Raw genomic sequence first — 115,007 nt, forward strand, 5'->3', positions numbered from 1 at the left:
CTTCGTATTTCCTTATCTAGAATTTCTGAAATATGAGACAGAAGAAAATGGAGCCGATGATGGGAATTGAACCCATGGCCTCTCCCTTACCAAGGGAGTGCTCTACCCCTGAGCTACATCGGCGCAACTTTTTTTGAGCGGGTGAAGGGAATCGAACCCTCGTCATAAGCTTGGAAGGCTTCTGCTCTACCATTGAGCTACACCCGCAGGAACTAGCTTCACAGCAAGACAGACACTTCACACCGCGAAGCAGCAATCTGGTGGTGGGGGCTGGATTCGAACCAGCGTACTCAGAGAGGGCAGATTTACAGTCTGCTGCCATTAACCACTCGGCCACCCCACCGGATGAGCTGCGCATTATGGGCAATGAAAAGAATAACGTCAAACCCTTTACCGCAACAAAACCCGACAAATTACCCATCCCCATGATGCGCAATGGTTTTTTCTGCGCGAAAGATACTGAAACACCGGCAAAACACGGCAGCGGCGCGCTCGCCGCATAAAGCAAAAACCGCATCAAGACCGTGTTACCGCACGCATTCCTGCGCCGCCAGCGCTGATGTAGCCTTCAGAAACTGGTGCGAAACATCGCCCCATCCCATTTGCAGCTGCTCACGCGTACCCATGACAGGCATCGGGCGGCAACGCCGGTTGCAATCGGGCAAGCGGCACCCCGACCCTTGGGTCGCACGCAAGCCCACTGGTTTCGCGCCAGCCAAACCTGCCCGCGCGCAACACCAAGGACACCGACCAGATCACAAGCAACGCGGGCAGCACCACGCGCAACGGCAGTTGCGCAAACGACAGCCACGGAAAAACGCAGCCGTCATCAGAACGCGTTAACGCCAGCGCACCCGGACGCAAACCCTCCGGCCAGACGCTAGCAGGACCACCACTCGCCCCCCCCCCCTTGCGAGCATTTAGCGCACCCGTTACACCCGCATCGCCATCGCCATCGCCATCGCCAACGCCAACGCCAACGCCAACGCCAACGCCAACGCCAACGCCAACGCCAACGCCGCATAGCCAAACACAAACAGCCGAGGCATGACATATATATGTTTGCATCGCACACACCAGCCTCGCCGGACAGGCAGACAGGCAGGCACCCTTACACATTAGCCACCCGCGCATGTGCAGATATACATGCAAACCGGCGGCGGGCCGAGCATCAGACCCGGCGTGCTCCCCCAGCGCACCGAACAACAGCGATCGGAATACATAGATACACGCCCAATATGCACGCCCGTCGCTGCACGGGCGAGCATCCTCATGATTGAGGAAGCGGCACCCACATCCGGAAACACCGACAAGCGGGAAAAATAGCAGATACAAAACAACAACTTGTTGATTTATCGCTTGAGGTCATTTGACACCATGGCTCGGGCAGTGTTTAATGCGCCTCTCACTTGATGGCCAGTTAGCTCAGTTGGTAGAGCAGCGGATTGAAAATCCGCGTGTCCGTGGTTCGATTCCGCGACTGGCCACCAAAAGAATTTCGCAAAGGGTCTGGCTTCTGCCAGGCCCTTTTGCATTCGAGCTGGCCATTGCTGTCTCCGCTCCGCACTGCCTTAATGCTGAATCAGGATTCCCCCCATCTTCTGCGTAGCCACGCCGGTAAATCATCAGCATTGCAGCCGCATCAGCTGACATCCCTCGTAGCCCCCGCCCCGCCAGCCTTTTCGACGCATCGGTTTCGCTTGTGTCGCAAAAACCACAAAGCCATTCGCTCTTGCTGAGAACCGCTAAAATCGCGGCAATATCAGCAACAGGTAGCATCAGGCTTTGCCACAGCATCCGATACATACACCGGAAAGCCATCAACGACAGTCAAATCAGGCTTTTGCGCATGCGCTCCCCCCTTTTGGTATTGGCAGATGGCGATCTGGATACATGCCAAGCGGAGACTCAAGCCTGTGCCGATCAAGCGGCAACAACACTGAAATGGAATACCCTCCTTTCTTTTGCATGCCTGAAGTCAGCCTTTAATTGCCCGGCGCACTGTTGTTATTGTCTAATAGCGCGTGTGAAAGATCGCGCAAGACGTGTGCTGATCAATAATCAATACCCTTACAACGCATAACACAGGAAAAAACGCTATGCGGCAATTTTCGAGGAGCGCTTGGATGCGCGGTTTGACATGTGCGGCCCTGATCAGCGCCGTTTTCTCGCTGGCTGCGTGTAATGGCGGCGCTGGTGGCGGCAGTCTTGCCGGCAATCCGACGCCAACACCGGTGGTTTCCGTAACCCCAACGCCTCTTCCGCCGGTAGCAGCCAATCTGGTCCTGCTGGCAGACAGTACACAGTTGCCAGCCATTGGCACAGTCAAGTTGACCGCTCTGACAACCAGCAACAAGAACGTTGCACTATCGGGCCAGACAGTCACCTTCTCTGCCTCGAGCGGACTGATTTCGAATGTCAGCAGCAACGGCGTCAGTGGCGCCGACGGACAGGTGACAGCCTCCCTCAGCGCGGGCGTTGATGGCACCCCGCGTACAATCAGGGTCACTGTGACCAGCGGTACAGCCCAGGCAACAGTGGATATCACCGTCATCGGCAATCAGGCACGCTCGGTCAAGATCGGCGCAGGTAACAAGATCCTGGTACCGAGCGATACCCAGTACTCTGATCCGCACAACGTGCTGGTGACCGACGCCGCAGGTAATCCGGTACAAAATGCCACGGTCACGCTGGTCATCACACCGATGAACTTCTACCAAGGCCGCCTTGCCTATGATGCGACCGCCAAGTTCTGGATCTACTCCGGCGCCATTACTCTCGTCAAACCGAGTGTGTGCACATTGGGTGGCTTGGGTAATCCGGTCAGCGTTTCGCCGCCAGTCGTCGTCACGGATGCATCCGGTTTTGCAAAGTTCGACGTCAACTACGCGAAGAGCTTTGCATACTGGGTGGACGTTGAATTGACCGCGACCACCACATTGATCGGTGGATCCGTTGCTTCCGATAAGTCGCAGTTCAACCTGAAAGCATCATCTGATGAACTGGCAGACGAAAAGAACACACCGGCTAACGCCATCAGCCCGTTCTACCCGCCTGTCTGCCCATAAGCAGAACTGGTTGCAATGAAAACCCCTGCCCAGGCAGGGGTTTTTTTTATATCAAGCAACTCAAAACAGCGGGCTATCTAAAGGGCGTTGCATGGCGGACCACCACCTAATACGCCATCAATCCAGCGAAGACCTGGTTTTATCGGGATGTCTTCGATCGACGATGCGCTCTCCAGAGAACGTTACCCCTTCCGCCTCCAACAGCACCCGCTGCAGATCATCGCCTCCATCCAGACCGCGCCGGCTGATCTGGCCCTTGCTGTTCACCACGCGATGCCATGGCACATCCAGATTCGTCTGCGCCAGCACCCGTCCGACCATCCTGGCATGCCGCGGGAAGCCCGCCAGCCTGGCCACTTCGCCGTAGCTCAGCACTTGTCCGTGAGGTATCTGCGCTACTATCGCCAACATGGCGGCGTGCATGGTCCGGGTATCGACGGGCATGATTTTTCCTTGGCAACAGTTGTGAAAAAGCCGGCTCACGCCGGCTTTCCGTTTTGTGTGTTGCAGCTTACTTGTGCTCGACCTGGCTCACATCGCGGATGGCGCCGGTATCCGCACTGGTCGTCATCGCTGCATAGGCACGCAGAGCCGGTGATACGTAACGCTCGCGGCTGACCGGTTTCCATGCGGCGCGGCCCTTCGCTTCCATTTTGCCACGGCGGTGCGCCAGTTCTTCCATGCTCACCTGCAGCTCGATGGTACGGTTGGGGATATCGATCAGCACGATATCGCCCTCTTCCACCAGGCCAATCGCGCCACCCTCGGCCGCTTCCGGCGAGCAATGGCCGATGGACAGGCCGGATGTGCCGCCAGAGAAACGGCCATCGGTCAGCAGTGCACATGCCTTGCCCAGGCCCTTGGATTTCAGATACGAGGTCGGGTAGAGCATTTCCTGCATGCCCGGGCCGCCCTTGGGGCCCTCGTAGCGGATGATGACGATATCGCCCTCAACGATCTGGTCGGCAAGGATGCCGGCCACGGCGTCGTCCTGGCTTTCGAAAATGCGCGCACGGCCGGTGAACGTGAGAATGGAGTCATCCACACCGGCCGTCTTGACGATACAACCGCGCTCGGCAATGTTGCCGTACAGCACGGCAAGGCCACCGTCCTGGCTGTAGGCGTTTTCCTTGTTGCGGATGCAGCCGTTGGCGCGGTCCAGATCCAGCTCCGGATAGCGCATCGATTGCGAGAACGCGATGGTGGTGGGAATGCCGCCCGGCGCGGCGCGGTAGAAGTGGTGCGCTTCGCTATCCGGCGCCGCCTGCACGATATCCCATTTGGCAAATGCATCGGCCAGCGTGGGCGCGTGCACGGTACGGGCTTCGCGGTGGATCAGGCCGGCGCGATCCAGCTCGGACAGGATGCCGATCACGCCACCGGCGCGGTGCACGTCTTCCATATGGTATTTCTGGGTGGCAGGTGCCACCTTGGCCAGGCATGGCACCTTGCGGCTCATGCGGTCGATATCGGCCATCTTGAAGTCGACACCGGCTTCACTGGCAGCTGCCAGCAGGTGCAGCACGGTATTGGTGGAGCCACCCATGGCGATATCCAGCGCAATGGCGTTCTCGAATGCTTCGAAGGTAGCGATATTGCGCGGCAGTACGCTCTCGTCATCCTGCTCGTAATAGCGCTTGGCGATCTCGACGATGGTACGGCCAGCCTGCAGGAACAACTGCTTGCGGTCACCGTGCGTAGCCAGCATCGAACCGTTGCCGGGCAACGACAGGCCCAGTGCCTCGGTCAGGCAGTTCATCGAGTTGGCGGTAAACATGCCGGAGCACGAACCACAGGTCGGGCAGGCAGAGCGCTCGACGGCAGCCACTTCTTCATCACTGACCTTGTCATTGGCCGCTTCGACCATCGCATCCACCAGGTCCAGCTTGCGGATTTCGCCCTTCCAGTCGACCTTGCCGGCTTCCATCGGGCCGCCGGAGACAAAAATCACCGGGATGTTCAGCCGCAATGCCGCCATCAGCATGCCCGGGGTGATCTTGTCGCAGTTGGAGATGCACACCAGCGCATCGGCGGTGTGCGCGTTCACCATGTATTCGACCGAATCGGCGATCAGCTCGCGGCTGGGCAGGCTGTACAGCATGCCGGCGTGGCCCATGGCGATGCCGTCATCCACGGCGATGGTGTTGAATTCCTTGGCGATGCCGCCTGCTTTCTCGATTTCCCGCGCAACCAGCTGGCCCAGGTTGTGCAGGTGCACGTGGCCGGGCACGAACTGGGTGAAGGAATTGGAGATGGCAATGATCGGTTTGTCGAAGTCGCCATCCTTCATGCCGGTGGCGCGCCAGAGTGCGCGAGCGCCGGCCATGTTGCGGCCGTGGGTGGACGTACGGGAGCGATAAACGGGCATGAGGTTTTCCTTCAGGGAAGCTGGCGTGAAGAAGCACGCTATAATCTGCCGATTTTATCGCAAAGCGCCCCCCCGATGCTCGTTCACCCGCACTTCAATCCGATTGCCATCAAACTGGGCCCGCTTGCCGTGCACTGGTATGGCCTGATGTACCTGCTCGCCTTCGTGCTATTCCTGCTGCTGGGGCGCTACCGCATCAAGCACGGCAAGCTGCCGGGCTGGCGCGTGGAGGAAATGGACGACCTGCTGTTCTACGGCGTATTGGGCGTGATTCTGGGCGGGCGACTGGGCTACGTGCTGTTCTACAAGCCGGATTTCTACTTTGCCCATCCGCTGGACATGTTGAAGGTATGGGAAGGCGGCATGGCCTTCCATGGCGGCTTCCTGGGCGTGTTGTTCGCCATGTGGCTGTTCGGCCGCAAGACCGGCCGGCGCTTCTTTGAAATCACCGATTTCATTGCACCGCTGGTACCCATCGGCCTGGCTTTCGGGCGTATCGGCAACTTCATCAATGGCGAACTGTGGGGCCGCGTTACCACGCCGGACAGCTGGTGGGCGATGGGTTTCTGGTCGGCAAAGGACGCCGACTCCCTCGCTTCCGCAGGCAATCAGCAATGGCAGGAGTGGTTCCTGCAATACAACATGCTGCCGCGCCACCCGTCGCAGCTGTACCAGGCACTGCTGGAAGGCGTGCTGCTGTTCGTGATCCTGTGGCTGTATTCGGCCAGGCCCCGCAAGGTAGGCCAGGTTTCCGCCGTATTCCTGATCGGCTACGGCGCGTTCCGCTTCATTGCCGAGTTTGCGCGTGAACCGGACAACTTCCTTGGCTTGCTGGCGCTGAATCTCTCCATGGGCCAGTGGCTCTCGTTGCCGATGATCGTGATCGGCGCGCACCTGCTATGGCGTACCAGCCGCAAATAAACCCAAGCCCGCCGATGCGGGCTTTTTTTGCAGCCTGCGTGGCGCAACCAAATGCTGCCTATGCTGTCTGCCACTGGCGACTGGCAAATAAAAAAAGGAACGAGGATGGAAATAGCTGGCTGGATACTTGCAGTGGCACTGATGCTGGTCGGCCTGGCCGGCACCGTGCTGCCGATGCTGCCGGGCCTGCCCTTCCTGTTCGGCGGCATGTGGCTGGCTGCGGGGCTGGATCAGTACCAGCACGTGGGCTCCACCACGCTGGTCATCCTTGGTGTGCTGCTGGCCATCGGCATTGCGCTCGATTACGTGGCCGGGGCACTGGGCGCCAAGAAGGTGGGTGCCAGCAAGGCGGCAATCTGGGGATCGGTGATCGGATCGATTGCCGGTGTTTTCTTCGGCATAGCCGGCATGCTGATCGGCCCGTTTGCCGGCGCCGCGGCTGGCGAGTTCCTGACCGGGCGTGATCTCTATCAGGCCGGCAAGGTAGGCATCGCCACCTGGGTGGGCATGGTGGTGGCGGCGATTGCCAAGGTAGGCATCGCGGTGATGATGCTGGGGGTATTTGCGCTGGCTTGGCTGTTCTAGCCTGCGCCACCGCCGATTACAGCCAGCGCCGTATCCAGAAGTATCCACCCAGCACCACGGTAATCACCCCCATCAGCGCCAGCGCATAGAAATAGCCGTAATGCCATTTCAGCTCCGGCATATGCTCGAAGTTCATACCATAGATGCCGGCCACCAGCGTCAGCGGCATGAAGATGGTGGTGATGGTGGTGAGTACGCGCATCTGTTCGTTCATGCGCTGCGATTGCAGCGATGCATAGGCATCCTGCAGGCCGCCGATCAGATCGCGCAATGAATCGGTGCTTTCAATCAGTTGCACCGTGTGGTCATACACATCACGCAGGTAAAGCTGGGTTTCCTCGTGGAAGAAATCCGGTTCGTCGCGCTGCAGCACGTTCACCACCTCGCGCATCGGCCACAGCCCGCGCTTCAGGTAGAGCAGCTTGCGGCGCAGCTCCTGGATCTCGGTCAGGTGTGATGATTGCGCGCCGGCGTAAATGGCATCCTCCAGGTTCTCGATCCGCTCACCCAGTTGCTCCAGCACCACGTAATAACGGTCGACCAGTTTATCCAGCAGCGCATACACAAGGTAATCCGCCCCCAGCTTGCGGATTTGCGACTGGCCGGTTTTCAGGCTCTCGCGGATACCATCAAACGTGCCGGTTGGCTGCTCCTGGAAGGTCAGCACCACGCCGCGCATCACCACGATGCTGACCTGTTCGCTATCGAGCGAGCCGTCCTCGCAGATGCGGATCAGCCGCGCGGTGACGAAGAAGTAACCGGGGTAGGCTTCTACCTTGGGGCGCTGTTCGGTATTGAGAATGTCCTCCAGCACCAGCGGATGCAAACCGAAGCGCCGGCCAACGAACTTGAGTATCTCCAGATTGCCCAGCCCGTGCAGATTCAGCCACAACGTTTCGAAACGCGGGCGGAAATCACGGCCCTCGTCGAGCGAGGTAAACCGGGTTTCGATGAAATCGCCTTCCTTGGGGCCGAACTCGATCAGCGTGGCATAGGTTTGCTCCGCCTCCTTGGCCCCCACGTACTGCAGGGTGCCCGCTTGCGTGCCCGCCTTGTCCGCGCGTGGTGTGTGGCGGCTGTGCAAGTGATTGGGCGCTGCTTTGCGACGCTTGCTCATCGTTTCATGCCTTCTGCACGATGCAACAAATCGTACATCACGCCATCACGCAAGCCGCCCAGCGTGATATCCATCTGCTCCAGCTGCAGCGCCGCAAACATGCCGGCCATGATGGCAAAGCCACCTGCCAGCACCGGGCGGCGATCTGCGCGCAGCCCTTGCAGATTCACGCGCTCTACATGCCCGGCCCGCAGCAAGACCTCACGCAGCCGTGCCAGACTGCCGGCAGTGAGGTTGAACGGGCCAAAACCATTGAGCTGCACAATATCCGCCAGCGAACGCGCGGTGCCCGACGTGCCCACCACCTGCTGCCAGCCGTGGCGGGACAGCTCATCCAGATAAGGTGCCAGACTGGCGTGCGTGGCGGCTTCAGCCTGTGCCAGGCGTTCCGGCGTGATCACGCCATCCGGAAAATAGCGCTGGCTCCAGGTCACGCAGCCCAATTGCACGCTGGCCATCCAGTGTGCATCGAAGCCGCGGCCGACGATGATTTCGGTGGAGCCACCGCCGATATCGATCACGATACGCGGCAGCTGGCCATCCGGCAGGCTGTGCGCCGCCCCCAGATAAATCAGTCGCGCCTCTTCATGCCCATTGATGACCTCGATGGGAAAACCCAGTGCGCGTTCGGCCAGCGGCAAAAAGTCGCCGATATTGCTGGCCACCCTGAAGGTGTTGGTGGCTACCGCACGCACATGGCTGACGGGAATACCCGCCAGCCGCGTGCCGAAACGCTGCAGCGCCGCCAGTGCCTCATCGCATATTTCACCACTGAGCTGGCCGGCCTCGCTCAGGCCGGCAGCCAGCCGCACCGTTTCCTTGAGCGTGATCAATGGCAGTGGCCGGCCATGATCGTTGCGGGCGATCTGGAGCCGGAAACTGTTGGAGCCAAGGTCAATGGCAGCAAATTGCTTGGGATGATGCATGCATGGGAAAGCCGCAATCAGGATCGTCGTAAGATAACCGCTGTTGCGCTGCGGAACAAGGCGTAAAAAAGGGCAGCATCTGCTGCCCTTCCGTCGGCATGGCGGCAAGCAGCCACCAATGACCGGTTGCGCGTTGCGCTTACTCCTTCGGGCCGAGCGCCACGCGATCCATTTCTGCCTGACCCTTGTGGCGCACGTCCTGGCCCTTGACCAGGAACACCACGTGCTCGGAAATGTTCACTGCCAGATCACCGATACGTTCGATGGCCTTGGCAATCCACATGGTATCGAGCGTGAGGCTGATCGAACGCGGGTCTTCCATCATGATGGACACCAGCTGGCGCTGCATGCCGCGGTACTCGATATCCAGTTGGTTGTCGGCACGCTTCACCTCGGCAGCCGGTGCGGCATCCAGGCGGGCAAATGCATCCAGCGCGCGTGACAGCATGTCCAGCGCCAGGTCAGCCAGATGGCGCAGCTCCTGGAAACGCGGGGCCTGCAACTTGCCGGCATCAATGATGTTCTTGGCGCGCTGGCAGATGCGCGCGGCCTTGTCGCCGATGCGCTCCAGGTCTTCAACCGATTTGATCACGGTCATCACCATGCGCAGGTCGGACGCGGCAGGTTGGCGGCGGGCGATCATCTGGATACACATTTCGTCGAGCGCGAGATGCATTTCGTTGACGCGCTCTTCGCGCTCTATCACCTGCGAGATCAGGCTGACATCGCCAGTTGCCAGCGATTCCATCGCCTGGCGTACCTGATCTTCAACGAGCCCAGCCATGCCGAGCACGCTCGAACGGATGGCTTCGAGCTCTGCATCGAATTGCTTGGAAATATGTTCGGACATGCGCCGTTTCTCCGGGAGATTATTCATCGCACGTTAGCAGCTCAAGGTTACGGTTATGTTGCACAATTGTTTAAAGTCCCGCAGAGATCGCATCACTTGAATGTTTTTACACCAGATTGCGTGCCCAGCAACAGCACATCCGCGCGGCGGCGGGCAAATACACCACACGTCACCACGCCAACGATCTGGTTCAGCTCGCTCTCGAACTTTGCCGGTTCGGTGATCTGCAAACCGTGTACGTCGAGAATGATGTTGCCATTGTCGGTCACCACCCCCTCCCGATATGCCGGGTGGCCACCCAGCTTCACCAGCTCGCGCGCCACGTAGGAGCGCGCCATCGGGATCACCTCCACCGGCAAGGGAAACTTGCCCAGCACGTCCACCAGTTTGGTTTCGTCGGCAATGCACACGAACTGCTCGGCCACCGCAGCAACGATCTTCTCGCGCGTCAGCGCAGCGCCGCCGCCCTTGATCATCTGCAACTGGCGGTTGATCTCGTCGGCGCCATCCACGTACACCGACAGCGTGTCCACGCTGTTCAGATCGAATACCGCGATGCCGTGCGCCTTCATGCGGGCCACGCTCGCCTCGGATGAAGAAACGCCCCCGACGATACGGCCCTTGATTTTTGCCAGCGCATCGATGAAGTAGTTGGCAGTAGAGCCGGTTCCCACACCGACAACGATGTCATCCTGAATGTAGGCAATGGCGGCTTCGGCAGCGGCTTGCTTGAGCTGGTTCTGGTCGAGGGGCATGGAAACTCCGGAGACTGGGCGACTGGTGTAAACAAGGACGGATTTTAGCCCGAGCGAGGGCAGGCGTGCTTGGCGAATGTCAGTGCAGTGTGCCCAGGTACTGGCGTATGCCGCTCAGCAGCATCTCGACCGAGATGGCAGTCAGGATCAGGCCCATCAGGCGCTCGAATGCGGTCACCACCTTTTCACCCAGCAGGCGGCTGATCTTCTCGGAAAACGCCAGCGTCAGGCCGACCACGGCCATGGTCAGCACCAGCGCCCCCACCCACTCCCACAATCTGGCCGGATCGCGCGATACCAGCAGCAATACCGTGGCAAGCGCCGATGGACCTGCCACCAGCGGGATGGCCAGCGGCACGATGAAGGGTTCGCCATGATGCGTTTCGCCCAGCACGCCACCAGGCTGCGGAAACACCATGCGCAATGCGATCAGGAACAGGATGACGCCGCCAGCAATGCCCAGCGATGTTTCCGACAGATGCATCAGGGCCAGGAACTGCTTGCCCACCAGCATGAACACGAACAGTACCGAAAATGCCACAGCAACTTCACGCAAAATCACAATGCGGCGCCGTTCCGGTGCAACCTGACGCATCAGTGATACAAATAAAGGCATGCTGCCCAAGGGGTCGGTCACCAGCAGCAGCAGCACGAAGGCAGACCAGAACGTGGCGGTTTCCATGATTCCTCCAAACACCGGATGCTAGCGCCCCTATCCGCTATCGGACATCGGGGCCAACCGCAAGCGGTCTGCACCGCATGAAACTTCAGGAGATGCTCGGCGATATGGCAGCCTTGGTATGGATACGCTTGCATCTGTTCCTGTGCAGTATGGTCTTTCTGCAGGCCGGCGTTGCTGTTGCGACGCCGGTTTTGCGCGTGGCCATCGAAGAAGCGGATAACCGCCCCTACGAGTATCGTGATGAAGCAGGCCAATGGACTGGCTATCACATCGAAGCCATCCGGGCTGCGGCAAGCCGCATGGGTGTGGAGATCAAAATCCTGCCACTGCCCTGGTCACGTGCATTGGCGATGCTGAAAAACGGGGAAGTCGAAGCTGCAAGCTACGTGGCCAGTACGCCGGAGCGTGCCGAATGGGCTGTGTTCTACCCCGGAAATTCACTGCATATACCGCAGGCCCGATTGTATATCCTGCGTTCACGCGCGGCCCAGATCAGTTGGCAGGGCTCGTTTGCAGCACTGATCGGGCACTGGCAAGTCGGCGGTGCACGCGGCTATTACTACGGCCCGGAATGGACCCCGCTGCTGACCACCAGCAGCAATGCCGACCTGAGCGCGCCCAACCAGCAGGCACTGATGCGCATGCTGCTGCGCAAGCGCATCGATATTGCCATCGGCAGCGTGGACATGCCCACGCAACTGGCCGACGAGCTGCCTGAAATCGCCGGCAAGGTGATCGCGCTTGACGGCGTAGCACGTACCGGCCAGCCCATCTATATCGCTTTCAACCGGCGCACGGCAGACGACAAGGCCCGCCGCTTTGCCGACATCCTGGGTGAGCTGCGCCAGGACGGCACGCTGCGGCGGCTGGCGCTGCGCTTCAATGTACTGGGTAGCGCCAACCTGCAGCCCTGATGCCGAGCCGGCATTTACCGGATACCGGCGATGCCGGGCGGCCCTTCGCCATCTTCGACCACGGTACGGTTGCGGCCACCGCGTTTGGCTGCGTAGAGCGCAACATCTGCCAGCTGGATCAGCACGTCGGGCGTAACCTGTTCCTCGGGCACCCGCGTTGCCACGCCGCAACTGATGGTCACCATCCGGGCTACACCGGAAAAACGATGTTCGATACCGCAATCGGCCACAGTGCGGCACATTTTCTCGGCCACCAGCCGGGCTCCTACGCTATCGGTATTGGGCAGGATGGCAACAAACTCTTCGCCGCCATAGCGGGCGAGCAGATCGCCGGGGCGCTGCAAAGCCTGGGTGAGCGTGTGCGCAATCAGCTTCAGGCAGTCGTCGCCAGCCTGATGCCCGTAATTGTCGTTGTACGCCTTGAAATGATCGACATCGATCATCAACACCGACAAGGGCTGGCTCTCGCGCATGCCGCGCAACCACTCGTGCTGGAACTGCTGATCGAAATAACGCCGGTTGGGCACCCCCGTCAGGCCGTCGAGTTGCGCCAGCCGCTGCAATTCCAGATTGGCCGTCAGCAACAGGTCATTGGCCTGCCGGGCGGCTTTTTGCGATAGCTCCAGCTCGGCGATGGTCTGATGCAGTCTGGATTCGTACTCCTTGCGCTCGGAGATATCACGCACGATGGCAGCAAAGCAGCGCTGGCCCTCCAGCGTCAGCTCGGAAATCGTGACCTCGACCGGAAAACGGCGGCCATTGCGGTCCAAGCCGGTCAACTCGAACGGGCTCAATTGCGCATACACATCCTCGCCCGCCAGTTGCCGCAAACGGATGCGGCGCATTTTCTCTGCGTCCTCCGGTTGCACCAGTGCGCGCAAAGACAAACCGACCAATGATTCATCCGGATAGTCAAAGATCAGGCAGGCGGCCGGGTTGACCTGAACCACACAGGCTTCTTCATCAAAAATCAGCAGGCCCTCACGGATGTTGTCGACGATGCGGCTGTTGCGCTGTTCGCTTTCCACCAGACGCCGTTCCACGCGCTTGAGTTCTGCCAGGTCACGCGCAATGAAAAGGAATCCGCGCGTGCCGCCGCCCGGCTCCTTCACCGCAGTCACCGCCAGCATCACCGGCCGATGCACGCCATCGCGCCCGGTCAGCAACCATTCTTCCCGCGCCGGGCCATGTTCCGCCATCACGCGGAACACGCTGAAATCGGCGGCAACCGGCACGCGGCGCTCGCTGGCACGACGTTGCGCGCCCTGCTCCACCTCGCGGGGGTCAAGCAAGGATTCGAACGATGGTGAAGCAGGCAGGCTTTCCAGCGGCGGATAATCGAGCATGCGCTCGGCCGTGGCATTCATCAGCGTGATCCAGCCCTGGCTATCGGTGGCGATCACGGGAAATGGCGCGGCATCCAGCACCGCGTTCTGCCAGGCCAGGCTTTGCGCCAGTGCCAACTGGTCGCGCTGGCGGCTGGTAATGTCAGTGACACGCACCACCACGCCGTCGTGCCAGCGGCGCACCTGGCGCAGCCACCAGCGGCCGTCGCCGCTTTCAAACTCGTCCTCCACGGTGCCACCGTGGCGATATACAGTCTGATAGCGCTCCAGCGCATCGGCAGATGCCGGTTGTGCCATCAAGCTGGACAACGGCGCGTTGACAATATGCTCAAGCGGTTTGCCCAGCCATTCAGCCCCCGCCAGATTGCAATCCACCACCACGAAATCATGCGCCAGCCCCCCCTCCACGCGCACCACTTCCAGCAGCAGGATCACGTCCGGGCTGCTGTTGAGCGCAGACAGCGACAGCATTTCGCGCCGTTGCAGCGCGGCTTGCGTGCGGCTGATATCGGTGATGTCGTGCATGATCAGTACGCCGCCGATCAATTGCTGCTCGCCGTTATAGCGCGGGCTGTACGAGAGATCGTAAATCCGGCCGCGTGGCAGTTCGCTGCGCATCGCCAGATGCTCTCCGGTCATCACGCGCTGCCAGCGTGGCAAGACTTCATCACGCAAGGCGGGATCGGATGCGAACCAGTCGGCAAGTGCCAGGCCCGGCCTGGGTTCACGGCCGAACATTTCGCGTGATGCCTGCACATAAGCCTGATTGAAATGCGTGAGACACAGGTTGACATCGACCGTGACGATCGGGTCAGCCGTGCTGGCCATGATGCTGTCGAGTTCCTCGTGCAGCCCGCGGACTTCCGACAAGGATGCCAGCAGCGCCTGATCCGCCTCGACCTGCTCGGTCACATCCAGCAACACGCCCACGTAGCGATCCGGCCAAGCCGACTGCTGTCGCTCGAAAGCTGCATGCATGCGTGCCCAGCGCATTTGGCCATCGGCACGGGCAAAACGGAAAGTCAGGTTGTAGCGGCCATGGGCAAGCTCTTGCGTCCACTCCTCCAGCGAGGCCGTCGCATCATCCGGCAACAGCATGCGCTTCCAGCCATCACCAGTGGCTTCCTGCGCGCTCAGTCCGGTGATTTCACACCAGTACGGGTTGACGTACAGGTTTCGGCCAGCCAGATCATTGACGAATGCGCCGACCGGCGCGCTTTCCAGCAACGCAAACAGCGCCCGTTCGCCCTCAAGCGCGCGATGCGCCTGCCTGGCCCGTACCGAGATCACCGTCGCCAAGGCCGCACTCAGCGCCAGTATCGCCAGCACGCCGAGCAGACCGATGCCCAGCAGCAGACGGTCAATCCGTTCGATCTGTTCCGCCAGCGCCGCAGGTGTCAGCCTGGAGACCAGATACCAGCGCGCATTGCTGCCATCCCCGACCAACGTGGCGATCGGCGGCGTGCCTGTTTCACGCGGCAACGACAACGGGCGGACGCTACGGTAGACGTAATAGCTGCCATCGCTACGCAGTACACCGGCAGGCTGCTTCTGCATTTCTGCCCATAATGCAGGCAAGCGCTGCTGCATGCCGCCGCCGCCCGGCTGGCGCAACACGCCATACCAGCGGTCCTGCTTTGCGCCGCCCAGCATCCAGCTGCCATCCTGCGCCAGCAACCAGTGTTCCGCCTTGTCCTGCACCTGGCTGCCCATGGCCAGCCAATCCAGCAAGCGCTGACCACGGTAGCTGAGGATCACGCTTCCCAGCCGTGCACCGTCGGCGGCAAACAGCGGCGCCGCAATACGTGCCACCAGCGAATGAGGCACCACCAGCCGGCCGTTTTCCACCGCCAGCTCCAACCCGGACAATCCGAACTGGCCTGCGCGCAATTGCCCGGCCTGGTGTACATAAGCACGATCGTTCTTGTTTTGCAGCTGGTCTTCCGCTACCTGCAGCGCGTGACCATCCTGCAAATCCACGCGCACCCGCTCCATTCCGTTCACGTCGAAGAGCCGGGCCCGCAGGTAGACCTGCTGGGTAACGATGAAATCGGCAAAGCGGCGCTGCACGCGCTGGAGCGCCTCGGCATCGCCGTTCAATGCAGACAGCGCATCCGGCTCGCGCTGCAGCAAGGCAGCATCGACCATCACTTTGTTGAAGGTGCGCGCAATGCCCTGCTCAGACCCGTCCAGCCACTGTTGCTGATGCTCGGCCTCACGCTTGATCCGCTCCTCCAGCTGATAGCCGCGCGACAACCACAGCACAGCGCCAAGCGCCAACAGCAGCGGCAGCGCAAGCACGGCAAACCAGAGCAGCCAGAGCCGCGGAAAAGGGCGAGACGATGCGGGCATGGATAAACGCAATGTGAAACCTTGCATCAGTCTAGATGCAGACTGCCCCGCGACCAATCCGGTGTTTCAGCGTGAGGCCAATCGGGAACACCCCGGCTGCGCCTCTGGCACCATACCTCAGCCCCCTGCCCCCTCGTAGCGACGCATGCCGGCCTTCCACATCCTGTCCAGCAGCCACAGGCCCGTAGCGGCGAACAGCGTCATCCCGACCAATGTTGCCGGCAGACTGGTGTCCTTGAGCAGCGCTTGCGCCGGCCAGTAGGCCAGTACCGCCAGTGGCAGCACCTGGAAAACGGCACGCCCCAGTGCCGGGAAGATATCAACCGGATAGCGCGCCATTTCAGTCAGCCGGCCGGTGGTCATCAGCACCGGAAAGGTATCGCCCATCCAGAACGCCGAGCCGGCGGCGATCAGATTGATTGCCAGGTAGATCAATGCGGACAGGGCCGCCAGCACGATGAATGCAGGGATGAACCACCAGGCATGCACAGCCGCATAGTGCTGTGCACCGAACACGCAATAGGCGATCCCCACCATGAACAGCGGAATACCCTGCGGGTGAAAGCGCTCCAGCGAGAGCAACACCACGGGATGTATCGGGCGCAGGTAAAACCGCAGGAAATTGCCATCCTTGAGCCAGGTTTCCAGCCAGTACTGCGCGTTGAAGCAGGCGCTTTGCAGCGAGTACGACACGATCATCAGCCCCTGCATGAAAATCAGCCCGCCGCGATCCCAGCCGGCAATCTGCCCGGTGCTGCCCGCCAGCAGCCAGACGGTGGCCGCGCTGGTGAGCGTGGTGCTGGCTATGCCCAGCATAATCAGGAAGAAGTCCGCCCGGTCTGCCAGCTTGGCTTTGGTATCGGCAATCACCAGCCGTGAAAACAAGGTGTAATAACGTTTCATCGCTCAGGCTCCGAATACCACCAGCTTGCGCTGCACATGCCGGCTGGCCAGCAACACCAGGCCCAGAAAGGCCACGCACCACAGCGCCTGCTGCAACAACGGCAAGCCGGCGCTGCTCTCTCCGGTGAGGTAGGCGACCGGCGTTTGATAGAAATGGGCGAAGGGCAGCCAGTGCATCACCGTACGCACCGCCTCGGGAAAGAATGCGATCGGCAGGTAGGCGCCTCCCAGAAACAGCAGCAAGGCATCCTTGCTTGCGGTAATGCCCCACAGGTCCGCAGCCATGAAGCCAGCCAGCCCGATGGTGAAATCCACGCAAAAGATCAGCACGAATGCCAGCAGCAGCGAGGGTAAAGCCAGCAGCCAGTGGGTGTCCGCCGGGGCCAGCCCAGCCCACCACGCAAACAGCAGGAACACCGGTATGTGGGCCAGCGCATGTACTGCGACACGCCCGCAAGCCAGCGCAAAGTAGCGCACCGGCAACGCCAGCGGTTGTGTCAGGTATGTCGCCACCGCACCAGAGCGGATTTGCCGGGCAAACCCCCAGTCGGTATAGCTTTGCACCACCACGAACAAGGTCTGCGCCACCGCCACGTGCAACAGCGCACTCTGGAACGACAATCCGGCCCGGCCCGGGTTGCTGGCAAACAACGCCCCCCATAGCCAGAACAGCAACCACAGGCCAAAGCCATTGCCCAGCGCCAGCAGCACCAGACTGCTGCGGTATTGCACCACCTCCTTGAAATTGATGCGGATCAGCGCCAGTGCGCCCCGCAAATGTCTGCTCATGCCGGCACCTCGCGCTTCATGTCGGTATAAAACGCGTGCAGCAGGTCTTCCAGATCCTGCTCCACCTGCTTGAATTCGGTCACGCCGTAGGGCGCCAGCACACGCATCAGCTCGGCAAACTGCAGATCGGCATGCTGGGCAACTTCCAGCCAGCCCTCACGCTCGCGCATCGGCACGCTGCCGATACCGGGGTGTGCCGCCAGTGCAGCCCTTGCCAGCGCAAATTGTTCGGCAGCCAGGCTCACCGCCCACCAGCGCCCATCACCGGCAGTCGCCTTGAATTCGCCCAGCGCACCATCAAAGCGCCGCTTGCCCTGGTCGATCACGATCAGGCGATCACACAGGCGGTCGATGTCGCCCACATCATGCGACGTGATCAGTACCGTGGTGCCATGCTCACGGTTCAGCACGCGGATCAGCTCGCGGATCTTGGCCTTCATTTCGATATCGAGCCCGATGGTGGGCTCATCCAGAAACACCACCTTGGGCGAATGCAGGAAGGCTGCAGCAATTTCACACAGCATGCGCTGCCCCAGCGACAGCGAACGCACCGGCCTGTCCAGCAGGGTATCGATGCCAACGCGCTCGATGAACAGGTCCAGCCTTGCATTGAAATCGGCATCGCTGACATCAAAAATCGCCTGCAGCAGGCGGAAGGATTCGCGCACCGGCAAATCCCACCACAGTTGCGAGCGCTGACCGAAGACCACGCCGATCCGCTTCACATATTCACGCCGCTGCGCGTGTGGATCGAACCCGTCGACGGTGACACAGCCCGAAGTGGGCGCAAGAATGCCGGTCAGCATCTTGATCGTGGTGGATTTGCCGGCACCGTTGGGGCCGATCAGCCCGACGCATTCACCCGCCGCGATCGAGAAACTCACGTCTGAAACCGAACGCTTGACGGTCAGCCGCGGCTTGACCAGATGGGCAATCCGTTCCCGCCAGTTGCTGGCGGGAACGGGGCTTTGGTAATCGCGGCATAGCGCGTCGGCAATGATCAGCATGGTGCTTCCTGCAAGGGGAACCGGATTCAAGAACATTCAAGGTGTGGCTGCAGCGCGCCGGTATACATCCGGATCGGCAATTTCCATCGCTTTCTCCGGGGCAGCCAGGGGGCTGAAGCCATGTGGGGCGTACAGTGAGTGCGCATCGCGCGTCATCAGCAACCAGCGGCGCAGGCCTTGCAGATCGGGATGCTGCCGGATCACGCTCACCAGCCAGTGTGCAAGGCCGCGGCCACGATGGGTATCGACGATGAACACGTCCGCCAGGTAGGCAAACGTGCTGCTATCGGTAATCACCCGCGCAAACCCCACCTGCACATCGTGCTCGTATACGCCAAAGCACAGCGAATTGGCGATTGCCCGTTCAACCGTGCCGCGCGGTATGCCAACAGCCCAGTACGACGCAGACAGCTCCGCATGGATCAGCGCAATATCGAGTTTGCTTTTATCGTTATCGATACTGAAACCAGCTTGTTGCCATGCACTTTGCATATCCATTGCACTTTCCTCCATCAACAACTGAATGCCACTGTAATTTCTTGCGGCGCAACAAGGAATGTTGCATCCTCGCCACAAGGTTGTTCAAAAATCACATGATTCAGATCAAATGACAACGATATATCAGGAACGCTTTGATGTTGGCCCTGCGATCACCCAGCGCATGGTGGGCCGGCATTGCCTGCATGAACCCTGTTACCCGCCGCTCGGCGAACGTGGTCTGGTGATGTGCGGCCTGAGTGAAGGGCTGGATAGTTTCGAGGTGGAACGCATCGGTGCGCCATTCCATGCAGTGCTGTTCTGTCTGCAGGGCGAGTTCGAGCTGTATGAACTGGACGAAACAACCCAGGCCAGGACGCACACCCTGGCGCTCTGTTCCGGACAGCTCGGCATCTTGCCGCCGGGCGGGCGGCGCGGTTTCCGCCGCGTTGGCAATAAGCCATGCCACGCCGTGTGGTTCCTGCTGTCCAACCGCCCGCATTGGCAATTCCTGCAACGTGAACACAACTGCGTACTGCCCAGCGATGCCGGCCATACGCTGGCGGATGCGGTATCGCTGCTGCACCGCGAAGCGCAGCGCTTCCATGATGGCAATGCCGGTGCACAGGTAGTACCGGTGCTGGACTTGGCGGTGATGCTGCTGGAACGCGCGTTGGGCGCATTGCGCCAGAGTTCCGGCTGGCCCGAGCAGCTGGATGCGCTGTTCAGCGAGGTATCGCGTCAGCTGGACGTGCCGTGGTCCCTGGAGCGACTGGCTGCCAATCTGCACATCACCCCTGCCCACCTGCACCGGCTATGCCGCCAACACTTGGGCAATGCGCCGGCGCAGCAGTTGTTCCTGCTGCGCATGGGCCGCGCGCGCGAGCTGCTGCAACATGGCGAGAAAGTCAGCCAGGTGGCGCAAGCGGTCGGTTACCGGGAAGTGGCCAGTTTTTCACGCCGCTTCCGCCAGCACTACGGCGTCAGCCCCAGTTGCATACAGCGCCCTGCCAATATGTACCCGCAACCGGCATCACCCAGCCCATCCTTGCACGCAGTGGATGCCGGCAGGCCCTGATGATCGGGCTGCTGCAGGCGGCCCGGTTTCGCGATTACGCAGGTCAGGGACGGTATCGCGGCCGTTCAGGCCACAGCGGCAAAGCGCTGCCGATACACGGCCGGGCTCACGCCGACCAGCCGGCGAAAATGATGGCGCAGCGTTTCCACCGCGCCCATGCCCACGGCTTCGGCCAGTTGCGCCAGCGGCATGGTGCTCTCTTCCAGCAGCGATCTGGCCATGTCCACGCGCCGCGCAATGAGCCAGTCGTACGGTGATTTGCCGGTAGCGGCCTTGAATTGCCGCAGAAAGGTGCGCGGACTCATTGCTGCCCGCGCCGCCAAGGCATCCACCGTATGTGTTTCTGCAGCATGCACGTGCAGCCAGTCGATCACCGCAGCCAGCCGGTTGTTGTCGTGCCGCGGCATGGGCTGGCTGACGTATTGCGCTTGCCCGCCGTCGCGATGTGGCGGGATCACCAGCCGGCGCGCCACGCTGTTGGCCACAGCAGTGCCATGATCGCTGCGCACCAGGTGCAGCAGCATGTCCAGTCCGGCGGCGGAGCCGGCCGACATCAGGAACGGGCCGTCTTCCACGTACAGCCGGTCGGGCTCGACCCGGATATGCGGGTAGCGCGCGATCAGCCGTTCCATATAGCGCCAGTGCGTGGTGGCACGCCGGCCATCGAGCAAGCCGGCTTCGGCCAGCAGGAACACGCCGTTGCAGATGCTGGCAAAGCGTGCGCCGCGCGCATGCGCCGCACGCAATGCATCACACAGCGGCGCTGGCGCCGGCTCATCGGTATCGCGCCAGCCCGGCAGCACGATGATGTCTGCGTCGATCAGCGCATCCAGGTCGTATTCAGCCTCGACCAGGATGCCACCGGCTGCGCGCAGCGGCGATGGATCGAGGCTGCACACGCGGAAGTCATACCACGGCACATCCAGCTCGGGCCGCTCCAGCGCAAAGATTTCCACCACGCAACCAAATTCGAATGTACATAGCCGGTCAAAGGCGAGTGCCACTACACGCAATTTCTTCATGGCGTTATCTTGCCGGTCAATGTCGATAACGCCACTGTGCCGCATACCGGGCCACCAGCACAATGGGGCCATTCCAAAGGAGAACCTCATGCCCAACGATGTACTTGCCACCCCCGCTGCGCCCGCCCACCTTGCCGTTGCGCACTTCGCGGCCAAGGCGCGGTTCGAAACCGATTGCTCTGACGTCGACGCTGCGTTTGCCAGCGGCAACCCCGGCTTCGTGTTGCTGGACGTGCGCAATGCTGCTGCGTTTGCCAGCGGCCATGTGCCCGGCGCCATCAACCTGCCCCACCGGGACATGGACGATGCCACGCTGGCGCAATGGCCGCTGGATACCTTGTTCGTGGTCTACTGTGCCGGGCCGCATTGCAACGGCGCGGACAAGGGCGCACTGCGGCTGGCGCAACTGGGCCGGCCGGTGAAGCTGATGATCGGTGGCGTAACCGGCTGGCTGGACGAAGGCTTGCCGCTGCATACCGGCAATACCCCTGCGAGCGGCATCAGTTGCGCGTGCTGACCGCCAGAACACCAGCCGACAAAAAGAAACCGGCCCTTGCGGGCCGGTTTCGTTGGCAGTGCTACCCGCGTGGCGCCTTCATCTACAAGCCGTTGGAAAGAAAGCGGTTGGTAAAGCCCCAGGTCCCGGCCTGACCATAGCTGTTGCACGTTGGCGATGCAAAGCCCGGTGCGCAATCCACGTCCCGATCCAGCGACCAGTAGTGCACGCCCGCCAGGCCATTGGCCTTGGCAAAGTTGGTCACCGTGGCAACGTCCGCCAGCGTGAAGGTTTCATCCTGCGTATCGTTGCCACCGATCATCGGCGTCAGCTCGATCTGGCTGTATGGCACGTTGTAGTAGTTGTGCAGGTTGACCGCGGCCTGCACCGCGGACGCACCCATATCGCAGCGGCCATTGCTGATCACGCAGTTGCCGGCATTGGTGCTGCCGTAGTCCATCACCATCAGGTTGATGGTGTAGTTGGACAATGCGTGCGAGCGGATCGCGTTCATCACCGTTACACCGGCAGCGCCCAGGCTCTGCGGCGAGTTGCCGCCCAGCGTAGCCAGCGTGAAGCTGTAGCGCAGGTGTGGGTAGGTGGACTGGGCATTGATCACGCGCTGCACCAGGCTGTCGATGGTGGCCTGGCTTTGCCCGGCTTCGATATCGAAATCGATGCCGCGCAGGTTGGCCGAGTAATAGTTCTGGATGAACTTGTTGAAGCCCGCATCCGAGCCGCAGGTAAACGAGCCCGCCGCGCCGCCGGTCGAGATGATGTAGTTCTTGCCGGCACTGACGAAGCGTTGCACGTTGGCACTGGCCACCGCTGCCGGGGTCAGGCCGCCCCAGTTCTCGCTGCCGCACTCGCCGGTGGCGAAAGCCCAGGTTACCATTTTCACGCCGGCTGGCAACACGCCCAGCACCGGCTGGCGCGAACCCGTCACCATGGTGGACATGATGTTGGTGTTCCAGTCCAGGTTGATGGTGATGTCCTTGTACGGGCCGAACACGAAGCCGGGTAGCGGGTTGCCGATCACCGGCGTGGGGGTGGGCGGCCGATTGGTGGGTGTCACCGGCGTGGGCGTTGCGGTGCCGCTGCACGGGCCGGTATCCAGCCATGGCTTGCCGTCACCGGTGCTGGCGGAAGGCACTTCGCCGGCTGTCCACCACTTTGCCGTGTAGTTGCGGCCCTGATAGGTGACCTTGGCGCCACCGGAATACGCGGTGCTTGCGCTCCACGCCGGGTAACAGCCAGCGCCGCCGGATACCGGCGTCGGGGTCGGCGTGGCATTGGGGCGGGGTGTCGGCGTGGGCGTCGGATTACCGCCGCCGGTATCCGGCCCCAGGTCTTGCCACAAGCTGGCCACGGTGGGGTTCCAGCCGGTGCCGGTGTAATCGGTCTGATTGACCAGGGCCTTGTAGTCGCGGCCGTTGTAGTAAACGATGGTGCCGGCGGTATACGGGGTATCCGGCTGCCAGGCCGGATAGGCAAAACTGAATGACGCGGCAAACAGCGCCGGTAAAGCGGCCAGATACAGCCGTGCACGTAACGATGTATTCATTCCATCCTCCGTCGTTCTGTCCAGAATTCCTGATTTGATGCAGCACTTTGAAAGCGCTGTCATTTTTTTATTCTCAAAATAGGCCCCTGTCAAAATCCCATTTGTAAACAGATACATACCATACCGATCGCAAGCAAGCTTGCTTGTCTGGATGCCGCAGCATCCAGCCAAAAATCCGAACAAATCGTAAGAAAAAATACCGATGACATGTTTGTGTGGGCCAATTGAAAGATAAGACACCATGAAAAGCAGCAGCAGGCATCGCTTTTTGCCGAGAAAACCAACAAAATGCGAAAGAAAGTCATTTGGATACCGCCGAAGCAGGGAAATTTTTCAGCTCATTGCCACTGCAAGCCGCACGGAACAACGAGCGGCGGCAGGCGATGCCGCTGCTGTCTGGCTGCCTGCGGCCTTGGCGCCGTTCGTCGCCCCGACGCGTATCGCACGGACGGGCGCAACATCCGGCAAACCGATAAAATGGAAGACTGATTCAGTACCTGATCGCAATGACCGCACCACTGCCCGCCACCGCACAACAGCTAGACGAGATCGACCGGATCATTTTTGATGATCCAGCGGCTGCGCTACGCCTTTGCAAGATCACGCTGCGCACCGCGCGTGAAACACGTGACGTGGAAACGCTGGTCCGCGCGGCCACGCAACTGTCGCTGATCGAAGACCAATTGGGCGAGCGCTCCGAAGGCAGCGTGGCGCTGGCCGAAGCGCTGGCCTGCTGCCAGATCTACGGGCTGGCGCACCTGGAGCCGGCGGTACAGGAACGGCTGGGTCGTGACAATTACACCGGCGGCGATTACCGCCAGGCGATGGCACATTGGGCAAAATCGGTGCAGCAGTGCGATGACCACCCCGCCCATCGGCGCACCCGCGCGCTGGCGCTGATCGGCCTTGGCCATGTATGCAGCGTGTATGGTGATCTGCAGCGGGCCACGGCATTCCACCGGCTGGCAGACCAGGTACTGGCCCCGCTGAACGATGTCTACCTGATTGCCAAGGTGCGTATCAGCCTGGGCTGGGATCTGTGCTCGATCGGCAAGGCGGATGAGGCGCGCAGCGTACTGACCGATGCCTTGGCATTGTGCCAGGCAGAGAACTTCAGCCATTACCAGGCCGAGCTGCTGCTGCGGCTGGCCGAAATCGACATCAGCCAGGGCCGCTTTGACAGCGCGGAACAGCAGCTGGAAGAAAGCCTGGCCATTGTAGTTTTCACGCCTTCTCACTGGTGTGAGGCCAATGTGCTCAAGCAGCTGGCCAATGTGCGTGCACAACAGGGTGCCATGGACATGGCAATCAACCTGGCATTGCGCGCGTTGCACATCGCCGAGGCAGACGGCATGCGCCACGTGGAAGCACTGTTGCATGCCGACCTTGCACGCTACGCCAGCGCCAATAGCCAACCGGAACTGGCTGAGCAGCACCGGGCGCGCGGCGTGGCGCTGACGCAATCACTCGATACCGCCATCAGCGGTGGCGCAACGCCCGACCTCACCGTACTGGATACGCTGCTGGCATCGAAAAACTGAGTTGCCAGAGCGATACCATGGCGTGTGATGCAGCGCTGGCATCGCGGGCCTGACGCAGGCAGGTGGCATCAACTGCCACGCACCTGCGCTGCACCCCGGCTTGCCTATAACTTCCAGCTCAGACCCGCGTAAAAAGAGCGGCCATCCCCCGGCAGGAATTGCGCAGCATCACGGCCCCTGGCATCCGCAATGACCCCGGTGGTGGCGGCATAGCGTTTGTCGGCAATGTTCTTGACCTCGGCAAACCACGACAGGCCTTTCTCCCGCTGCTGCCCCAGCTTGAGCCCCCATACCGCATACGGATCGGCATACAGCGTGTTCGCCATATCGACTGCGTAGCGCTGCGGCGACCAGCTGAGGTTGGGCCCGGCGAACCAGCCCGACGGGCCGTTCCAGCGCAACTCTGCCTGGTAAAGCTGGCGCGGTAATCCCGGCAGGGTGTTATTGCCGTATACCGGGTGGCCATCAAAGCGGAAATCATTGAAGGTATATGCCTGGCGCAGCAGCCAGCCCGGCGCAACCGCCCAATCCAGCCCGGCTTCGATGCCCTGGTGCAGCGTATGCGGCGCATTCACCGTGCCCAGCGGATTGCCATTGCCATCATTCAGGCTGAGCAGCTCGTTATCGATGGCTGCGCGGTACAGCGCCACATCCCATTGCAGGCCGGCCGCGTTGCCGCGGCTACCCAGTTCGAGCGTGCTGCCGCTTTGCGCAGCCACCTGGGTGATGCGGGGGCCGCCAGCCAGCTCACCAAACGATGGCGGCTCGAAACTGCGGCTCCAGTTGGCAAACAGTTGCGCATCCGGCGAGAACAGATAGCGCATGCCCAGCTTGGGGTTGAGCTGCGTGTAGCTGACATCGAAACTGTTGTCGGCGCCATCCGCGAAATAGCGGTCTTCCAGCCGGCGCTTCGATTGCGCCCACTGCGCGCCGACCACCAGCTCGGTATCGCTGCGGACGAAATGGGCGTTCTCGGCAAACACCACCAGGTTGCTGGCGATCTGTTCGCTTTCGTTGGTGAGCGCGCCACGCTGGCCACGCACATTGGCATGGCGCACATCATGCGCGTTGCCATAGGTGGGCACGATGCCAGCGGTAAAGCGATTGTCGCGCCCGGCCAGCTGCGCGCCGGACACATAGCGCAGTTGCCCGCCGTAATCACGGTAATCCACATCCAGCACCTGGAAGATGGGATGGAACAGCGATTTTTCCGCGTAAAACGCAGCGATATCCAGGTGGCTATCGTCGCTGAGCGCATAGCTGGTCTTGTTGGCCAGCCGGTACAGATCGAAATTGCGTTGCTGATTCAGCGCCACATTGCCGGCATTGGCCTGCGTGGGGTCCGCCGCCAACTGGGCTTTGGTGAGGTTGCCCGGCAGTTCCGATTCGGATTTCAGCGCCGTGACGAAAAAGCGCGTTTCCAGCTCGGGCGAAATACGCAACGCGCCGTTGGCAAACAAGCGATTGTTATCTTGCACTGCATGCTTGCGGAAGCCGTCCTGCGCGAAATGCGATAGCGAGATTGCGCCATCCAGCCGCTCGTCATTGCCGCCCGCAGAGGCCTGCAGCCGACGGTAGCCAAAGCTGCCCGATTCGGCCCGCACACCCGTTGGCATATCAAAACCGGTGGCACTGGCAAAATTGATGGCGCCACCCAGCGACGTCGCGCCGTATTCCAGCGCGTTGGCGCCACGGTAGACCGCGACGTAGCGCGCCGCCAGCGGCTCGACCGACTGGAAATCGCCGCTGCCATCGGCCTGGTTCAGTGGTACCTCGTCCTGCAGCAGGTAGATGCCGCGCAAATGGAAGGTGCGCTGCAGACCGGAGCCGCGGATGGACAGGCGCGCCTCCTCCGCGCCGAAACGCGGTTGTGCAATCACGCCCGGAGAAAAACGGAACACGTCCTCCATGGTGGTGGCGCGCGCGTCCTGGTAGCGCTCGGCATCGATCACGTTGGCACCACCAGCCACCTGTGCGGCGCGGGCGGTGGCTACCTCGATATCAGGCTGGGTGGTGGATGGATTGGCCAGCCGCGTGGCGTTCACTTCCACCACCGGCAGCTCGATGATTGCCGGATCTGCCGCATGGGCAACGGGGATGGCCAGCAGCAGTGCACCTTGCACGGCAGCAACCAGGGTATTCAGACGGAACAGCATGATGTCTCCTCGCCACGCAAGTGGCGCAGGCAAGCCGCGGCATACGATGGACGCAGCGGCAATGCAGGGATAGGGCACCGGTCACGACGTGACGGTGCGGATCAGTACAGGGGAATCAGCCAGAACCAGGCGGGCCGCGCGCTTGCGCAGCCGCGATGATGGCACCGGGCCCGTGCAGGAAGGCCGGTGAGGATGGCCGTACGGCCAGCATGGGCACCAGTGCCGGCACGTCCGTGCGTAATAGCGGCGGCGCAGCGGCATGGCTACCGCAACACACCAGGCAATGCATTTGCCCATGCGGGCCAGGCATTGTCTTGCCGTCCAGCAACACCTTGCTGGCCGCTGCTGGTTTGTCGGCGCTGCAATAGGACATTGCCAGCGCATCGCGGGCCGGTACCGCCTGGGCGAGCGCGGGCAGCAGCAGATTGAGCAGCAGCGCGACAAGCAGGGTCCAGTTGATAAGGCGGCGGGGCATTGCAGGCAAGAACATCCAGGAAGATGGCGTGGGCGCCGCCAGCATGATAAACCGCGCCGCCATTCCAGCGGCATTATCGGCATATCGCCATTGCGCGCTGTTGCAAACACCACGAAGCACACAGTCAGCCTGCAGCGCCCGGCTAAAAGCCCCGCACGCTGGCGGGGCTTTCCGGTTTACGGATCGGGGCAGCCCCCGGCAACCGGTTTACCAGACGTTCAGGTATTCCAGGATGCCTTCTGCAGCCTGGCGGCCTTCGTAGACCGCGCGCACCACCAGATCCGCACCGCGTACCTGGTCACCGCCGGCAAACACTTTCGGGTTGCTGGTCTGGTGCTTGAACTGCTGCTTGAACGGCGCCACGGTACGGCCCCAGTCGTCGGTCTTGATGCTTTGGCCTTCGAACCAGCTGGCCGCTTCTGCCTGGAAACCGAACGCAACAATCACGTGATCGCAATCGATGCCCACTTCCGAACCGGCAACCACTTCCGGCTTGCGGCGGCCCTTCTCGTCCGGTGCACCCAGCTGGGTGGTAACGAGCTTGAGCTTGAGCGAGCCATCGGCATTCTGTTCGATGCCCACCGGCTGGCTGTTCCAGTTGAATACCACGCCCTCTTCCTTGGCGTTGGCCACTTCACGCTTGGAACCCGGCATATTGGCTTCGTCACGACGGTATGCGCAGATCACCGACTTGGCGCCCTGGCGGATGCTGGTGCGGTTGCAGTCCATGGAGGTATCACCGCCGCCCAGCACGACCACCCGCTTGCCTTCCATCGAGACGTAGGCTTCGCCTTCCGGCAGCGTGCCCATGTTGTTGCGCACGTTGTTGATCAGGAACGGCAGCGCTTCCAGCACGCCCGGCAGTTCTTCACCGGCAAAGCCGCCCTTCATGTACTTGTAGGCGCCCATGCCCATGAACACGGCATCGTAATCACGCAGCAGTTCTTCGATGCTGATATCGCGGCCGATTTCGGTATTCAGGCGGAATTCGATGCCCATGCCTTCCATCACCTCGCGGCGGGTCTGCATGACTTCCTTTTCCAGCTTGAACTCGGGGATGCCGTAGGTCAGCAGGCCACCGATCTGTTCGTAGCGGTCGAACACCACCGGCTTCACGCCGTTGCGCACCAGGATATCGGCACAACCCAAGCCCGCCGGGCCGGCACCGATCACCGCCACTTTCTTGTCGGTCCAGATCACGTTGGACATGTCCGGCCGCCAGCCTTGCTTGAAGGCGGTATCGGTAATGTACTTTTCAACCGAACCGATGGAAACGGCACCGAAGCCGCCCTGGTTCAGCGTGCACGCCCCTTCGCACAGGCGATCCTGCGGGCACACACGGCCGCAGATTTCCGGCAGCGAGTTGGTCTTGTGCGACAGCTCGGCCGCTTCGAACAGCTTGCCTTCCTGAACCAGCTGCAGCCAGTTCGGAATATAGTTGTGTACCGGGCATTCCCATTCGCAATACGGGTTGCCACAGGATAGACAACGGCCGGCCTGCTCGCCCGCATCACCCTTGGACAGCGGGGAATAGATTTCCTTGAACACGATCTTGCGCTCGGCCGCCGGGACTTTCTCGCCGGGGTTGCGCGCCACGTTCAAAAACTGGAATACATCAGACATCGTGATTTCCTCTGGAGGGCCCGACCATCGCGGTCGGGCCTTCTTGTACTTGCGTACTTACGTTCGGCGATCTAGCCAGGCTGCCCCGGATCAATCCTTCAACAGGTCGTCGAGCTTGGCGGCCTTGGGCTTCACCAGCCAGAAGTAGTCGACCGCTTCATCGAAGTTGGCCAGCAGCTCCTGCGCCTTGGACGAGCCCGTCAGCGCCACGTGCTCGGTCAGCTTGCCGCGCAAGTAGGCGCGCACGGCACCGTACGATTCGCCATTAATCAGGTTGATATCAACCAGCTCGTTGTTGATGCGGTAGGCAAAGCGCTCCTGCACGTCGTAGACGAGGCCGAAGCCGCCGGTCATGCCCGCGCCGAAGTTGTAGCCGGTTTCACCCAGCACGATCACCACGCCACCGGTCATGTATTCGCAGCCGTGGTCACCCACACCTTCCACGATTGCCGTTGCACCCGAGTTACGCACCGCAAAACGCTCGCCGCCCTTGCCGGCCGCGAAGAACTCGCCACCGGTTGCGCCATACAGGCAGGTGTTGCCGACGATCACGCCGTCATCCGAGCGGAATTCGCTCGCCTTGGGCGGGTAGATCACCAGCTTGCCGCCTGCCATGCCCTTGCCCGCGTAATCGTTGGCATCGCCTTCGATTTCCATGGTCAGGCCCTTGGCGTTCCACACGCCGAAGGATTGGCCGGCAGAGCCGTTCAGCTTGATGTGCAGGCCGCCATCGGGCAGGCCATCGGCACCGTGTGCCTTGGCGATTTCGCCGGACAGGCGCGCACCGATCGAGCGGTTGATGTTGCGTACCGGGTATTCGAAACGTTGCGGCGTCTTGCTCTTGATGCCGGCAATCGCGTCCTTGACCATCTGCTCGGCCAGCTCACCCTTGTCGAACGACGGGTTGCGGTCTTCGACACAGAAGCGCGGCAGCGAATCAGGGATATCACCCTGGCTCAGCAGCACGTCCAGCTTCAATCGGCCCTGGCGCTCGGTGGCACCGGCAGACAGGCCCAGCATTTCGGTACGGCCGATCAGTTCTTCCATGGTGCGCACGCCGATCTTCGCCATCCATTCGCGTGTTTCCTGGGCGATGAAGGTGAAGTAGTTGACGACCATGTCCGGCAAACCGGTGAAGTACTTCGAGCGCAGCTTGATTTCCTGCGTGGCAACACCGGTCGCACAGTTGTTGAGGTGACAGATCCGCAGGTATTTGCAACCCAGCGCCACCATGGGGCCGGTGCCGAAGCCGAAGCTCTCTGCACCCATCATCGCGGCCTTGACCACGTCGAGGCCGGTCTTCAGGCCACCGTCAGCCTGCACACGCACGCGGCCACGCAGGCCGTTGGCGCGCAGCACCTGTTGTGCTTCGGTCAGACCGAGCTCGAACGGGGTGCCGGCATACTTGACCGATGCCAGCGGCGATGCGCCGGTGCCACCATCGTAACCGGAGATGGTGATCAGGTCGGCATAGGCCTTGGCCACGCCGGCGGCAATGGTGCCCACGCCCGGCTCGGCAACCAGCTTCACCGATACCAGCGCATCCGGGTTCACCTGCTTCAGGTCGAAAATCAGCTGTGCCAGATCTTCGATCGAGTAGATATCGTGGTGCGGCGGCGGCGAAATCAGCGAGATGCCCGGCTTGGAGCAACGCAGCTTGGCAATCAGCGGCGATACCTTGTCGCCCGGCAGCTGGCCGCCTTCACCCGGCTTGGCGCCTTGCGCCACCTTGATCTGCAGCACTTCGGCGTTCACCAGGTAATGCGGTGTCACGCCAAAGCGGCCCGAGGCCACCTGCTTGATCTTGGACATCTTCATGGTGCCGTAGCGTGCAGCGTCCTCGCCACCTTCGCCCGAGTTCGAGCGACCACCCAGGCGGTTCATGCCTTCGGCCAGCGCTTCGTGCGCTTCCGGGCTCAACGCGCCCAGCGACATGCCGGCGGAATCGAAACGCTTGAGGATGGCCTCGACCGATTCGACTTCATCGATGGCAATCGCCTTGGCCGGGTCGAGCTGCAGCTCCATCAGGTCGCGCAGCATGGCCACCGGGCGGTGGTTCACCAAGTCCGCGTACTTCAGGTATTCCTTGTACTCGCCGCCATTCACCGCCTTTTGCAGCTGCATCACCACGTCCGGGTTGTAGGCGTGGTATTCCTCGCCGAACACGTACTTGAGCAGGCCGCCCTGCGCGATCGGGCGCATCGGGTTGAACGCAAACTTGTTCAGTTGCGCCTGGTCTGCTTCAAAGTCAGCAAAGTTGGCGCCACCGATACGCGATACGGTACCGGCCAGGCACAGTTCGACCACTTCCTCGCCGATGCCCACGCCCTCGAACAGCTGCGAGCCGCGATACGACGCGATGGTGGAAATACCCATCTTGGACAGGATCTTCAGCAGGCCCTTGTTGATGCCCTTGCGGAAGTTGTTGGTGGCCTTGGCCAGCGGGTAGTCGATCTGGCCCAGGGCGATCAGTTCCTTGATCGTCTGGTACGCCAAGTACGGGAATACCGCGGTCGCGCCATAGCCGATCAGGCACGCAAAGTGGTGCGGATCACGTGCGGTGGCGGTTTCGATGATGATGTTGGTCTTGCAGCGCAGGCCCGAATCGACCAGCGCGTGGTGCACGGCGCCGACGGCAAACAGTGCCGGGATCGGCAAACGGCCCTTGGCAATGTGCTTGTCGGACAGCACCACGATCACGGTCTGCTCGTCGGTTACCGACTTGAGCACCGCAGCGCGCAGCGCTTCGATTGCGCCCTGCAGCGTGGTTTGCGATGGCTCGAAGCTGATATCGAAGAACGCCGGCTTGTAGTCGGCACCCTGCAGGTTGACCAGCGCATCGAACTTGTCGCTGGACAGCACCGGCGAGCGCACTTCCAGGCGGCGGGCGTTTTCTTCGCTTTCCTGGAAGATGTTGCGTTCCGGGCCGAAGCAGGTGTTCAGCGACATCACGATCGCTTCGCGGATCGGGTCGATCGGCGGGTTGGTCACCTGGGCAAACTGCTGGCGCAGGTAATCGAATGGCGAGCGCACCTTTTCCGACAGCACGGCCATCGGGGTGTCGTCGCCCATCGAGCCGATGGCTTCCTGGCCGTCAGCAGCCAGCACGCGCAGGATCTGGTCGCGCTCTTCGTAGGTGAGCTGGAACTGCTTCTGGTACGTCAGCAGCGTGCCGGCATCCATTTCGGCCAGCGGGCCGACATCCTCGGCAATTTCCATGTGCTGGGCGTTTTTCTTCACCCATTCACGGTACGGATGCGCAGCCTTCAGACGGTTGTCGATGGTTTCGGTATCGAGGAACTCGCCGGTCTGCAGGTCGACGGCAACGATCTGGCCCGGCTTCACGCGGCCTTTCTTCACCACGTCTTCCGGCTTGTAATTCCAGGTGCCCACTTCCGACGCGATGGTCAGGTGGCGATCCTTGGTGATCACATAGCGTGCCGGACGCAGGCCGTTACGGTCGAGCGCACAGCCGGCGTAGCGGCCATTGGTCCACACGAGGCCGGCCGGGCCGTCCCATGGTTCCATGTGCATGGAGTTGTATTCGTAGAACGCGCGCAGGTCGCGGTCGTTGGAATCGACGTTCTGCCATGCCGGCGGCACCAGCATGCGGAAGGCACGGAAAATGTCGATGCCGCCCATCATCAGGCCTTCGAGCATGTTGTCGAGGCTCATCGAATCGGAACCATCGGTCTGGACGATCGGGCGTACCGCGTCCATGTCGAGGTTCGGCGTATCCATGATGGCTTCGCGCGCCTTGGCCCACAGGCGGTTGCCGTGCAAGGTGTTGATTTCGCCGTTGTGCGCAACGAAGCGGAACGGCTGCGCCAGCTTCCACTGCGGCCAGGTGTTGGTCGAGAAGCGCTGGTGGTACACGGCCAGCGACGATTCGAAGCGCTCGTCCTTGAGGTCGAGGTAGAACACCGGCAGGTTGTCCGGCGTGACCAGGCCCTTGTACGACATCACGTGCGGGTTCAGCGTAGGCAGGTAGAACGCCTTGTCGTCCTTGTTGGCTTTTTCCGCCAGGCGGCGCGCCTGGTAAAGCTTGCGGGTAAAGGTGGCATCGTCCATGCCGGCACCGGCATTGACGAAAACCTGCTTGAACTTGGGCAGGGTGCGCAATGCGTATTCGCCACAGGCTTCCAGATTGACCGGTACTTCGCGCAGGCCGGCAAAGCCGAGGCCCTGCGCTTCGATCTCTGCTTGCAGGCGGGTCAGCGAAGCGTCATCACTGTGGAACACCAGGCCGGCAGCATAGTCGGCAGCCAGCGTGAAGCCGTTCTCGGCGGCCACGGCGCGCAGGAAGCCATCCGGCTTGCGGAACAAGAGACCACAGCCGTCACCCGACTTGCCATCAGCCGCCACCGCGCCGCGGTGCGTGAGGCAGGCGAGCGAGCTGATCGCCGTCGAAACCAGCCAATGGCTCGGTTTGTCGTCCATCTGCGCGATCAAGCCGAAACCACAACTATCCTGCTCGAAGCTCGGGCTGTACAGCGTGCCCTGCAGCCAGCTTTGTCGATCCATCCCAAAACCTTTACGAAATGCGCCGAATTTACAGCGAAAAGGTCTTGATTCTAGTCCGAAAACCGCCTAAGCCGCAACCCGAGCACGCCAAGGGCGGCAATCGGGGAAAACCCGCTACCCATAGCCAACACCGGACTTTCGGTATTATTTTCCTGCGTTAAGCCCGCAGCAGGCGTGATCGTTGATTCCGCTGCGCCGCACCTTGCTGGTCCCAGGCTATCGCAGCACCGATGCTGCGCCACCCGTTGCCGGGGGGAACCAGCTGGCATATATGCATGTCAGTTGTTTGATTGCCGGCACTGTCACGACAAATCGACCACACCCGTTCAACCCGTCACACGCTGCCAGCCAGAGGCCAACGCATTGAAAACAATCGCCCTATCGCACTGGCAACGCAGCGCCTTGCTGGCCTTTGTGGCACTTACCCACGTTGCCTTCGCGCAGCAAGCCAAGCCGGTGCTGTCACGCGTACTGACCCCGGCCGTGTTCACCACCGGTATCGAAGGGCCGGCGGTGGACGATGCCGGCAACCTGTATGTGGTGAACTTCGACCACGACGGCAGCATCGGCCAGCTCACGCCGGGCGCCAGCGCCCCCACCCTGTTAGTCGACCTGCCCGCCGGCAGCATCAGCAGCGGCATGCGTTTTGACGGGCGCGGCAACCTGTATGCCACCGATCATGTCGGCCACAACGTCTACAAGATCAACCTGGCCACGCGCGCGGTCAGCATCCACGCCAGCAATCCGGCAATGAACCAGCCCAACGACCTGGCATTGATGAAGAACGGCGTGCTGTTCGCATCCGACCCGCACTGGGGCAGCCGCAGCGGCAAGCTGTGGCGCATCGATACCGACGGCAGCAGCACGCTGCTGGCGGAGAACATGGGCACCACCAACGGCATCGAGGTCAGCCCGGACAACAAAACGCTCTATGTGAACGAGAGCATGCAGCGCACCATCTGGCGCTTCGCCATCGATGCCGCCGGCAACATCAGCGGCAAAACCCGCTTCAAGGATTTTGCCGATGGCGGGCTCGATGGCATGCGCGTGCATCCCGATGGCAACCTGTACGTCACCCGCTACGGCAAGGGCAGCGTGGTGGTGCTGTCCCCTGCTGGCGCTGTGGTGCGCGAAATTGCCCTGCACGGCAACAAGCCCACCAACATTGCCTTCAGCCCCGATTACCGGCAGGCGTATGTGACACTGCAGGACAAACGCTGGGTGGAAGTGTTCGACGTCAACACGCGCTGAGTACCGCGTTCAGTTGCCCAACCAGTTTTTCACCGGCAGGAAATCACTCAGCAATTGCGCCTCCGGCGAGCCGGCCGGTGGTTGCCAGTCGTAACGCCAGCTGGCGCCCGGCGGCATCGAGCACAGGATCGATTCGGTGCGCCCGCCCGACTGCAGGCCGAACAGCGTGCCACGATCCCACACCAGGTTGAACTCCACATAGCGGCCGCGGCGGTATGACTGCCAGTCGCGCTCGCGCGGGCCGTATTCGATCTCGCGACGACGCGCGACGATGGGGGTATAGGCGGTCAGGAATGCATCGCCCATCGAACGCATCAGTGCAAAGCTGCCATCAAAACCCAGTTCGGCAAAGTCATCGAAGAACACCCCGCCGATGCCACGCGCCTCGTTGCGGTGCTTGAGGAAGAAATAGCGGTCGCACCAATCCTTGAACTTCGGATAGTACTGTTCACCCATCCCGTCGAGCGCATCCTTGCACACCTGGTGGAAATGCACGGCATCTTCATCGAAGCCGTAATACGGCGTGAGATCCATGCCGCCGCCAAACCAGAACACCGGCTCACCGGCCGCTGCGCCATCCTGCCCGGCCTGCGGGTAGGCAAAGAAGCAGCGCACATTCATGTGCACGGTGGGGATATACGGGTTGCGCGGGTGCAGCACCAGCGATACGCCCATGGCCTCCCAGTGGCTGCCGGCCAGTTGCGGGCGGTGCGCGGTAGCCGATGCCGGCATGGCATCGCCCTTCACATGCGAGAACAGCACGCCGCCACGTTCCAACAGTGCCGAGTTTTCGATCACACGGCTGATGCCCCCCCCCCCGGCCGGCCGCGCCCATTCATCCACCAGAAAGGTACCGCCATCGTATTGCTCCAGGGTGGCGACGATGTTCTGCTGCAGCGAGAGCAGGTAATCCTTGACGGCAATGCTGTCCATGATGGCCTTGTAGTGATGAATATCGGGTCAACCCGGATGATACGGCAGCGGCGGCGGCAACAAAAAACCCCGCAGCAACTGATGCGGGGTTTTCTGATCCAGATCAAATGCCGGCATGCCGCTGCCCGGCGGGTGCTTCAGTGCCGGATATCCTCGGCTTTGGCGCTGATGGATTCGACCTTCACGCTGACCTTGACCTCGCCCGCGCGCTTGAACACCAGCGTGAGCGGGAACTTGCCCCCCTCCTTCAACGGCGCCTTCAGGCCGTCCAGCATGATGTGGTAACTGCCGGGCTTGAGCTGCAACTCGCCCTTGGCAGGGATATCGATCTGCGGCAAAGCAGTCATTTTCATCACGCCATTATCGAGCTTCATCTGGTGCAGCCCCGCTTCGGCAGACACATCGGCCCTGGCGGCAATGAGCTGGTCGGCTTCGCCACTGTTCTTGATGGTAAGGAACACGCCACCGGCTTGCCCGCCGGGCGGCGTAGCGCGGGTCCATGGGTGGGTGATCAGCAGGTTGCCGGCTTCGTATTCATGCGCCAGTACAGGCAGGGAGGCCAGCAGCAATGCGCCAGCGGCAAGGCAGGAGCGGATATTCATGAGTTTTCTCGTCGTGGATCAAGGGGTTTGCAATTCAGCCGGTGAACGGCAACCCCGGCGGATCACGCATGCGCGGGCGCAACCATTGCGCCGCCACGCTACCGGGCAAGCGCACCGTGACCAGCACCGGCTGCATGGCTTGCAGCGCAATACCGGCCTGCTGCAGCGGCAACGCATGCGGCGATGCATGGCTGCTGCAGCAATCGTGCTGCCCCACCTGCTCCACGATCCCCTTGGGTGGTTTCTGGCCGCTGCACAGTGCCGCCAATGCCACATCCGCGCGCACCGGTCGCGGCATGCCGGGCACAGCAAGCGCGAGGCAGAACAGCAGCAGCACAAGTCGGAGATGATGTGGGGAATGACGCAGCACGGTAGCCACAGGCAATCAGGATTTGCTCATTCTACACAGCCCGCCCGTTACGGCCAGCAACCGCGCCTGCAGCGGGGCAAGCGCGCAAAGAAAAAGCCGGGAAACCACCCGGCTTTTTCGATTGCTGCTGCAGTCAACGCTGCATCAGTACAGCTTGTACGCCACGTTGCTGTCGCGGTTCAGCCAAATCGGCTGCGTGAGCGTTTTCAGCGCCAGGCCATTCAGCGTGGTTTTGGTGGCGGTATCAACCGGAACGCCCCATTGCACGAAGAACGGTGTGAGGTCGTAACCGGCCACGCGGCTGGTTTCGATCACGAAGGTCTGCTTCTTGGCCGCATCGGTACCTGGGCGTTGCGCAGCCGGCATGTTGCGGTAGTTGGTGCCCACCCTGGCGTAGAAATCACGGCCGAAGGTCAGGTCCAGCTGCCAGAACATCGAGGCCCGCACGAACAGGTCGGACTGGGTGGCAAAGTCACGTGTGGCCTGGTTCAGGTAAGCGAGGCTCTTGGTCCAGGTGCCACCGCTTTCGAAGCGGCTGACATTGCCCAGCGCACGCTGCACGTAGGCCGACGACAGGTTCACCGTCACTTCGGTCTGGTCTGCCCAGGTGAAGCTGGACATCTGGTACTGGTGGCCCAGCTCATGCCATGGGCCCCAGCCATCGGTGCGCAGCGTCTTGTTGTTGAGCACCGCGCCGATCGCGCCGTCATCCGATGCGCTGGCCATCCGGTACTGCCACGAGTACATCCAGCCGTCGTACGGCGGCAGCTCCACGAAGTGGAAGCGATGCGGCGTGGGGTTATGCGGCCATGCATTGCCCGGCACGATGCCGTATTGCTCGTCCTCCAGGCGCACGATCTCGTCCCACGTGGTCATCACGCCGACCGGATCGGTGGCAAACTTCTTCACCTTGGCCATGGTGGCGGTCAGCATGGCGCGCTTGCTCACCAGCTCGCCATACGGTGCGTCACCATACGTGGCCAGCATTTGCGTCCAGTCTGCTGCGCTGTGCTGGCCCAGCACGAAGCGCGGCATCACGCGGCCACCGGATACCAGCTCGATTTTCATCTCGCCGCCGGTGGGGTTGTTGAACACCGCTGCATACACGGCGCCTGCCCTGGTGGCGGTGATGGTGGTGCTGCCCACGGCGAGCTTCACCTTCTGGTCGGAATCGTAGTTCCAGGTGTCGTCATCAATGCTGTGGATCCAGATTTCCGGCACCTGACTGGGTGCGGCGCCCGTGTAGTAGTAGCTCACCACCAGCACATCGCCCGGCTGCACCCAGTAACCGGTGGACTGGAACGGGGTGTGGTTGAAGCTGCGCAGTTGCGCGGCACGCAGCGTGCCGATATTGCCCGGCTGCTCCAGCGTGATGGCGCGTGGCGGCACGATGCTGCCGACCGGGGCCGGCGTTGGCGTTGCTGTCGGCACCGGCGTGGCAGTAGGCTTGGGCGTAGGCGCCAGCGTAGGTGCAACGGTCGGTTTCGGCGTCGGCACCGCGGTTGGTGTCGGGGCAATGGTCGGCCTGGCGGTAGGTACCGGTGTTGCCGTCGGCGCAGTTGTAGGCACCGGTGTTGCCGTGGGTTTAGGGGTGGCGGTTGGCGCCACTGTCGGTGCTGCAGTCGGAGCCAGTGTTGCTGTCGGTTTCGGGGTGGCTGTCGGTGCCGCCGTCGGCTTCGCGGTGGGGGCAACGGTAGGCACGGCGGTCACGACCATGCCGGTCACTTCCTGCCACACGCCGTACTGGCCGGACTGCGACGGCGTATCGCCGCGCGTCCACCACTTGTTCTGGTAAACCTTGCCGCCGTAGCTGACGCGGGTACCGGCCACATCGTAAATGCGTGCGGCATCCCATGCGGCATAGCTGCCCGGTGCGGCTGTCGCGGCAGGTGCCGGCGTAGCAGTGGCGACCGGGGCAGGCGTGGCAACCGGTGCCACGGTGGGTTTTGCGTTGGGCAAGATGCTCGGTGCGGTAGTGGGCACGCTGGTAACGCCGCCGGCGGCCCCCAGAGGCAACCACACCTTGCCGGTACCCACGGCGCCAGCGCTGGTGGCCGGGCTATCGCCCCTGGTCCACCACTGTGCCTGATAATTCTGGCCTTCATAGGTAACCAGTTCGCCACCGTTGTAGGTGGTGCTGACACTCCACGCCGGATAGCTGGCGGCGTGCGCGCTGGCAACGGCCACCACGAGCGCAGCAGCGCCCGTCAGCCGCGTTGCGAAAACGGACTTCGAAAACATGTCTCTCTCCCTATGGCTTTGTTATCTGCAGGCAGGTCATTGCATGCCAGCGCGGGAATGATACCTGAGCAAATCAGCATTCATTGATTTGCTAAACCCATTGCGGTGGCGCAATGCAGACAGCAAAACCGGCGCCATCGCCGGTCGCCAGCAGCATCTTTCAAATCACCTTAAAAAATCTTTACGCAGTCATCCAAAGACTCGTAAACAAGCTGCGCGATCAGCAACGGTTCCCCGTGTTTTTGCCATGCAGGTATCGACCATTCGCACGATAGGTTGTCTCCGGCGACATAAGTAGTTCACCGTATGCTTACAGCATTTGCACACGTCAGCACTGGCTTGCCCGCGGCAGTCCGGGCCAGCTTTCCGACGGACGGTGGTCTAGACGACAAAAAGCCCTCCCCTTGCGGGGAGGGCTTTCCGTTTACTACCGGACTTCAGCGCTTACTGACGGACCTTGCTCATTGCATTGAGCAGGGTTGCCGTGCTGTCGTCACCATCGAGCGACCAGCTGAACAGACCGCCAAGGCTATTGGCGTTCACATAGTCCACCTTGGTGGCAATGTTGTCAGTGGTGTCGTACGACCAGAAGGTGCTGCCGTCGAACTTCCAGCTCTGCTTGGTCACCGCGTTGGTGTAGACGGTACCTGCAGCGTTCTTGAGGACCTTGTAGTCTTCAACGCCCGCTTCATAGGTGCCGGCTGCAGGCTTGGTCGCTGCCTGGTACAGACCGTTGTTGGCGTTGGTCACGCCAGTCCAGCCACGACCGTAGAAAGGAATACCCACGACGATCTTGGAAGCCGGTGCACCACCTGCCAGCAGGTTTTTCACTGCGCGGTCGATGTTGTACTCGGCACCCAGGCCCGGCTGGCCGGTCTTCGGATCGTTGTAGTTCGGGCTGGCCGGATCCGGATACAGGTTGGAATGGAAATCCGTCGGACCTGTTGCTTCCCAACCGCCGTGGAAGTCATAGGACATCAGGTTGATCCAGTCCAGCGACTTGCTGTACTCGGCCGGGTTGGTGTTGACGATCTTGTCCTTGCCGGAACCGATCGCCACGGTCAGCGCATAACGCTTGCCTGTGGTTGCACCGATGGCATCGAGCTGCTTGCGGAACTCGGCCAGCAACAGCGTGAAGTTCTGGTTGTCGTTCGCAGTCACCGTGTTGTACGGCTGGCCGCCACCGCCCGGGAATTCCCAGTCGATATCGATACCGTCGAACACGCCAGCTGCTACGCCCGGACCGCCGGCGTTCGAGCCTGCATCAAACGGCAGGTTGCCCTTGATGTAAACGTCGATACAACTGCTGACCAGCTGCTTGCGCAGTGCATCGGTAGCCGATGCAGCACCGAACCACTTGGACCATGTCCAGCCGCCCAGCGAGATGAACACCTTCAGGTTCGGGTTCTTGGCTTTGAGCTGCTTCAACTGGTTGAAGTTGCCCTTGAGCGGACCGGATACGCCATTACGCGGATCATCCCATTGCGGCCAGCCCCATGTATCACCAGGGAAGCCCTTCTGGTAGTCAGCCCACGCATCGCCACCGGTACCAGCTTGCGGATCGTTCGCGTTGGTTGCGCCCGGTTCCAGCTTGTTGATGATGCCGCACTCGTAGCCACCGTTCTTCTGGTAGATGTTGCCGAACGCGTAGTTCAGGAACGTCAGCTTGGCAGCCGAACCGGTGCTCTCGACGTTGGTAACCTGATAGTTGCGAGCGTAGATGCCCCACTGTGCAAAGTACGCGCCCACTTGCTTGTTGCCCGGAATAACCGTCGGCTGCACCGAAGGTTGTACGGTCGGGATGATGGTGGGTTGTACTGTCGGCTGTACCGTTGGCTTCACAGTCGGCTGAACTGTGGGTTGCACGGTCGGCTGCACTGTTGGCTGTACCGTCGGTTGCACTGTCGGCTTGACGGTAGGCTGTACGGTCGGTTGCACCGTCGGCTGCACAGTCGGCTTGGTGGTCGGCAGCGGATCGCCGCAAGGACCGATGTCTTCCCATGGCTGGCCCACGCCGCTGTTGGTGGCTGGCGAATTGCCCTGTGTCCACCACTTGGCCTTGTACAGGCGGCCCTGGAAGCTCACTTGTGCGCCACCGTTATACGCGGTGGTGGTTACCCACGGTGCGCCGATGCATACCACCGGGCCACCAGTCGGGATGACGGTCGGTTGTGCAGTCGGCTGGGCTGTTGGCAGCACGGTCGGCGTGGTGCTCGGCACCACGGTCGGGTTGGTGCTATCGGCCGGACCCTGATTCAGCCAGACCTTGCCGGAACCGGCAGCGCCAGAGTTGGTAGCCGGGCTATCGCCCTTGGTCCACCACTGCGCCTTGTAATTGTTGCCTTCAAAAGTGACGGTTTCGCCACCGTTGTAGGTTTGCGATGCGCTCCACGCCGGGTAAGTGGCGGCTTGCGCGCCGGCATAGGCAACAACCATTGCAGCAGCAATGGTCATGCGCATGCCAAAGGCAGGCTTCAAATTCATTTCTATCCTCCAGATCTTGGCTTGAACTGTGATTTCTTGGTTTGAACTAACTACCCGCGATGCCTCATGGAACATCGCGTGCGGCGAGTTTGCCCACATACCAGCCGGTATGCCAGTAGCCGGAGAAAGGTTGTTTTATGCTTATTTTCTAATGTTTACTGGGTGGGAAAGTCGTGCGGTGTATAAGCAAAACACCTTATCTGCGGCGTCTATATGCCCGCTTGGTTGCACCGCAACAAGAACATACCCGAGCGGAGGTTTTATGTGGATCATGCGGGTGGAATACATGCTGCATCGCAGCAAATACCCCGATTGCCAAGTACTGCCGGCCTGCTGGCATGGCGCAAACAAAAAGCCCTCCTGACAACAGGAGGGCTTTTTCAGGGCTTAACTGACAAACCGCGCTGGCGATTGTGTCTCATTATTTCCGCAGGCATTGCAGCCACCGGGCCGCGCGGCTGGCTCAATCCGTCTGCGTGGGGATGGCGTTGCTGGCGCGCACCATGCGGTTGGCGGAATCCACATACACCAGCGACGGCTGGTGGTTGGCGATTTCCGCTTCGTCGTAGCTGGCGAAGGTGGCAATGATCAGCAGGTCACCCACTTGCGCGCTGCGTGCCGCAGAGCCATTGACCGAGATGATGCCCGAGCCACGCGCCGCTTTCAGTGCGTAGGTGGAGAAACGTGCACCATTATTGATGTTCCAGATATCGATGGCTTCGAATTCGCGGATATTGGCCGCTTCGAGCAAGTCCTCATCGATTGCACACGAGCCCTCGTAGTGCAGTTCCGCGTGCGTGGCCGTCGCGCGGTGGATTTTGGATTTGAGCATCGAACGTTGCATGGCGAGCCTCCGCCGGTCATTTACTGGATAAGGGTGGCGATTATAGCGGCTTGATTTGCAATGCCAAGTGCGGATTGCCGCGTCAGGCCACCGGCTGACGGCTGGCCGTGCACTGGCACGGTGCCAATTGCAGCTACCCACCGGCAAAGATGGGTGCATGCCGGCACCACACAAGTGCCGTTCAGCCCTTGTAAACCAGGCAGCCATCCAGCAGGAATTCATGCGGCGCCACTTTCTGGCCCAGCTCCACCCGCTCGAACGCCAGCCGGCGGCCATCCACCTGCACCCAGGCCGGAATCGGCTTGTCCAGATAGCGGCCCACCACCTCTTCACCACGCACGATGTCCTGCGCGCGGCTGGGGGCAGCGGCTTCCGGCAGGGCCGGCGGCACGGCAACGGGCGCTTCGGTGGCCGGCGCTGCGGCATCGGCCGGCGTGATAATGCGCTCGCCAGCCTGCTGCGGCAGGTTGCGCAGGTAGAGCCCGAACATCCATGCCGGGATCACTACGCGGCGCACGCGCTTTTCCGCGTCCACCACACAGGCCACGCCAAAGCTTTCGCCGCAATGCGGGCAGCGCGCCTCGGCGGCGATGGCGATCTGGTCATCCAGCAAACGCGCCATGCCCAGCATGTCCTTGGCATTGATCATCTGCCCGCAGCGCACGCACGGCTTGGAAAACTGGCGTACCTGCTCGCCATTGCGGAAACGGATGGGCAGCAAGCGGTTAAGGGTTTGTTTGGGCAACATGTTCAAAAGCTAGCCTGTGTGATGCTGCGTGGGGGCAAGATGCGCCAGGACGGCCGACGAAGTGTCGGCCGCGCCGTACGGAGTACTGTCTCAGATGGTGGCCATCCGGCATTCCACGTTCAGTTCCAGATAATCGATCGCCATCCGTTGCAGTACGACCGTGGAGCCGGCCGGTAATTCCGGCAGGCCTGCCACGCGCAGCACCAGCGGCATGCCGTCGATGCGCACCAGGTTCTCCTTGATGACCACGCCGGAGATCTCCTTGATGTTTTCCTGTTCCATGTAGCGCAGGCACCAGTAGCGCTCCATCTTGTCCTGGAACTCGCCATAGGCGGCGTACGCGGTATCGAAAGAGCCGATGGCAGCGAACAGCTCGGCGTCGTTGCGTGCATAGCGCGGTTTTTCACCGCGTACCATGGCCAGCAGTTGTTGCTGGTTGATGAAATCCACCGCGCGGCGCAGCGGCGAGCTGGACCACGCATAGCAATCCACTCCCAGCCCCACGTGCGGGCCGGCCTGCGTGGTCATGCGCACGCGCCCTTGCGATTGCGTGCGGTAGATGGCGGCAACCTCGGCAGTGCGCAGGTCCTTGCCCCACTGGCTGTTGACGTGAATCATCAGCTCGGCCACCAGCTTGTCCATCGGCGCGCCGCGCTTGCGCGGGATGATGCTGACCTTCTTGCTGCCGTCGACATTTTTCTCGACATAGAAACTGTAATCGAGGCGCACCGGCGCATTCGGGTCATCCGCCCGGCCGCGGCGGGCTTCCAGCGCACCGGCCAGGTGCCACAGGTAGGTGAGCTCTTCCTTCCACGGGTAATCACCGCCATCGCGGCCGGCGGTATCCTCGTTGAAGTGTGCTTCCACATCGCCATGGCGCAGGTTGGCGGCCACCGGCACCAGCTCGACGGTGGAGCGATGCGACAGGATATCGAACCCCGGGCCTACTTCCAGGTACATCGATAGCGCCGGGCGGGCGCTGCCTGCCTCCAGCGTGAACACGCGCACGGCGGAATCGGGCAGCATGGTGATCTTGTCACCGGGGAAATACACGGTGGACAGGCGTTCCAGCAGGTGTTTGTCCAGCTCGCTGCCCGGCGTGATGCCCAGCGCCGGCGCGGCGATATGGATACCGACTTGCGTATTGCCATTGGCCAGCTTTTTCAGGCTGAACGCATCGTCGATCTCGGTGGTGGTGGCGTCGTCGATCGAGAACGCCTGCACATCGGCAGTGGGCAGATCGGTAGGGGCAAATACCGGTTCGGCCGGTTCGAACTCTCGCCCCTTCGGGAAGTACTCCAGCAGGAAGCCATCCAGATAGTACTGCTCGACATCCTTGATCGCGCCCACGCGCTCCAAGAGGCGCAGCGGCGAGGTATGCGCGGCATCGGCCGCCTGCGCCAGCGCCTTCCATTCGATGCGGTTCTTGTCCGGGCGGTGCAGCAGTGTTCTGGTGAGCGGCACGAAGGCTTCCGGCAGCGTGCCGGCCAGCAGTTCATCCTGCCAGGCGGCCATCTGCTCGGCTTCGCGCTGCTTGCGCTCCAGCCCGGCCTTGGCGGCCTTCAGGTTGTCTTCCGGCGCCGGCTTGTAGTGGCCCTTGCCCTTCTTGTAGAAGTACATCGGGTTGCGCGTGATGGCAAACAGCACCGCGGCCTGCTGCGGTGCGGAGGGCTTTTCACCGAAGTAATCCGCCGCAAGCTTCTCGAACGCGAATTCGGCCTGCTCGCACACTTCCCACAGGAAATCGGTATCGATATCCGCAGCCAGCGCTTCGGCCTCGCTCCACAGCGTGGCCGGATCGGGCCGCTCGAAGTTCAGCAGCACGTTGCCGGTCTTGACCTTGCTGCGCTTGCCGCGCACGTCTTCCACCATGAGGCTGGCCGGCTGGCTTTCCTTGACCGTTGCAACCTTGAAGCTGCCGTCTTCCTCGTAAAAAACGTGCATGGGGATACCCGAAAGAAAAGGGCGCGATTATACAACACCCCCCATGGCAAACACTTGAAAACCCGATGGAAAGAACAACGCACGGCATGGCCGGGCTTGAAGTTAACACCACCAGACTGCAGCATCACTTGACGAGCGACAGCGAAGCTCCCTCGCGGTGGCGATGGCGGGGGGCGTGGAATCAAACAGGCAGCGCCGTTGTTTCACCTGCCCAAACCGGTGAGAACCCGGCTTTGCCGGGTTCTTGATGCCGATACTCCTGCACCGGGCTGCAGCAGTGGCAACACAGGCGCGTCAGAACCCGGCCAGCACGATCTTGCCGATGGTCTGCCCCGCTTCCAGCGTGGCATGCGCGCGCTTGAGGTTGGCGGCGTTGATCAGGCCGTAATCCTCCCCCACCGTGGCGCGCAGCCTGCCGGCATCGATCAGGCCGGCCACATCCTGCAGCAACTGGTGCTGCGCCTGCATGTCCGGCGTCTTGAACATGGCGCGGGTGAACATGAACTCTTGCGCATAGCTGGCGCTCTTGCTCTTGAGCAGCTCCACCGGCACCGGCTGCGCATTCTCGACGATGGTGAGGATGGTGCCCTGCGGTGCGATCAGCTCGGCCAGCGCAGCAAAATGCTGGTCGGTATTGTTGAAGCACAGCACGTAGTCCACATACTGGTGGCCCAGTGCACGCACCTGCGCCACCAGGTCAGCCCGGTGATCGACAGTGGCATCCGCCCCCAGCTTTTGCACCCAGGCCTGCGATTCCGGCCGCGCGGCGGTGGCGATCACCGTGAGCCCCGCCAGCACCTTGGCAAGCTGGATGGCAACCGAGCCCACGCCACCGGCACCGCCAACGATCAGCACCGTCTTGCCAGCATCGGCACCAGTCTGGCTGATGTGCAGCCGGTAGAACAGCGATTCCCACGCGGTGATGGCCGTCAGCGGCAGCGCGGCAGCGGCGGCAAAATCCAGGCTGGCCGGCTTGTGGCCGACGATGCGCTCGTCCACCAGCTGGAATTGGGCATTGCTGCCGGGGCGGGTGATGTCGCCAGCGTAGTAGACGGCGTCACCCGGCTTGAACAGCGTGACCTCCGGCCCTACCGCTTCGACGATGCCTGCGGCATCCCAGCCCAGCACGCGCGGCGTCAGCTCGAACTTCGATTTGGGGCTGCGCACCTTGGTATCGACCGGGTTGACCGAAATCGCCTCCACCTTTACCAGCAGATCGCGGCCGGTAGCCTCGGGCTTGGGCAGTATCACATCCAGCAACGAATCAGCGTGCTCGATGGGCAGGTAATGCGTGAGTGCGACGGCTTTCATGCTGCGTCTCCCTGTGCGTAGGCGGGATAAGTGGTGTAGCCGGCGGCATCGCCACCGAACAGCGTTGCCGGGTCCGGCGCGGCCAGCGGCCAATGCTGGCGGATGCGCGCCGGCAGATCCGGGTTGGCCACGAAGGGGCGGCCGAAGGCCACCAGGTCGGCCCAGCCGGCCTCCAGCATCTGTTCGGCGCGTTGTTCGTCGTAGCGGCCGGCAACGATGATGCTGCCGCCAAAGCGCTGGCGCAGTGCAGCGCGGAAATCATCCGGTATCGTCGGCGCATCATCCCAGTCCGCTTCAGACAGATGCACATAGGCCACCTTGCCATCCAGCCAGCTGGCGGCCAGCAGGATGGTGCCGATGATTTCCGGGTCATCCATGTCCTTGAAGGTGATGAATGGCGCCAGCCGGATGCCCACGTGTTCGGCACCGATTTCCTCCGCTACCGCGCTCACCACCTCTTGCAGGAAGCGGATGCGCTTTTGCGGGCTGCCACCGTACTCGTCGTCACGCACGTTGGACGTGCTGCGCAGGAACTGGTCGATCAGGTAGCCATTGGCGCCGTGGATTTCCACGCCATCGAAGCCAGCGCTCATCGCATTGCGCGCGGCCTTGCGGAAATCGTCGACGATATCGGCAATCTCGTCCTGCTGCAGCGCGCGCGGCAGCGGGCAATCCACCATCGCGCCGTGCCCGTCCTCGCCCACCACCCACACTTGCGTGCCCTTGGGCTGGATTGCCGATGGCGCCACCGGCTGGCCACCAGCGTGGAACACCGGGTGCGACACTCTGCCCACGTGCCAGATTTGCAAGAAGATCCGCCCGCCCGCCGCATGTACCGCATCGGTTACCTGGCGCCAGCCGGCAATCTGCTCGGGGCTGTGCACGCCAGGGGTGAATGAATAGCCCTGCGCCCCGGCACTGATTTGCGTGGCTTCGGTCACGATCAGGCCGGCGCTGGCACGTTGCGCATAGTACTGCGCCATCAGTGCGGTGGGCACATTGCCCGGTTGCGCGCTGCGCGAGCGCGTCATCGGGGCCATCACGATGCGGCTGGGCAAGGCCAACGGGCCGACGGTATGCGGGGTAAACAACAAACGGCTCATAACAGGGCTCCTGCTTCAAGATCGAGAATGCTGCCGGTCATTGCCGGCTGGGTCAGTGCCAGCAGATACAGCTGCGCCAGATCGGCCGGTTGCACCACCTTGCCTGCGGGCAGATTACCGGCAATGCCGGCCAGTTTGTCATCACGTGCGCTGCCGCTGCCCCAGATATCGGTGGACGTCACGCCGGGCGACACCACGTTGACGCGGCGCGGCGCCAGCTCCTTGGCAAGGTTGCGGCCCAGCGCCTCGGTTGCGGCGTTGAGCGTGGCCTTGGTGATGCCGCCGACGGTGGCCTTGCGCGACAGCATGCCGGACGTCAGCACGATGGATGCATCATCGGCCAGTTTGGGCAGCAATGCCTGCAGCAGTGCAATCGTGCCAAAAAATTTCACCTCGAAGCCCAGCCGCCACTCGGCTAGGTCAGCTTCGGCAAAGCGCGGCGAACCGATGCGTGCGCCAGCGGTGAACACCACGTGATCCAGCTGCGGCAGCGTGGCCAGCTGGCTGGCAAACTGCGCCGGGGAAGCCAGATCGACCGCGACTGTTTTAACCCCCGGCACTGCGCTGCCGCTGCGGCCCGCCGCAAATACCGTTGCCCCGGCCGCCAGCGCGGCCTGCACCACCGCAGCGCCAATGCCCTGCGTACCACCCACCACCAGAACGTTCTTGCCTGCCAATGTGTTCATTGCCTGCTCCTTGCCATGCGTGAAGAAGATGGCTGCATGGTGCGCCAGCAATGCATGCAGAAAAAGCCGATAATCGTTAAAACATTTTCAAATCATTTTCACAGATGACCCAAGACTTGCCCGGGTGGGACTGGTTCTTACGCATCGTCGAGCGCGGCTCGCTGTCTGCCGCGGCGCGTGACCTCAACCAGACCCCCTCCGCACTATCGATTGCGCTCAAGCGGCTGGAGGCGCAGCTGGGCGCGCGTTTGTTCCAGCGCAGCACGCGCAAGCTCACGCTCACGGCCGAGGGCGACATCTGGTACCGCAGCGCCCGCGCGGCGCAGGATGCCATCAACCTGGGGCTGGACGAGCTGGCCGGCAGTCGCGGCGAGCTGGCCGGGCCGCTGCGCATCGCGGCATCGTCCGATTTTGGCCGCCAGTTCGTGCTGGACTGGCTGGATGCCTTCTGCCGCCTGCACCCGGCCATCGTGCCCAGCGTGTCGCTGTCAGACCGGGTGGACGACCTGATTGCCGATTCGATCGACCTGGCCATCCGCGCCGGGCACCCGCAGGATGGCAACGTGATTGCCACCCCGCTGGCGCCGCACAACCGCCGCGTGCTGGTGGCCAGCCCTGCGTACTGGCAAAGCCACGGCATGCCGCACACCCCGCAAGACCTGACCACGCATGCGTGCCTTGCCTTCAGCATCCGCGATACGCCCCACGTGAGCTGGCGCTTCGAACGCAGCGGTGAGGCGGATGGCCTACCGGATGGGGAACGCAATGTGGAGCACAGCAGCGTAACGATCAGGCCGGTGCGCAGCAGCAATGATGGCGCCGTGGTCAGCGAATGGGCACGGCGTGGCTGGGGCATTGCCTACAAGTCGCAGCTGGATGCGGCCAACGACCTGGCCGCTGGCCGGCTGCTTGCAGCGCTGAGCGACTGGCAAGGCGAGGCCACGCCGCTGTACCTGGTGCGCAGCGGCGGACGCCATGCATTGCCACGCGTGCTGGCCTTCCGTGATTTCTGCCTGGCACGGATGCAGGCGCTGCAGTAAGGGCTGATGCGTGCTGTCGGCGAGACGCGCAGTCGGGCGTTATTGATGCCTGCCCCAACCGGATCACCATCTCATGCGCTACCGCCACCTGATCATCGAACTGCTCGTGAACCTGTTGCTGCCTTGGGTGGCCTACACGCTGGTCGCGCCACGCTGGGGCGAGCTGGCCGGGCTGATGGCCTCTGCAGCGCCACCGCTGATCTGGAGCCTGCTGATGCTGGCCCGCACACGCCGGCTGGACGCGCTGTCCGCACTGGTGCTGGCCGGCATCGTGCTGTCGCTGCTGGTGTTTCTGCTGGGCGGCGACGCGCAGCTGGTACTGGTGCGCGAATCGCTGGTCACCGGGATACTGGGGCTGGCTTTCCTGCTGACGCTGCCATTCAAGCGCCCCCTGGTGTATTTCCTTGGCCGGGCGATGAGCAGCACCACCCACGCAGAAGCCGGCGCGGCACGCTTCGAGCAATGGGCGGCCATCCCGCAAAACCGCAATACGCTGCGGGTGATGACCGCCGTGTGGGGCGTGGCCTTGCTGGCGGAAGCCGGACTGCGCTGCTGGCTGGCGTGGACGCTGCCGCCCGAGCGCTTCCTCGCCATCGGCCCGACAGCGGGTTACGCCATCTATGGCGTGATGATGGCTTGGACGCTGTGGTACCGGCGGCGCTTGCGTATCCGGGCCGGAATGGCCGCCGCACGCTGAGTGACGGCCCCGCAAACAGGATGCGGATGAATGAAAACGGCGTGCATGAGCACGCCGTCTTTGCCGGCATCACTGCCGATCATCTGAGAATTTCGACCACATCGACATCCACATCGACACCGCGCCAACCCTGATCCACCTCACCGGTCAGACGCACACGTGTATCCGGGCCGATATCGCCGGCAGGCCAGTTTTTCTGGTCAACCTCGATGCGGATGGTGCCGCTGGCATCCTGGAATTCGTAGTGATCCTTGTCGATCTTGCGAATGATGCGGCCTTCCAGCGCCACGGCGGTATCGTCAGCCGCCTTGGCAGCCTCGACAGCGGTCAGCGTTGCAGTCTTGGCACCACCCGGCCCCACGTAAGCCGCTGCGGCAACACCCATGGTCAGCACTGCAATCAAGCCAATGATTTTATTCATGTTTCGCTCCTGAATCAGACACCTGATCAGGATAAAAGCAAACGGCATGCGCTGCTATCAACGATTACCCATAGGCATTATTTGCTTGTGCGGCGCGCTCTGGATCCGCCAACAAAGCTCGTCTCCCCACGCGCAACGCCTCCGGCCAGCGGCGCTTACTCGCCCAGCGCAGCCAGCAATTCCGCCTGCTGTTCGTTCACCAGCGCCTGCGTCAGCTCGTTCAGATCGCCATCCATGATCTGGTCCAGCTTGTACAGCGTCAGGTTGATGCGGTGATCGGTCATGCGGCCCTGCGGGAAGTTATAGGTACGGATGCGCTCGGAGCGATCCCCCGAGCCCACCAGCGATTTGCGCGTGGCCGCTTCCTCGGCGTGGCGCGCGCGGTCCTGCACGTCCTTGATGCGTGCGGCCAGCACCGCCAGCGCCCGTGCCTTGTTCTTGTGCTGGCTGCGGTCATCCTGGCATTCCACCACGATCCCGGACGGCAAATGCGTAACGCGCACCGCTGAATCGGTCTTGTTGATGTGCTGGCCACCGGCGCCACTGGCGCGGAAGGTGTCGATGCGCAGCTCGGACGGATTGATTTCGACCTCGCCTACTTCATCCGCTTCCGGCATCACCGCCACCGTGCAGGCGCTGGTGTGGATACGGCCCTGCGTTTCGGTCGCCGGCACGCGTTGCACGCGGTGGCCACCCGATTCGAATTTCAGCCGCGAATACGCGCCAAAGCCGACGATGCGCGCGATCACTTCCTTGTAACCACCCAGGTCCGATTCGCTGGCGGAGACGATTTCCACCTGCCAGCGGTTGCGCTCGGCGTAGCGCGTGTACATGCGGAACAGGTCGGCGGAGAACAGCGCGGATTCATCCCCACCGGTGCCGGCACGGATTTCCAGGAAGATGTTGCGTTCGTCGTTCGGGTCTTTGGGCAGCAGCGCTTTCTGCAGATCAAGCTCCAGCGCTTCCAGCCGCGCCCTGGCGGCAACGATTTCTTCCTCGGCCATTTCCTTCATGTCCGGATCAGCCAGCATGTCCTGCGCGGTGGCCAGGTCCGCCTCCGACGCGCAGAAGTCGTTGAACAGGCCGACAACCGGTTCCAGCTCCGCATGTTCGCGGGTGAGCTTGCGGTATTGATCCATGTCGCGCGTGGCGTCTTCGGAGGCCAGCAGCGCGCCGACTTCTTCGAGCCGGTCTTTCAGTTGCGCAAGCCTGGAAAAAATCGAGGGTTTCATTCAGTGTCTTCAGTAGGTAAGCGGTGCAGACGGCGCGTGGCGGCAGCCAGTTGCTCCTGCTCATGGGGGGCGGCGGCGTTCAGCGTGGCCAGCGGCGCATGCAGGAATTTGGCGGCCAGTTGCTCGGTCAGGCGTTCGAGCACTTCGTCCGGAGCATCCCCGGCGGCCAGCCGCTTCCTGGCGCGCGCCAGCTCGTTGCGGGCGATACGGTCGGCGTGATCGCGCAGCTCGCGGATGGTGGGCACCAGCGTGCGCGATGCCACCCACTGGTGGAATTCGGCCACGCCGCCATCGACCAGCACTTCGGCCGCGGCCACTTCGCCCGAGCGCGACGCCACGCCCTGGCGCACGATTTCGGACAGATCATCCACGGTGTAGAGGTATACATCCGAGAGTTCGGCCACCTCGCCTTCCACATCGCGCGGCACCGCCAGATCGACCATGAAAATGGGCCGGTTCTTGCGGGCTTTCAGCGCCCGCTCCACCATGCCCTTGCCGATGATGGGCAATTGCGATGCGGTGGAGCTGACCACGATATCGAATTCGGCCAATCGTGCGCTGATGTCGTTGAGCAACATCCCTTCGCCGCCGAATTGCGCAGCCAGCTTCTCCGCACGCTCCAGCGTGCGGTTGGCCACGACGATGCGACAGGGCTTCGATGCGGCAAAGTGCGTGGCACACAGCTCGATCATTTCCCCCGCGCCGACAAACAGCACCTTGCAGTCGGCCAGGTTGGCAAACAGCCGCTCCGCCAGCTTGACCGATGCAGCCGCCATCGACACTGAAGCGGAGCCGATACGGGTTTCCGTGCGCACGGTCTTGGCCACCTGGAATGCGCGCTGGAACAGGCCATTGAGCAACACGCCCATGCTGCCCGCATCACGCGCGGCGCGCTCGGCGTCTTTCAACTGGCCAAGGATCTGCGTTTCACCCACCACCATGGAATCGAGCCCGGCCGCTACGCGGAACGCATGCCGGCTGGCTTCGTCGCCCTCCAGCCGGTACAGGTGCTGCGCAATCTCTTCCACCGGGCGGCCACGCTGCGCGGCAAACCAGCCCAGCACGGCATCCGCATCGCGCGCGTTGCAATACAGCTCGGTGCGGTTACAGGTGGAGACGATGGCCGCCTCCGCCACGCCCTTCACGCGTGCCAGATCACCCAGCGCGCCATCGAGCTCTGCGGGGGTAAAGGCCAGCCGCTCGCGCACCGCAAGCGGTGCGGTCTGGTGGTTGATACCGAGAACGAGCAATTTCATCTGGGCGCTTTCAAAACAACCGGCGTATTCGTATACAGATCAACCGGGCATTTTAGCGTGACTTTGGCTGTAACGGCCTGGGCATTATGATGATTTCGCCCGGCTTACAGGCATGACGTTCAGCGCCCGGACAACGCGGATGACGGATTTTCACTTAGAATCTGGCACTTGCTGTCTTATTTAGTTCACCCGAATCATGTCCATTTTTATCCTCCCGCTGGCTTATTGCCTGGTTGTTCTTGCCTGTCGCGCAGGGGGATGGCTCGCCCGCCACCTGGGCCAGCCCGCAGTGATCGGCGAAATTGCTGCCGGCATGGTGCTGGGGCCCAGTGTACTGGGTGCATTGTGGCCCACGCTGTCTGAACTGGCCTTTACCCCGGTTGCCATCAAGTCCATAGGCTGGCTGGGCGATGCGGGGGCGGTGGTTTTCCTGTTCCTGCTCGGCGCGGAATTCGATACCCGCGTGCTGTCCCGGCATTCCCGATCCGTGGTGATGACCACCAAGTTTGCCTTTCTGCTGCCGGGCGCACTTGGCGGGCTGCTGGCATGGCTGATAGGCCAGAGCCTGCTGCCCGCATTACCGGTGCCACAGCTTGCATTCGTTGCACTCGCCTGCAGTCTGACCGCCTTGCCCGTGCTGGCACGCATACTTGATGAACAGCGCATCACCCATACCGATATCGGGCGACATGCACTCGCCAGTGCGGTGCTCACCGATGCAGTGAGCTGGTTACTGCTTTCGATCATCGTGCTCACCAGCATGCCACAACATGGGATGCAGGGTGCACTGAGGCTGGCAGCCATCGCGGCCTATGGCTTGATCCTGCTGGGCCCGCTGCGCCGCCGCTGCAAAACGCTGGGCGTGCAGATTGCCGATGGCAGCAACCGGACTGCCCTGCCGGAACTGGCGCTGTACCTGGTCGCATCTGCGCTGGCCACCGCTGGGCTGGGTTTGCACGCCTTGCTCGGCGCATTTGCGCTGGGCCTGCTGTTGCCACGCAATGAACGTACCGTGCAGGCTTTGCAACAGAAGGCGGCCCCGTTCTGCCGCTGGCTGCTGCCGTGTTTTTTTGCCGCAATCGGTCTTTCCACGCAGTTGGGCCAGCAGCTGGCTCATGGCTTGTGGTGGCTGGCGCTGGCGATCACCGCTGCCGCAGTCATCGGCAAGGTGGGGGGCTGCCTGCTGGCAGGGCTGTTCAATCGCCAGCCCTTGCGTACTTCGCTGACCTTGGGCGTGCTGATGAATACCCGCGGCATGATGGAACTGGTGGTACTCAATCTGGGTCGGCAGCTGGGGCTGATTGCCGAACCTTACTTTTCCGCCATGCTGATCATGGCCATTGCCACCACGCTGATGACCACGCCACTGCTCAAGCTGCTGGGATCGTTTGAAACGGTCAATTCAAACAAACCGGCTGTCGCCTGCACTGAAATACCAAATTGAAGCATCAGCACCTTAACGTTAATATTCCGCCTTTTCCAGAAGCCCGAATCATGCAATCCACCCCTTTACCTTCACCCGGATTCCGGCTGTTGCGCTGGTCCGCGTGGGCACCGGGGCTGGCAACGCACGAAGCTTGGGCGGCTTGGGCAGGCGGCAACGCGCTGCCGTCAGGTGATGATGCGCCGGCGGTCAAGGCAATGCCGCCGATGCTGCGCCGGCGGGCGGAACGACTGGGCCGCATGCTGCTGGAAACACTGTTCGAGCCCACACTGGCCTACCACGGCCAGCCTCTCATACACGCCAGCCGCCATGGCGAGGCCACGCGTACCGTACCCCTGCTGACCGAGCTTGCCCGCGATGGCGCCGTATCGCCGCAATCATTCAGCATGGCGGTGCATAACGCGACCAGCGGGCTGTTTACCATCGCCAGGCAATCGCAAGCACCTGTCACCGCCATTGCCGCCGGCCCGGAAACCGCCTGTGCCGGCCTGACTGAAGCCATCGGCCAACTGGCAGATGGCGCGGCTTCGGTGTTGCTGTGTTTCAGCGATGAACCCCTGCCTGCGCTCTACCAGCCCTTTGTAGATGATGCCGAAGCCCCTTTCGCATTTACGCTGGAGCTGGCTACGGGCAACGAATTCACGCTGACCAGCCTGCCCGGGCGCGGCGGCAACGCTACGCCACTTGATCTGCTGCGGTTTTTGCTCGGTAACGCAAGCCGTTTGCCGCTGACTGCGCGGGGCAACTGGCATGCGGTGCGCACCGGAGCGCCGGCATGAATATCGAACGCGTGTGGCGGGTAATCGCCACCGGTATCTGCTTTGCCGTTTTCGGCATCGGCGGCATCGCCATATTGTGTGCACTGTTTCCGGCGCTCAAGCTGGTTCCCGGCCCCATGCGCCGGCAACGCTATGCCAAGGCCGTCATCCATCAGGGATTCCGCACTTTTGTTGCGATGATGACCCGTCTGGGGGTGATCAGCGTCGAAGTTCGCGGCGGCGAAAAGCTGGCCCGTTTCGGCCTGTTCATTCTTGCCAACCACCCGTCGCTGATCGACGTGGTATTGCTGATGTCGCTGGTGCGTCGCCCCGATTGCGTGGTGAAGTCTGCACTGTGGCGCAACCCGTTCACCTGCGGCCCGGTGCGTTTTGCGGGCTTCATCAACAACGCCGGCGGGCCGGCGCTGATCGACGACTGCATCGCCTCGGTTGCGCGCAGCAACAACCTGATTCTTTTCCCCGAAGGCACGCGCACGCGCCCCGGGGAATCATTGCAGTTCCAGCGTGGCGCCGCCAACGTGGCTGTACGCGGGCCAACGGCCGTGACACCGGTCATCATCAGTGCCTCCGAACCCACGCTGACCAAGGGCACGCCGTGGTATCGCGTGCCGCAGCACCGCCCGCACTTCACATTGACCGTGCTTGACGACATTGATCCGGCCACCGCGCTGGACAGCAGCATGGATGCCGGACTGGCGGCCCGTCGTTTCACCGACTGGCTGCAACACTATTTCACCAGGGAGATCGCATGTCGGACTTAAACCACGAGATCAAGGCGCTCATCATTGACAGTCTCAACCTCGAAGACCTCACACCGGACGATATCGACAGCGAGGCACCGCTGTTCGTAGACGGGCTGGGGCTGGATTCGATCGATGCGCTGGAACTTGGTGTAGCGTTGCAGAAACGCTATGGCCTGACACTTTCAGCCGAATCGGAAGAAACGCGCCGGCATTTTGCCTCGATCAGCAGCCTGGCGGCCTTTGTCGAGGCCAGCCGTACCAAGTAACACGCACCACAGCACAAGGGTGCGCCAGACACCCGGGCCAGCGCCCATTCCAAAGTAACGCGGCATACGCCGTAGCAAGCAAGGCACAAGATGATGGACAAGCAGGAAATCTATACCTGGATCGCCCAGACGCTGGTAGACACGTTTGAGACCGATCCTGCCCGTATTTCGCTCGAAGCTCGGCTTTACGACGATCTGGATATCGACAGCATCGATGCGGTCGATCTGGTGGTCAAGCTGCAGAAGCACACCGGCAAGCGCATGCAGCCCGAAGCATTCAAGACCGTGCGTACGGTTGGCGATGTCGTGGACGCAGTGCATCAGCTGCTGAAACAGTGAAGCGGTCTGAATGAACCGTTTGCTGGGCATTGCAGCCGGATTGCTGCTGCCCCTGTTCTTCTGGCTGTGCCACTGGCAGGGCTGGCCGTTCTGGACCGGTGGTTTGCTGCTGGTGCCGCTGGCCTTCGTGCGCGCGCGCCGTGCCGGCCTCGTCGGCACCCGCAGTGGCCGCTGGCTGGGCGTGGCCGCCGCTTTGCTGGGCGTGGCAGCACTGGCATCACGCTCATCGCTGCCGCTGACGTTTTACCCTGTCCTCGTCAACGTGGTACTGCTGGTGGCCTTTGCTGCCAGCCTGACCGGCCAGCAATCGATGATAGAGCGCCTGGCGCGGCTTGGCACACCCGATCTGCCGCCATCGGGCGTGGTTTACACCCGCAAGGTCACCATGGTTTGGTGTGGTTTCTTTGCGCTCAATGGCACCATTGCGTTGTGGACCACCACGCAACCGGAAGCCGTATGGGCGCGCTATAACGGCCTCATCGCCTATCTGGCCATGGGCACGCTGTTTGCATGCGAATACACAGTAAGGCTGATTGTGATGCGGCGCAACCGGGAAGCAAACGATGCCTGATTGCTGGCCCATTGCCGCCCACGCCATCATCGCGTGGCGGGGCGATATCCCCATTGAGCGGCATGCTTTCGACGCCGATACCGAACAGGCATACCGCGCGCTGGCCGCACTGGCTCAGCCACGCATCGTGCTGTTCGAGACAGATAGCTACCGCTTCGCGGTATGGCTGATCGCCGCCTGGCGCGCCGGACTGACAGTCGTGGTGCCCGGCGACATGCTGCCGGCAACGCAAGCAGCGTTGCCGCTGCCGTGGGTAGGCGTCGTGGCAGATGCAGCACTGGCAGACTGGCATGCATTGGCAGCGCCCAGCATCAGCAGCGTCTACCATGCACCTGGGCTGGAAGTATTCACATCGGGCTCAACCGGTGCGCCGTGTGCGATACACAAGACCTTGACCCAGCTTGCCAACGAGACAGCCGCGCTGGAAGCGGCCTTCGGCAGCCAGATCGCCAGCGATGCGCGCATCGTTTCTTCAGTGCCGCATCAGCATTTGTATGGCCTGCTGTTCCGCATCTTGTGGCCGCTGGCTGCAGGCCGCGCGTTTGCGACCGATACGCTGCCCTGGCCCGAATCGATCTGGGCATTGCCGGCCGGAGCCCGCTATGCACTGGCTGCCAGCCCGGCCATGCTCAAACGCATTCCCGAGTTGCCGGCACGCGCCGCGCCGCAAGTGCGTTTTGATGCCATTTTCTCGTCTGGCGGCCCGCTGCCTGCCGATGCCAATCTGGCGTGCAGTACCCGGCTGGGCATGCCGATCACCGAAGTCTATGGCAGCTCGGAAACCGGCGGCATCGCCCATCGGCACCATCCGCAGCATGCGTGGACGGCACAACCTGGCGTGGAACTGAAAACCGACGATGCGGGCACACTGTGGCTACGCTCGCCGTTCCTTGCCACGCCTGACTGGTTTGCCACCAGTGACCGGGCCGCCCTTGATCAAGGACAACTGACCTTGCTGGGCCGCGCAGACCGCATCGTCAAGGTGGAAGAAAAACGCATTTCGCTTACCCGCGTGGAAACCCTGCTGGGTGCGCTGCCGGAAATCAGTGCCGCACGCGCATTGCTGCTACCCAATCGCCGCGACGAGATCGGCGCGGTGCTGGTACTGAGCGACGCTGGCCGCACGCTGCTGGCAGAAAAAGGCAAGAACGGCCTTGATCGCCAGTTTCGCCAAGCGCTGAGCGGTGCGCTGGAACGGATTGCATTGCCGCGCCGCTGGCGTTTCGTCGCGGAATTGCCGCATAACGACATGGGCAAGACCACCGAGGCCATGCTGGCGGCACTCTTTGCGCCCGCTCCGGCCAATCCCGAGATCGTTGCAACGCGGCAAGATGCCCATACGCGCATGCTGACTCTGTACATCGGCGCAGAGCTGATCCATTTCGATGGCCATTTCGATGCCGCGCCGGTGCTGCCCGGCGTAGTACAGGTCGATTGGGCCATCCGCCTCGGCAAAGCTGCTTTCGGCCTGGCCGGCACGTTTGCCGACATGCGCCAGCTCAAGTTCCAGCGCATCATCCAGCCGGGTGCACTCATCACGCTGACCATGACGTGGGATGCCGGCAAGCAGCAGTTGGCCTTTGCCTATGCCTCCGCCAGCGGCGCGCATTCGAGCGGCCGCATTACCTTTACCGGAACGCAGCCATGAATTGCATTGCCGTCATACCCGTTTACAACCATGAACACGCAATCGGTGGCGTGGTCAGCGCCTTGCTGGCGCATGGCCTGCCTGTGTTGCTGGTGGACGATGGCAGCTCGCCAGCTTGCGCAGCGGTGCTGGATCAGCAAGCCATCCGGCACGGCGTGACCCTGGCCCGCCACGCAGTCAACCAGGGCAAGGGCGCTGCCGTGGTCACCGGTCTCAAGCTGGCCGCGCAACAGGGCTACAGTCATGCGCTGCAGATCGATGCCGACGGCCAGCACGATACCGCCGACGTGCCGAGATTTCTGGCCGCAGCACAGCAATATCCACTGGCCGTCATTGCCGGCTGCCCGGTCTATGACGATACCGTGCCCAAGGGCAGGCTGTACGGCCGCTACGCCACGCATATCTGGGTGTGGATCAATACGCTGTCGCTACGGATTACCGATTCCATGTGCGGCTACCGCATTTATCCGTTGGCAAGCACACTGCCGGTACTCGAGCAGATGAAACTGGCGCGCCGCATGGATTTCGATCCGGAAATCGCGGTAAGACTGGACTGGCAGGGCTTGCGGACCATCAACCTGCCTACCCGCGTGCATTACCCGCAAGACGGGGTATCGCACTTTGATTACCTGCGTGACAACGTACGCATCAGCGCCATGCACACACGGCTGTTCTTCGGCATGCTGATCCGCCTGCCGCGCTTGCTGGCCCGGCACCGGGCGCCCCGCGCATGAACAGCGCCACACACTGGTCGCGCATCGGCGAACGCGGCTTCGCCAGCGGCATGCGCATCCTGCTCGGTATCTACCAGTTGCTGGGGCGCTGGCCATTCCGCATTGCGCTTTACCCGGTGCTGGCCTGGTACGTGGCAAGCAATCGCGTGGCACGCCATGCATCGCGTGATTACCTGGCGCGGCTATCCGCGGTCAGCGACGGTAACAGCCCGGCGCCGACACTGCTCAATGTACTGCGCCATTTCGGCGCCTTTGCGGAAACCATGCTGGACAAGCTGCTGGCATGGCGTGGTGATCTGGCCGACACCGAGGTGGATGTCGAGGGGCGCGAGGCGCTGGCGCAGCTGATTGCAATGGGCCGCGGCGGCGTGATCCTGACCGCGCATATCGGCAACTTCGAGCTGTGCCGCAAACTGGGCGAATCACGCCGTGGCGTGCGCCTCAATATCCTCGTACACACCCGGCATGCGGAACGCTTCAACCGCCTGCTGCGCGAGGCAAATCCGGATGCCGCCGTGCGCCTGATCCAGGTCAGCGAACTGGGCGCAGCGACAGCGGTCATCCTGTCCGAACGCGTGGAAGCGGGTGAATTCGTGGTTATCGCTGCCGACAGGGTGCCGATTTCCAGCAAGCCGGATGTGGTCGACGTGCCTTTCCTGGGAGCGCCCGCGCCCTTCCCCGCCGGCCCCTACATTCTTGCCGCTGTGCTCAAATGCCCGCTGTTCGCGGTGATTCCGGGCCGGCGCGGCAAGCGTTTCCATATCACCGTGCGCCAGTTGGCCGCGCAGGTGATACTGCCACGCGGTGACCGCCGCACGGCCATACAGGCACTGGCCAGCGATTTTGCCAGCCTGCTTGAAACAGAATGCCGTGCAGCGCCGCTGCAGTGGTTCAATTTTTATTCTTTCTGGTCCAGATCATGAGCATCCCATTCGGCGCAGGGCGCCTGGAAATCGAAGACATTGCCGCGCTATCGCGCCGGGATGCGCGTGCCGTGCTGTCGAGCGCACCAGCATTCACCAGCCAGATCCAGCGGGGTGCCGATTTCCTCAAACGCCTGCTGGCCGAGGAAGGCGTGATCTATGGCGTAACCACCGGTTATGGCGATTCGTGCACGGTGGCAGTACCGGTCGAGCTGGCCGACGAATTGCCGCACCACCTGTTTACCTATCATGGCTGCGGCTTCGGCGATCATTTCGATGCGCAGCAAACCCGCGCCATCCTGGCTGCGCGCCTGGCATCGCTGAGTCAGGGCTATTCGGGTGTCAGCCTTGAACTGCTGCAACAACTGGAAGCGTTCCTTGCCCACGATATCCTGCCACTGATTCCGCAGGAAGGCTCGGTTGGCGCCAGCGGCGATCTGACCCCGCTGTCTTATGTAGCAGCGGCACTGTGCGGCGAGCGGGAGGTGAAAGTGGATGGCGTGCAGATGCCGGCCGCCGAAGCACTTGCGCGCTTCGGGCTCAAGCCCTTGCGGCTCAAGCCCAAGGAAGGCCTTGCCATCATGAACGGCACCGCCGTGATGACCGGCCTTGCCTGCCTGGCGTGGGAGCGTGCATCGTACCTGTCGCAACTGGCTACCCGCATCACTGCGCTGGCCGTGGCAGCCAGTGACGGCAATCCCCAGCACTTCGACGAGAAGCTGTTTGCCGCCAAGCCGCACCCCGGCCAGCAAAACGTTGCAGCGCGCCTGCGGTTGGATCTGGGCGCCGCCAAAACCGGCCGCAACGATCACCGGTTGCAGGATCGTTACTCGCTGCGCTGCGCACCGCATGTGATCGGCGTGCTGGAAGACGCACTGCCGTTCCTGAAAACGGTGATCGAGAACGAACTCAACAGCGCCAACGACAATCCGCTGATCGACCCGGATGAAGAACGCATCCTGCATGGCGGGCATTTCTATGGCGGGCATATCGCGTTTGCCATGGATAGCCTGAAAAACCTCGTCGCCAATATCGCCGACCTGCTTGACCGGCAAATGGCGCTGCTGGTGGATGCCCGCTACAACCACGGTCTGCCCGCCAACTTGTCCGGCGCCACCGGGCCACGTGCCGCCATCAACCACGGCCTGAAAGCACTGCAGATCAGCGCATCGGCGTGGACTGCCGAGGCGCTGAAAAACACCATGCCGGCATCCGTCTTCAGCCGCTCCACCGAGTGCCACAACCAGGACAAGGTCAGCATGGGTACCATCGCCGCGCGCGATGCACTGCGCGTGCTGCAACTCACCGAGCAAGTGGCTGCGGCCATGCTGGTGACCGTGCGCCAGGGGATGGCATTGCGCCAGCAAACGGTAAGCGGCGCCATGCCGCTGATGGAAGGCGCGGATGCCTTCATCGATGCGCTCAACACGCAGATCGCCTTCGTGCGTGAGGACGTGGCGCTGGAACCCGTGCTGCGCAGCCTGGTTGCCAGCATCCAGTCACAAGCATGGAAGCTGTATGACTGAAACGGCAGCGACACCCGCCAGCGCAGGTACCGGGGCAGCGTCGCAATCGGGCAGCCGTGCTGGCGCACCCGCGCTTGGCACCAGCGTGGAATGGGTGATCCCGTTCCATGACCTTGATCCGATGGATATCTGCTGGCACGGCAACTACGTGCGCTATTTCGAGTACGCGCGTACCGCCTTGCTGCAACAGCTGGGGTACGACTACCCGCAGATGCGCGATTCCGGCTACGCGTGGCCGGTGATCGAGCTGCATATCCGCTATGCACAGCCGTTACGCTACCAGCAGCGCATCCAGATCACCGCTGCGATCGTGGAATGGGAAAACCGCCTGAAAATCCGCTATGAAATCCGCGATGCCGACAGCCGGAAGCGCCTGACCCACGGCCATACCGTACAGGTGGCTGTGGATATGCTCACGCATGAGATGTGCTTTGTATCGCCGCCGGTACTGTTTGAAAAACTCGGGATCGCCCAGCCATGAAGTGTCTTCTTCCTGCTGCACTGCTGGCAGCGATGCTGATGATGACCGGCCATGTCGCCAGCGCCAGCGAGCTGCTCGACAAGGTGGCGAAACAGGTGACCGACAGCGCAGTGGTGCGGGGCAATTTCGTACAGACCCGCGAACTGGTCGGCGTGAAGAAACCGCTGAAGTCCGAAGGCCGCTTCGTTGTCGACAAGCAGCGGGGCGTGGTGTGGCAAACCGCCCGGCCGTTCAACAACAAACTCAGGATCAGCCGCCAGGAAATCGTCCAGAAAGACGGCGACCAGGTGCTGATGCGCATGTCGGCAGACAAGGAACCGGCAGTGAAAACCGTGGGCAGCGTGCTGTTTGCGCTATTCGCCGGTGACTTTGCCACGCTGGAGCGTTACTTCAATGTCAGTGGCGAAGCGGGCAACAATGGCTGGCAATTGCAGCTAACCCCGAGGGATGCGGCACTGGGGAAGCTGATCGGCAAGCTTGCACTCGATGGCGGAAAAACCATCGCGCATGTGCGCCTGGAAGGCGGCAGCGGCGACATCACGCGTATCGACCTCAAGGAGGTCGTCAACAGCGACAGGCTCAGTGCCAGCGAGGCAGCCGATTTTGACTGAGCTTATATGCTGTTGCCGGATAGCCGCGCGATGACGGAAACCCGCATCTGGCGCGCATTGGCGCTGTTCTGGCTGCTGGTCCTGCTGCTTTCCGCCGGCTGGCTGGTGCTCAACCGCGCAGAGCTGGCCCGCAAGCTCGATACCGATCTTTTTGCGCTGCTGCCGAAGAACGAACACGACCCGGTTGCCGAGCAGGCCATGGCATCGATGGCGCGCACGATAGAAGGCAAGCTGATTGTGCTGGCTGGCAGCACGGACCGGGGTGCCGCAGAACGCGCCGCGGATACCCTGTCGGCGGCGCTCGGCACGCTTCCGGTCACCGCGCAGCAGCAAGAATTCGATCTGGCCAGCCTGCGCGATTTTTATGCGCAGTACCCGGGCGTACTGCTCACGCCGGCCGACGATCAGGCATTGCAACAATCTGCGCAATACTGGTACGGGCGTGCATTGCAGAACGCGTATGCAACCGTGGCGCCCAGCGGCCTGGCCTGGCAGGACGATCCCTTCGGTACCTATGGCAACTGGCTGGCCGGCCTGGGTGATCTGTCGCGGGTACGCCCAGACGGTGGACGGCTGTGGGTGGAGCAGGATGGCAAACATTACGTAGTACTCATGTATGCACTGCGTGGCAGTGCTTTCTCGCTGAAGGATCAGCAGATCGTGGCGCATGGCCTGGATGCGGCAATTGCCCGCGCACGCGCGGACGACGCAGGTATCAGCATCCTGCGTGCTGGCGTGGTGCTGCATGCCGCCAGGGCCGCAGCACAGGCAGAGCGCGAGATGTCCACCATCGGTCTGGGTTCGCTGCTTGGCATCGTGCTGCTGGTTTTGCTGGTGTTCCGCGGCTGGCGAGCATTGCCGCTGGTTGCGCTGTCGATCCTTACCGGCACAGTGATCGCACTGGCACTGACCTTCGCCATCTATCCGCGCGTGCACATGCTGACGCTGGTGTTCGGCGCCAGCCTGATCGGCGTGGCGGTGGACTACAGCCTGCTGCTGCATAGCACCAGCCTTGGCGCACAGGTTTCTGCCGGACGCCGGCTGGAGCGCTTGCTGCCCAGCCTGCTGATTGCCACCGTGTTCACCACGCTGGCCTATCTGTGCCTGATGCTGACGCCGTTTCCCGGCCTGTCGCAGATGGCTGTCTTTGCCGCCACCGGCATTGCCGCTGCGTGGCTATCCGAGTTGATCTGGTACCCGCGGCTGGCGCCCGCCCGGCTGGAGCCGGGCCCGTTGGGGCAGTGGCTGCTGCGGGCATTTGCGGGCTGGCCGCGCTTCAGTGGCCGCGCGGTATTGATCGGGCTGCTGCTGGTATCGCCATTGCTGACTGCCGGCCTGTACAAACTGGAACGCCGCGATGACATCCGCGCGCTGGCAGGCGTGGACGCGCAATTGATGCACGAGCAGATCGGGATCGGCAAGGCACTGGGCATGCCCAGCCCGGCGCAGCTGTATTTTGTGGAAGGCCCGACTGCCGAGGCAGTGCTGGAGCGTGAAGCCGCGTTGACCCACGCACTGGATGCACTGAAGGCGCAGGGTGTACTGGGAGGCTACCAGGCTGTCAGCCGCTGGCTGCCCTCAAGTGCGGAACAGCAACGCCGTCTGGCACGCAGCCAGCTACTGCGCAGCCCCGCGCTCCTGGGCAAGCTGGCGGAAGAAATCGGCCTGCCGCCGTCATGGGTTGCCTCACGGCAACAAGCGCCCGCGCTGCTGACGCCGGCACAGTGGCTGGCGTCGCCCGCATCGTTGCCGGCACGTCACCTGTGGCTGGGGCAAACCCCGCATGGCTACGCCAGCATGGTGATGCTGACCGGCCTGTCCGGTGCTGAAAACGCCGGCATCCTGGCGAAGGTCAAGCTGCCGGGCGTGCGCTGGATGGATAAATCACAGGAAATTTCCGGCGTACTCGGCCGTTACCGCGACAGGCTGGCGCTGGTACTGCTGGCAGCCTATGCGCTGACTGCAATCATCCTGTGGCGGCGCTACCGCAAGCATGCGTGGCGCGTGCTGGCGCCGTCGCTGATCGCCAGCGTCGCCACGCTGGCACTGTTCGGCTGGCTGGGCATCCCGCTGCAGTTGCTGACGGTACTGACCCTGCTGCTGCTGCTTGGCATGGGCATAGACTATGGCATCTTCATCAATGAACATCCCGGCGAAGTACGCATCCGGCTGGCCATTTCGCTGGCGGCCATCTGCACGCTGCTTTCATTCGGCCTGCTTGCATTCAGCCATACGCCGGCGTTGGCCACATTCGGCATTGCCACCCTGTCGGGCGTCGGTCTGGCATGGCTGATTGCGCCCTGCCTGCGCCGCCCGTCACCCGATATCGCGCTCTTCCAGCCTCATCCTTCCGCTTAAAGGCCCACCTTCATGAAACAGACTACCGACATCCTCATCATCGGCGCCGGCCCGGCTGGCAGCATTGCCGCCGGCCTGCTGCGCCGCGCCGGCCGCGAGGTGGTGGTGATCGAGCGCGAGACGTTCCCGCGTTTTTCCATTGGCGAGAGCCTGCTGCCGCAATCGATGGAATACATCGAGAAGGCCGGTTTCCTGCAGGATGTGGTCGAAGCCGGTTTCCAGTACAAGAACGGCGCTGCATTCGTGCGTGGCGATGAATACACGCACTTCGATTTTCGCGACAAGTTCTCCGCTGGCTGGGGCACCACCTACCAGGTACAGCGGGCCACATTCGATCACGTGCTGGCACGCGGCGCAGAGAAAGCCGGTGCGGACATCCGCTACCGCCATACCGTGCTGGCTGCCGACGTAACCGGCATGAAACCGGTATTGACGGTCAAGGATGACAACGATCACGTGTACGAGATCGAAGCCGGTTTCGTACTGGATGCCAGCGGTTTCGGCCGCACGCTGCCACGGCTGCTGGATCTGGAAACACCGTCGAACTTCCCGGTGCGCGGCGCGATCTTCACGCATATCGAAGACGGCATTCCCACCGGCACCTTCGATCGCAACAAGATCCGCGTCACCGTGCACCCGGAGCATTGCCATGTGTGGTACTGGCTGATTCCATTCTCCAACGGCCGCTGCTCGCTGGGCGTGGTAGCGGAAAGCGGCTTCCTGGAACGCTACGAAGGCGAACACACCGAGCGCCTCAAAGCCATTGTTGCCGAGGACGCCAACCTGTCGGCCCTGCTGCAGAACGCAGTCTGGGACACCCCTGCCCGTACGCTGACCGGGTACGCCGCCAATGTGAAATCGCTGTGGGGCAACCGCTTTGCCTTGCTGGGCAACGCGGGAGAGTTCCTTGATCCGGTTTTCTCCAGCGGCGTCACCATTGCCGTGAAATCGGCAGATCTGGCAGTCAACGCCATCCTGCGCGAAGCCGCGGGCGAAACCGTGGATTGGGAAGCAGACTACGCCATACCGCTGAAGAAAGGCGTCGATACCTTCCGTGCATTCGTCACCGCATGGTACGACGGCCGTTTCCAGAACATCATTTTCCACAAGAACAAGAACGCCGACATCGAACGGATGATCTCGTCCATCCTCGCCGGCTACGCGTGGGATGAAAAAAATCCCTATGTGGCCAAGCCGGAACGCCGTCTGTCATCGCTGGAAGAGGCATGCTCGCTGTTCTGATCACCCCCCACCTGCGCCTGCTGCTGGCCGCCGCCGGCATGCTGCTGTGCAGCTGCGCCAGCCTGCTGTCTGGCGGTCTGCCGCTGCTGCAGATGGCGCCCGCAGCGCTGGGCGAACGCACCGTCGAGCAGCGGCTGACCATGCAGTGGCCGGGCGATACCCGCACGCTGGACGTGGTGGCCAGCATCGACCACGATCAACTCAGCCTGCTGGGCATGGCGCTGGGGGTGCGGCTGTTTGCGCTCGATTACGACGGCAGCACCGTGCATAAGGTAGAGAACGTGCCGATGTCGTTGCCCGCCGAGCGCATGCTCAATGACTTCCTGATCGTGTATGCGCCGCTGGATGCATTGCGCGCCGCCTTGCCTGCTGACTGGGCCGTCAACGACAGTGGCAGGCAACGCGTGCTTGAGCATGCAGGCCAGTCCGCCATCGTGGTCGACTACGATGCCGCCGACCGCTGGAACGGCCACGCGGTACTGCGCAACAGCGCATTGCATTACCAATTGATCATCGATTCTGCGGTGGCACCATGATTTACCTGCACCAACCCGGCCTGATCTGCGCACTGGGCGCCGGCAGCGAAGCCATCAGGGAACAGCTGTTTGCCGGCATCAGCCCCGGCATGCAAAGCACGACTGCGTATAGTCAGCCAACAGCGCTGATGCTCGGCACGGTAACTACCGGGCTGCCCTCGCTTGATCATGCGGCACCGGAACACCGCTCGCGCAACAACCAGTTGCTGGCCGCTGCCTATGCACAGATCGAAGCGACCTACAGGATCGCGGCCACCGGCATCGATCCGGCACGCATTGCGATCATCCTCGGCACCAGCACATCCGGCATCAGCGAGGGCGAAACCGCCATTGCCGCATGCGAAGCAAGCGGCGCATTGCCTGCCGGCTTTCATTACGGACAGCAGGAACTGGGCTCACCCGCCCGCTGGCTGGCCAACTACCTGGGCGTGACCGGGCCCGCCTACTGTATTTCAACCGCATGCTCATCAAGCGCCAAGGCCATGGCGGCCGGCGCGCGCCTGCTGCAGGCCGGCCTGGCCGATCTGGTACTGACCGGCGGGGTGGACAGCCTCGCGCAGTTCACCGTGGCCGGTTTCTCCTCGCTTGAGTCCGTGAGCGCAGCGCGCTGCCTGCCCGGTTCTGCCAACCGCTGCGGCATCAATATCGGCGAGGGCGCGGCACTGTTCATGATGAGCCGCCGCAGTGGGTCGGTTGCACTGACCGGCTGGGGGGAAAGCTCGGACGGATACCACATCTCCGCGCCCGATCCGGCTGGCATGGGCGCCCGCATGGCCATCAGCGCAGCGCTGGCCCGCGCGGGCCGTAGCGCCAGCGAGATCGGCTATATCAACCTGCACGGTACCGCCACGCGCCAGAACGATGCAATGGAAAACCGCGTGGTGGCCGAGCTGCTACCCGGCGTGCCGGCAAGCTCCACCAAACCGCTTACCGGCCATACACTGGGCGCAGCGGGGGCCATTGAAGCGGCACTATGCTGGCTGGCGCTGACTGATGATGCACAGCGTTTGCCACCGCATCTGTGGGATGGCGTGGCCGACCCCGAACTGCCTGCCCTGCCGTTGGTCGGGGAGGGTGAAAGCAGCCGCGAGCCCCTGCGGGCAGCACTCTCGACGTCGTTCGCTTTCGGCGGCAACAATATCGCCCTTGTTCTGGAGCGCGCATGATCATGCCCACTTACCTGCCCATGGCAGACTATGTGCCGCACTCTGGCCGCATGGTGCTGCTCGATCGCGTGTGCGCCGCCTCGGCCAATGCCATGACCACCGAAGTGACCATCCGCACGGACAGCCCGTTCATTGAAAACGACGCCGTCGGGTCGTGGGTAGGCATCGAATACATGGCCCAAACCATCGCCGCACTGGCGGGCTGGGAGGCCCGCGAACGCGGTGACAGCGTCAAGGTGGGTTTTCTGGTGGGTACGCGCCGCTATGACAGCAAAGTGCCGGCCTTTACCCTTGGAAGCGTTCTGACCATTACCGCAATACGTGAATTCCAGGCCGACAACGGCGTGGCGGTGATGGATTGCCGCATCAGCGCGCCGGACGGACAAACGCTGGTTGAAGCCCAGATATCGGTCTTCCAGCCGGATGACCTGCACGACTATTTGAAGCAAGCCCATTGACGCAGAAATAGCAGAAACTCATGAAACAGAACAAAACGGTGCTTGTCACCGGCTCCAGCCGCGGCATAGGTCGCGCAATTGCCGAACGTCTGGCCAACGATGGCTACGATCTCGTACTGCATTGCCGCAGTCGGCGTGATGAAGCCGATGCGCTGGCTGATGCCCTGCGCACACAGGATGTCACGGTACGCGTGCTGCAATTTGACGTTGCCGACCGCGATGCCGCCCGTGACACACTGGAAGCCGATATCGCAGCCTTCGGCGCCCCCTACGGCGTAGTGTGCAATGCCGGCATCGCCGCAGATGCCGCCTTCCCCGCCATGACTGCCGCCGAATGGGATGGCGTGATCCATACCAACCTGGACGGTTTCTACAATGTCCTGCACCCGCTGGTGATGCCCATGGTGCAAACCCGCAAGGCAGCCCGCATCGTCACCCTGTCATCGGTATCGGGCCTGATCGGCAACCGCGGGCAGGTCAATTACTCGGCGGCGAAGGCAGGCATCATCGGCGCAACCAAGGCACTGGCAATCGAGCTGGCGCGGCGCAAGATCACTGTCAATTGCGTGGCGCCCGGCCTGATCGATACCGATATGATCGATGAAACCGTGCTGGAGCACGCGCTGAAGGCCATTCCCGCACAGCGTATGGGCAAGCCTGCCGAGGTGGCCGCAGCGGTAGCCTTTTTGCTATCGGACGATGCAGCCTATATCACGCGACAGGTGATTTCGGTCAACGGGGGGCTGGCGTAATGGCAACCCTGCAAACGCGCCGGGTGGTCGTCACCGGCATGGCGGGTATCAGCCCGATAGGCTGCGACTGGGACACCATAGAACGCAACCTGCGCGCCGGCCGCAATGCCGTGCGCTACCTGCCGGGCTGGGAAGCTTACGACGGCCTCAATACCCGTCTGGGTGCGCCCGCTGCAGATTTTGAATCTGCGCTGCCGCATGACCTGTACAACCGCAAGCGCACCCGCAGCATGGGGCGCATTGCATTGATGGCCTGCCGCGCCAGCGAACTGGCCTTGCTCGATGCTGGCCTGATCGAGAACAGGGCCTTGCTGACTGGCGGCCGCGTAGGGGTATCGTATGGTTCCTCCGCCGGCTCCCCTCCGGCGATCGGCGACTTCGGCCGGATGATCTACGAGAAAACCACCGAAGGCGTGAACGCCAACAGCTACATCAAGATGATGTCGCACACCACGCCGGTCAATATCGCGGTTTTCTTCGGGCTGGCCGGCCGGGTCATCACGACTTCGAGCGCATGTACTTCCGGCAGCCAGGGCATAGGCTACGCGTTTGAAGCGATCAAGTACGGCCATGCCGATGTGATGATCGCGGGCGGTGCGGAAGAACTCTGCGCGACGGAAGCCGCGGTATTCGATACGCTGTTTGCTACCAGTACACGCAACGATAGCCCGTCGCTGACACCGCGCCCCTACGATGCCAACCGCGATGGGCTGGTCATTGGCGAGGGGGCCGGCACGCTGATTCTGGAAGAGTACGAGCACGCGCTGGCGCGCGGCGCGGTCATTCATGCCGAACTGGTGGGCTTCGGCACCAACTGCGACGGCACGCATGTGACGCAACCGCAATCTGCCACCATGGCGCAAGCCATGCATCTGGCACTGGCTGATGCCGGGCTGCCTGCCACGGCAGTCGGTTATGTCAACGGCCATGGTACCGCCACCGAACAGGGCGACATTGCCGAAACACAGGCGACCCATGCGGTATTTGGTGCTGCCATACCCATTTCATCGTTCAAGAGTTACGTGGGCCACACGCTGGGCGCCTGCGGCGCACTGGAAGCATGGTGGACCATAGAGATGATGAAGCGCGGCTGGTTTGCGCCAACGATCAATCTCGATACGGTCGACCCCCGCTGCGCACCGCTCGACTACATCCGCGGCAGCGGCCGCTCGCTCGACTGCGATGTGGTGATGAGCAACAATTTTGCTTTTGGCGGCATCAATACGTCGCTTGTTTTCAAGAAACCCTGAACCAGAATCTACGGAGAACCATTCATGCGTTTTGCCCTTGCTGCCTGCAGCCTGCTCCTGGCCACCGGCCTTGTCCACGCCCGCGATACCGAACTGAAGCTGCCCATCCAGGACATCTTCAACAATGCTGAGTTCAAGGAAAAACTGGGCACTGAAGTGAAGTTCTACTTTGCTGACCAGCCAGCGCCCAAAGGTGCAAAATCGCTGGGTGAATTCACCACCAACAAGAAAACCAATGCCATCAACAAGAGCGACGAAGATGCTTGCCGCTGGGTAATGCTCTCTGCGCTGGTGCAACTGAAGGACCGGGCGATTGCCGAAGGTGCCGACGGCGTCAGCGCTGTCGTCAGCTACTACAAGAAAAATACGTTCGCCAGCGCAACCGAATATGAATGCCACGTGGGCGATCTCATCGCCGGCGTCGCACTGAAGGGCACGCTGATCAAGAGCAGCAAATAAGCGCAGGAGCAGGAATCTGCAATAGCCGCCTGGCTTCGGTCAGGCGGCTTTTCACTGTGTGGCAGAACCGGGCACCAACCGGGTGCTATCGTGACGTGTTGCCACCTGGCGCAGGCATCCCTGCGGCAAGGTGGCAACGCCAGTACATCCCGCATCCACGGAGACTGACTGGAACCAGCGCATTGCCTGCTTGAGAACCGCATCACTGTTCAGGATTGAAACATGCGTTTCGTCGTAACCGATGATCCGGGTCGCCGCCTGCTGTGCCTGCGGCAGCAACTGGCTCGAAATGGATACCGATCCATCGCTGTTGCCGGGTAGCCACAAGTTGCGGCCACGGTAGCTGAACATCAGGTAATGGGATACCGATTGTGGCCAGGTCTGGGCAAACAGTTGCTGCAGGAAGTCGCTGCCCGGCGCCAGATCCTGCCAGGAAGGTACCACCACCGGCGCTTTCTCCAGGCCCAGCTCTGCCAGCGTATGCCCACCCCATGGGGTGGAAAGCGTCAGCAACTGGCGTACCGGCTGTTGCGGCAGCCGTTGCTCCGCCAGCAGGATCGTTTGCCGGGCCACCAAGCCGCCCACACTGTGGGCAACAATGATCATGTCGCTGAAGCCATGATCATGCTGGAGCTTGGCGATCAGCTCGACCAGCGCATCCGCACTGGTGGCCAGCCGTATGCCGCTGGGGTAATTGAATACCCAGGGCTGGTAACGGTCATGATCCATGCCGGTGATGAATTGCCGCCACTGTTGCGGATAACCACCGGAGCCATGAATGAACAGCACCGGAATCTTGTCTTTGCGATAGGGCTCGAAGAAATAAATGCCCACGCCATTGTGGGCGATGAAATCGAGCGGCGCCCATACGCCTTGAGTACCCGATTGCCGGTTGAAACTGCGCTCTCCCCAGTCTGCTTCACGCCCGGCAAAGAAAGGGAAGCTGCTGATGCCGTCAGCAGCAGCCTGCAAGCCACCGGGTTGCTGCAGTTGTGCCGGAGCAGCAGGTGATCGGCTGCTAAGGTTGATCTGCTGATAGCGCGTTTCGCCGGCCTCCATCAACAGGCCATCCGGCCAACCAGCCAGCTGGGTGGCTTCACCGTTGTCCGGCTTGCCATTGCCGTTTTTATCCCAGAAAGCGGCAAGCACATAACGCCGCCCCATCGGGACCAGAAAACCGAAATGCGCTGCGTCATCGCCATGCAGGCGGGCAACTTCGCGCATGGGCGTAGCCATTTCATACAGAACCAGACCGGCCTGCTCCGCAGGAACATCCGTCAGCCAGACTGCGCCGGCAATCGCGCCCTGTGTTTCAAAAGTATCCAGATTTTCTTCCAGTCTGACCATGCGTTTTATCGGCGCACACGCCAGCAATTGCAACAGCAATCCACCCAATACCATTCGCCACAGGATCATTTTCATCTTGGTTTTTTCTCGCCCTTTTACTTGCAGCATAGTGAATGGTCTGACAAATGACCGGCTATCGCCATTGCGGCTTGTCGCCATGGCGGCTGCTTGCGCTTGATCGGACAGATCAGGCCGATCTGCTGGTATGCGTCCGGCTTCGTTCAGGCCCATCGGCCATTGCGGCGCCCGGATGCCTTGGCAAGAACGCGTGGCAGATGGCCAGCAGCCGCATGGATGATGCGTTGTCCTGCCATGCCCATCCGGTTTCAATATCCGGCAGGCCGCGCCAGATATTTGTCTGCCAATTGCCGGGTTTCGCCACTGGCTTTCATTTGCTGCAACGCATTCGCCAGTTTGCCGGCCGTTGAATCCGGTGCAATCCGCTCAGGCAGGTTATGGGCTGACAACGGTGCCCGGGCATCGAACAGCGGATTCCTGACCCCACCGTAATGGCTGGAAAAGCGCGATACCCCCATCAGCATCGGATAAGCCGGCCCACGGCAATGCGTATGTGCGCGTAACCCCAACGGCGCCAGCGAGGTCAGGTGCTTTTGCTGCATGTAATGCAGGAACGGCTCCTCTTCGATCAGGAACAGATCGCCCCGCTTGCCCTGCAGCAACTTCACCGCCAGCGGCATATCGATCCTGGCGCCCAGTGTGGTGGGGATCAGCGCCGGGTATCGGGCATCGAGCGTGGTCCGGCTATCGCCGATCTCGACGATCAGCCGCAGGCGCGGCGCATGATCGAGATCGGTTAGCGGCGCCACATCATCACGGGTGATGCATAGCTCGCGCGTAACCAACCCGTTCTCCGCCCAGTTCATGAAGTCAGCCCGGTCTGCGGCAAACGAACCGGAATAGAGATCGACCGTGCCCGCCCGCATTTCGGAGAAAATACGCTTCTTGGGCAAGCGCACCACCTTCAGCTGCATGCCGATTTTTCTGGCCGCAGCGGCATACAGATCCAGGTACAGGCCGTGATTGTCCGGCGCCTCGGCAATCAGCGGCGGTTTTTCCCGTTCCGGATAGGCAAAAACCAGCGTGCCGGTCTGTGCATACAACCAGGCCGGGCAGCAAAACAGCACAAATAGCAGTACGCGCATCGCGTGTTCCTGAGCGGGATATGCCACAGGCTAGCGCTGCCGCGTAGCCGATGGCAATACCTGAATGGCATGAGCCATAACGGCGAAAAATGCCGCGCCATGCACGGTAGGCCGCGTGTCGCACCCGCAACAAACGGATATGAAAAAGCCACCCCGAGAGGTGGCTTTCATTCATACACACAACGTCTATTTGCGGTTGATCGCGCGCCAGCCGATATCGCTGCGGTACTGCATGCCGTCGAAATGCAGATCGGCAACCACTTCGTAGGCGCGCTTCTGCGCCGCCTTGTAGCTCTCGCCGAATGCCGTGGCGCACAGCACGCGGCCGCCGCTTGTGGTGGCATCACCGGCGGCATTCTGCGCCGTACCGGCGTGGAATACGTGCGCATCGGCATACTGCTTGTCCAGCCCGCTGATCACGTCACCCTTGCGTGGGGTATCCGGGTAATTGGCCGCGGCCAGTACCACGCCCATCGCCACGCGGCGGTCCCACTCGGCTTCCGCCTGATCCAGCGTGCCGTTCACACCATGCTCGAGCAGGGTCACGAAATCGCTCTTCAGGCGCAGCATGATGGGCTGGGTTTCCGGGTCGCCAAAGCGGCAGTTGTACTCCACCACCTTCACCGCGCCTTCCGCGTTGATCATCAGCCCGGCATACAGGAAGCCGGTGAACTCGACGCCATCGCGCGCCATGCCGGCCACTGTGGGCAAAATCACTTCGCGCATGGTGCGTGCGTGGATTTCCGGCGTCACTACCGGGGCCGGGCTGTATGCGCCCATGCCGCCGGTGTTCGGGCCCTGGTCGTCGTCGAGCAGGCGCTTGTGGTCCTGGCTGGAGGCCATTGCCAGCACATTCTTGCCATCGACCATCACGATGAAGCTGGCTTCTTCGCCATCGAGGAATTCTTCGATCACCACGCGGGCGCCGGCATCGCCAAACTTGTTGTCGGCCAGCATCATGTCGATGGCGGCATGCGCTTCTTCAGCGTTCAGCGCCACCACCACGCCCTTGCCGGCGGCAAGGCCATCGGCCTTGATGACAATCGGTGCGCCCTTGGCATCGATATATGCGTGTGCAGCAGCCGCATCACCGAAGGTTTCATAGTCGGCGGTGGGAATGCCGTGGCGCTTCATGAACGCCTTGGCAAAATCCTTCGACCATTCCAGTTGTGCGGCGGCACGCGTGGGGCCGAATACCTTGAGGCCGGCAGCGCGGAACGCATCGACCACGCCTTGCGACAGCGGCGCCTCGGGGCCGACCACGGTCAGCGACACGTTTTCGCGCTGGGCAAATGCCACCAGATCGGGAATGGCGGTGACATCGACGTTGGTCAGGTCTTTTTCCAGCGCGGTACCGGCATTGCCCGGCGCAACGAACACCTTGGCAACGCGGTCGCTCTGGGCAATTTTCCACGCCAGCGCGTGCTCGCGGCCACCGGAGCCGATTACGAGAATATTCATGGTTTGAATCCTGTTGAAACAGCTTACTGCAGCTCGACGCGGCCAAAGAAGAACGCGACATTGCCATGGTTCAGGCCGCCACCGAGCTTGGGAATGAAAGTACCCATCAGCGATACGCGGTCCGCCTTGATCGACACCAGCGGCAACGCGATCGGGAAGGGAATGCCGCCATAGATATCCTGGCGGCTGACAAGGCCCACCGTGTAGCCCAGGCCCGCCGACATCGGGCCCACCACGTTCCAGTACCAGATGCGGCCATAGCCGACATTGATCTGCGGATCCTTGTGCGAATCGGAGAAGATCATGCCGTACACGATGTCCTGGTTGCCATCGGCATCGGTCACATGTTTGCCGAAACCCAGCCCCCATGCCTTGCTGTTGAGCTCATCGAGCTTCTCGTCGGTATAGGTATTCGGGTCGTGCCAGGCGTAGCCGCTGAGGTAAAGGTCGGGAGAGCCCTGTTCATAGGTATCGGCAATGCGCTGGCAACCGCTGCCCAGCCATTCACCCATGTTTCCGCAGTCGATCGCATACGCTGGCAGGGCTGCAACCAGGCAAAGCAGGGCAAGCAGTTTTTTCATCTGTTATCTCTGTCCCGGATCGGGGTTTGGTTCACAGTATTGCAAGGCAAAATGACGGCAACACTCCGGCCTGCTGGCCGATGTGCGCCGCCTTGTGTGCACATCAATGGCGGAAGTGGCGGATACCGGTGACCACCATGGCAATGCCGTGCTCATCCGCAGCGGCAATCACCTCGTCGTCGCGCACCGAACCACCCGGCTGGATGATGGCGGCCACGCCGTTTTCTGCAATCACATCCACGCCATCGCGGAACGGGAAGAACGCATCCGATGCGGCCACCGAGCCACGCAGGTTGAGGCCGGCATGCTTGGCCTTGATTGCAGCGATCTTGGTGCTGTCGACGCGGCTCATCTGGCCGGCACCGATGCCCAGCGTCTGGCCCTTGCCGCAGAATACGATGGCGTTGGATTTGACGAACTTGGCCACGTTCCAGGCAAACAGCAGGTCTTGCAGCTGCTGCTCGGTGGGCTGGATTTTGGTGACGACCTTGAGGTCGGCCAGTGTCAGCGTGTGGGTATCCGGGGTTTGCACCAGCAGGCCACCGCCAACGCGCTTCAGGTCGAACTTGTTCTCGCCGGTTTCGATGGCCACTTCCAGCACGCGCACGTTCACTTTCTTGGCCAGCAGGGCCAGTGCTTCCGGCGAATAGCCCGGGGCGATCAGCACTTCCATGAACTGCTTGGATACCGCTTCGACGGTATCGACATCGATCGGCTTGTTGAACGCGATGATGCCGCCGAATGCGCTGGTGGTATCGGTAGCGAATGCCAGCTGGTACGCGCTGTATGGATCGGCAGCCACCGCCACGCCACACGGGTTGGCATGCTTGACGATCACGCAGGCCGGCTTGGTGAACTGCTTGACGGCTTCCCACGCGGCATCGGCATCGGCGATGTTGTTGTAGCTCAGTTCCTTGCCCTGGTACTGCTTGTAGTTGGCGAGCGAACCGGCAGCAGGATGCAGGTCACGGTAGAACGCCGCAGCCTGGTGCGGGTTTTCGCCGTAACGCATGTCCTGCACTTTTTCGAACTGCACGTTCAGGCGGTTCGGGAACGCAGCTTTTTCGCCGTCATCGGTCAGTGCGGTCAGGTAATTGGAGATCGCGCCATCGTAGGCGGCGGTGTGGCTGAATGCCTTCTTGGCCAGGTTGCGGCGCGTGGCCAGCGTGAGTGCGCCGCCGTTGGCGTGCATTTCTTCCACCAGCGTGGCGTAATCGGCGGCATCGGTAACGATGGCGACGTGCGCATGGTTCTTGGCGGCAGAGCGCACCATGGCCGGGCCACCGATGTCGATGTTCTCGATCGCATCGTCAAAGCTGCAATCGGGCTTGGCGATGGTGGCTTCGAACGGGTACAGGTTCACGCACACCAGGTCGATGTTGCCGATATCGTGCTCGGCCATCTTGGCAACATGGCTGTCGAGATCGCGCCGGCCAAGGATGCCGCCGTGGATCTTGGGGTGCAGCGTTTTCACGCGGCCGTCGAGCATTTCCGGGAAGCCGGTGTAATCGGCCACTTCGATCACCGGCACACCGTTTTCGGCAAACAGCTTGGCAGTACCGCCGGTGGAAAGAATCTCGACGCCTTGCGCGGACAACGCCCTGGCAAACTCGAGTACGCCGGTCTTGTCGGAAACGCTGATCAGCGCCCGGGTGATTTTGCTCATCTCTTGCACCTGTTTATTGTATTTACAGAAGATCGTAGGTTTGCAGCTTCTTGCGCAGCGTATTGCGGTTGATGCCCAGCATCTCCGCCGCACGGGTCTGGTTCCCGTCCACGCGCTCAAGCACCAGCGTCAGCAGCGGTTTTTCCACCCGTGCCAGCACCATGTCGTAAACCGCGCACGGCGCTTCGCCGTCGAGGTCATGAAAATATTGTTCGAGCGAGGTCTTGATCGCCTCGGCAATCGGATCAACGATCAGATCGCGGTCTTGCTGATTCATATTTCTCCCTGATTTGCTGCAAGGTCCACGTCGTAGGTCAATCGCTCGCCTGCTGCCAGCAGCCGTTCGAAAAACCCGCGCGTCGCCTGTTGTTGTTCTGTGGTGGACTCCAGCTTGTACATGGTCTGGCGGAATTCATTGCCGCCGCGCAGCCCCTTGGTGTACCAGGCGATATGCTTGCGGGCGATGCGGCAACCCGAGTACTCGCCGTAATGGCTGTAGAGCCCATCCAGGTGTTCGATCAGTACATCGCGTATTTCCGCCACCGCCGGCTGTGGCAACAGCTCGCCGGTGGCCAGGTAATGGCCGATTTCACGGAACAGCCACGGCCGCCCCTGCGCGGCGCGGCCGATCATGATGGCGTCCGCGCCCGTGGCACGGAGTACCTCGGCGGCCTTTTGCGGGGTACCGATATCGCCATTGGCGATCACCGGAATACGCAGTTGCTGCTTCACTTCGTGGATCAGCGCGTAACGCGCATCGCCGTTGTACATGTCTTCCCGCGTGCGGCCGTGGATGGCCAGCGCGGCAATGCCGGCATCCTCGGCCATGCGTGCCACGCGCAGGATGTTCTCTTCGCCGTTGCAAAAGCCCAGCCGGGTTTTCAGCGTGACGGGCACATCCACCGCGCTGACCACCGCGTGCAGAATGTCGCCCACCAGCGCCTCGTTCTGCAATAAGGCCGATCCCGCCAGCTTGTTGCACACCTTCTTGGCCGGGCACCCCATATTGATGTCGACGATCTGCGCGCCGTTGTCCACCTGGTAGCGCGCGGCTTCGGCCAGCTGCGCCGGGTCCGACCCGGCGATCTGTACCGAGATGGGTGCGAGCTCGCCATCGAAATCGGCGCGGCGCTGAGTCTTTTTGGTCAGGCGCAGCGATTGATCGGACGTGATCATCTCGCTGACCGCATGCCCGGCGCCAAAACGCTTGCATAACTGCCGGAAAGGCTTGTCCGTCACGCCGGCCATGGGGGCGACGATCAGATTGTTGGCAAGCTGGTAGGGGCCGATACGCATGCGGAATGTACGGGGTAGCTGGGTAACGCGAGAGGGGCGCATTCTACCGCCTGCCTATTTTTTAGGCAAATAAAAACCGCCCCGTGGCAGGCGGTTTTTATCCGGTATCCGCTCAGCGCAAGCGCTGCTTCACTGGTCCGACCAAGGCTCGGCCAGGCCAGCCGCTTCCCATGCCTTGAACGCGGGCAGACCGAGCAGCAGATCGGCATACGCCTGCGCATCGGCCGGCAGCGCAATACCATAGGTACGAAAACGCGTAGCCACCGGCGCGAAGAACGCATCGGCCCAACTGAATGCACCGAACAGGAAAGGCCCGCCCTGGCCAAAGCGCGCGCGGCAATCGGCCCATAGCGCCACGATGCGGTCTACATCGGCCTGTACATCGGCAGGCACCTCGATCTGCTTGCGTTGCGATAGGTCCATATTGCACAACGAGCGCAGCGGCACGAAGCCGGCGTGCATTTCCGCACACGCGGCACGCGCCACTGCGCGGGCTTTTGCATCAGCCGGCCACAGCTGCGCTTGCGGGTATTTCTCGGCCAGGTATTCGGCAATCGCCAGTGTTTCCCAGATCACCAGATCGCCGTCCACCAGCGCGGGCACCTTGCCGGTGGGCGTGATGGTAAGGCGCAGCTCACGGCTGCCAGCATCGTACAGGTTGATCAGGCGCTCCTCGAACGGGATGCCGGCATGGGTGAGCGCCAGCCACGGCCGCAATGACCACGATGAATACTTCTTGTTGCCAATGATGAGTTGCATGGAAAGCTCCGTAAAAGCACAGCACAAGTTTGCATCAGATTAGGCGATACCGGGATGCGCACACAGCAGCAGTTGTGGTGGATATGTACGGTAGCAGCCATTGTTACGTTTCTTGACTTGCGCGGCTTACATCAGCATCTGACGATATGCGGTATCCAATCCATCAAGCGGAGAGCAGCATGCTCAGCGGCAACATCCTCACCCCTGACGGCTGGCGCCACGGCCAGCTGGCTTTCGGCCATGGCCGCATTGCCATGCTGGGCGGCGTGCCGCGTGATCCGGCCGGCAACGGCCATGACTACATCCTGCCCGGCTTCATCGACTTGCATATCCACGGCGCGCTGGGGCTGGACACCATGGACGGCGCCACAGCCGCCACGCGTATTGCCAGGCTGCACGCACAGCACGGCACCACCAGCCTGCTGGCCACCACCGTCTGTACCACGCATGAAAAGCTGGCCGCGCTGCTGGCCGAGCTGGCCGGCCCGATTACCCGGCGCCCCGCCAATGCCGCCCGCACGCTGGGCGTGCATCTGGAAGGCCCGTACGTCAACCCGGGCCGGCTAGGCGGCCTGCCCAATGAAGTACGGCCTGCCGTGCTGGCAGAGCTGGACGAATACATGCGGCTGGTGCCGGTCAAGGTGGTGACGCTGTCACCGGAAATTGCCGGACACGAAGCCATCATCCGCACGCTGGCCGAGCGCGGCGTGCGCGTGCAGATCGGCCACACGCTGGGCACTTACGAGGAAGGCGTACAGGCGCTGGAAAACGGCGTGGCCGGCTTCACCCACCTGTACAACGCGATGACACCGCTGAACCACCGCGCGCCCGGCATGGTGGGCGCCGCATTGGCGCACGCACAGTACAGCGAGCTGATCCCGGACCTGATCCACGTGCATCCCGGCGCGATGAAGGTGGCGCTGCGCAGCATCCCCAAGCTGTATTGCGTGACCGACGCCACGCAGACCGCCGGCCTGCCCGATGGCTCGTATACGCGGCGCGGCCGCACCGTCACCAAGTGCCTGGGCGCCGTCACCCTGCCGGATGGCACGCTGGCCGGCAGCGCACTGACCATGGACGTGGTGCTGCGCAATCTCGTTTCCCTGGGCTTGAGCATCGCCGACGCATCCAGCCGTATCTCGCGCAACCCGGCCGATTACCTGGGTCTGGCAGACCGTGGCCGGCTGGCGCAGGGTGCTTGGGGTGATGCGGTGGTGCTGGATCGGGATCTGCGGGTGAAGGCGGTCTACGTGGAAGGAGAAGCGGTCGATCTGACGCTGGCACCGTGAATCGGCGTGGCAGGATTTGATGGCAGACTGGCGCATGGGCCATGGCCGTCTGCCTTATGGTGAAGCGATCTCAACAGGAGTACACACCATGCTGGCACTGCGCCCCAACTGCGAATGCTGCAACCGCGACCTGGCTCCGGAGCGGGATGTGGCATACATCTGCTCATTCGAATGCACGTTCTGCGCCGACTGCACTGCCCACCTGCAGGCCGTCTGCCCCAACTGCAGTGGCGAGCTGGTAGCCCGGCCACGGCGCTCTGCGCAGAAGCTGCTGGGCAATCCGGCTTCGGCGGAGCGGATTTACAAGCCTGCGGGGTGCGCAGCGGTGGCATGATTAGCGGGCAAGTTGCGGCCGCCACGCCTCCAGTCCAAGCGCCAGTGACGCTTTCACGCCACTTCAACCGCCGCTTGGCAAGCCAGTGAACAAAGCATACTGCGGCCGTCCAACTTTCCAGGTTGAATAACGTCCAACGACGACAGATAGCACGCCACCGGCAGGAGCAAACGATCCACCAACGATGATCGTGAATGCTGCGGCTACGGTTAGGGCACCAAAACAAAAAGCGGGCCACAGCCCGCTTTTTGTTGAATATGAGCCTACTCAGCCCACTTTCTTCTTCAACAATTCCAATGCCATCGCCGGGTTGGCCTTGCCACCACTGCCCTTCATCACCTGCCCCACCAGCGCATTCAGTGCCTTTTCCTTGCCCGAACGATATTCCTCGATCGCCTTGGGGTTGGCAGCCAGCACGGCATCCACAATGGCTTCGATCGCGCCGGTATCGCTTTCCTGCTTCAGGCCATCGCGCTCGATGATGGCGTCTGCCACCGATGGATCAGTCGCACCAGACTCCCACATCTTCTTCAGCACATCCTTGGCGGTCTTGTTGTTGATGGTGTTGTCCATCACGCGCTTGATCAGGCTGGCCAAAGCCACGGCCGAAACCGGGCTGGCTTCGATGCCTTTCTCTTCGCGATTCAGCGTGGCCGATACATCGCCCATGATCCAGTTGGATGCCAGCTTGGCATCCGCGCCAGCGGCAACGGTGGCCTCAAAAAACCCAGCCAGCGCCTTGGACGACGTCAGCGTGCTGGCATCGTAGGCCGGAATGCCATATTGCGATACGAAGCGCGCCTGCATGGCGGCCGGCAATTCAGGCAGCTCACTGCGCACGCGCTCGATCCAATCCTCGCCGATCACCAGCGGTGGCAGATCGGGATCGGGGAAGTAGCGATAGTCGTGCGCATCTTCCTTGCTGCGCATCGAGCGCGTTTCACCGGTGTCCGGGTTGAACAACACCGTAGCCTGCTGCACCTTGCCACCGTCTTCAATCAGCTCGATCTGGTAGCGCACTTCGGCGTGCACCGCCTGCTCGATGAACTTGAAGCTGTTCAGGTTCTTGATCTCGCGGCGGGTGCCGAATTCGGCCTGGCCGAACGGGCGCACCGACACGTTCACGTCGCAGCGGAAGCTGCCTTCCTGCATGTTGCCATCGCAGATACCGATCCACGTCACCAGGCTGTACAGCGCCTTGGCGTACGCGACAGCTTCGGCGGCGGAGCGCATTTCCGGCTCGGAAACAATTTCCAGCAGCGGCGTGCCGGCGCGGTTGAGATCGATACCGCTGTGGCCGTGGAAATCCTCATGCACCGATTTGCCGGCATCTTCTTCCAGATGCGCACGGGTCAGGTTGATCACCTTGTCCACGCCATCCACATTGATGGTAATCGCACCACCTTCCACCACCGGCAGCTCGAACTGCGAAATCTGGTAGCCCTTGGGCAGGTCGGGATAGAAGTAATTCTTGCGGGCAAACACCGAGCGACGGTTGACCTTGGCACCGATAGCCAGGCCAAACTGGATGGCCTTGTCGACCGCGGCCCGGTTCATCACCGGCAACGCGCCCGGCAAAGCGATATCCACCACGGCAGTCTGCGTATTGGGGGCCGCGCCGAAGGCGGTGCTGGCCGGGGAGAAAATCTTCGATTGCGTAGTGAGCTGGGTATGCACTTCCAGCCCGATGACGACTTCCCATTTCATGGTGTCTGCTCTCTTTTACTGTCGTTTGATCGTCGTCAGCGTGGCTGACGGCGATACCAATATTGATATTGCTCTGCAAAACCCAGCCCGGCATACAGCGCCACGGCCGGCGCGTTGGCAGCCACCACCTGCAGCACCGCCTGCGCGGCACCAGTTTCGTAGCCCCAGGCCAGCAGGCTGGCAACCAGCCGACGGGCATGGCCACGGCGGCGCAAGGCCGGGTCGGTCACGATGTCGAACAGCAACACGCTGTCCCATTGCCTGACGGCAAACCCGCAAGCCACGATACGGCCCTGTTCCAGCACCGCGCCAAACGCCACCGGGCACGCATACGCGGCCAGCATCTGCCGGGCGGTGTGCTGCTGGGCGGCGTCCAGATTGCTCAGCGCGGCAAATGCGGCAAACCACGCGCCGTCGGGCACCTGCCACAACGTGACCGCAACATCAGCCACTGCATGCGCGGGGCTCAGTGCCAGCGTCTGCACGCTGGAACGGTCAATCTCTTCGTAACCCCGTTGCACCAGCAATGCATCCAGCGCTGACACTGCGGCGGTCAGCTTGAAAACGGCCGGCTGGCCTTGCGCGTGGTAGCGCGCTTCCACATATGCCAGCTTTGCCTCATCGGGCAACACCCCCACATGCAGCGGGCTGACCGAATTGGCGCGCTTGGTATAACCGCTTGCAAAACGCAGTACCCAGCCATCGAGCCATTCGGTGCTGAGCGCCGGCCATGCTGACAGCGTCAGCGTTTCGAGGTGGGGGATATGCGCAGTGGCCACGGCCATCCCTTACAGCGTCGGCGCCCTGGTGTGCCAGTCGGTCACTTGCTGGTACTGATGCGCCACGTTCAGCATGCGCGCCTCGGCAAAATAGTTGCCGATCAATTGCATGCCTACCGGGCGACCGTTGCTGCCGAAACCCACCGGCACGCTCATGCCCGGCAAGCCGGCCAGGTTCACGCCCAGCGTGTAGATGTCTTCGAGGTACATGGCGACCGGGTCGGCGTTTTTCTCGCCCAGATTCCACGCGGTATTGGGGGCCACCGGGCCGGCAATCACATCGCACTGCGCAAACGCCGCCTGGAAATCATTGGCAATGATGCGGCGGATTTTCTGTGCCTGCAGGTAGTAGGCATCGTAGTAGCCATGGCTCAGCACATAGGCACCAGTCAGGATGCGGCGCTTCACTTCGTCACCAAAGCCCTCGGCGCGGCTTTGCATGTACATCGCGTCCAGCGGCGATGCACCCTGCTCGACCAGGTGATCGAATTTCGCGGCACGGTGACCATAGCGCACACCATCAAAACGGCTGAGGTTGCTCGATGCCTCGGCCGGAGCAATCACGTAGTAGGACGGGATCGCCAGCCGGGTATTGGGCAGGCTGATTTCCACCACGGTGGCGCCCAGCTTCTTGAGCTCGGCAATCGCGGTTTCGATCGCGCCGGCCACATCGGCCGCCAGGCCCTCGGCAAAGTATTCGCGCGGCAGGCCCACGCGCAGGCCGGCCAGCGGCTGGTTCAGATCGCGGGTGTAATCTTCCTTGGCGTGTTCGAGGCTGGTGGAATCGCGCTCGTCGAACCCGGCCATCACGTTGAGCATCAGCGCGCAATCTTCGGCGGTATGTGCGAGCGGCCCGCCCTGATCCAGCGACGACGCAAACGCCACCATGCCGTAGCGGCTGACGATGCCATAGGTGGGCTTGATGCCGGTAATGCCGCAAAACGCTGCCGGCTGGCGGATGGAGCCGCCGGTATCGGTACCGGTGGCCACCGGCGCGAGGCCTGCGGCCACCGCAGCGGCCGAGCCCCCCGAGCTGCCACCGGGTACTGCCAGCAGATCCCACGGGTTTTTCACCGCGCCGTAGAAGCTGTTTTCGTTGGACGAGCCCATGGCGAATTCGTCCATGTTCAGGCGGCCCAGCGTGACGAGGCCGGCGGCACGGGTTTTCTCGATCACTGTGGCGTCGTACGGCGACACGAAGTTGTCGAGCATTTTCGAGCCACAGCTGGTTTTCCAGCCTTCGGCGCAAAAGATGTCCTTGTGTGCGATGGGCACGCCGGTCAGCAGGCCGGCATTACCGGCGGCGCGAGTGGCATCGGCGGCGCGGGCTTCGGCCAGCGTCTTGTCGGCATCGACGGTGATGAAGGCATTGAGCACCGGGTTCAGCTGATCAATGCGGGTGAGGTAATCCTGCGCCAGTTCAACCGCCGAGGTCTTGCCGGTGGCGAGCAGGCCGGAAAGCGCTTTGAGAGTGCGTACAGTCATGATGTCTTTGGCTTCAGTATGGGCTTCGATCAGTCCGGGCTGGCAGCGCTGCCATAGCCCATGCCCTGCTCGATCAGATCGATCAGGGTGTGGATGACCTTGATATGGATTTCCTGGATGCGGTCGGCGTAGCCGAAGTGCGGCACGATGATTTCGACATCGGCCACGCCCTTGAGCTTGCCACCGTCCTTGCCCATCAGCAGGATGACCTTCATGTCGCGCTTGCGGGCTTCTTCTACCGCGCGGATCACGTTGGCGGAGTTGCCGCTGGTAGTGATGCCGAACAGCACATCGCCCGGCCGGCCGAACGCCGCCACGTGGCGGGCAAAGATTTCGTTGAAGCCGTAATCGTTGCCCACGCAGGTGATGTGCGAGGGATCGGTGACGGCCATGGCCGGCATCGCGGGGCGATCATCCCGGTAGCGGCCAGACAATTCCTCGGCAAAGTGCATGGCATCGCAATGCGAGCCACCGTTGCCGCAGGAAATCGCCTTGCCGTCCGCCTTGAAGCTGGTCACCAGCGTATCGGCCGCCTGCTGCACGGCATCGAAAAAACGGTCGTCTGCCAGCACGCGGTTCAGGAGTTCGGCAGCTTCGCGAAAATGCTGCGCGGCGCGGCTCACTCGAGCACCCTGGGCACGAGGTAGAGCCCGTTTTCCACCAGCGGGGCCACCGCCTGGAACGCCTCGCGGCGATCAACAGCCGTGGCGGCATCGGCCCGCAGCCGCAGTGCAACATCCTGTGCATGCGCCATCGGCTCGATGCCGGAGGTATCAACGGCGCGCATTTCTTCGATCAGGCCGAAGATGCGGTTAAGCTGTGTCTGTGTTGCGGCCACTTCGGCATCGGAAACCGCGATGCGGGCCAGTTTGGCAATACGCCGTACGTCATCCAGAGACAGGGACATAGCGGTAATTCTCCCCTTCTAAACCTTCATTAACGTCAGCGCCTTAGGGTATCATACCGCCCTTGATTCGCCCAAACCGCCGGGCCACCCTGCCAGCCTGCGCCGGGGCGCAACTCCCCTACCCAGAATTCACCATTGCGAGCACACGATGTTTGGTCTCCTTTCCGGCTATTTCGCCAACGATATTGCGATTGACCTTGGTACCGCCAATACGCTGATTTACATGCAGGGCAAAGGTATCGTGCTTGATGAACCCTCGGTTGTCGCCATCCAGCAGGAAGGCGGCCCGTCGGGCAAGAAAACCATCCTGGCCGTCGGTGCCGAAGCCAAGAAGATGCTTGGCCGCACCCCGGGCAGCATCAACGCCATCCGCCCGATGAAAGACGGCGTGATCGCCGACTTCACCATCACCGAACAGATGCTCAAGCAGTTCATCAAGAAAGTGAACCCCAGCCGCCTGTTCAGCTCCCCGCCCCGCATCGTGATCTGTGTACCCTGCGGCTCCACGCAGGTTGAGCGCCGCGCGATCCGCGAATCGGCGCTTGGCGCCGGTGCTCGCAAGGTCGAGCTGATCGAAGAGCCGATGGCAGCGGCCATCGGTGCCGGGCTGCCGGTTGAAGAAGCCACCGGCTCGATGGTGGTGGACATCGGCGGCGGCACCACCGAAGTGGGCGTGATCTCGCTGGGCGGCATCGTGTATGCATCCAGCGTGCGCGTGGGCGGCGACAAGTTCGATGAATCCATCATCAACTACATCCGCCGCAACTACGGCATGCTGATCGGTGAAACCACCGCAGAAGACATCAAGAAGCGCATCGGCTCCGCCTTCCCGGGCGCCGAAGTGCGTGAAATGGAAGTGAAAGGCCGCAACCTGGCCGAGGGCATTCCGCGCTCGTTCACCATTTCCAGCAACGAAATTCTCGAAGCACTGACCGAGCCGCTGAACCAGATCGTTTCCGCGGTGAAGCAGGCGCTGGAGCAAACCCCGCCCGAACTGGGCGCGGATATTGCCGAAAAAGGCATGGTACTGACCGGTGGCGGCGCGCTGCTGCGCGATCTGGATCGCCTGCTGATGGAAGAAACCGGCTTGCCGGTGATCGTTGCCGATGATCCGCTCACCTGCGTGGTGCGCGGCTCGGGCAAGGCGCTCGAAAAGCTCGACAAGGCTACTGCCATCTTCACCAACGACTAAGTGGGGCGCGAGAGCCAGCGCACACCGTATCCGCCTTGATGTACCGGCAGCCCAGCTTGCCGGCGGATGCATTACCCGGGCCCTCGCTCATCAATGCAATCGAACCAACCCGCTTTTTTCAAGCAAGGTCCGAAGCCGCTTACGCGGCTTCTGGTCTTTTCTGTGCTCTCGCTGGCACTCGTCATCGGCGATGCCCGCTACGGCATGCTGGGCCGCGTGCGCGAGCAGGTTTCCATCATGCTGTATCCGCTGCAATGGCTGGCCACTGCGCCGTTCGCCGCGCTGCACTCAGCCAATGATTTCCTCACCCGCCAGGCCGAACTGCAGGCCGAGAACCGCCAGTTGCACGATGCCCAGCTGGTAGCCAGGGCACAGGAAATGCGCCTGAAGGCACTGGAAGAAGAAAACAGCCACCTGCGCAAGCTCACTACCGCGCAAGCCAGCCAGCCGCGCCCCAGCCAGCTGGCCGAGGTGCTGTACAACGGCCGCGACCCGTTCTCCGCCAAGCTGATCGTCGACCGCGGCGAGCAACAGGGCGTGCAGGCAGGGCAAATCGCGCTCGACAGCCGTGGCGTGGTCGGCCAGGTGGTGCGCGTGCAACCACTGACCAGCGAAGTGCGGCTGATTTCCGACCGCAACCACATGGTACCGGTAGAAATCGAACGTACGCGCATGCGCACCGTGGTGTACGGCATGGGCCGCCAGCAGATGCTGGAGATCCACAACCTGGCGCCCAACGTCGATATCCAGGTGGGCGATGTGCTGCATACCTCGGGCATCGATGGCATCTACCCTGCCGGGCTGCCGGTGGCGAAGGTGGTGAAGATCGATCGCCAGGCCACATCGTTTGCGCGCATCCTGTGCGAGCCGGTGGCCGAAATCGACCGTCACCGCTTCCTGCTGCTGCTGGATGCGCCGTCGTCGCGCCCGGCGTATCCCGTTGAAGAGGCCGCGTCTGCACCGGCCGCCAAGAAGAAAGGTCGCTGATGCCCGTTACCCGTCAGCTGCTCCGCCCGGTCAGCATCTCGTTCATCCTGTTCAGCTTTGCGCTGGCGCTGCTCATCAACCTGCTGCCATGGCAGGCGAAGATTGCCAATCTGGCCCCCGATTTCGTGGCCATGATGGTGGTGTACTGGACGCTGAACCAGCCACGCCGCATCGGCATCGCCACCGCCTTCATCCTTGGCATCATCATGGACGTGGGCGACGGCAACGTGCTGGGCCAGCACGCGCTGGCGTATACCGTGGTGGCCTACCTCGCGCTGTCGCGCCAGCGGCTGATCGCGGTGTTTCCGTTCTGGCAGCAGGCACTGGTGGTACTGGGCCTGCTCACGCTGGGCCAGACGCTGATGGTGCTGATCCAGCTCAGCCTGGGTGCCGCCTTCGTGGGCTGGACCTATTTCGTCGGCAACGTGCTGGCCGCAGTACTGTGGGTGCCCCTGTGTAACCTGATGCTGTCTCACCAGCGCAAGCCCGTCACCGTCAATCTATGAAATCCCGCCATCGTGCGATGTTCTCCAAGCCGGTCAAGGGGCGCATGCGCGCGCCTGCCAGCAATGAACTGAGAAACGCAAACGCTGAACGCTATGCGTTCCAGTTGCGCATCCTGGCGGCCGCGCTGTTCGTGCTGACGCTGTTCGGCTGCCTGCTGGCGCGTTTTGTGTGGCTGCAGGCACTGCAGCACGAAAAATACCAGACCATGGCCGAGGCCAACCGCATTTCGCTGGTGCCGGTGCAGCCGTCGCGCGGCATCATCAAGGACCGCAACGGCGTGGTGCTGGCGCACAACTACTCCGCGTACACGCTGGAAATCACGCCGTCCAAGCTGCCGGACGAGCTGGAACAGAGCATTGAGCGGCTGAACCACATCGTCGAGATCACCCCCAAGGACCGCCGCCGCTTCAAGAAGCTGATGGAGGAAACCAAGGAGTTCGAATCGCTGCCGATCAAGACACGGCTGACCGATGAGGAAGTAGCGCGCTTTGCCGCCAACAGCTACCAGTTTCCCGGGGTCGAGGTCAAAGCGCGTCTGTTCCGCCATTACCCGCTGGGCGAGCTGGCCAGCCATCTGATCGGCTACATCGGCCGCATCAACGACAAGGACATCATCAATCTCGAAAACGCCGGCGAAACTGCCAACTATCGCGGCACCGACCATATCGGCAAGGTGGGCATCGAGCAGTTCTACGAAGAACAGCTGCACGGCACCACCGGTTTCGAAGAAGTGGAAATCGATTCGGGCGGCCGCGCCATCCGCACGTTGCGCCGCATCCAGCCGACACCGGGCAAGAACCTGGTGCTGTCGGTCGACATCAAGCTGCAGGAAATCGCCGAAAAAGCCTTTGGCGAGAACAACGGCTCGCTGGTCGCCATCGACCCGAAAACCGGCGGCGTGCTGGCACTGGTTTCCAAGCCCGGCTACGACCCCAACCTGTTCGTGGACGGGATCGATCCGCAAAACTGGAAAGACCTGAACGAATCGCCGGACAAACCGCTGAACAACCGTGCGCTGCGCGGTACCTATCCGCCCGGCTCCACCTTCAAGCCCTTCATGGCGCTGGCCGCACTGGAAGGCGGTTTCCGCACCGCCGGCGCCACCATTGCCGACCCGGGCTTCTTCTGGTTCGGCGGCCACCAGTTCCGCGACGACAAGGTGGGCGGCCACGGCATGGTCGACATGTACCGCTCCATCGTGATTTCGTGCGATACCTACTATTACTCGCTGGCCAGCAGCATGGGCATCGACAACATCTCGCACTTCATGCGGCTGTTCGATTTCGGCCAGCCCACCGGCGTGGATATCGATGGCGAGCAGCCCGGCGTGCTGCCCAGCCAGGAATGGAAGAAAAAGCGCTTCAAGAACCCGGCGCAGCAAAAATGGTATGCGGGTGAAACCATCTCGATCGGTATCGGCCAGGGTTACAACACCTATACGCCGCTGCAGATGGCGCATGCCACCGCCACGCTGGCCAACAACGGCGTGATGTTCAAACCGCACCTGGTGCAATTCATCGAGGACGCCGGCAAGGGCAGCAGGACGCCGGTAGAGCCTACGCCGGTGAAAACCATTCCGCTCAAGCCGGAAAACCTGGCTGTCATCCACCGCGCGATGGCGGGCGTGATCAAGGAAGGCACCGGCGCACGCGCCTTTGCCGGCGCGCAGTACGAAGCGGCCGGCAAGACCGGTACCGCGCAGGTGTTCAGCCTGAAAGGCGCCAAGTATTCCGAATCGGGCACCAAGAAACACCTGCGCGACCATGCATGGTTCATTGCCTATGCGCCAGCCAGCAATCCGACCATTGCGCTGGCGGTACTGGTGGAGAACGGCGGCTTCGGTGCCGCCACCGCCGCGCCGATCGCGCGCCAGGTGCTCGATTTCTACCTGACCGGCAAGGCGCCGACTGCGCCAGCCATCAATGCATCCGATGTGGAGAATGCCACCGATGATTAAGCGGCTCTGGGACGGCATCAAGCGCCCGGTCGATCCGTGGCTGCTGGTGTTCACGCTGATGGTACTGGTGCTGTCGGTGGTGGTGCTGTACTCCGCATCCAACCGCGACATGGACAAGGTGACCGACAAGCTCACCTTCATGGGCATCGCCGTAGTCACCATGTGGTGCGTAGCCAATATCTCGCAGCAGAATCTGATGCGGCTGGCGTTGCCGGCTTATCTGTTCGCGGTGCTGCTGTTGCTGGGGGTGCAGTTCTTTGGCGTGACCAGCCATGGCGCCACGCGCTGGCTCAATATCGGCGTCACGCGCATCCAGCCATCCGAGCTGATGCGCATTGCATTGCCGCTGATGCTGGCATGGTATTTCCATCACTTCGAGGCCAACCTGAACTGGCGGCACTTCCTGGTGGCGCTGCTGCTGATGCTGATCCCGGTCGGCCTGATCCTCAAGCAGCCCGACCTCGGCACCGGCCTGCTGATCGCCGCTTCGGGTTTCTATATCCTGTTCTTTGCCGGCCTGCCGTGGAAGCTGATCGGCTTGCTGGTACTGGCCGCCGGCGGCGTGGCCTATACCGTCACCCACTGGGACCTGTGCGTACACCTGCTGCACGAGTACCAGTGCCGCCGCGTGGCCACGATGATCGACCCGATGGAAGATCCGCTGGGCGCTGGTTACCACATCATCCAGGGCACCATCGCCATCGGCTCTGGTGGCCTCGTGGGCAAGGGCTGGCTCAACGGCACGCAAACCCACCTGGATTTCATTCCCGAACGCACCACCGACTTCATTTTCGCGGTGTTCGGCGAGGAATTCGGCCTGGCGGGCAATGTGGTGCTGCTGGTGATGTACCTGCTGGTAATTGCCCGCGGCCTCACCATCGCCATGAACGCATCCACGCTGTTCGGCCGCCTGCTGGCAGGCTCGATCACGCTGACCTTCTTCACCTATGCATTCGTCAACATGGGCATGGTCTCCGGCATACTGCCGGTAGTAGGCGTGCCCTTGCCACTGGTGTCGTACGGCGGTACGTCCATGCTGTCCATCCTGACCGGCTTCGGCATCCTGATGAGCATAGGTCGCGATAGAAAATTGATGAAGGTGTGAGGAAAAAAGCGTGGCGCACTGGAAACTGATGACCGCAAGGCGGTCCATTGCACTGTTTGCGCTGCTGCTGGCCGCCTGCGGTTCACCGCCGCGCCAGAACGCACCGGTGGCGGAACGCCCCGATACCGGCAAGCCCGCTGCCCCGGCGATTCCCCAAGCCGGTACACCATCCGCATACACCTGCACCTATGCGCCCAGTGGCGCCGGCAAGGGCGGCTTCTACAAGGACGACGGCCCGATGGATCAGCTGCCAGCCAGCCTGGACCTGACGCCCGAGCCGATCCCCCGCTGGGAGCCATTGCACCGCTACGCCAACAACCCGTACACAGTACTGGGGCTGAGCTTCACCCCGCTCAAGACGCCCGGCTCGCTCACCGAGCAGGGCATGGGCTCGTGGTATGGCCGCAAGTTCCACGGCCAGAAGACCTCCAGCGGCGAGGTCTACGACATGTTCCAGATGACGGCCGCATCCCCCATCCTGCCCATTCCCAGCTATGCGCGTGTCACCAACGTCAAGAATGGCCGCAGCGTGATCGTACGCGTAAACGACCGAGGGCCCTTCCACAAGGGCCGCGTGATGGATCTCTCCTTCCTTGCCGCCTGCCGGCTGGGCTACGCAATGAACGGCAGCACCGAGCTCAAGGTGGAAAGCCTGCTGCCCGGCGATGCGCCGGTTGCAGTGGCCGCAGCATCGGCACGCGTGACGCCGGCACCGCAGCCCGCAGCGCCCACCGCCGCACAGCCGGAGAAAGTACCGGTCAGCACCGCCAAGGATGGCGTCTACCTGCAGCTTGCCGCGTTCGGCAACCTGGGCAATGCCGAGGCATTCCGCGAGAAATGGGCACGCCTTGTCGATGACGGCAACAAGCAGGTACTGATCCAGTCCAGCGCCAACCTGCATCGTGTACGCCTCGGGCCGTATCCGGATCGGCAAGCGGCGCTGGCAGCGGCGGAGCGCATCACGGGCGAGCACAACTTGCAAGCGGTCGTGGCTAAATAACAACCGCGGCAGCACTTGGTTGCAATGGGCAGGCTTTCGCCCAAAAATGAACTTCCTACGTAGCAAGGAACACTTCTGTGGCACGCGCAGTGGCCAGCCAGCCCGAGCAGGAAAGCCTGCGCTCTTTCGGTCAGATCCGCCATGTGCTCATTGCACTGTCAATGAGCGTGCTGCTGTTCGTTGCCGCTGCCGTCAGCTGGTCCATCTATCGCGGCTACCAGGAAACCATTGCCACGGCCGAGCAGCAAATGCTGACGCTGGCGCAGACGGTGGACGAGCATGTGGGCCGCACACTGGATGGGACGGTCAACGCGCTGTTCACCATCCAGCAGGACGATGTGTTCAAGCTGTGCCTCACCACGCGGGACAGCGCCTGTCTGCACGCCTACCTGGTGCGCCAGATGAACCGCGCGCCGCAGCTATCCACCTTTGCCGTCGCCTACGATGATGGCCTGCTGGCGGCCTCCAGCCTGATTCACCCGCCGCCGCCGCACAATGTCGGCCAGTCTCACTATTTCCGCGTAGCGCGTTCACAACCGGCCAGCCCGTATTACATTGCCGAGCAGCAGCCGGACCCCACGGGCAGCACCAATGTGATCCCGGTCAGCACCGCACTGGCAGACCGGCAAGGGCATTTTGTCGGCGTGCTGATGGCGGGGTTGTACCCGAATTACTTCCAGCGCATTTACCAGAACGTCAGCCAGAACCGTCCGGTGGTGCTGGATATCTTCCGTGACGACGGCCTGTCGCTCGCGCATTTTCCGGCCAATACCCAGACGACGGGGCTTGATCTTTCCAGCAAGAAGTTCTTCGAGAATGCGTTTCGCCAGGGCGAAAGCGGCGTATACACCGAAACCAGCGCGGCCGATCACGTCACGCGCATTTACGGCTGGCGCCGTGTTTCCGGTTTGCCGCTGGGCATCATGGTGGGCATAGACCGCGAGACGGTACTGAAACCATGGCGGCAGGAAAGCTGGATCAACGGCAGCATCAGCGCGCTGGCGGTATTGTCCGGCTCCTTGCTGCTGCTGTACCTGCTGCGCCAGATCCAGCACCAGGAAAAAACCGAGGCCGACCTGTACCTGACCAAGGTAGCGGTGGAGCGCGGTGCTGACCTTGCCGTGTGGCTGGATCCGAACGGGCAGATCCGCTACGTGAATGCCACCGCGTGCAACCGGCTGGGCTACGTGGAGGGCGAGCTGCTGCGCATGCGTTTTCGCGACATCAACCCCACCTTCCGCAGTGATGCATGGCCCAAGTTCTGGGACAAGCTGCGCGCGCAAAAACACCTGTTCGACGAAATCACGCTGCGCACGCGCGCTGGCGAGGAATTCCCCACCGAGGTGTATTCCAACCATATCCTCTTCAAGGGGCAGGAATACAACTGTGCGGTGGTGCGGGACATCTCGGAGCGCAGGCTGGCCGAAGAAGCCATCATCAAGAGCGAACAGCAACTGCGTCTGGCGCTGGAAGCATCCAGCACCGGCCTGTTCGACATGCCACTGGATAACCGCCGCAACGCTGTTACCAGCCCGGAATATGACCGCTTGCTGGGCTTCGAGCCCGGCGAGCTGATCGAGACCTTCGACAAATGGAAGGATCAACTGCACCCCGCCGACCGCGACATGGTGATCGGTGCGTTCCGTGACTACTACACCGGCGCCTTGCAGCAGTTCAGCATCGAATTCCGCCGCAAGATCAAGACCGGCATCTACCGCTGGTTCCAGTCGCAGGGCCGTTTTGTGGAGTTCGACAACCGCAATCGCCCTACCCGGCTGATCGGCACCATGACCGACATCACCGAGCGCAAGGAGGCACAGGAACGCATCACCGAACTGGCCAACTTCGACAGCGTGACCGGTTTGGCCAACCGCAACCTGCTGCGCGACGAACTGCGCCTTGCCGTAGCCGCATCCGAGCGCTTTGGTCGCAAACTGGCCGTTTTGTTCCTTGATCTGGACCGCTTCAAGACCATCAACGATTCGCTGGGCCATGCCGCCGGTGACCAGGTGCTGAACCAGGTGGCAGAGCGGCTGCGCAAGATCGTGCGGCGCTCCGATATCCTGGCGCGGCTGGGCGGCGATGAATTCGTACTGGTACTGACCGAGATCAAGGACGCGATGCAGGCCGGCGATACCGCCGAGCACCTGCTGCAGACCTTCGCGGAACCGTTCGAGCTGGAAGCGGGTGGTTTTGCCACCACCACGTCGATCGGCATCAGCGTATTCCCTGACGATGGCGACGACCCGGATACGCTGATCCGCAATGCCGACGTGGCCATGTACCAGGCCAAATCGAACGGCCGCAACAACTTCCAGTACTTCACCGCCGACATGAACATCCGCGCATCGGAGCGCCTGGGGCTGGAAACCAGCATGCGCCATGCGCTGGTCAACGGTGAGTTCGAGCTGTATTACCAGCCGCAGGTCAGCCTGAAAGACAACCGCGTGATCGGCGCCGAAGCGCTGATCCGCTGGAATCACCCGGAGCAGGGGCTGATCTCACCGGCCAAGTTCATCCCGGTGGCGGAAGAAAGCCGCATGATCGTGCCGATCGGCAACTGGGTGCTGCAGGAAGCCTGCCGTCACGCGGCGGCCTGGCAGGCGGCCGGGCTGCCGGCCATCACCATTGCGGTCAACCTGTCTCCGTTGCAGCTGCACCAGTCCAACCTGCTGGAAATCGTTTCGGACGCGATGTCCAGCGCCGGGCTGGCGCCGCAATACCTGGAAATCGAAGTCACCGAATCGGTGGTGATGCAGGAAGTCGAGCACGTGATGGCGATGCTGCATGGCATCAAGCGCCTGGGCGTGAAACTGTCTATCGATGACTTCGGTACCGGCTATTCCAGCCTGTCTTACCTGAAGCGCTTTGCGTTCGACAAGCTCAAGGTCGACCAGAGCTTCGTGCGCGACCTGGCATCCGATGCCAACGATGCCGCCATCGTGCTGGCCATCATCGGCCTGGGCAAAACGCTGGGCATGTCGGTACTGGCCGAAGGCGTGGAAACCCCGTTGCAGCTGGAGTTCCTGCGCCGCGCGCAGACGGACTCCATCCAGGGCTACCTGTTCAGCCGCCCGCTCAATACCGTGGAATTCCGCAAGATGCTGGAAAACCCGGACGGGCTGTTCCTTCCCGCATCGGTCGCCTCCATCTCCTGACCCATCCGGGCTGGCCTGGCCCGGTCTACCCCCACTCCACCGGGGGCCATCACTGCGGGGACAAAGGGGCGCATGCTCGCGCGCCGGCCACGCCACGCCACGCCACGCCACGCCACGCCACGCCACGCCACGCCACGCCACGCCACGCCACGCCACGCCACGCCACGCCACGCCACGCAGATCATAGGCCAGCAAAAAAACAAACAAATTCAAACATAAAATTGCACCAATTTTTGGACTTTCTTTGCATTTCGCACAAAATAAATGCAAAAATCACAGCCATCATGTTGCATTTTGGTGAATATTGCGTTTAACCTTGCACATATCGGTGCATTTTCTACAAATTCGCACTGACAAACCCGTAAAACGCACCATATCGAACGCGGCAGCGCGGGCAACGTCCACCATCCATGCATTCAAGGAGTCGAAAGATGAACCGTGCATTTCCCGCGCTGCTGTGCTGCGCAATGGCATTGAGCCTTGGTTCTGTTGCAGCAGCGGACAAACCGCTCAAGGCAATCGGTGTGTCGGTGGGCGATCTGGCCAACCCGTTCTTCGTAGCCATCGGCAAGGGCGCCGAGGAAACCGCGAAAAAGATCAACCCGGCCGCCAAGGTCACCACGGTATCGAGCAAGTACGATCTCAATACCCAGGTGGGGCAGATCGAGAACTTCATCGCCAACAAGGTCGACATCATCCTTGTGAACGCAGTGGATCCCAAGGGCATCGCCCCGGTGCTTGCCAAGGCCAAGGCCGCGGGCATCGTGGTGATGGCGGTCGACGTGGGCGCGGAAGGCGCGGATGCCACGGTGATGTCGGATAACGTGATGGCCGGTACCGAATCGTGCCGCTTCATCAGCAAGAAGCTGGGCGGCAAGGGCAATGTGGTGATCGTGAACGGGCCACCGGTCACCGCGGTGATCGACCGCGTGAAAGGCTGCAAGGCCGAGTTTGCCAAGACCCCGGGCATCAAGGTGCTGTCGGACAACCAGGATGCCAAGGGCAGCCGCGACGGCGGCATGGACGTGATGTCCAACCTGCTGACCGCCAACCCGAAGATCGACGCGATTTTTGCCATCAATGACCCGTCCGCGATCGGTGCCGAGCTGGCGGTGAAACAGGCCAAGCGCACCGATGTGAAAGTGGTGGCCTCGGTCGATGGCGCACCGGATGCGGAAGCCGCGCTGAAAGACAAAGCCAGCCTGTTCGCGGTCACCACCGCACAGAACCCGTACAAGATGTCGAGCGAGGCAGTGAAGATCGGCTACGGCCTCATGAACGGCCGGAAGCCGGCACAGAAAGTGACCATGCTGCCCACCCCGCCGATCACGAAGGAAAACGTCGCCACTTACCAGGGCTGGGTGAAGAACTGAGCCTCGGCCGGCCGGCTGCCAAGGGCGGCGGCCGGCTGAGCAGCTTGCTCTGCGCTTGGCGCAGCCATGCTGCGCCAAGCGATAAAAGGGATGTTCATGATGAACACTGCAATCCTGGAAATGTCCGGCATCAGCAAGCGCTTTGGCGCCACGCGCGCATTGTCGGACATGCGCCTCGCCATACGCGCCGGCGAAATCCATGCGCTGATGGGTGAAAACGGCGCGGGCAAATCCACGCTGATGAAAATCCTCTCCGGCGTCTATCAGCCCGATTCCGGGCAGATCCTGCTCGATGGCAAGCCGATTGCCATCAAGGGACCCAGCGACGGTCGCCGTGCCGGCATCAACCTGATTTACCAGGAGCTGAGTGTCTCCACCAACCTGACGGTGGCGGAGAACGTATTCATGGGCAGCGAGCCACGCGGGCGTTTCGGCCTGCTGGACCGCAGCAATATGCGCATGTGGACCAACGACGTGCTGGCGCTGCTGGGCGCGCCGTTCACCGCCGATACGCATGCCGGCAAGCTGTCGATCGCCGAACAGCAGCAGGTAGAAATTGCCCGTGCACTGATCCACAAGGGCCGCATCCTGATCATGGATGAACCCACCGCCGCGCTGTCCGACCGGGAAACCGAGCACCTGTTCCGCGTGGTACGCAAGCTGCGCGACGAAGGCATCGCGGTGATCTATATCAGCCACCGCATGGCCGAAGTGCATGCGCTGGCCGACCGCGTCACCATCCTGCGCGATGGCAGCTACGTGGGCGAGATGACCCGCGACGAGCTCGATCCGGGCCGCATCGTGCAGATGATGGTGGGCCGCCCGCTGGGCGATTTCTACCAGCACAAGGCTGGCCGTGTGCCGGGCCGGGTAATGCTGGAAGTGGAGAACCTCAGTGGCGCCAGGGTAAAGCCAGCATCGTTCAGCGTACGTGCTGGCGAGGTGGTCGGCCTGGCCGGCCTAGTTGGCGCCGGCCGCACCGAGCTGGCCAGGCTGATCTTCGGTGCCGACCGCAAGCACGGCGGCAGGGTGAAAATAGACGGTGTAGCCGTCGATACGCGCGATCCGCTGACGGCTATCCGCCTCGGCATCGGCTACCTGCCGGAAGACCGCAAGGGCCAGGGCCTGTTCCTGCAGCTATCCGCACTCACCAACACCACGCTCAACGTGGTGCGCCAGCATTGCCGCGCCGGCATCATCAATCACCAGGCGCTGGAGACACTGACCAACGATGCGATAGCGCGGCTGAACATCAAGGTGCCGGGGCCGCATGGCATCGTCGGCGGGCTATCGGGCGGCAACCAGCAGAAAGTGCTGCTGGCGCGCTGGCTGGAAATCAAGCCACGCGTGCTGATCCTCGATGAGCCCACGCGTGGCGTCGATGTGGGCGCCAAGAGCGAGATTTACCGCATCATCCACGAACTGGCGCTCAACGGCGTTGCCGTGGTGGTGATCTCCAGCGAGCTGCCGGAAGTGATCGGCATCTGCGACCGCGTGGTGGTGATGCGCGAAGGCCATATCAGCGGCGAAGTCAGCGGCGATGCCGTTACCCAGGAAAACATCATGACGCTGGCCACCCACGCCAGCGAACCGGCCGCCAACGCAATCAGCGCATTGCACGCGGCTTAGGAGCCTAGCCATGTCCACACAAACCATCGCCAGTCAGGCCAGCCTGCCGCCACGCCGCGGCAGCCTTGCCGGCCAGTTGTTCAACCGCCTGGGCATGCTGCCGGTGCTGATCGTGCTGTACCTGGTGTTCTACGGGTTGACCCTCTATTTCAGCGCGGACGGCACGTCCAACTTCATGAGTGCCGACAACACCATGAACATCATGCGCCAGGTGGCCATCAACCTGGTGCTGGCGTGCGGCATGACCTTCGTCATCCTCACCGCCGGTATCGATCTGTCGGTGGGCTCCATGCTGGCGGTATCCGCGGTGCTGGGCATGCTGATGTCGCTGCCGGATCATCACCCGGCGCTGGCGATTCCCACCTTCCTGATCGCCGGGCTGGTACTGGGCATGCTCAACGGCGCCATGGTGTCCTTCCTCAGCATCAACCCCTTCGTGGTCACGCTGGGCACCATGACCGCGTTGCGCGGCGCCGCCTACCTGTTTGCCGATGGCACCACCGTACTCAACCAGCAGATTCCCAGCTTCGAATGGATAGGCAACGGCGATTTCCTCGGCCTGCCATGGCTGGTGTGGATAGCGGCCGGTGTGGTGCTGCTGTCATGGTTCATCCTGAAGAAAACCGTGCTGGGCCTGCACATCTACGCAGTGGGCGGCAACCCGCAGGCCGCGCGGCTGACCGGGATCAAGGTCAGTTTCGTGCTGCTGTTCGTGTATTCGATCAGCGGGTTCTTTTCCGGCCTGGCCGGCGCCATGTCATCGAGCCGCCTCTATGGTGCCAACGGCAACTGGGGTGTGGGGTACGAGCTGGACGCCATTGCCGCAGTGGTGCTGGGCGGCACCAGCCTGATGGGCGGCGTGGGCACCATCTGGGGCACGGTGATCGGCGCGCTGATCATCGGCGTGATGAACAACGGGCTGACCATCCTCGGCCTGTCGTCGTTCTGGCAGTATGTGGCCAAAGGTGCGGTGATCGTGCTGGCGGTGATCCTCGACAAATGGCGCCAGAAGCAGGCCGCACTCAACTAAGGAGCGGTCGTGTTTCTGGGCATAGATATCGGTACCGGTTCGGCCAAGGTATTGCTGCTGTCTGCGGACGGCCAGACTGTAGCAGAAGCAGGCGGCAGCTACGCGGTGGCAACGCCGCGGCCGGGCTGGCATGAAACCGACCCCGCGCACTGGTGGCGGGTGGTGCGTGATGCAATCCGCAGCCTGCCGGCCGACGCCCGCGCCGCGGTACGCAGCATCGGCCTGTCCGGGCAGATGCATGGCGTGGTGCTGTGCGATGGCAAGGGCGTGGCCCGCCACCCGGCGGTGCTGTGGCTGGACCAGCGCGCCAGCGATGCATTGCGTGCCTACCCGCCCGGCAGTGCGCAGCGCTGCGGCAATGCACTCAGCCCCGGCATGGCCGGCCCCATCCTGGCGTGGTTTGCACACGGCATGCCCGATGTACTGGCCGGATCGCGCTGGGCGCTGCAACCCAAGGACTGGCTGCGCCTCAAGCTGACCGGCGAGGCCGCCAGTGAAGCCAGCGACGCCAGCGCCACGCTGCTGGCGGACCGCAATGGTCACTGGGATCTCGACCTGATCAGCCGGCTTGGCCTGCCGGAGCGGTTGTTTGCGCCGCAGCGCGGCTCGGCCGAAGCAGCTGGCGAACTCACCGGCAGCATCGCACGCGAGCTGGGCTTGCCAGCCGGCATACCGGTTGCCACCGGCGCAGGCGATACGCCGGCCGCCGCGTTCGGTGCCGGGCTGCATGTGCCCGGCGCTGCGCAACTCACCACCGGCAGCGGCGCACAGCTGATCGTGATGCAGACCAAGCCTCCGGCGTATTCGTCAAATACCAACGGCTTCTGTGCGGTACAGGCCAATGGGCTGCCCGGCTGGTATGCGATGGCGGCAATGCAGAATGCCGGCGTGGCGCTGGAATGGGCGCGCAGCATGCTGGGCCTGAGCTGGGAAGCCGCATACACCCGGGCATTCGCACCCGGCGTCAGCAGTGGCCGGGTGGTGTTCCTGCCCTATCTGGCTGGCGAACGCACACCCTGGATGAACCCGGCTGCGCAGGCCGGCTGGATCGGTGCGCGCAGCGGCGACGATGCCGGTACGCTGATGCGCGCGGCGTTGCAGGGCGTGGCGTTCGCCATCCGCGCCGGGCTGGAAGCACTGCACGCCACCGGTATCCAGCCTGCGCGGCTGCGCCTGGCCGGCGGTGGCTCGGTACATCCGGCATGGCAGCAGCTGCTGATCGATACGCTGGGTGTACCCATGGATGCGGTAGCGTGCCCGAATGCATCCGCGCGCGGCGCAGCGCTGCTGGGCGGCATGGCGGCCGGTGATATCGGCATGGGTGATCTGGCGCGCTTCGCCCCGGCGCTGACAGCACTGGGCGACCCGGGCAGCAGCAACGAACAGCACTACGCACGCTTCATCGATCTGTACCGGCGCCTCGACGGCTGGTTCGAAACGGGGCCGGCATGACTGCCCCGCACATCGACATCCTCACCGCCGGTTGCATGGTGGCCGATCTGCTGGCCTACCCGGTGAATGCATTCCCGGCACGCGGCAAGCTGGGCCACGTGGAGCGCGTGGGCGCGCATCTGGGTGGATCATCCGCCAATACCGGTGCGCACCTGGCGCGGCTGGGCTACCGGGTAGCGATTGCCGCCGCGGTGGGCGACGACCTGCTGGGGCGCGTGGTAGCCGGGCTGGCAGCAGAAGCCGGGCTGGATACGCGCTGGCTGGTGCACAAGCCCGGCAGCAATTCGGCCGCCACCATGGTGATGGTAGCGGAAGATGCCGAGCGCAGTTTTCTGCAGGCCACCGGCGCGCAAGGATTGCTGTGCGCTGCGGATATCCCGCTGGCAGCGGCACGCGCCGCAGGCGCACGGGTATTCCACCTCGCTGGCTATTTTGCATTGCCGGCACTGGAGGGCAACGATGGCAGCCCGGCAGTGGCACTGCTGCGCGAAGCCAGCGAACGGGGTTTCCTCACCGTGCTCGACGGCGTATGGGATGCGCATGCGCGCTGGCGGCGGGTGATATCGCCGTTGCTGCCCTGGGTGGATATCTATACGCCCAGCCGCGACGAAGCAGCGCACATCGTCGGCGAAACCGCGCCAGGCCGGCAGATCGAACAGCTGTTTGCGCTGGGGGTGCGCCAGGTGGTTGCCGTGACCGATGGCGCCAACGGTGCATGGATCGGCGATCGCAGCGGGCTGCGGTATCATCTGCCGCCTGCCCGGGTGGCTACCGTGGATACCACCGGTGCCGGCGATGCGTTCGTTGCCGGTCTGCTGGCCGGCTTGCTCGGCGGTGCGCAACTGGCCGATGCCGGCCGGCTGGCCAGTGCCTGCGGCGGGCTTGCCACCACCGTGTTCGGTGGCGGGCAGGGTTTCAACACGCGCGCCGAGGCCGATGCCCTGGCGACAACCATTGTTCCCGCCGCGTTTGCGGCCGGGCTGGAGCCCCCATGAGTACGCCCAACCATGCCCGTTTTGTCGTCTTCGGCGAGGCACTGACCGATTTCATTCGTGACGACGGCCCCAACTGGCGCGCCATCGCCGGTGGCTCCTGCTGGAACGTCGCCCGCGTGGGCGCAAAGCTGGGTATCGCCACCGGCTTTGCCGGCGCGGTCAGCCGCGATGTGTTCGGGCAGGAACTGGCCACACTATCGCAGCAAGCGGGACTGGACCTGCGCTACCTGCAGCAGCTGGACAAGGCACCGTTCCTCGCCATGGTCACGCACAAGCACCCGCCGCAGTATTTCTTTGTTGGCGATGACAGCGCCGATCTGCACTTCGACCCTGCCAAACTGCCGCACGGCTGGCTGGATGCAGCAGAAATTGTCCATTTCGGCTCGATCAGCCTGTACCGCCAGCCGCTGGCCGCACGCCTGCTGGAAACCGCTACAGCGGTGAAGGCCGCCGGCAAGCGCATCTGCTTCGACCCCAACTACCGCGCATTGATGGACGATGGCTACCAGCCCATCCTGCAGCGCATGGCCACGCTGGCTGACTACATCAAGATTTCCGATGAAGACATTGCCCACCTGTTCGCCGGCATGAGCGAGGATGCCGCCATCGCGCAGCTGCGCGCCTGGTCGCCCGCTGCCACCATCCTGCTGACGCGCGGCGCCGCCGGCATGGCGCTGATTTCCCCCACCGGCACGCTGCAACGCGGCGTCTTTGCGGTGGACCTAGCCGATACCGTCGGCGCCGGGGATGCCAGCATGGGCGGCTGGATGGCCAGCCTGCTGACGCGCCCCGCTGCCGCTCCGGCGGTGCACCTGGCATTTGCCGCCGCGACTGCGGCCACCGCCTGCCGTCATAATGGCGCCTATGCGCCCGGCTGGGGGGAGGTCGAGGCGCTGATCGATACCGCCGGGACCAGAAAAGATGGATAAGGAACAGACACTCACGCCGCTTGCCGATCACCGCATGCAGCTGATCATGACCTTGCTTGCCAACCGCGGCGAATGCCGGGTGCGCGAGCTGGCCGAGCAATTCAAGCTATCGGAAATGACGGTGCGGCGTGATTTGCAGGAGCTGGAAGCACGCGGCCTGCTCAAGCGCGTGCACGGCGGTGCGGTACTGATCAGCCACGACGTGGGCTACCCGCAGCGCGTGCAGCAAGGCCAGGCGCAGAAACAGCGCATCGGCCAGGCAGCGGCAGCGCTGCTGCGCAACGGCATGGCGATTTACCTGGATGCCGGCACCACTGCCATGGAAATGGCCCGCGCGATACGCAGCGGCCTGCCGGACATACGCCAGCTGTCCATCGTGACCCACGGCATCAATATCGCCACCGAGCTATCGGGCCAGACGCCGTACAGCCTGCATCTGATCGGCGGCGAGGTCTACCAGAATGCATTCAGCACCGTCGGGCCGGCCGCGCTGGAGCAGATTGCCGGTTTTCATTTCGATCTGTTTTTCATGGGCGCCGGCGGTGTCGACCCATCTGCGGGCTGGACCAACTCCAACCATCAGGAAGCACAGGTGAAACGCGCGGTGATGGCGCGCGCCGCGGAAACCTGCGCCATCGTCGGCAGCGACAAATGGGGCCAGCGTACCTTCGCGCCGGTAGCGCGCTTTGATGAGGTACAACGCTGGATCGTCGATCAGCATCTGCCTGCCGGAGCACGGCAGATGGCCGGCGACGCCGGCATGAGCCTCATCTACGCCGACTGAAGCCAAACAGGCCGTGCACCACCCATGAAAAAGCGGCCAGCAGGCCGCTTTTTCATTGCCGCATGCGTACCCGCACTCAGCTGTCGTTTTTCTTCAGTTCTTCCACCAGATCGACGTACGACTGCATCGCCGCATCGTTGCTGGTGCCCTTGAGCTTGGCCCATGCATCGTACTTGGCCTGCGCCACAAAGTTGATCGCGCTGGGGCGCTCGCCACTCACGTCCCCTTCGGAGGCCTGCTTGAAGAAGGCATAGAGCTTGAGCTTGGTTTGCACATCGGGCGCATCGTTGAGTTCAACGACTTCTTCCTGCGCGGTCTTGAAGCGGCTTGCAAGGTCAGACATGGTCAGGCTCCTGATCAAATTTCAAACATATGTTTGAACCGGCATAAAGTATAGCGCTGCCGTTGTCACAAGCCAAACGCCGGGATATCCCTCAGCTTAGCGTTTGGCGCGTGAATAAAACCGGGTCAGGCGCAACCCCGCAGCAACATCAGCCCTGCTCTGCCTGGTAAACCAGCTTGCCCTTCACCAGCGTATAGCGTGCCCGGCCCTGCATTTCCATACCGGCAAACGGTGTGTTCTTGCCCTGGCTGCGCAGCGCCTGCGGGGTAACGCGCCAGCTTTCCTCGGCATCGAATACCAGCAGGTCGGCACGGCTGCCCACGGTGAGCGCAGCGGTAAAGCCGAGCTTGCTGGCCGGAAAACTGGAAATCTTCGCCAGCGCCTGCGGCAATGCCACCTTGTTGCGCCGTGCCCAGGCAAGAGTGAGTGGCAGCAGCAGCTCGAGACCGGTGGCACCGCGCTCGGCTTCGGCAAACGGCAGCAGCTTGCCGTCGTCGTCCACCGGGCTGTGGTCGGAGCAGATGGCATCGATGGTGCCGTCCACCAGCGCGGCGGCAATCGCATCGCGGTCGCGCACGCTGCGCAGTGGCGGATCAAAGCGGTACTGGCTGTTGAAGAAGCCGATATCCACATCAGCCAGGTGGATATGGTTCATGTCCACATCGCAGGTCAGCGGCAAACCTTCGTGCTTCGCGGTGCGCACCAGCGCGATCCCGTCGGCACTGGAAAGCCGGGTGATGTGCACGCGGCAACCGGTAGCGCGCATCAGCTGCACGATCTGCGCAATGGCCAGCGTTTCGGCGATCACCGGAATACCGGTCAGGCCCAGGCGTGATGCATATTCGCCATCGTGCGCCACGCCATCGTTCACCAGGCTGGCCTCTTCCGGGCGCAGGCGCAGCTCGAAGCCGAAGGTAGCCGCGTACTGCATGGCGCGGTACAGCACCTGGAGATCGGCAATCGGCACATCGCCTTGCGAGAACGCCACGCAGCCGGCCTCGCGCAGCTGCGCCATCTCGGTGATTTCCTTGCCCTTGAGGCCGACGGTGAGTGCGCCTACCGGGTACAGCCGCGCCAGATCATGCTTGCGCGCGCGTGCACGCAGGTTCATCACCAGGCCAGGCTCATCCAGCGGCGGGTCGGTATCGGGCGGGCAAACGATGCTGGTCACACCGCCGGCCACCGCTGCGGCCATTTCACTCGGCAAGGTGGCCTTGTATTCGAAGCCTGGCTCGCGCAGCCGCGCGCACAGGTCCACGAGGCCTGGGGCCACCACGAGTCCGGTGGCATCGATTTCCAGCTCGGCAACGAAGCCGGCCGGCGCACTGCCCACGCCGACGATCTTGCCATCGGCCAGATACAGATCGCCCAACTGTTCGCTACCCACGCTGGGGTCGATCAGGCGGCCGTTGCGGATCACGGTATTCCTGGTTTCGCTCATGCTTGTGCCCCCCGCTGGTTTTCAGACACGATGGCCATCACCGCCATGCGCACCGCAATGCCGAAAGTAACCTGCGGCAAGATCACCGCACGTGCGCCATCCGCCACCGCGGAATCGATTTCCACACCACGGTTCATCGGGCCGGGGTGCATCACGATGGCATCCGGGCTGGCCAGCGCCAGTTTTTCCGGCGTCAGCCCGTAGTGCTTGAAGAACTCCTGCGTGGACGGCAGGAAAGCGCCGCTCATGCGCTCGTTCTGCAGCCGCAGCATGATCACCACATCCACATCCTTCAGGCCGCTGGCCATGTCGTGGTACACGTGTACGCCCAGGCTTTCGATGCCCACCGGCAGCAGGGTCTTGGGGGCGATCACGCGGATTTCCGGGCAGCCCAGCGTGCTGAGCGCATGGATATCCGAGCGCGCCACGCGTGAATGCAGCACATCGCCCACGATGGCCACGCGCAACTGCGTGAAATCGCCCTTGAAGTGGCGGATGGTGTACATGTCCAGCAGCGCCTGCGTGGGATGCGCGTGGCGGCCGTCACCGGCGTTCACCACCGCGATGCCCGGCTGTACATGCTCCGCGATCAGGTAAGGCGCGCCCGATTGCGCGTGGCGCACCACGAACAGGTCTGCGCCCATGGCTTCGAGGTTATGGATGGTATCGAGCAGCGTTTCGCCCTTGGCGGTGCTCGATGCCTGGATGTTCAGGCTGGTGACATCCGCACTGAGGCGCTTGGCAGCGATCTCGAAAGTGGTGCGCGTACGCGTGCTGTTCTCGAAAAACAGGTTGAACACCGAACGTCCCGTCAGCGCGGCAAACTTCTTGGTACCGGCATCGCCGGCGGCAATGTATTCGGCGGCACGATCAAGAATCTGGTTGAGGATGCGCTTGGGCAGTCCTTCGGTAGTCAGCAGGTGGATCAGTTCACCTTGGCTGTTGAGTTGCGGATTGAGCATGGATATCCCGGTCGCGGTAAGCCGGCCGCCGGGCAGCGGCCGATCTGAATTGGGGAGGAGCTGGGGCGGAATTTTCGGTCATTCCGGCGCTGCTGACCAGCAGTACCGGTATGCGCGATGGCAAACGGCGCTATTGCATGGCCAGCGGTACATCGTCGCGCTGGTAGGCCTGCAGTTCCTGCTGCCAGGAGGGGTTCTGTGCCAGCCGTTGCATGGCGGTGCTGATGAAATCAGCCAGCGCCGGATCACTGGCGGCGGAAAACAGGTGCCGCTCATACGGCTGGCCACGTGGCAGCGCGGTAATGGCGTTGAACAGCTCCGGGTTGCGGCGCTGCAGCCAGGTCATCACGCTGATCGGCATGGAAATGAAATCGACCCGACCCGCCTGCAGCATGCGCAGCGACGACGCATAGTCGAGCGCGTCGTAGCGCTTGATGCGCTCGGCATCGATGGCCGGGTCCAGATCGCCGTAATGATGGCCGAGCAGGCCGCCAAACTGCAGCCCGCTGGCCGATTTGAGCGCCTCGGGCGTCAACGGATGGTTTTGCCGGCTCAGCCACCAGTCATGGTCGCGCAATAGCGGCGGGCTCCAGCGGTAGCGTTGCCGGCCAGTATCACCAAACCATGCCGGATTGGCCCAGGGCACCACCCAGGCCGGGCCGGGCTGGTTGATCTGCAGGTCCAGCCTGCGGCGGGGCAGGCTCACTACCTGGAAGCGGTAGCGATCCGGTGCCACGGTGTTGAGCCGGCGCGTCAGCGCATGGGTCAGCCCCTTGCCGGAACCGGTAATGAATGGCGGCAGGTCGTAATAGTTGTACACCACCACGGTTTGTGCCGCGGCGTACCCTGGCCGGGCAATGCCGATCAGCAACAGCAGCAGGCAGATACGCAAACAAGCGGGCATGTCTTCCCCTTTTTTCACTTCACACCGGGCATTGCGCCGGCACGGGCTATTGCTGCGTTGCCAGCCAGGCATCCAGTATCTGCATTGCTGCCACCTGATCCAGCGCCGGCTTCTGCCTGCGGCCGCGCAGGCCGGCTTCGTTCAGTGCTTCGCTGGCGGCGGCAGACGAATAACGCTCGTCCACCAGCGCTACCGGCAATGCAAAACGGCCGGTCAGCCGGTTGGCAAACTTGCGTGCCAGCCGGCTGGCATCCTGTTCTTCGCCATCCTCGGTCAGCGGCAACCCCACCACCAGGTGGGCCGGCTGCCATTCGGCAATCAGCTTTTCGATACGGGCAAAGCGCGTGTCGTTATCGATGGCGGCAATCGTTTCAACCGGGTGGGGAATGCCCAGCTCGGTGGTGCCCACCGCCACACCGATGCGCGCAGCGCCAAAATCGAACGCCAGCACCGTGCTCAAGCGTGGCCTGCCTCGTCAGACAGCATGGCCATGTCGATGCCCAGCAGCTTCAATGCCGCTTCGTAGCGCTCTTCCGCCGGCAGCGCGAAAATGATTTCCGGATCGGCCTCGACCGACAGCCAGGCGTTCTGCGCGATTTCATTCTCCAGCTGCCCGGCTTCCCAGCCGGCATAACCGAGCGTGACGAAGATCTGCTCGGGTCCCGAGCCTTCGCCCACCGCCAGCAGGATGTCCTTGGACGTGGTCAGGCCCATTTCATCCGATACCGACAATGTCGATTGCCAGTCGCCCAGCGGCTTGTGCAGCACGAAACCGCGATCCGTCTGCACCGGGCCACCAAAACAGACCGGCAGCTCTGCCACATCGGGGCGATGCAGCTCGACATCGATCTGCTCGAACAGCGTCGTCAGCGACATGTCCAGCGGCCGGTTGACGATCACGCCCATCGCACCCTGGTCGGTGTGGTCGCAGACAAAGGCCAGCGTTTTGGCGAATATCGGATCAACGAGGTTGGGCATCGCGATCAGGAAGTGCTGGGAGAGGTTCATGTCCATCTGTCAATTATCGCACATGGATTCGTGCCGTTGAGCGGGCAAAGCACAAGCGTTAGCATCAACGGTCTTTTCACCCTCGGCCACACGGCAGGGAAATGATGCCAGCCATTGCACCCTCCACCCCGTCAACGGCGCTTGTGTGGCTGCGCCGCGACCTGCGGCTGCACGATCATGCGGCGCTGTACCACGCACTGAAACAGCACGCACGCGTGATCGTGGCATTCGTGTTCGATACCGATATCCTCGCCGGCTTGCCGCGCGCAGACCGCCGTGTCGACTTCATCCACGCCAGCCTGCAAGCGCTGAAGGCGGAATTGCAGGCAGCGGGCAGCGATCTGGTGGTGCGCCATGCCAGTGCGACCGGGGCCATCGTGCAATTGGCGGCCGAACTGGAGGCGGTGGCGGTGTACGCCAACCGCGATTACGAGCCCGCAGCCATCGCGCGCGACCGGGCAGTGGCCGCGGCGCTGCAGCAACGGCATATCGATTTTTTCAGTTTCAAGGACCAGGTGGTGTTCGAGCAGGACGAAGTGCTGACGCAAAGCGGCGGCATGTACAGCGTCTTCACGCCGTACAAGCGTGCCTGGCTGGCCAAGCTGGATGACTTTTACGTCAGGCCCTACCCGGTACGCGCGTATCTCCAAAACCTGGCCGCCCTGCCGACACAGCCGTTTCCGTCGTTACAGGAACTCGGCTTTACCCCCACCGATCTTGCCGTGCTGAAAATCACGCCGGGTGCGGTGGGGGGTGAAGCGTTATTCGACGATTTCAGCCAGCGGATCGATCGCTACCATGAGCGGCGCGATTTTCCGGCCAGCAAGGGGCCGTCCTATCTGTCGGTGCACCTGCGTTTCGGCACCGTGTCGATCCGCGAGCTGGTGGCGCATGCATGGCGTCAGGGCGGCGCGGGGGCGGAAACGTGGCTTTCCGAGCTGATCTGGCGCGATTTCTACCAGCAAATCCTCTGGCACCGCCCGGACGTGGCACAACACGCGTTCAAGCCGGAATACGATGCGCTGCCCTTCCCCAACGATGCGGCGCTGTTCGCCGCATGGTGCGATGGTCGTACCGGCTACCCGCTGGTGGATGCCGCCATGCGCCAGCTCAACAGCAGCGGCTACATGCATAACCGGCTGCGCATGGTGACCGCCAGTTTCCTCGTCAAGGACCTGCTGATCGACTGGCGCCGGGGCGAACTTTATTTCGCGGAAAAGCTGATCGATTTCGACCTGGCGGCCAACAATGGCGGCTGGCAATGGGCGGCCAGCACCGGCTGTGATGCGCAGCCGTACTTCCGCATTTTCAACCCGGTTACCCAATCAGAAAAGTTCGATGCAGACGGGCGCTTCATCAAGCGTTATTGTCCGGAGCTAGCCGGCCTGGAAGGCAAGGCCATCCATGCACCGTGGCTGGCCAAGCCGCTGGTGCTGGCCGCTGCCGGTATCCGGTTGGGCGTGGATTACCCGGAACCGGTGGTCGAGCATGCCATCCAGCGCGACAAGGCGCTGGCACTGTTCAAGCGCACTTAGCCGGTACTGCCCAGCCAGCGCAGCAGGAAAAAGCCACCAAACAGGATGGGCTGGTGTACCAGGTAAACCAGCAGACTGTGCCGGCCGCAATACAGCAGCCAGCGTGGCGCGCCAGTGCCGATGCGTGCCAGCCACGCCGGTTGCACCAAGCCACGCCGTTGCCAGAGCGCACCGATGGCAATCCCGATCAGCACCACGCCCAGCCATGGGAAGACGGGCACGAAATCCTCGGTTTGTGGCCGCTGGCTGACAAAGCCGATCCAGCTCCACACCTTGGGGTTGAAGATGGGCGACTGCAGCGTCAGCCCCGCCACCAGCACGGCGATACCCAGCCACAGGTTGTGGCGCCCCAGCGGCACGCAGGCGCGCCCGATCAACAGGGCGAGCGCCACAAAATGCAGGATGCCGAAGTAGATATAGCCATCCGGGAAAAACTGCATGCTGCCCACGGTAACCAGCGCTGCAGCAGCAGCTATCTGCAACCAGCGGCGGCCGAAGCCTGCATACGCCTGCTGGCTGGCCAGCACCAAGCTCACACCCGCCAGCAGCAGGAAGCAGCTGACGATGACGTCGCGCCACGCCATCCAGCCCCAACCTTCCAGCAAGCGGAAATGGGTGTGGCCGAACAATGTGGTGTCGTAGCAGAAATGGTAGGCCACCATCATCAGCACGGCACCGCCGCGCAATGCATCGATCGAGGGAAGTCGCTTCATGCCGCGAGTATAACGACGCTGGCGCAGATGTTGGCGGCCTCGCCGCGACTGCCGGCAACGGGCGGCGCCAGGCTGGCTGCGCTGGCTGCTGCCGCGCTCAGGCCACCTGCAGCTTGCCCGGCCTGTAGCGGCGGGCCATGCGCGCCAGCGGCACCGGCACGATGCGTGGCCCCTGGCCGGCGGCACCGAAGGCTTCGAAGCGTGCCTCGCAGACCTCGCGCATCGCGGCAATCGCGGATTTGAGGTAACTGCGCGGATCGAAATCAGCCGGATGCTCGTGCAGGTGGCGACGTATGGCGGCAGTCATTGCCAGCCGCAGGTCGGTATCGATATTGATCTTGCGCACGCCATAGCGGATGGCCCGCTGGATTTCCGCCACCGGCACCCCCCAGGTCGGCTTGACCGCCCCACCGTACGTGCGCACCGCATCCAGCAGCTCCTGCGGCACGCTGGATGAACCATGCAGCACTAGGTGCGTATCCGGGATGGCCGCGTGGATGTCACGGATGCGCTCGATCGCCAGCACTTCGCCATCGGGCGGTGCGGAAAACTTGTACGCGCCGTGGCTGGTGCCGATGGCGATGGCCAGTGCGTCCACCCCCGTGGCCGCAACGAAAGCACACGCCTGTTGCGGATCGGTCAGCAGTTCTGCATGGCTGAGCGCGCGGTTGGCGCCCACGCCATCCTCCGCTTCGCCCACGCCGGTATCCAGCCGGCCCAGGCAGCCCAGCTCACCCTCCACCGATACGCCACGCGCATGCGCGGCCTGCACCACGTCGCGGGTGACCGCGACGTTGTAATCGTAATCGGCCGGTGTGGCGCCATCTGCCTGCAGCGACCCATCCATCATCACGCTGGAAAAGCCCATATCCATCGCGCTGCGGCATACCTGCGGCGTGGTGCCATGATCCTGATGCATCACGATCACCAGATCCGGGTAGCTCTTCAGCGCCCCTTCGATCAGCTTCTGCAGGAAGGCCTCGCCCGCATAACGGCGTGCCCCGGCAGATGCCTGCAGAATGACGGGGCTATCGGTCGCGCTGGCCGCCTGCAGGATGGCATGCAGCTGCTCGAGGTTGTTGACGTTGAATGCAGGCACGCCATAGCCGGAATCGGCCGCGTGATCGAGAACCTGGCGTAACGAAGCGATTGGCATGGCTGCCTCCTGGGCGGTTGCTTGTGCAATGCACAAACGATAGCCCTGCCGGCAAGCCAACCCCAATCGGGATATTCGGCATTGGGGAAAGCCCGCAAACCATTGCTTCATATGATTTTTTCATGCCACGCCTCAAAACAGAAGGCCGTCATGACGACGGCCTTTTGCGGGCATGCCCGGCAGGTCAGCGCGCCTGGCCTGCCGGCACCACGTGCACACGCTCGTAATCGACACCACGCTCGATCAGCGTCTCCACGCGTACCTTGCGGATGATCTCGCCATCCCACCACTCCACCAGCCGGCCACGGCGGAACCAGCCCACCGGCACCAGCAAGGTCAGCGGCGCTTTCAGGCTGGTCACCGCCGGCAGCGACAAGCCCTCGCTCCAGCCACGGCGATCAGAATGCGCAAGCTCCACCGGGCGCAACATCGCCGCGAATGGCTGGCCGGGCAACAAGCGCACCCCGATGGACAGCCAGGTTTCGCCTTCATGCTCTTCCTGCTGCAGCCAGCGCACCACGGCGGCAAAATGCTTGCCATCCAGATCCACGGCGATCAGCTGTTGCAGCGCAATGCGTGCGCCATCGACAGCGCGGCGTACCAGGCGCAGACCCTGCGCGGATTCGTTGCGTACCTGCCATGGCTCGCGCACCGGCGCGTCTACCTTGGGCTTGATGCCACTGGGCGCGCGCTGACCGAACAGCGCAAAGCGCACGGCATCTTCTTCCTTGAGTGTGGACGGGCCATCGTCGGGCGGGCCGAACTCGGTGCCACCGATCAGCAAAGTCTGCTTGGCCAGGCCGAACACCACCTCGATGCTGCGATTGGTCGAATGGCGGGTGGAACGGTCACTCTGGTGCTCGCACCAGGTACGGTATACATCCACCAGCAGCCCTTCGATCACGCTGCCGGCAAACTGCGTGCCGAGGCCCAGTTTCTCCGGGTTCTCGCCCTGGCGCAGCAGCTTGATGCGGCGCGACAACGCTTGCGCCAGCTGGAAAGTATCGAGTTCACGGATGTTCGGCCCTGCCAGACGTGGTTCCACGCGGCGCGGTGGCCCGGGTTCATCCAGGTCGATCTGCAGGCTGCCGCGGCCCGGCAGCGATGGCGCCAGTTCGGAGAGCGGTGCGCGCTGTGCCAGCATGGGCAGGCGCTCATCCAGCCAAAGAATCTGCCGGCCGGTAAAGTGGAATGGCGACGCGCCGGACAGCAACAACACCTGAATGAATACCTGCTGCGGTGTCGCAACGCCAGACAAGGTCAGCAAGCTGTCCTTGGCCGGTTTTTCCGCCAGGTTGTGGGCTTCGGCAATGCGGTAGTAGTCGAACAGCTGTTGCCACAGCACATCGGGAATGGGCTGGAACACAAGTAGTGATTCACGTGCGCGCAAGCTCAGGTAACGCAAGCTGCGCTGCGCCAGCAGCGCCTGATGTTCAATGGCCTCGGCCACGCCATCAAGGGCTGCACGCCAGCAACGCGCATAAGCACGCCCCATCAACTCCCACAGGTGGCAAATGCCATGCCAGGTCTTGGCTTCATCCGGCGCCAGCGGCAGCGCACGGCCCAGGATGCGATCGATCAGTGCGCCCTGCGTGTTGTGTATGGGCTCACGCAGCAACTCGAGTATCTTCAGGGTTTCATACGGTTGAATCGGGCTATCTATCAGCGCTTCAAGCGCATCGACAAATTCGGAATGCACAACGGGTGCATTAATCAGGGGCAGCAGCTGCAACCAGGCCTTGGCCGAACGTGCGTCTTCGAAAGGCGGCGTGGTCAGGCCGCTGGCAACGGGCAGGCGCGTCAAGTCAGTCATCACCGATCCTATGCTAGCGAGGCGTCAAACAAGGCGCTGATACGAGCGCGTAGTTGAGTCAGTTGAGCCGCCGAAACCGGCGGCACGGCGTCCGGGCGGCGCGGGGCCGCCCAGATCGGGTTAGGGAAATGCTGATCTTCCCGCCAGCGCGGGATCACGTGCCAATGCAGGTGCGGCACGACGTTACCCAGGCTGGCCAGATTGATCTTGTCGGGGTCAAGTGTAGCCCGGATTGCGGCTTCAACGGCAAACACCCGCTGCATCAGTGCATTTTGTACATCAGATGCCAGCTCGCTCATCTCTGCATGGTGGGCGTTCAGGATGACCCGGCAAAAGCCCGGATAGCCCGCTTCGTCAGCCAGCACGACGCGGCAGAGCGCATCACTGGCCAGCAATTCACCGCCTGTTTCCACGCAAAGCGCGCAGTGTTCATCCATCGCCGTTTCCTTATGTTGGGCTGAATTATTTAACAAGCGGCAGAGATAAACAACGGGGGTGTAACCTTACAGTCACACCCCCGCTGTTTTCCGGTCAAAAATCCGGCTTAAAGGAGCACACGCTCGATACCGCCATTGCGTGCTTTTTCAACGTAATCGGGCATCCAGTCCGCGCCCAGCACATGCCTGGCGATCTCGACAACGATGTAATCTGCGTCTGTACCGGCGTCGTCATTGTAACGCTGCAAACCCTGCATGCACGACGGGCAGCTTGTGAGGATTTTCACAGGCGTATCCACCGGGCCACCCTCGGCCACGGCCTGCGCGCGCAGCTTGTCTGCGCCCTTGATCATTTCCTCTTCCTTACGGAAACGCACCTGCGTGGCGATGTGCGGCAACGAGGTACCGAAGGTGCCCGATTCGCCGCAGCAGCGGTCGTTAAGGTCCACCTGCGTGCCCATCAGCTGGTTGGCCACGTCGATACCCTTGTATTGCTTCATCGGCGTGTGGCATGGCTCGTGGTACATGTAGCGGGTACCGGCCACGCCTTCCAGGCGCACGCCTTTCTCCAGCAGGTATTCGTGGATGTCCAGCAAGCGGCAACCGGGGAAAATCTGCTCGAACTGGTACTTCTGCAACTGATCCATGCAGGTACCGCAACTGACGATCACGGTCTTGATGTCCAGATAATTGAGCGTATTGGCCACGCGGTGGAACAGCACGCGGTTATCGGTGGTGATCTTGTCGCCCTTGTCGGCCTGGCCGGACGAGGTTTGCGGGTAGCCGCAGCACAGGTAGCCCGGCGGCAATACCGTGGTGGTGCCCACATGCCACA

104 protein-coding genes and 4 tRNA genes (1 of these 108 running past the window's edge) are annotated in these 115,007 nt (G+C 62.4%); 49 read left to right on the top strand and 59 right to left on the bottom strand.

What is annotated here, in order from left to right; all coding sequences use genetic code 11:
- Positions 1-48: 48 nt before the first annotated feature.
- The 3 genes from IGB42_RS07045 to IGB42_RS07055 form a co-directional block, all read right to left on the bottom strand.
- Positions 49-123: transfer RNA gene (locus tag IGB42_RS07045), tRNA-Thr, on the bottom strand.
- A 13-nt stretch (positions 124-136) separates the two neighbouring features.
- Positions 137-207: transfer RNA gene (locus tag IGB42_RS07050), tRNA-Gly, on the bottom strand.
- 51 nt (positions 208-258) lie between these two features.
- Positions 259-343: transfer RNA gene (locus IGB42_RS07055), tRNA-Tyr, on the bottom strand.
- Positions 344-359: 16 nt separating this feature from the next.
- Here IGB42_RS07055 and IGB42_RS07060 point away from each other — a divergent pair.
- The 3 genes from IGB42_RS07060 to IGB42_RS07070 all read left to right on the top strand — a co-directional run bounded on the left by IGB42_RS07060 (position 360) and on the right by IGB42_RS07070 (position 3,068).
- Complete coding sequence (locus IGB42_RS07060; protein WP_159669122.1) at positions 360-503, top strand: hypothetical protein; 144 nt, start codon at positions 360-362, stop codon at positions 501-503.
- Positions 504-1,414: 911 nt separating this feature from the next.
- Positions 1,415-1,490, top strand: a tRNA-Phe gene (locus IGB42_RS07065).
- Between the two features lie 636 nt (positions 1,491-2,126).
- Entirely contained in the window at positions 2,127-3,068 is a 942-nt protein-coding gene (locus IGB42_RS07070; protein WP_159669125.1) for an Ig-like domain-containing protein, read from the top strand.
- Positions 3,069-3,185: 117 nt separating this feature from the next.
- On the opposite strand, the gene IGB42_RS07075 is transcribed toward IGB42_RS07070, so the two are convergent.
- Positions 3,186-3,512, bottom strand: a complete 327-nt coding sequence (locus IGB42_RS07075) for an MGMT family protein (RefSeq protein WP_159669128.1) — start codon at positions 3,510-3,512, stop codon at positions 3,186-3,188.
- A 67-nt stretch (positions 3,513-3,579) separates the two neighbouring features.
- Positions 3,580-5,436, bottom strand: coding sequence for a dihydroxy-acid dehydratase (gene ilvD, locus IGB42_RS07080; RefSeq protein WP_159669131.1), 1,857 nt, complete (start codon positions 5,434-5,436; stop codon positions 3,580-3,582).
- A 75-nt stretch (positions 5,437-5,511) separates the two neighbouring features.
- Here ilvD and lgt point away from each other — a divergent pair, with 75 nt between their 5' ends.
- Positions 5,512-6,357, top strand: a complete 846-nt coding sequence (gene lgt, locus IGB42_RS07085) for a prolipoprotein diacylglyceryl transferase (RefSeq protein ID WP_159669134.1) — start codon at positions 5,512-5,514, stop codon at positions 6,355-6,357.
- A 105-nt stretch (positions 6,358-6,462) separates the two neighbouring features.
- Positions 6,463-6,942 carry a DUF456 domain-containing protein gene (locus IGB42_RS07090; RefSeq protein ID WP_159669137.1) on the top strand — a complete coding sequence of 160 codons (480 nt, stop codon included), beginning with the start codon at positions 6,463-6,465 and terminating at the stop codon, positions 6,940-6,942.
- 16 nt (positions 6,943-6,958) lie between these two features.
- Here IGB42_RS07090 and corA read toward each other — a convergent pair whose 3' ends face one another.
- From corA to IGB42_RS07115, 5 genes are all read right to left on the bottom strand, one after another.
- Positions 6,959-8,059 carry a magnesium/cobalt transporter CorA gene (gene corA, locus IGB42_RS07095; RefSeq protein ID WP_159669140.1) on the bottom strand — a complete coding sequence of 367 codons (1,101 nt, stop codon included), beginning with the start codon at positions 8,057-8,059 and terminating at the stop codon, positions 6,959-6,961.
- Positions 8,056-8,985 carry a Ppx/GppA family phosphatase gene (locus tag IGB42_RS07100; protein ID WP_159669143.1) on the bottom strand — a complete coding sequence of 310 codons (930 nt, stop codon included), beginning with the start codon at positions 8,983-8,985 and terminating at the stop codon, positions 8,056-8,058. Before IGB42_RS07100 ends, corA begins: the two co-directional genes overlap by 4 nt.
- A gap of 139 nt (positions 8,986-9,124) precedes the next feature.
- On the bottom strand, positions 9,125-9,835 hold the full coding sequence (phoU, locus tag IGB42_RS07105) for a phosphate signaling complex protein PhoU (RefSeq protein WP_159669146.1): 711 nt from the start codon (positions 9,833-9,835) through the stop codon (positions 9,125-9,127).
- A gap of 92 nt (positions 9,836-9,927) precedes the next feature.
- Positions 9,928-10,590, bottom strand: coding sequence for a ribose-5-phosphate isomerase RpiA (gene rpiA, locus IGB42_RS07110; RefSeq protein WP_159669149.1), 663 nt, complete (start codon positions 10,588-10,590; stop codon positions 9,928-9,930).
- Positions 10,591-10,669: 79 nt separating this feature from the next.
- Positions 10,670-11,272 carry a MarC family protein gene (locus IGB42_RS07115; protein WP_159669152.1) on the bottom strand — a complete coding sequence of 201 codons (603 nt, stop codon included), beginning with the start codon at positions 11,270-11,272 and terminating at the stop codon, positions 10,670-10,672.
- Between the two features lie 104 nt (positions 11,273-11,376).
- Between IGB42_RS07115 and IGB42_RS07120 the strand changes: the two genes are divergently transcribed.
- A complete protein-coding gene (locus IGB42_RS07120) occupies positions 11,377-12,186 on the top strand; it encodes an ABC transporter substrate-binding protein (RefSeq protein ID WP_159669155.1) in 810 nt (269 codons plus the stop codon).
- A gap of 14 nt (positions 12,187-12,200) precedes the next feature.
- On the opposite strand, the gene IGB42_RS07125 is transcribed toward IGB42_RS07120, so the two are convergent.
- From IGB42_RS07125 to IGB42_RS07145, 5 genes are all read right to left on the bottom strand, one after another.
- Positions 12,201-15,884 (bottom strand): PAS domain S-box protein, encoded by a 3,684-nt coding sequence (locus IGB42_RS07125; protein ID WP_159669158.1) that lies wholly within the window; start codon positions 15,882-15,884, stop codon positions 12,201-12,203.
- A 117-nt stretch (positions 15,885-16,001) separates the two neighbouring features.
- Entirely contained in the window at positions 16,002-16,787 is a 786-nt protein-coding gene (locus tag IGB42_RS07130) for an ABC transporter permease (protein ID WP_159669162.1), read from the bottom strand.
- Between the two features lie 3 nt (positions 16,788-16,790).
- On the bottom strand, positions 16,791-17,576 hold the full coding sequence (locus tag IGB42_RS07135) for an ABC-2 family transporter protein (RefSeq protein ID WP_159669165.1): 786 nt from the start codon (positions 17,574-17,576) through the stop codon (positions 16,791-16,793).
- The gene (locus IGB42_RS07140; RefSeq protein WP_201799857.1) at positions 17,573-18,583 is read right to left on the bottom strand and encodes an ATP-binding cassette domain-containing protein; all 1,011 of its coding nucleotides are present in this window, start codon (positions 18,581-18,583) and stop codon (positions 17,573-17,575) included. The genes IGB42_RS07135 and IGB42_RS07140 overlap by 4 nt, the downstream gene beginning before the upstream one ends.
- Before the next feature lie 36 nt (positions 18,584-18,619).
- The gene (locus tag IGB42_RS07145; RefSeq protein ID WP_236822523.1) at positions 18,620-19,081 is read right to left on the bottom strand and encodes a GNAT family N-acetyltransferase; all 462 of its coding nucleotides are present in this window, start codon (positions 19,079-19,081) and stop codon (positions 18,620-18,622) included.
- A gap of 109 nt (positions 19,082-19,190) precedes the next feature.
- Here IGB42_RS07145 and IGB42_RS07150 point away from each other — a divergent pair, with 109 nt between their 5' ends.
- Positions 19,191-20,138, top strand: coding sequence for an AraC family transcriptional regulator (locus IGB42_RS07150; RefSeq protein ID WP_159669171.1), 948 nt, complete (start codon positions 19,191-19,193; stop codon positions 20,136-20,138).
- A gap of 65 nt (positions 20,139-20,203) precedes the next feature.
- Here the strand turns inward: IGB42_RS07150 and ftrA are convergent, their stop codons facing one another.
- Positions 20,204-21,160, bottom strand: coding sequence for a transcriptional regulator FtrA (ftrA, locus tag IGB42_RS07155; protein WP_159669174.1), 957 nt, complete (start codon positions 21,158-21,160; stop codon positions 20,204-20,206).
- A gap of 88 nt (positions 21,161-21,248) precedes the next feature.
- Between ftrA and IGB42_RS07160 the strand changes: the two genes are divergently transcribed.
- Positions 21,249-21,677, top strand: coding sequence for a rhodanese-like domain-containing protein (locus tag IGB42_RS07160; protein ID WP_159669177.1), 429 nt, complete (start codon positions 21,249-21,251; stop codon positions 21,675-21,677).
- 82 nt (positions 21,678-21,759) lie between these two features.
- Here the strand turns inward: IGB42_RS07160 and IGB42_RS21955 are convergent, their stop codons facing one another.
- Entirely contained in the window at positions 21,760-23,220 is a 1,461-nt protein-coding gene (locus tag IGB42_RS21955) for a carbohydrate-binding protein (RefSeq protein WP_201799858.1), read from the bottom strand.
- A 506-nt stretch (positions 23,221-23,726) separates the two neighbouring features.
- Here IGB42_RS21955 and IGB42_RS07175 point away from each other — a divergent pair.
- Positions 23,727-24,761, top strand: a complete 1,035-nt coding sequence (locus IGB42_RS07175; RefSeq protein ID WP_159669180.1) for a tetratricopeptide repeat protein — start codon at positions 23,727-23,729, stop codon at positions 24,759-24,761.
- Positions 24,762-24,865: 104 nt separating this feature from the next.
- Here IGB42_RS07175 and IGB42_RS07180 read toward each other — a convergent pair whose 3' ends face one another.
- The 4 genes from IGB42_RS07180 to gltB form a co-directional block, all read right to left on the bottom strand.
- Entirely contained in the window at positions 24,866-26,917 is a 2,052-nt protein-coding gene (locus IGB42_RS07180) for a TonB-dependent receptor (RefSeq protein WP_159669183.1), read from the bottom strand.
- A 115-nt stretch (positions 26,918-27,032) separates the two neighbouring features.
- Positions 27,033-27,392, bottom strand: coding sequence for a DUF2946 family protein (locus IGB42_RS07185; RefSeq protein ID WP_159669186.1), 360 nt, complete (start codon positions 27,390-27,392; stop codon positions 27,033-27,035).
- A gap of 207 nt (positions 27,393-27,599) precedes the next feature.
- On the bottom strand, positions 27,600-29,015 hold the full coding sequence (locus IGB42_RS07190) for an FAD-dependent oxidoreductase (protein ID WP_159669189.1): 1,416 nt from the start codon (positions 29,013-29,015) through the stop codon (positions 27,600-27,602).
- A gap of 90 nt (positions 29,016-29,105) precedes the next feature.
- Positions 29,106-33,539, bottom strand: coding sequence for a glutamate synthase large subunit (gene gltB / locus IGB42_RS07195; protein WP_159669192.1), 4,434 nt, complete (start codon positions 33,537-33,539; stop codon positions 29,106-29,108).
- 363 nt (positions 33,540-33,902) lie between these two features.
- On the opposite strand from gltB, the gene IGB42_RS07200 reads away from it, so the two are divergent.
- Positions 33,903-34,790 carry an SMP-30/gluconolactonase/LRE family protein gene (locus IGB42_RS07200; RefSeq protein WP_201799859.1) on the top strand — a complete coding sequence of 296 codons (888 nt, stop codon included), beginning with the start codon at positions 33,903-33,905 and terminating at the stop codon, positions 34,788-34,790.
- 9 nt (positions 34,791-34,799) lie between these two features.
- On the opposite strand, the gene hemF is transcribed toward IGB42_RS07200, so the two are convergent.
- From hemF to IGB42_RS07255, 11 genes are all read right to left on the bottom strand, one after another.
- Entirely contained in the window at positions 34,800-35,723 is a 924-nt protein-coding gene (hemF, locus tag IGB42_RS07205) for an oxygen-dependent coproporphyrinogen oxidase (RefSeq protein ID WP_159669195.1), read from the bottom strand.
- 137 nt (positions 35,724-35,860) lie between these two features.
- On the bottom strand, positions 35,861-36,325 hold the full coding sequence (locus tag IGB42_RS07210; RefSeq protein ID WP_159669198.1) for a copper chaperone PCu(A)C: 465 nt from the start codon (positions 36,323-36,325) through the stop codon (positions 35,861-35,863).
- A gap of 34 nt (positions 36,326-36,359) precedes the next feature.
- Positions 36,360-36,623, bottom strand: coding sequence for a hypothetical protein (locus IGB42_RS07215; protein WP_159669201.1), 264 nt, complete (start codon positions 36,621-36,623; stop codon positions 36,360-36,362).
- A gap of 216 nt (positions 36,624-36,839) precedes the next feature.
- Complete coding sequence (locus IGB42_RS07220) at positions 36,840-38,936, bottom strand: M60 family metallopeptidase (protein WP_159669204.1); 2,097 nt, start codon at positions 38,934-38,936, stop codon at positions 36,840-36,842.
- A gap of 444 nt (positions 38,937-39,380) precedes the next feature.
- The gene (locus IGB42_RS07225; protein WP_236822524.1) at positions 39,381-41,420 is read right to left on the bottom strand and encodes a glycosyl hydrolase family 18 protein; all 2,040 of its coding nucleotides are present in this window, start codon (positions 41,418-41,420) and stop codon (positions 39,381-39,383) included.
- 463 nt (positions 41,421-41,883) lie between these two features.
- The gene (panD, locus tag IGB42_RS07230; protein WP_159669207.1) at positions 41,884-42,264 is read right to left on the bottom strand and encodes an aspartate 1-decarboxylase; all 381 of its coding nucleotides are present in this window, start codon (positions 42,262-42,264) and stop codon (positions 41,884-41,886) included.
- Positions 42,265-42,445: 181 nt separating this feature from the next.
- A complete protein-coding gene (locus IGB42_RS07235; protein ID WP_159669210.1) occupies positions 42,446-43,012 on the bottom strand; it encodes a hypothetical protein in 567 nt (188 codons plus the stop codon).
- 90 nt (positions 43,013-43,102) lie between these two features.
- Positions 43,103-44,956: a ribonuclease catalytic domain-containing protein gene (locus IGB42_RS07240; RefSeq protein WP_159669213.1), complete on the bottom strand. Its 1,854-nt coding sequence runs from the start codon at positions 44,954-44,956 to the stop codon at positions 43,103-43,105.
- Positions 44,957-45,250: 294 nt separating this feature from the next.
- Positions 45,251-46,267 (bottom strand): zinc-binding alcohol dehydrogenase family protein, encoded by a 1,017-nt coding sequence (locus IGB42_RS07245; protein ID WP_159669216.1) that lies wholly within the window; start codon positions 46,265-46,267, stop codon positions 45,251-45,253.
- Positions 46,264-47,370 (bottom strand): alkene reductase, encoded by a 1,107-nt coding sequence (locus IGB42_RS07250; protein ID WP_159669219.1) that lies wholly within the window; start codon positions 47,368-47,370, stop codon positions 46,264-46,266. Before IGB42_RS07250 ends, IGB42_RS07245 begins: the two co-directional genes overlap by 4 nt.
- A complete protein-coding gene (locus IGB42_RS07255; RefSeq protein WP_159669222.1) occupies positions 47,367-48,056 on the bottom strand; it encodes an SDR family oxidoreductase in 690 nt (229 codons plus the stop codon). The genes IGB42_RS07250 and IGB42_RS07255 overlap by 4 nt, the downstream gene beginning before the upstream one ends.
- 104 nt (positions 48,057-48,160) lie before the next feature.
- Here IGB42_RS07255 and IGB42_RS07260 point away from each other — a divergent pair, with 104 nt between their 5' ends.
- On the top strand, positions 48,161-49,096 hold the full coding sequence (locus tag IGB42_RS07260; protein WP_159669225.1) for a LysR family transcriptional regulator: 936 nt from the start codon (positions 48,161-48,163) through the stop codon (positions 49,094-49,096).
- A gap of 73 nt (positions 49,097-49,169) precedes the next feature.
- Positions 49,170-49,793: a VC0807 family protein gene (locus tag IGB42_RS07265; protein WP_159669228.1), complete on the top strand. Its 624-nt coding sequence runs from the start codon at positions 49,170-49,172 to the stop codon at positions 49,791-49,793.
- Positions 49,794-49,872: 79 nt separating this feature from the next.
- On the opposite strand, the gene IGB42_RS07270 is transcribed toward IGB42_RS07265, so the two are convergent.
- The 3 genes from IGB42_RS07270 to hemA all read right to left on the bottom strand — a co-directional run bounded on the left by IGB42_RS07270 (position 49,873) and on the right by hemA (position 52,702).
- Entirely contained in the window at positions 49,873-50,214 is a 342-nt protein-coding gene (locus IGB42_RS07270; protein WP_236822525.1) for a NirD/YgiW/YdeI family stress tolerance protein, read from the bottom strand.
- A gap of 155 nt (positions 50,215-50,369) precedes the next feature.
- Positions 50,370-51,446 (bottom strand): peptide chain release factor 1, encoded by a 1,077-nt coding sequence (prfA, locus tag IGB42_RS07275; RefSeq protein WP_159669234.1) that lies wholly within the window; start codon positions 51,444-51,446, stop codon positions 50,370-50,372.
- A complete protein-coding gene (gene hemA, locus IGB42_RS07280; protein WP_159669236.1) occupies positions 51,443-52,702 on the bottom strand; it encodes a glutamyl-tRNA reductase in 1,260 nt (419 codons plus the stop codon). Before hemA ends, prfA begins: the two co-directional genes overlap by 4 nt.
- Positions 52,703-52,898: 196 nt before the next feature.
- Between hemA and IGB42_RS07285 the strand changes: the two genes are divergently transcribed.
- The 20 genes from IGB42_RS07285 (at position 52,899) to IGB42_RS07380 (ending at position 70,988) form a co-directional block, all read left to right on the top strand.
- Positions 52,899-54,146, top strand: a complete 1,248-nt coding sequence (locus IGB42_RS07285; RefSeq protein WP_159669239.1) for a cation:proton antiporter — start codon at positions 52,899-52,901, stop codon at positions 54,144-54,146.
- A 50-nt stretch (positions 54,147-54,196) separates the two neighbouring features.
- Positions 54,197-54,925: a beta-ketoacyl synthase chain length factor gene (locus IGB42_RS07290; RefSeq protein ID WP_159669242.1), complete on the top strand. Its 729-nt coding sequence runs from the start codon at positions 54,197-54,199 to the stop codon at positions 54,923-54,925.
- Positions 54,922-55,686, top strand: a complete 765-nt coding sequence (locus IGB42_RS07295) for a 1-acyl-sn-glycerol-3-phosphate acyltransferase (protein WP_159669245.1) — start codon at positions 54,922-54,924, stop codon at positions 55,684-55,686. The genes IGB42_RS07290 and IGB42_RS07295 overlap by 4 nt, the downstream gene beginning before the upstream one ends.
- The gene (locus IGB42_RS07300) at positions 55,674-55,934 is read left to right on the top strand and encodes a phosphopantetheine-binding protein (protein ID WP_159669248.1); all 261 of its coding nucleotides are present in this window, start codon (positions 55,674-55,676) and stop codon (positions 55,932-55,934) included. The genes IGB42_RS07295 and IGB42_RS07300 overlap by 13 nt, the downstream gene beginning before the upstream one ends.
- A 93-nt stretch (positions 55,935-56,027) precedes the next feature.
- Positions 56,028-56,273 carry an acyl carrier protein gene (locus IGB42_RS07305; RefSeq protein WP_159670113.1) on the top strand — a complete coding sequence of 82 codons (246 nt, stop codon included), beginning with the start codon at positions 56,028-56,030 and terminating at the stop codon, positions 56,271-56,273.
- A 10-nt stretch (positions 56,274-56,283) separates the two neighbouring features.
- Positions 56,284-56,844 (top strand): hypothetical protein, encoded by a 561-nt coding sequence (locus tag IGB42_RS07310; RefSeq protein WP_159669251.1) that lies wholly within the window; start codon positions 56,284-56,286, stop codon positions 56,842-56,844.
- The gene (locus IGB42_RS07315) at positions 56,837-58,492 is read left to right on the top strand and encodes an AMP-binding protein (protein ID WP_159669254.1); all 1,656 of its coding nucleotides are present in this window, start codon (positions 56,837-56,839) and stop codon (positions 58,490-58,492) included. The genes IGB42_RS07310 and IGB42_RS07315 overlap by 8 nt, the downstream gene beginning before the upstream one ends.
- A complete protein-coding gene (locus IGB42_RS07320) occupies positions 58,489-59,226 on the top strand; it encodes a glycosyltransferase family 2 protein (protein WP_159669257.1) in 738 nt (245 codons plus the stop codon). The genes IGB42_RS07315 and IGB42_RS07320 overlap by 4 nt, the downstream gene beginning before the upstream one ends.
- Positions 59,223-60,149, top strand: a complete 927-nt coding sequence (locus IGB42_RS07325; protein ID WP_159669263.1) for an acyltransferase — start codon at positions 59,223-59,225, stop codon at positions 60,147-60,149. The genes IGB42_RS07320 and IGB42_RS07325 overlap by 4 nt, the downstream gene beginning before the upstream one ends.
- Complete coding sequence (gene hutH, locus IGB42_RS07330) at positions 60,146-61,675, top strand: histidine ammonia-lyase (RefSeq protein WP_159669268.1); 1,530 nt, start codon at positions 60,146-60,148, stop codon at positions 61,673-61,675. Before IGB42_RS07325 ends, hutH begins: the two co-directional genes overlap by 4 nt.
- On the top strand, positions 61,668-62,156 hold the full coding sequence (locus tag IGB42_RS07335; RefSeq protein ID WP_159669271.1) for a thioesterase family protein: 489 nt from the start codon (positions 61,668-61,670) through the stop codon (positions 62,154-62,156). Before hutH ends, IGB42_RS07335 begins: the two co-directional genes overlap by 8 nt.
- Complete coding sequence (locus IGB42_RS07340) at positions 62,153-62,767, top strand: outer membrane lipoprotein carrier protein LolA (protein WP_159669275.1); 615 nt, start codon at positions 62,153-62,155, stop codon at positions 62,765-62,767. The genes IGB42_RS07335 and IGB42_RS07340 overlap by 4 nt, the downstream gene beginning before the upstream one ends.
- A 30-nt stretch (positions 62,768-62,797) precedes the next feature.
- Positions 62,798-65,125 carry an MMPL family transporter gene (locus IGB42_RS07345; protein WP_159669280.1) on the top strand — a complete coding sequence of 776 codons (2,328 nt, stop codon included), beginning with the start codon at positions 62,798-62,800 and terminating at the stop codon, positions 65,123-65,125.
- Between the two features lie 12 nt (positions 65,126-65,137).
- Entirely contained in the window at positions 65,138-66,367 is a 1,230-nt protein-coding gene (locus tag IGB42_RS07350; protein ID WP_159669285.1) for an NAD(P)/FAD-dependent oxidoreductase, read from the top strand.
- Complete coding sequence (locus IGB42_RS07355) at positions 66,352-66,903, top strand: DUF3261 domain-containing protein (protein ID WP_159669290.1); 552 nt, start codon at positions 66,352-66,354, stop codon at positions 66,901-66,903. The genes IGB42_RS07350 and IGB42_RS07355 overlap by 16 nt, the downstream gene beginning before the upstream one ends.
- Positions 66,900-68,069, top strand: a complete 1,170-nt coding sequence (locus IGB42_RS07360; protein WP_159669293.1) for a beta-ketoacyl-ACP synthase — start codon at positions 66,900-66,902, stop codon at positions 68,067-68,069. Before IGB42_RS07355 ends, IGB42_RS07360 begins: the two co-directional genes overlap by 4 nt.
- On the top strand, positions 68,066-68,527 hold the full coding sequence (locus tag IGB42_RS07365; protein WP_159669298.1) for a hotdog family protein: 462 nt from the start codon (positions 68,066-68,068) through the stop codon (positions 68,525-68,527). The genes IGB42_RS07360 and IGB42_RS07365 overlap by 4 nt, the downstream gene beginning before the upstream one ends.
- A gap of 20 nt (positions 68,528-68,547) precedes the next feature.
- A complete protein-coding gene (locus IGB42_RS07370; protein WP_159669303.1) occupies positions 68,548-69,279 on the top strand; it encodes a 3-ketoacyl-ACP reductase FabG2 in 732 nt (243 codons plus the stop codon).
- The gene (locus IGB42_RS07375) at positions 69,279-70,529 is read left to right on the top strand and encodes a beta-ketoacyl-ACP synthase (RefSeq protein WP_159669308.1); all 1,251 of its coding nucleotides are present in this window, start codon (positions 69,279-69,281) and stop codon (positions 70,527-70,529) included. Before IGB42_RS07370 ends, IGB42_RS07375 begins: the two co-directional genes overlap by 1 nt.
- Positions 70,530-70,553: 24 nt before the next feature.
- Complete coding sequence (locus tag IGB42_RS07380; RefSeq protein WP_159669311.1) at positions 70,554-70,988, top strand: excinuclease ATPase subunit; 435 nt, start codon at positions 70,554-70,556, stop codon at positions 70,986-70,988.
- A 51-nt stretch (positions 70,989-71,039) separates the two neighbouring features.
- Here IGB42_RS07380 and IGB42_RS07385 read toward each other — a convergent pair whose 3' ends face one another.
- The 8 genes from IGB42_RS07385 to IGB42_RS07420 form a co-directional block, all read right to left on the bottom strand.
- Positions 71,040-72,410, bottom strand: coding sequence for a triacylglycerol lipase (locus tag IGB42_RS07385; RefSeq protein WP_159669316.1), 1,371 nt, complete (start codon positions 72,408-72,410; stop codon positions 71,040-71,042).
- 251 nt (positions 72,411-72,661) lie between these two features.
- Entirely contained in the window at positions 72,662-73,498 is an 837-nt protein-coding gene (locus IGB42_RS07390) for an ABC transporter substrate-binding protein (RefSeq protein ID WP_159669321.1), read from the bottom strand.
- 186 nt (positions 73,499-73,684) lie between these two features.
- Positions 73,685-74,959 (bottom strand): phosphoribosylamine--glycine ligase, encoded by a 1,275-nt coding sequence (purD, locus tag IGB42_RS07395; RefSeq protein WP_159669324.1) that lies wholly within the window; start codon positions 74,957-74,959, stop codon positions 73,685-73,687.
- Positions 74,960-74,982: 23 nt separating this feature from the next.
- Positions 74,983-75,540: a peptide ABC transporter permease gene (locus IGB42_RS07400; RefSeq protein WP_159669327.1), complete on the bottom strand. Its 558-nt coding sequence runs from the start codon at positions 75,538-75,540 to the stop codon at positions 74,983-74,985.
- Between the two features lie 103 nt (positions 75,541-75,643).
- Positions 75,644-77,206: a bifunctional phosphoribosylaminoimidazolecarboxamide formyltransferase/IMP cyclohydrolase gene (gene purH / locus IGB42_RS07405; RefSeq protein WP_159669330.1), complete on the bottom strand. Its 1,563-nt coding sequence runs from the start codon at positions 77,204-77,206 to the stop codon at positions 75,644-75,646.
- 22 nt (positions 77,207-77,228) lie between these two features.
- Positions 77,229-77,483 (bottom strand): helix-turn-helix domain-containing protein, encoded by a 255-nt coding sequence (locus IGB42_RS07410; RefSeq protein ID WP_159669332.1) that lies wholly within the window; start codon positions 77,481-77,483, stop codon positions 77,229-77,231.
- Positions 77,480-78,502, bottom strand: coding sequence for a tRNA dihydrouridine synthase DusB (gene dusB, locus IGB42_RS07415; RefSeq protein ID WP_159670116.1), 1,023 nt, complete (start codon positions 78,500-78,502; stop codon positions 77,480-77,482). Before dusB ends, IGB42_RS07410 begins: the two co-directional genes overlap by 4 nt.
- Positions 78,503-78,631: 129 nt before the next feature.
- On the bottom strand, positions 78,632-79,261 hold the full coding sequence (locus IGB42_RS07420; protein ID WP_159669335.1) for a glutathione S-transferase family protein: 630 nt from the start codon (positions 79,259-79,261) through the stop codon (positions 78,632-78,634).
- Positions 79,262-79,440: 179 nt separating this feature from the next.
- On the opposite strand from IGB42_RS07420, the gene nagA reads away from it, so the two are divergent.
- Both nagA and IGB42_RS07430 read left to right on the top strand, forming a co-directional pair.
- On the top strand, positions 79,441-80,550 hold the full coding sequence (nagA, locus tag IGB42_RS07425) for an N-acetylglucosamine-6-phosphate deacetylase (RefSeq protein WP_159669338.1): 1,110 nt from the start codon (positions 79,441-79,443) through the stop codon (positions 80,548-80,550).
- 88 nt (positions 80,551-80,638) lie between these two features.
- Entirely contained in the window at positions 80,639-80,884 is a 246-nt protein-coding gene (locus tag IGB42_RS07430) for a DUF1272 domain-containing protein (RefSeq protein WP_159669341.1), read from the top strand.
- 267 nt (positions 80,885-81,151) lie between these two features.
- On the opposite strand, the gene gatB is transcribed toward IGB42_RS07430, so the two are convergent.
- The 5 genes from gatB to gatC are packed head-to-tail and all read right to left on the bottom strand — an operon-like array spanning position 81,152 to position 85,762.
- Positions 81,152-82,591: an Asp-tRNA(Asn)/Glu-tRNA(Gln) amidotransferase subunit GatB gene (gatB, locus tag IGB42_RS07435; RefSeq protein ID WP_159669342.1), complete on the bottom strand. Its 1,440-nt coding sequence runs from the start codon at positions 82,589-82,591 to the stop codon at positions 81,152-81,154.
- A 35-nt stretch (positions 82,592-82,626) separates the two neighbouring features.
- Positions 82,627-83,376, bottom strand: coding sequence for a GNAT family N-acetyltransferase (locus IGB42_RS07440; protein WP_159669343.1), 750 nt, complete (start codon positions 83,374-83,376; stop codon positions 82,627-82,629).
- Positions 83,377-83,379: 3 nt separating this feature from the next.
- A complete protein-coding gene (gene gatA, locus IGB42_RS07445) occupies positions 83,380-84,855 on the bottom strand; it encodes an Asp-tRNA(Asn)/Glu-tRNA(Gln) amidotransferase subunit GatA (protein ID WP_159669344.1) in 1,476 nt (491 codons plus the stop codon).
- A 29-nt stretch (positions 84,856-84,884) separates the two neighbouring features.
- Positions 84,885-85,478, bottom strand: coding sequence for a D-sedoheptulose 7-phosphate isomerase (lpcA, locus tag IGB42_RS07450; protein ID WP_159669345.1), 594 nt, complete (start codon positions 85,476-85,478; stop codon positions 84,885-84,887).
- Positions 85,475-85,762: an Asp-tRNA(Asn)/Glu-tRNA(Gln) amidotransferase subunit GatC gene (gene gatC / locus IGB42_RS07455; RefSeq protein ID WP_159669346.1), complete on the bottom strand. Its 288-nt coding sequence runs from the start codon at positions 85,760-85,762 to the stop codon at positions 85,475-85,477. Before gatC ends, lpcA begins: the two co-directional genes overlap by 4 nt.
- Positions 85,763-85,910: 148 nt before the next feature.
- Here gatC and IGB42_RS07460 point away from each other — a divergent pair, with 148 nt between their 5' ends.
- From IGB42_RS07460 to IGB42_RS07525, 14 genes are all read left to right on the top strand, one after another.
- Complete coding sequence (locus tag IGB42_RS07460; RefSeq protein WP_084089026.1) at positions 85,911-86,954, top strand: rod shape-determining protein; 1,044 nt, start codon at positions 85,911-85,913, stop codon at positions 86,952-86,954.
- A 93-nt stretch (positions 86,955-87,047) separates the two neighbouring features.
- Positions 87,048-87,941 carry a rod shape-determining protein MreC gene (gene mreC, locus IGB42_RS07465; protein ID WP_159669347.1) on the top strand — a complete coding sequence of 298 codons (894 nt, stop codon included), beginning with the start codon at positions 87,048-87,050 and terminating at the stop codon, positions 87,939-87,941.
- Entirely contained in the window at positions 87,941-88,447 is a 507-nt protein-coding gene (gene mreD, locus IGB42_RS07470; RefSeq protein ID WP_159669348.1) for a rod shape-determining protein MreD, read from the top strand. Before mreC ends, mreD begins: the two co-directional genes overlap by 1 nt.
- Complete coding sequence (gene mrdA / locus IGB42_RS07475; RefSeq protein ID WP_201799860.1) at positions 88,444-90,405, top strand: penicillin-binding protein 2; 1,962 nt, start codon at positions 88,444-88,446, stop codon at positions 90,403-90,405. Before mreD ends, mrdA begins: the two co-directional genes overlap by 4 nt.
- Complete coding sequence (rodA, locus tag IGB42_RS07480; RefSeq protein WP_159669349.1) at positions 90,398-91,510, top strand: rod shape-determining protein RodA; 1,113 nt, start codon at positions 90,398-90,400, stop codon at positions 91,508-91,510. The genes mrdA and rodA overlap by 8 nt, the downstream gene beginning before the upstream one ends.
- A gap of 10 nt (positions 91,511-91,520) precedes the next feature.
- Positions 91,521-92,510, top strand: coding sequence for a septal ring lytic transglycosylase RlpA family protein (locus IGB42_RS07485; RefSeq protein WP_159669350.1), 990 nt, complete (start codon positions 91,521-91,523; stop codon positions 92,508-92,510).
- 77 nt (positions 92,511-92,587) lie between these two features.
- A complete protein-coding gene (locus IGB42_RS07490) occupies positions 92,588-95,668 on the top strand; it encodes an EAL domain-containing protein (RefSeq protein WP_159669352.1) in 3,081 nt (1,026 codons plus the stop codon).
- Between the two features lie 431 nt (positions 95,669-96,099).
- A complete protein-coding gene (locus IGB42_RS07495; RefSeq protein ID WP_174764182.1) occupies positions 96,100-97,041 on the top strand; it encodes an ABC transporter substrate-binding protein in 942 nt (313 codons plus the stop codon).
- A gap of 96 nt (positions 97,042-97,137) precedes the next feature.
- Complete coding sequence (locus tag IGB42_RS07500; RefSeq protein ID WP_174764183.1) at positions 97,138-98,670, top strand: sugar ABC transporter ATP-binding protein; 1,533 nt, start codon at positions 97,138-97,140, stop codon at positions 98,668-98,670.
- A gap of 10 nt (positions 98,671-98,680) precedes the next feature.
- Complete coding sequence (locus IGB42_RS07505; protein WP_159669353.1) at positions 98,681-99,700, top strand: ribose ABC transporter permease; 1,020 nt, start codon at positions 98,681-98,683, stop codon at positions 99,698-99,700.
- A gap of 9 nt (positions 99,701-99,709) precedes the next feature.
- Positions 99,710-101,152, top strand: a complete 1,443-nt coding sequence (locus tag IGB42_RS07510; protein ID WP_159669355.1) for a xylulokinase — start codon at positions 99,710-99,712, stop codon at positions 101,150-101,152.
- Positions 101,149-102,147: a carbohydrate kinase family protein gene (locus tag IGB42_RS07515; RefSeq protein ID WP_159669357.1), complete on the top strand. Its 999-nt coding sequence runs from the start codon at positions 101,149-101,151 to the stop codon at positions 102,145-102,147. Before IGB42_RS07510 ends, IGB42_RS07515 begins: the two co-directional genes overlap by 4 nt.
- A complete protein-coding gene (locus tag IGB42_RS07520; protein WP_159669358.1) occupies positions 102,144-103,076 on the top strand; it encodes a carbohydrate kinase in 933 nt (310 codons plus the stop codon). The genes IGB42_RS07515 and IGB42_RS07520 overlap by 4 nt, the downstream gene beginning before the upstream one ends.
- Positions 103,069-103,860, top strand: coding sequence for a DeoR/GlpR family DNA-binding transcription regulator (locus IGB42_RS07525; RefSeq protein WP_159669359.1), 792 nt, complete (start codon positions 103,069-103,071; stop codon positions 103,858-103,860). Before IGB42_RS07520 ends, IGB42_RS07525 begins: the two co-directional genes overlap by 8 nt.
- Before the next feature lie 76 nt (positions 103,861-103,936).
- Here the strand turns inward: IGB42_RS07525 and IGB42_RS07530 are convergent, their stop codons facing one another.
- The 6 genes from IGB42_RS07530 to IGB42_RS07555 all read right to left on the bottom strand — a co-directional run bounded on the left by IGB42_RS07530 (position 103,937) and on the right by IGB42_RS07555 (position 108,518).
- Positions 103,937-104,203, bottom strand: a complete 267-nt coding sequence (locus IGB42_RS07530; RefSeq protein ID WP_159669360.1) for an acyl-CoA-binding protein — start codon at positions 104,201-104,203, stop codon at positions 103,937-103,939.
- Positions 104,204-104,351: 148 nt separating this feature from the next.
- Positions 104,352-105,644: a dihydroorotase gene (locus IGB42_RS07535; protein ID WP_159669361.1), complete on the bottom strand. Its 1,293-nt coding sequence runs from the start codon at positions 105,642-105,644 to the stop codon at positions 104,352-104,354.
- Positions 105,641-106,606 (bottom strand): aspartate carbamoyltransferase catalytic subunit, encoded by a 966-nt coding sequence (locus tag IGB42_RS07540; RefSeq protein ID WP_159669363.1) that lies wholly within the window; start codon positions 106,604-106,606, stop codon positions 105,641-105,643. Before IGB42_RS07540 ends, IGB42_RS07535 begins: the two co-directional genes overlap by 4 nt.
- Before the next feature lie 130 nt (positions 106,607-106,736).
- Entirely contained in the window at positions 106,737-107,510 is a 774-nt protein-coding gene (locus IGB42_RS07545; protein WP_159669365.1) for an ABC transporter substrate-binding protein, read from the bottom strand.
- A gap of 46 nt (positions 107,511-107,556) precedes the next feature.
- Positions 107,557-107,970: a Holliday junction resolvase RuvX gene (gene ruvX / locus IGB42_RS07550; RefSeq protein WP_159669367.1), complete on the bottom strand. Its 414-nt coding sequence runs from the start codon at positions 107,968-107,970 to the stop codon at positions 107,557-107,559.
- On the bottom strand, positions 107,967-108,518 hold the full coding sequence (locus tag IGB42_RS07555; RefSeq protein WP_255461437.1) for a YqgE/AlgH family protein: 552 nt from the start codon (positions 108,516-108,518) through the stop codon (positions 107,967-107,969). The genes ruvX and IGB42_RS07555 overlap by 4 nt, the downstream gene beginning before the upstream one ends.
- 101 nt (positions 108,519-108,619) lie before the next feature.
- Here IGB42_RS07555 and IGB42_RS07560 point away from each other — a divergent pair, with 101 nt between their 5' ends.
- Positions 108,620-110,053, top strand: a complete 1,434-nt coding sequence (locus tag IGB42_RS07560) for a deoxyribodipyrimidine photo-lyase (protein WP_236822527.1) — start codon at positions 108,620-108,622, stop codon at positions 110,051-110,053.
- Here IGB42_RS07560 and IGB42_RS07565 read toward each other — a convergent pair.
- The 5 genes from IGB42_RS07565 to IGB42_RS07585 all read right to left on the bottom strand — a co-directional run.
- Positions 110,050-110,766 (bottom strand): heparan-alpha-glucosaminide N-acetyltransferase, encoded by a 717-nt coding sequence (locus tag IGB42_RS07565; RefSeq protein ID WP_159669371.1) that lies wholly within the window; start codon positions 110,764-110,766, stop codon positions 110,050-110,052. The two genes, IGB42_RS07560 and IGB42_RS07565, sit on opposite strands and share 4 nt — an antisense overlap.
- Before the next feature lie 97 nt (positions 110,767-110,863).
- Entirely contained in the window at positions 110,864-111,922 is a 1,059-nt protein-coding gene (gene fba / locus IGB42_RS07570) for a class II fructose-bisphosphate aldolase (protein WP_159669373.1), read from the bottom strand.
- A 184-nt stretch (positions 111,923-112,106) separates the two neighbouring features.
- Entirely contained in the window at positions 112,107-113,735 is a 1,629-nt protein-coding gene (locus IGB42_RS07575; protein WP_159669375.1) for a hypothetical protein, read from the bottom strand.
- A gap of 8 nt (positions 113,736-113,743) precedes the next feature.
- Positions 113,744-114,172 carry an HIT family protein gene (locus tag IGB42_RS07580; protein ID WP_159669377.1) on the bottom strand — a complete coding sequence of 143 codons (429 nt, stop codon included), beginning with the start codon at positions 114,170-114,172 and terminating at the stop codon, positions 113,744-113,746.
- A gap of 107 nt (positions 114,173-114,279) precedes the next feature.
- Positions 114,280-115,007 carry the final stretch of an FAD/FMN-binding oxidoreductase gene (locus IGB42_RS07585; protein WP_174764184.1) on the bottom strand. The gene runs 3,175 nt beyond the window's last position, so the window shows 728 of its 3,903 coding nt (coding positions 3,176-3,903); its start codon lies beyond the right edge, outside the window; it ends in the stop codon at positions 114,280-114,282.

It is taken from the genome of Andreprevotia sp. IGB-42, from assembly GCF_009848685.1.
In the GTDB taxonomy this organism is placed as follows: Bacteria; Pseudomonadota; Gammaproteobacteria; order Burkholderiales; family Chitinibacteraceae; genus Andreprevotia.

Coding starts and splice junctions, on each gene's coding strand:
- IGB42_RS07060 (WP_159669122.1), top strand. CDS start 360: ATGGGCAATGAAAAGAATAACGTCAAACCCTTTACCGCAACAAAACCC.
- IGB42_RS07070 (WP_159669125.1), top strand. CDS start 2,127: ATGCGCGGTTTGACATGTGCGGCCCTGATCAGCGCCGTTTTCTCGCTG.
- IGB42_RS07075 (WP_159669128.1), bottom strand. CDS start 3,512: ATGCCCGTCGATACCCGGACCATGCACGCCGCCATGTTGGCGATAGTA.
- ilvD (WP_159669131.1), bottom strand. CDS start 5,436: ATGCCCGTTTATCGCTCCCGTACGTCCACCCACGGCCGCAACATGGCC.
- lgt (WP_159669134.1), top strand. CDS start 5,512: ATGCTCGTTCACCCGCACTTCAATCCGATTGCCATCAAACTGGGCCCG.
- IGB42_RS07090 (WP_159669137.1), top strand. CDS start 6,463: ATGGAAATAGCTGGCTGGATACTTGCAGTGGCACTGATGCTGGTCGGC.
- corA (WP_159669140.1), bottom strand. CDS start 8,059: ATGAGCAAGCGTCGCAAAGCAGCGCCCAATCACTTGCACAGCCGCCAC.
- IGB42_RS07100 (WP_159669143.1), bottom strand. CDS start 8,985: ATGCATCATCCCAAGCAATTTGCTGCCATTGACCTTGGCTCCAACAGT.
- phoU (WP_159669146.1), bottom strand. CDS start 9,835: ATGTCCGAACATATTTCCAAGCAATTCGATGCAGAGCTCGAAGCCATC.
- rpiA (WP_159669149.1), bottom strand. CDS start 10,590: ATGCCCCTCGACCAGAACCAGCTCAAGCAAGCCGCTGCCGAAGCCGCC.
- IGB42_RS07115 (WP_159669152.1), bottom strand. CDS start 11,272: ATGGAAACCGCCACGTTCTGGTCTGCCTTCGTGCTGCTGCTGCTGGTG.
- IGB42_RS07120 (WP_159669155.1), top strand. CDS start 11,377: ATGGCAGCCTTGGTATGGATACGCTTGCATCTGTTCCTGTGCAGTATG.
- IGB42_RS07125 (WP_159669158.1), bottom strand. CDS start 15,884: ATGCCCGCATCGTCTCGCCCTTTTCCGCGGCTCTGGCTGCTCTGGTTT.
- IGB42_RS07130 (WP_159669162.1), bottom strand. CDS start 16,787: ATGAAACGTTATTACACCTTGTTTTCACGGCTGGTGATTGCCGATACC.
- IGB42_RS07135 (WP_159669165.1), bottom strand. CDS start 17,576: ATGAGCAGACATTTGCGGGGCGCACTGGCGCTGATCCGCATCAATTTC.
- IGB42_RS07140 (WP_201799857.1), bottom strand. CDS start 18,583: ATGCTGATCATTGCCGACGCGCTATGCCGCGATTACCAAAGCCCCGTT.
- IGB42_RS07145 (WP_236822523.1), bottom strand. CDS start 19,081: ATGGATATGCAAAGTGCATGGCAACAAGCTGGTTTCAGTATCGATAAC.
- IGB42_RS07150 (WP_159669171.1), top strand. CDS start 19,191: ATGACAACGATATATCAGGAACGCTTTGATGTTGGCCCTGCGATCACC.
- ftrA (WP_159669174.1), bottom strand. CDS start 21,160: ATGAAGAAATTGCGTGTAGTGGCACTCGCCTTTGACCGGCTATGTACA.
- IGB42_RS07160 (WP_159669177.1), top strand. CDS start 21,249: ATGCCCAACGATGTACTTGCCACCCCCGCTGCGCCCGCCCACCTTGCC.
- IGB42_RS21955 (WP_201799858.1), bottom strand. CDS start 23,220: ATGAATACATCGTTACGTGCACGGCTGTATCTGGCCGCTTTACCGGCG.
- IGB42_RS07175 (WP_159669180.1), top strand. CDS start 23,727: ATGACCGCACCACTGCCCGCCACCGCACAACAGCTAGACGAGATCGAC.
- IGB42_RS07180 (WP_159669183.1), bottom strand. CDS start 26,917: ATGCTGTTCCGTCTGAATACCCTGGTTGCTGCCGTGCAAGGTGCACTG.
- IGB42_RS07185 (WP_159669186.1), bottom strand. CDS start 27,392: ATGCCCCGCCGCCTTATCAACTGGACCCTGCTTGTCGCGCTGCTGCTC.
- IGB42_RS07190 (WP_159669189.1), bottom strand. CDS start 29,015: ATGTCTGATGTATTCCAGTTTTTGAACGTGGCGCGCAACCCCGGCGAG.
- gltB (WP_159669192.1), bottom strand. CDS start 33,539: ATGGATCGACAAAGCTGGCTGCAGGGCACGCTGTACAGCCCGAGCTTC.
- hemF (WP_159669195.1), bottom strand. CDS start 35,723: ATGGACAGCATTGCCGTCAAGGATTACCTGCTCTCGCTGCAGCAGAAC.
- IGB42_RS07210 (WP_159669198.1), bottom strand. CDS start 36,325: ATGAATATCCGCTCCTGCCTTGCCGCTGGCGCATTGCTGCTGGCCTCC.
- IGB42_RS07215 (WP_159669201.1), bottom strand. CDS start 36,623: ATGCCGCGACCGGTGCGCGCGGATGTGGCATTGGCGGCACTGTGCAGC.
- IGB42_RS07220 (WP_159669204.1), bottom strand. CDS start 38,936: ATGTTTTCGAAGTCCGTTTTCGCAACGCGGCTGACGGGCGCTGCTGCG.
- IGB42_RS07225 (WP_236822524.1), bottom strand. CDS start 41,420: ATGAATTTGAAGCCTGCCTTTGGCATGCGCATGACCATTGCTGCTGCA.
- panD (WP_159669207.1), bottom strand. CDS start 42,264: ATGCAACGTTCGATGCTCAAATCCAAAATCCACCGCGCGACGGCCACG.
- IGB42_RS07235 (WP_159669210.1), bottom strand. CDS start 43,012: ATGTTGCCCAAACAAACCCTTAACCGCTTGCTGCCCATCCGTTTCCGC.
- IGB42_RS07240 (WP_159669213.1), bottom strand. CDS start 44,956: ATGCACGTTTTTTACGAGGAAGACGGCAGCTTCAAGGTTGCAACGGTC.
- IGB42_RS07245 (WP_159669216.1), bottom strand. CDS start 46,267: ATGAAAGCCGTCGCACTCACGCATTACCTGCCCATCGAGCACGCTGAT.
- IGB42_RS07250 (WP_159669219.1), bottom strand. CDS start 47,370: ATGAGCCGTTTGTTGTTTACCCCGCATACCGTCGGCCCGTTGGCCTTG.
- IGB42_RS07255 (WP_159669222.1), bottom strand. CDS start 48,056: ATGAACACATTGGCAGGCAAGAACGTTCTGGTGGTGGGTGGTACGCAG.
- IGB42_RS07260 (WP_159669225.1), top strand. CDS start 48,161: ATGACCCAAGACTTGCCCGGGTGGGACTGGTTCTTACGCATCGTCGAG.
- IGB42_RS07265 (WP_159669228.1), top strand. CDS start 49,170: ATGCGCTACCGCCACCTGATCATCGAACTGCTCGTGAACCTGTTGCTG.
- IGB42_RS07270 (WP_236822525.1), bottom strand. CDS start 50,214: ATGAATAAAATCATTGGCTTGATTGCAGTGCTGACCATGGGTGTTGCC.
- prfA (WP_159669234.1), bottom strand. CDS start 51,446: ATGAAACCCTCGATTTTTTCCAGGCTTGCGCAACTGAAAGACCGGCTC.
- hemA (WP_159669236.1), bottom strand. CDS start 52,702: ATGAAATTGCTCGTTCTCGGTATCAACCACCAGACCGCACCGCTTGCG.
- IGB42_RS07285 (WP_159669239.1), top strand. CDS start 52,899: ATGTCCATTTTTATCCTCCCGCTGGCTTATTGCCTGGTTGTTCTTGCC.
- IGB42_RS07290 (WP_159669242.1), top strand. CDS start 54,197: ATGCAATCCACCCCTTTACCTTCACCCGGATTCCGGCTGTTGCGCTGG.
- IGB42_RS07295 (WP_159669245.1), top strand. CDS start 54,922: ATGAATATCGAACGCGTGTGGCGGGTAATCGCCACCGGTATCTGCTTT.
- IGB42_RS07300 (WP_159669248.1), top strand. CDS start 55,674: ATGTCGGACTTAAACCACGAGATCAAGGCGCTCATCATTGACAGTCTC.
- IGB42_RS07305 (WP_159670113.1), top strand. CDS start 56,028: ATGGACAAGCAGGAAATCTATACCTGGATCGCCCAGACGCTGGTAGAC.
- IGB42_RS07310 (WP_159669251.1), top strand. CDS start 56,284: ATGAACCGTTTGCTGGGCATTGCAGCCGGATTGCTGCTGCCCCTGTTC.
- IGB42_RS07315 (WP_159669254.1), top strand. CDS start 56,837: ATGCCTGATTGCTGGCCCATTGCCGCCCACGCCATCATCGCGTGGCGG.
- IGB42_RS07320 (WP_159669257.1), top strand. CDS start 58,489: ATGAATTGCATTGCCGTCATACCCGTTTACAACCATGAACACGCAATC.
- IGB42_RS07325 (WP_159669263.1), top strand. CDS start 59,223: ATGAACAGCGCCACACACTGGTCGCGCATCGGCGAACGCGGCTTCGCC.
- hutH (WP_159669268.1), top strand. CDS start 60,146: ATGAGCATCCCATTCGGCGCAGGGCGCCTGGAAATCGAAGACATTGCC.
- IGB42_RS07335 (WP_159669271.1), top strand. CDS start 61,668: ATGACTGAAACGGCAGCGACACCCGCCAGCGCAGGTACCGGGGCAGCG.
- IGB42_RS07340 (WP_159669275.1), top strand. CDS start 62,153: ATGAAGTGTCTTCTTCCTGCTGCACTGCTGGCAGCGATGCTGATGATG.
- IGB42_RS07345 (WP_159669280.1), top strand. CDS start 62,798: ATGACGGAAACCCGCATCTGGCGCGCATTGGCGCTGTTCTGGCTGCTG.
- IGB42_RS07350 (WP_159669285.1), top strand. CDS start 65,138: ATGAAACAGACTACCGACATCCTCATCATCGGCGCCGGCCCGGCTGGC.
- IGB42_RS07355 (WP_159669290.1), top strand. CDS start 66,352: ATGCTCGCTGTTCTGATCACCCCCCACCTGCGCCTGCTGCTGGCCGCC.
- IGB42_RS07360 (WP_159669293.1), top strand. CDS start 66,900: ATGATTTACCTGCACCAACCCGGCCTGATCTGCGCACTGGGCGCCGGC.
- IGB42_RS07365 (WP_159669298.1), top strand. CDS start 68,066: ATGATCATGCCCACTTACCTGCCCATGGCAGACTATGTGCCGCACTCT.
- IGB42_RS07370 (WP_159669303.1), top strand. CDS start 68,548: ATGAAACAGAACAAAACGGTGCTTGTCACCGGCTCCAGCCGCGGCATA.
- IGB42_RS07375 (WP_159669308.1), top strand. CDS start 69,279: ATGGCAACCCTGCAAACGCGCCGGGTGGTCGTCACCGGCATGGCGGGT.
- IGB42_RS07380 (WP_159669311.1), top strand. CDS start 70,554: ATGCGTTTTGCCCTTGCTGCCTGCAGCCTGCTCCTGGCCACCGGCCTT.
- IGB42_RS07385 (WP_159669316.1), bottom strand. CDS start 72,410: ATGAAAATGATCCTGTGGCGAATGGTATTGGGTGGATTGCTGTTGCAA.
- IGB42_RS07390 (WP_159669321.1), bottom strand. CDS start 73,498: ATGCGCGTACTGCTATTTGTGCTGTTTTGCTGCCCGGCCTGGTTGTAT.
- purD (WP_159669324.1), bottom strand. CDS start 74,959: ATGAATATTCTCGTAATCGGCTCCGGTGGCCGCGAGCACGCGCTGGCG.
- IGB42_RS07400 (WP_159669327.1), bottom strand. CDS start 75,540: ATGAAAAAACTGCTTGCCCTGCTTTGCCTGGTTGCAGCCCTGCCAGCG.
- purH (WP_159669330.1), bottom strand. CDS start 77,206: ATGAGCAAAATCACCCGGGCGCTGATCAGCGTTTCCGACAAGACCGGC.
- IGB42_RS07410 (WP_159669332.1), bottom strand. CDS start 77,483: ATGAATCAGCAAGACCGCGATCTGATCGTTGATCCGATTGCCGAGGCG.
- dusB (WP_159670116.1), bottom strand. CDS start 78,502: ATGCGTATCGGCCCCTACCAGCTTGCCAACAATCTGATCGTCGCCCCC.
- IGB42_RS07420 (WP_159669335.1), bottom strand. CDS start 79,261: ATGCAACTCATCATTGGCAACAAGAAGTATTCATCGTGGTCATTGCGG.
- nagA (WP_159669338.1), top strand. CDS start 79,441: ATGCTCAGCGGCAACATCCTCACCCCTGACGGCTGGCGCCACGGCCAG.
- IGB42_RS07430 (WP_159669341.1), top strand. CDS start 80,639: ATGCTGGCACTGCGCCCCAACTGCGAATGCTGCAACCGCGACCTGGCT.
- gatB (WP_159669342.1), bottom strand. CDS start 82,591: ATGAAATGGGAAGTCGTCATCGGGCTGGAAGTGCATACCCAGCTCACT.
- IGB42_RS07440 (WP_159669343.1), bottom strand. CDS start 83,376: ATGGCCGTGGCCACTGCGCATATCCCCCACCTCGAAACGCTGACGCTG.
- gatA (WP_159669344.1), bottom strand. CDS start 84,855: ATGACTGTACGCACTCTCAAAGCGCTTTCCGGCCTGCTCGCCACCGGC.
- gatC (WP_159669346.1), bottom strand. CDS start 85,762: ATGTCCCTGTCTCTGGATGACGTACGGCGTATTGCCAAACTGGCCCGC.
- IGB42_RS07460 (WP_084089026.1), top strand. CDS start 85,911: ATGTTTGGTCTCCTTTCCGGCTATTTCGCCAACGATATTGCGATTGAC.
- mreC (WP_159669347.1), top strand. CDS start 87,048: ATGCAATCGAACCAACCCGCTTTTTTCAAGCAAGGTCCGAAGCCGCTT.
- mreD (WP_159669348.1), top strand. CDS start 87,941: ATGCCCGTTACCCGTCAGCTGCTCCGCCCGGTCAGCATCTCGTTCATC.
- mrdA (WP_201799860.1), top strand. CDS start 88,444: ATGAAATCCCGCCATCGTGCGATGTTCTCCAAGCCGGTCAAGGGGCGC.
- rodA (WP_159669349.1), top strand. CDS start 90,398: ATGATTAAGCGGCTCTGGGACGGCATCAAGCGCCCGGTCGATCCGTGG.
- IGB42_RS07495 (WP_174764182.1), top strand. CDS start 96,100: ATGAACCGTGCATTTCCCGCGCTGCTGTGCTGCGCAATGGCATTGAGC.
- IGB42_RS07500 (WP_174764183.1), top strand. CDS start 97,138: ATGATGAACACTGCAATCCTGGAAATGTCCGGCATCAGCAAGCGCTTT.
- IGB42_RS07505 (WP_159669353.1), top strand. CDS start 98,681: ATGTCCACACAAACCATCGCCAGTCAGGCCAGCCTGCCGCCACGCCGC.
- IGB42_RS07515 (WP_159669357.1), top strand. CDS start 101,149: ATGACTGCCCCGCACATCGACATCCTCACCGCCGGTTGCATGGTGGCC.
- IGB42_RS07520 (WP_159669358.1), top strand. CDS start 102,144: ATGAGTACGCCCAACCATGCCCGTTTTGTCGTCTTCGGCGAGGCACTG.
- IGB42_RS07525 (WP_159669359.1), top strand. CDS start 103,069: ATGGATAAGGAACAGACACTCACGCCGCTTGCCGATCACCGCATGCAG.
- IGB42_RS07530 (WP_159669360.1), bottom strand. CDS start 104,203: ATGTCTGACCTTGCAAGCCGCTTCAAGACCGCGCAGGAAGAAGTCGTT.
- IGB42_RS07535 (WP_159669361.1), bottom strand. CDS start 105,644: ATGAGCGAAACCAGGAATACCGTGATCCGCAACGGCCGCCTGATCGAC.
- IGB42_RS07540 (WP_159669363.1), bottom strand. CDS start 106,606: ATGCTCAATCCGCAACTCAACAGCCAAGGTGAACTGATCCACCTGCTG.
- IGB42_RS07545 (WP_159669365.1), bottom strand. CDS start 107,510: ATGCCCGCTTGTTTGCGTATCTGCCTGCTGCTGTTGCTGATCGGCATT.
- IGB42_RS07555 (WP_255461437.1), bottom strand. CDS start 108,518: ATGAACCTCTCCCAGCACTTCCTGATCGCGATGCCCAACCTCGTTGAT.
- IGB42_RS07560 (WP_236822527.1), top strand. CDS start 108,620: ATGATGCCAGCCATTGCACCCTCCACCCCGTCAACGGCGCTTGTGTGG.
- IGB42_RS07565 (WP_159669371.1), bottom strand. CDS start 110,766: ATGAAGCGACTTCCCTCGATCGATGCATTGCGCGGCGGTGCCGTGCTG.
- fba (WP_159669373.1), bottom strand. CDS start 111,922: ATGCCAATCGCTTCGTTACGCCAGGTTCTCGATCACGCGGCCGATTCC.
- IGB42_RS07575 (WP_159669375.1), bottom strand. CDS start 113,735: ATGACTGACTTGACGCGCCTGCCCGTTGCCAGCGGCCTGACCACGCCG.
- IGB42_RS07580 (WP_159669377.1), bottom strand. CDS start 114,172: ATGGATGAACACTGCGCGCTTTGCGTGGAAACAGGCGGTGAATTGCTG.